Source organism: Catenulispora yoronensis (assembly GCF_039531695.1).
GTDB lineage: Bacteria > Actinomycetota > Actinomycetes > Streptomycetales > Catenulisporaceae > Catenulispora > Catenulispora yoronensis.
Map to the genome: position 1 here is coordinate 1 of NZ_BAAAQN010000026.1, position 115,343 is coordinate 115,343.

Genomic DNA, 115,343 nt, shown 5'->3' on the forward strand with positions numbered 1-115,343 from the left:
CCCTTGCCTCACAGAACGACATGGCTACGATCCGACTTCTCCCGACCACCGCCTACGCCCCAAAACCAACAATCGTCCTCGTCCACGGCCCCTTCACCGACTCCACCATCTGGCTCCCCGTAATCCGGCTCCTCCGCGAACTCGGCTATCCGGTGACATCCGCGCCGAACCACCTCCGCGGTCTCGCCTACGACGCCGCCGCAGTCCGCTCAATACTGGACGCCATCGCAGGCCCCATAGTCCTCGTCGGTCACTCCTACGGCGGCGCAGTGATCTCCAACGCCGCGACCGGAGCCCCCGACATCAAAGCGCTCGTCTACATCGCTGCCTTCCTCCCCGATGAAGGTGAAAGCTTCGGCGCGATCCTCAACGAAAATCCCGGATCATTGCTCGGCCCAGACACAACCTGGACCGTCCCCCTCCCCACCCAAGACACCGACATCTACATCGCCGAAGAACACTTCTCATCCGTATTCGCCGCGGACATCGACACCAACCAAGCCACCGACCTCGCCACAACCCAGCGCCCACTCTCCACCACCGCCCGCGACGCCGCCTCCGGCCCGCCGGCCTGGCGCAACGTACCGGCCTGGGCGCTGATAACGCTGGCCGACAACACCATCCCGCCATCAGCACAAATCACCATGGCCAAACGCGCGGGGGCATCAATCGAAACAGTGCCAGCCTCCCACGCGGTGGCGATCGCCGACCCACAAGCCGTCGTCAAAATAATCCTGGACGCCGCGCGCCACTAAACGTCACCCACCCCAACACCAACCGGGCGTCCGCCACCGACCACCTGGCCCGCAACGAACGCCCGACTCATGCCGACTCACCACTCACCACTCACCATCACTCACTATCACTCACCATGATGAGTCAACACGCATAACCCCATCCCATCCCCAACAACTCCCCTCAGCCCTTCAAAACAACCGCCGTCGCATCACTAACCGTCATAGTCCCATTCAGCGCCCGATACACCGTCCCCGCCAGCGCCTCCGTCTGCCCGCGCTCGCCGTACACGAACACCAACAGCTTGTAGTTGGTCCCCGCCACAACCTGCGTAGCAGCAGAAACAACACGGAAGTGCCGCCGCGGGCTCCGCTCCGGCAAATTGGCATTCGCCCAATCAACCAACGCCCGCCCCGCCGCCTGCACCTGCGGCCCATACGGCACCGGCGCGCAGCTGTAGCTCCCCGGCATGCCGGTCAGAATCTCCAACCCCGGCGAACCGCAGACCGCACGGTGCTGCGACGTGACAGCGTTGGCCGGCGCGACACCGGAAACGAGAACGGCGGCGGTCAACCCGGCCGCGACGACACCGGTCCGGCGGAGCTTCGCGCCGGCGCTGCGGATGATGCTCAATGAAGTGCCCTTTCCCAGGATGAAGCCGACTGGTCGGGACCGAAACTACCCTAATCACCACACATCACCCGGTATTTCACAAGATGTCGGCGTTCCTGTCATCCGACAACGGGCCCCCGCGCCGCCACCCCACCCCGCGTCACCACCCCCACCACCTCCACCCCGAATGAGCCCCCTGCGTTAAAGCCGGAACATCGTTAACATGCGCACCAAGGATCGTCATCACGACGCCCCGAGAACCATGCTCAGAAATACCGGGAGGCACCACACCATGGCGAATGACGCCGGGGCCGAGCAGGCAGCGCAGGCCGAGCAGGCAGCGCAGGACGACTACCCCTCCGTCGACCTGCGGATGGACGTACCCCACTCCGCACGGGTCTACGACTACCTGATCGGCGGCAAGACCAACTTCGAGGCGGACCGGATCGCCGCGCACGCCTCGGTGGAGGCCTGGCCCTCACTGCCGATCTCCATGCGCACCACTCGGACCTTCATGCACCGCCTGGTGCGCGAACTCACCGAGAAGCACGGAGCACGGCAGTTCCTTGACATCGGCACCGGCATCCCGACGTCGCCGAACGTGCACGAGATAGCCCAGGGCATCGCCCCCGAGGCCCGGGTCGGCTACGTGGACAACGACCCGATCGTGCTGACCCATGCCCGGGCCCTGATGTCCAGCACGCCCGAAGGCCGCACCTGCTACGTCAACGCCGACTTCCGCGACCCCGAGTCCATCATCGGCAACCCCAAGCTGCGCGAAGTCCTGGACTTCTCCCAGCCCGTGGCGCTGTCCCTGATCGCCATCGTGCACTTCGTCCTGGACGAGCACGATCCCCAGGGCATCGCGCGCCGCTTCATGGACGCCCTGGCGCCCGGCAGCTTCCTGGCCGTGACCGTGTTCACCGGCGACACCGACCCGGTCGGCGTGGGCGGCGTCAGCCGGGAGTACAACGCGCGCGGCATCCCGTTGCAGGTCCGCGACAAGGCCGAGGCCGAGGCCTTCTTCGAAGGCTTCGACCTGCTCGACCCCGGCGTCACGCTGGTGCACCACTGGCGGCCGGACGCCGACGCGGCGCCGGTCCGGGATCAGGACATCGCGATGTACGCCGGCGTCGCCGTCAAGCGCTGAACCAGCCCACCCGCCCCACCCGCCCCGGACCCGGCTACCGCCACGGCTCTGGCCTCGGCCAACACCAAGGCCACCACCGCCAAGGTCACTGGTCACTGGTCACTTCTTGTAAAAGAGAACCAAACGGTAGCCATCCGGGTCGGCCACCACGAACTCCTTCCCACCGCCCCTCCGCGCACCCGGCTCCCCCTCCGGCTTGTGCCCGGCCGCGAGAACCTCCCGATACGCCTCGTCGATATCGTCGACCTTCAGATGAACATCCCGGCCCTGCCCGACCGCGACCGGCCCGTCCGCCGCCGCCCCCGTCGCCAGGAACGTGATCCAGAACCAGTTGACGTAACACGTGGCCTGGGCCTCGTCCCGCTTACCGACACGGAATCCGATGCTCTCGTAGAACGCGACGGTACGGTCGAGGTCGGCGACTTCGCAGGTCAGTCCGGAAACACTGTTGAGCTTCATGCCACCTTGACGAACGGCGGCGCGGAAGTGTGACGAAGGGAGTGCCGTGAAGATTTTCATCTCCTCGGACATGGAGGGCACGGCCGGCGTCGTGGACTGGGATCAGTGCCGACCGGGCCGGCAGGACTACGAGCACTACCGGGACCTGCTGCAAAACGAGGTGAACGCCGCGATCGACGGCGCGAACCGGGCCGGCGGCCCGCACGAGTTCCTCGTCAACGACTCCCACGGCCGGATGGCGAACCTGCGCCCCGAACACCTGTCCGGCGAGGCCTCCTACCTCTCCGGCCGCCACAAACCGCTCTACATGATGCAGGGCCTCGACGACTCGTTCGACGCGATCTTCTTCGTCTCCTACCACGGCTCCGCCTCCGCCGGCCCCGCGACGCTGTCCCACACCTACAACCCGGCGGCGATCGCCGAGGTCCGGCTCAACGGCGTCCTGGCCGGCGAGTCGGGCATCAACTCACTGGTCGCGCTGGGCCACGGCGTCCCCGTGGTCCTGGTGACCGGCGACCAGACCACGGCCGCCGAGCTGCGGCCGTACTGGCCCGACGCGCACGCGGCGGTGGTCAAACAGTCGGTGTCGCGCTTCGCCGCCGAGAGCCTGCACCCAGCCCGCGCCGTCCGGCTGATCGCTCAAGCCGCCACCGACGCGATCACGGCCCTGCGCGACTCCCCAACACCTCCAGCCCCACAACTCAAGCTCCCAGCGACGCTCACCGTCCGCATGCGCAATCCCGACCTGGCCGAGATTGCGACGTGGCTGGAGCGCGTCGAGGCGGACCCGACCGACCCCACCGACCCGACCGTCGTCCGGCTCGTGGACGACGATCCGATCCGGCTCTACCGGACGTTCGTCACTCTCGTCATGCTGACCCGGGGGATCGCGGAGTAGACCCCGGGTCAGCCGCGTGGAGCCGGATCACGTCTCGATTCGGCCGGACGAGCATCTCGGCGCGGTCCGCAGCGGCTTTCACGTGACTGCGGAAGTCGTCGACAACCGAAGCGCAAATGGACAAAGTGTTCTCTTCGAGGAAGCCTCTCCCGACCTCCTGGACAATGGCTGCTTCAGGCGAGGATTTCCGCACCTCACGCTCAATCTTGGCCTGGAGCCGCTTCTCGCTGACCATGTGCCGCGCCTTGGGATGGATCCGCATGGTCTCGACCTTCTTCAGCGCTCGCCGCCTGACACTGCGCGCCACCAAGGAAAGGCCGGCTGCCCCCGCGATCATCAAGAGAGCGACCGCCAGCACCGGATCCCAGATATTGACGGCCGCGCCGGTCGCGGCAGCCGCAGCGAACGCGGCAACCACTGCTTCGACCACTACTGCCACCGCGACCACCGCGACACCCGCCGCGACAGTGTTGACCACGCCTATCATCCATCCGCTGATGTGCTTATAGATGTCGAGCGCCATCTTCTGCGCGATCTCGCTGTCGGCTTCGATCGGCTTGCCCACCGTGGGCTGGTAAGCAACCGCGAGCACCTCCGCGGGAACGCCGGTCCGTTCGCAGATCTTGCGAATCTCTTGGTTGATGTCCTTGGCGAGATCCTCGGTCCAACTGCTCACCGCTGCCCGGAGTTCGCTCGCGACCGTGTCAGAGGCCAGATGCTCCAGGAAGGTCCGCTGCACTTCGTCCTGGATGTCGGCGATGGTGTCGAGCTCCGCCTCCCGCCATTTCATCGCCGCCGGGATCATGTGGTCCGCCACCAGCCCGGCGCTCATAATCCGTCCGAACTCGGCGGCGAGCTTCGGCAGCTCCTCGTCGATCCGGGCCGGGATCTCGGGTCCGTCCAGATAGGCGGAGCACTCCTGCCGGAACTTGGCGACTTCGTCCTGTCGCCGGCGCAGGATCGCCAAGCCCTTAGCCACGGCCAGCTGCGGCTCGGTCCCGAGGACAACCTTCGATTCAGGAAAGACGCGGACCACCACTTGGCGGGCGTAGGTCATCCGTGACACACCGCCGGTCATCACGATCGCCTCTGGCGCCTCCTCCTTCAGGTGGGCCCGGATGGCGGACAGGTCTCGCTCGAACGCCTCGCGCCAAGTCATACCCAGCTCCGGCAAGGGCGTGGCAAAGACGTCCTCCATGGTCTCCGGCGTCAGCGTGATGGGGACCTCGATGGTCTCGCTGGCATAACCGACCTTCAGCCTGACCTTGCTTTCCACCAAGGGGTAGCTGTCGATCGGGGTCGCCGGTGGCCTGTTGCCGAAGAAGTCCTCCTTGGCCATACGACATCTGAGTTCCAACAGCCCACTACGACCGGCTTCCATCAGATATTCGTCCACCAGTTCGGGGGCGTTACCAAGCCGCTCCTTGTAGGCCGCGACCGACCGCCGCTGGATCTCCTTGTCGATCACCGACCCACCAACTGCTGTCCCGTCGTCGACGACGCAGGCGTCGGACTCCAGACCGGTCACGAGCGTGTAGTCCGCCGTCGAGGATCCAAGATCGATGATGAGGATCCGACCCGTGTCCCGACCGAGCCCAACTTCTCCGGACTGGCGGGCATGGTGCAAAGCCGCGCGCGATTCGGCAACGACCTGAACCTCCCCGCGGCAAGCATCGACCAACAGCCTCCGATATCTCTCCCGCGTCTCATCACTCCACCCCGACGGAACCCCGAAGACCCAGCGGACCGGGGTTCCCGGCGGCAGCACGGCGGCCCTGTCAAGGAGCCACAGTATTTGCCGTACAAAGAGCGTGGTTCCGCGAGTCATCGTCTTGTCGGTTAAATCAGGGCTCTTGAAAGCAATGAAGAAATCCTCGACGACCCCGCCATCCAGGATGTTCCCGATCTTGATCCGCTCCTCGATCGGAAGCGGAGCACTCGGATCGTCGGCATAGACGGCCATCACCGTCGGAAACCGCTCACCCGCCCCAGGCACCGGCAGACTCTCAGGCTCACGCGATCCCGGCCACAACACCGACAACGCGGTATCACCGTGCCCCAAGTCGAAACCGACGATCGTGACGTCGTTCCCAGACCTGACCGCTTTCATAACTTCACCTCGGGGCCAATATCGAAGGGACCTTGGTGGGCCAGACCTTTACGCCCGGGCAGGGGAACCAAGTCCCGCCCGGAAGTCTTGCGAGCGAGCGCAGGCTCATCAACCCGCACCGCCCCCGCCGGAAGCCGATCATCCAAATGAAACAGGAAACACGCCGCCGAATCGTCCGTCACTGTCTCGACAACCACGATGCCATGTGCCTTGAGCTGCCGCTTCAGAACACCAATCGGCTCGTCGAACGCACCAGGCGCAGCGAACGCCGCCTTCACCAACTCATGCAGCGTACGAAGCAGAACCTCGTCCTCGATCCAGGGCAACAACTGCCCCGGACCAGCAGCCTGACCGGGCACCGGCACAGTCTGCGAAAGCCCCCGTAGGCCGGTGCCGACCGCATCAGTCAGCATCTTCCCAACTTGCTTGGCCGAAGCCTTGGCCAACGCTTGTTCGAGGTCTGCGAGATCCTGATCAACCTTGCTCCATGCCGCGTGCTTCCCACGATTCCGCTGCGCCGGCTCAAAGGCGGCGAGTTCATCCCTGATCCCCGCGATCGCAGTCCGGCTGTTCCGCAACGCAGTCCGGTGCTCATCGACCAATCGGGCCAGGCTCTCGACCATCTGCTCAATGCCATCGGTGACCGCATCAGCACGAGCACGCTCGGCATCCGACGAGAAAACCGAGTGGCTGGCGGTCTTGAGCGCACGAACGACTCGCCCCGCCACATCGACAGTATCCGCGCCTCCACCCCCGGCACGAAAACCAGCCCCAGTCCCAGTCCCAGTCCCGGCCCCGGCCCCGGCCCCAACGCTCGCCGAGGTCCCCGCACCCTCCCCAGCCAACCCCTCCGCCTTCACCGCCGCGTCGTACTCAGCCCACAACAGCTGCAACGTCGCGGCAGCATCCTTCAGATCATCAGCAGACTCGGTCACCCCGCCCCCTCCCGCGTAAGCCGCCACAGCTCAACAGCCTCCTGCCCGACAACCAACAACCGCCGCCCATCCGGGCTGAACTCCAAATCCTGAACATTCCGCCCAGCTATCTCCACACCCCCCGAACCCTCCTCCCCCGCGACGCGAACCGCGCGGTCCGGCGTCTGCCAGGCCCCGATCCCCCCGCTGACCGCCCGCACCCACCCAGTAGGCGTCCCAGAACGAACATCGACCCGCGTCAGATCAGTCTTGAACCCGAAGAACTCCAGAACATCCTCAGAAGCCACCATCAGCTCACTGCCATCGCGCCCGAACCGCACCCGCCCGATCGGCCCGGGATAACTGAACGGCGCCGGCCTCGGCCTCCGGTCCAACGGCACCACGCACAGCCGACCCGCCATTCGCCCGTCCGCTCCAGCAGCGACAAAGAAGGCGCCCGACGGGTGCACGGCCAGCGACTCGATACTGCGCATGAGCGTTTCCGTCGTCATCGCGCGAGACCCGGTCTCGATCCGGTGCAACTCGCCCTTCCCGCTGCCCGCGAGCACCACAGCACCGTTCGCCGCGAAAGCGAGCGCGTTGACCGCTCCGGCAACCTTCGCAAAAGATTGCGTCTCGCCGCTCTCCATCAGAAGCCTGATCTCGGGCCCCGCCTCCGCCATCACGCCGAAGGCCACCGTCCGACCATCAGGAGCCCAGGCCACAGCCTGAACCCGCCCGGAGAACTCGGCCTCCTCCACCACCGCGCCACTATGAGCGTCGACGATCAGCAACCGTGCATGCGAAGGCCCGGCCGCCACGGCCAGCACCACTCGCGTGCCGTTCGGCGAGATCGCGGACGCCGTCACCGGCGCCTGGATCCGCCACATGGGCCCGGACCATTCACACAAGTCCTCGGCGCCGGCCGGGGCCAACGTAGTAAGGATCCAGTCGCCGTCGAACAGGTCCTGGCCCTCATCCAGGTGCCGGCGCAGGATCCGGCCCCGCGAGGAGGCCTTGTACTCGCGCAACGAGCCGCCAGCAAGCCGGATCATCGCCAACACATCGCCGGCCCGGAAGCACTCGTCCGGCTCCACCAGCCAGCGGGTCAGGCAGGACACCGCTTGGGGCTGGGGAGCCGTCCAGCGCAGGGGAACCACACCCGCGGACGGCCCTGGCGCGTCGACCCAGCGCGCCGCGTCCCGGCACCACTGCGCCGCACCGACGACCACGGCCTGCGCCGGGTCGCCCGCAACCTGGGGTTCGACACCGAACACGTGCCGGAGCGTCGGCGCCACGGCCGGCATCTTGCTGCCACCGCCCACCATGAAGACGGCGTCGACATCCGTCACATCCAGGTCATGCTTCGCCAGCAGGGCCCGGCAACACTCCATCGTCTCCGCCAGGAGCGGATCGGCGGCCTTCTTGAGGTCGTCGCGAGAGATCGAATACAGCGGTGCCGGATAGATCCTGGTCTCCGCCACCGGCGTGTCAGTGAGCTGATGTTTGAGCTTGCGAGCATGCTCCTTCACAGCAGCCGTGAGATAGGGATCCTCACGCGGAACGTGAGAATGTTCGACAAACCAGGCATCGAGGTGGGCCTTCAGTCCCGCGGCCACCGCCAGATCCACCCGGTCCGCACCAGAGCCCGAATCCAGACCCGAGTGGTCGACCACTTCGGGTCCTGAGTCGCCGACCCGCAGCAGCGCGACGTCGAAGGTGCCGCCGCCAAGGTCGTAAACAAGAATCCGCGCGCCCTTGGGCCAGGGCGCGGCGTATGGATCACGTGCTGTGCGCGCCGCGTACACGCCATAGGCCGCCGCCTCCGGCTCGCTGAGCAGTTCCACGTCACGGAAACCGGCCGACTGCCCGGCTCTGATCGTGGCGTCGTGCCAGGCCTTGTCGGCCGTGTGCGGCACGGTGATCAGCAACCGGCGCGGTGTGATCCCATACGTCCTGGCCGCCGTGTCCACGAGGCAGCGGAGCACTTCGGCCGCCAGTTCCTCGGGGCGATAGGGCTTTCCGTCGACCGTCAGGGGTTCGCCGGTACCCATCATCCCCTTGAAGCGGTCACTGTAGGCAGCCGGGCGGTCCAGCTTCCGGAGCTCGGCCGCGTGCCCGACCAGCCAGCCGTCGTCCGTACGGAACACGGCGGTGGGCCATTCGAAGCTGCTGGAAGCGTTCGTCAGAAGACGCTCGACTCCGGAGGGCAACAGCAAGAGCGCCGTCGTGTTCGAAAAACCGAGATCGACAACAAGAACCGGCTCGGTCAGGGTTCCCGGATTCATATCCCGTCCTCCAGCAGGGCGCGCGCGGTCCGGACCCGGTGGACGATCAGCTCGTAGCGGCGCTCGATGGCCCGCAGGACGGAGACCGCGTGGGGGTCCAGGACCAGGAGCGAATCGCGGCTGGCGGCCAGCCGGTCCAAGGCGGTGGCTTCGAGCACTGCCAATGGTGTGGACGGCGTCAGGTTCAGCCGGTCGGCCACCGACGCTCCATGCTCGCCGGCCGCTCGTCGGAACTCCTGGGCGAGGTCCTCGGGCACCACGAGTCGTCCGTCGTAAAGCCGGGTCAGCACCTCGTACTCGGCGAGGTCCTGGTCGTCCCGGACCAAGTCGGCGACGCGACGCAAGGCGCTGTCGACGGCGAAGCGCTCCCGCGCGTCGGCGGAGAGGTCGTCGGTGTTCAGGGCACTGACTCGGGTGACGACGCGGGTCACCTTGAGCAGATCGCGGCGGCGGCCGAAATGGTTGACCAGCAGGGATCGCAGTTCGGGCAGGCCGCTGCGGGCGTCGAGCTCCGTGCGCAGCTGCTCGACCGAGTCGACGCCGTCGCGGATGAGGCCGCAGGCCAGGTGGATACCATACGGCCGGAACCGGTGCCCAAGCGCGAGGCGCCGCTCGCTGGAGACCGGCAGTTCGGCGCCGCCGAATTTCTCCACGGTGATCAGGCTTTTGAGAAGCACTCTCACCGGAGCCTTCGACAACTCTTCCAGGTCACCGAAATCCGTCTCATCAAGGGTCGCAGCGGCCGCGCCGACCATGGAACAGACCGGAAAGACCCGCAACAGCAGTCGCGCGGCCTCGGGCTGCTTCATGATCTGCTGCGCGTCCCGCTCCCCCACGCGCAACGGATCGAGCTCGGGGGTCTCCGGCTGCCAGCGGCCTTCGAGCATGGTGAGCACGCCCAGGCAGCTGATCGGCGACAGCGGCCCGCGCGCGCCCTCGCCGGCCTGGAAACGCCGGAGCACCGCCGCCTCGTCGGCGGACAGGTTCGCCGTCTTGAGCACGGCGACGACGGCGTCGGCCCGGACCAGCTCGGCCAGGGTCCGGGAGTCGTCCGCGTCGTACGCCGAGCCGAAGCCGGGCGTGTCGATCAGGTCGAACCACCGCAGCGCCGGCCAGGGGCCTTCGATCTCGAACTTCCTGATCCCCGTTTGCGGTCCGGCGGTCTCCCGGTCCGAGAGGGCACGCAGCTCCTCGATCGTGATCACTTTGCGGTCGGCACGGATCGTCTGCAGGTCGCCGTAGAGCAGCAGAGCGGGCACGTAGGTCACCGGGCGGAACCCGGTGGCCAGCAGATCGGCGCCGAGCAATGCGTTGACCAGCGTCGACTTGCCCGTGCTGACCATGCCTGCGACGGCCACGGTCATCGCGCCGCGCAGCGCTTCAGCCTCCAAGTCCAGGGTCCGGCGCAGCACCGAAGGCCCGGCGGGCAACCGCTCCAGGACGGCGGCCAGGGCCTGCTCGGCGCGGACCCGGACGGCCGAGACCGCGAGCTCCGGCACAGAACCCATCGCCGAACCAGTCACGCCGGCCCGAGCCCGGCGGCGGCAACGATCCGGTCGATCTCGCGGCCCAGCACGAGCAGTTCCTCCAGCCGCGCCTCCACCTCGGCCCGCTCCGCCCCGCGGTCGGTGGCGCCGCGCGCGGCCTCGATCCGGGCGACCACCTGCCGCGCCGCCTCGCTCCGGCTCTCCAGGAACACCCGCAGCTGCGTGCCGATCGACGCCGCGTGGCTCTCCATCAGCTCGGCCAGCGACTCCGCGAAGAACGCGCGCAGGTCGGGCTCCCAATCCCTGAAGAACTTGTCCAGCGCGGCGATCTGCTCCGAGCGCGCCAGCCCCAGCGCGTTCTTCAGCGCGCCCACGAACGCCAATGTGGCGCCGACGATGGTGCCGACCATCCGGAGCTTCGCAGCACCCGGATCCTCGCGGTCCGCCGTTTTGCCCTGGAAGGTTTTGAGCAGCTCGGCGGCGAGCGTCACCGTCATCGTGCCTGGGGCCGGCGCCAGGTTCCGCACCAGTCCCGTCGCCAGAATCGCGCTCAGCCGGTCGGCGGCATCAGCCCCCTGCTGCGCACCCTGGGCGGCGGCCTCGGCGGCGCGGACCAGCATCTCGACCGGCGAGGGCCGGCTGTGGGCGCCGGCGCCGGGGACGAACGGCTCGGGCATCGGCGCGGCCGGCAGCAGGGCCTGGAGCCGGGCCCGGACCCGGTGCCCGAAGCGCTCGACGATCTCGTCGCGGACCCCGGCGACCGCCTTGTCCGCCGCCGTGCCCAGATCGGTGGACAACAGCGCCAGCCAGGAGGCGAGCAGGTCCATCAGCTGCTGCGGGTCGTCGCAGAGTTTTGCGTCGCTCCGGTACTCGTCGCGCAGGTCCTCCCACAACCGGGCCAGGCGGACGTCGGCCTCCCGAGTGAGCCGTTCGGTGTGCGCGGCGAGCAGATCGGCGACCTCGGCGGGCACCTGCTCGGCGGCTTCGGTGCTCGCGGCCAGGTCGGCGAGCGCGGCCTCGGCGGCCTCGTCGAAGGACTGCTGGTGCTGCGCGTCCCGCGCCGCGAGCACGCCGAGCGCGGCTTCGAACGGCTGGGCCAGCTCGTCGACGACCGCGCCCAGCTCGTTCAGGGCCGTGCCGAGCCGCAGCCGCTCCCGTACCCCGCGGACCGCGGGCCACAGCGCCGCTTCCAAAGCCGTCAGGTTGCTCGCCGCCAGGTCCTGCGGATCGCCGTCGGCGAGATGGATCAGGCGGAGCCGCGCCGACACCGGGACGACGACCGCGTCCTGCGCACCGGGCACCTCCTTGAGCCGGTCGCGCAGGTCGGCGACGGCGGCTGCGGGGTCGGTGGCCTGGTCGGTCTTGGTGACCGCGAACAGCAGGCGGCCGGGGTGTGCGGGAAGGTCGAGCCCTTCGGCGATCTGCTTGATGAACGCCAGCTCGGAGGCCAGCAACGGTTGGAGGGCGTCGGTCACGTACAGGACGGCGTCGGCGATCGGCAGCACCCCGAGGGTGGCGATCGCGTGCCCGCTGAACAGGCTGCCGGTGCCGGGGGTGTCCAGGATCGTCAGGTCCTCGCCGAGTTTCGCGTTCGGCAGCTCGACGACCAGCTCGGTGGCGCGGGCCCGGTCGGCGGCGGGCTCGGCGCTCTCGAGGACGTAGCCGGCCATCTCGGCCCGGGTGATCTCGCGCTCCTCGTCCGGTCGCCTCCCGTCCGGATCGGCAAGCCGCACCACGATCCGCTCGACCGGTCCGGGCCGGACGGTCACCGTCAGCCGCGTGGCCGCGCCGTCGGCGGCGGGCAACAGTCCAGGCTCCTCCAGCAGCGCGTTCAGCAGCATGGATTTGCCCTTGTCGAACTGGCCCAGCACCACCAGTACGGAGCCTGATTCCCGCAGCCGGCGCTCGGCGGCGTCGAGCCGCCGCACGGTCTGCTCACCCGCGTCCGCCGGCAGTTTCGCCGCCACCCGGTCGAACAGGGAGAGCGCATCGTTCTTGAGGACACCGAGGTCGTTCATCCGACCCTCCGAATCTACGGACCCCAGGCCCGCCAAGTGCCAGGTCAGTAACGGTTTCCGCACAGCCGCGCGGGCGAAGGCAGAACCCTGCGAAAAGCCTAGTTGAGCAGATGGCGGAATCGTTGCCGCGCGGTCAAAGGGCGGGGTAATCCCTCACCCCGGGCCCGTGGCCGTACCCGCGCCGAGCGTTCCATAGTCGCGTTCCCGCCAGTACTGTGACGGATACGCGCTTGGGGGGCGCAAGAAAACATCTGCATAACGAAATTTCACGCGCCTGCGACTTCGGAGGACTGGTCGATGACTGCCATGCCGGATCGGACCCCGGATCAGATCACGGTCGCGTTCCACGGAACGGGATCCGGGCAGGCCGCCCTGTCGTGGGGGCAGAAGGAGAACTGGTCGGCGATCGTCGCCCAGAACACCTGGATCCCGCTGGGCGGTGTCAAAGAGCTGACACCGGAGACGACGATCGAGGACATCGTCGAGGAACTCGCCTACCTGATGGGCCGCTACCAGCCGCTGCGCACCCGGCTGCGTTTCGACGAGGACGGCGTGCGGCAGGTCGTGCACGCCGAGGGCGAGATCGCGCTGGAGATCTTCGACACCGGCGGCGAGGAGGACCCCGACGCCGTCGCGGCGGCGATCCACGCGCGCTACCGCGACACCCCCATGGACTTCGCCACCGAATGGCCGGTGCGGATGGGGCTGGTCCGGCACCGGGAACGGCTCACGCACATGGTGGTGCTGATCAGCCACCTCGCGACCGACGCGACCGGCGCCGTGACGCTGATGACCGAGGTCGCGGTGCGCGAGAGCGCCCCGATCACCGGGATGCAGCCACTGGCTCAGGCCCAGTGGCAGGCCTCGGCGCCCGGACGGCGGCAGAACGAGGCGGCGATGCGCCACTGGGAGACGGCCCTGCGGACCATCGCCCCGATCCGGTTCCCCCCGTCGCAGGAGCCTGAGCTACCGCGCTACTGGGAGGCGGAGTTCGAGTCCGCGGCGATGCTGCCCGCCGTGCACGCCATCGCCGCTCGCCACGACATGGAGAGCACCACGGTCCTGCTCGCGTTGTTCGGCGCGGCGCTCGACGCCGTCGCCGGCATCTCGCCGGTGGTCGTGCGTCCCATTGTCGGCAACCGGTTCCGGCCCGGGCTGGCCTCCGTCGTGTGCACGCTGGCGCAAGGCGGGATCTGCGTGCTCGACGTCGCGGGGCTGCCGTTCACCGAGGTGCTGGAACGCGCCCGGCGCGCGGCGCTGGCCGCGTACAAGTACGCGTACTTCGATCACGACGACATGGTCGAGCTGCGCGCCCGCGTGGCCCGGGAACGGGGCACGGCCATCGACACCGGGTGCTACTTCAACGACCGCCGGTCCAGCCGGGACGCGGGCCTTCCGGTTCCGGACGCCGACCTGGCCGCCGTCATCGACACGGCCGCGGAGCCGAAGCTGCGGTGGGTGCTCGGCCAGGACGAGCCCAGCTTCGAACCCTTGTTCCTGCACGTCGAGGACTCGACGGACAGCGTCCGCCTCACCGTGAACATCGACACCCACGCCATCTCCCGCCAGGACGTCGCGACCCTGCTGCAGACGATGGCGGCCACGGCCGCGCAGACCGCCGTCGCCAGGTCGTGACCCCGGACGGGCGACCCGGCACCCGGAATCGGCACCGTGCCGTCACCGGATGTTCAATCACAGAACGTTGACACCGTCGCACGGTTTCCGTGATCTTGAAACGTGGCGGCTGCGGGGACACGCCGCTCACGGGTTGCACGACGAGGGATGGTGGTCATGGCCGACCAGTTGCAGGCGAACAGCGCGTCGTTGGACGAATTCGGGACCCGGCTGGAAGTCGCGGGGAACGAGTTCGCCGTGGCCACCAACGGCCACGCGGCCTTCCCGCCGGAGCATCCGACCGACTACCCGCCGATCAACGAGGGCCTCTGGGAGTTCCGGGACCTCTCGGACCGCTCGCTGGTCGTCGTCGACTCCTACTTCACCGCGCTGGCCAAGATGTGCCGCGTCTCGGCGGTGATCGCGCGCGAACTGGACGCGAACCTCGCCAAGCTGGTGCCGAACCCGGCGCCCTGAACCACCCGGGCACACGCCGGCGCCGGATCCGCTGGGGGGCAGCAGGATCCGACGAGCAGTCCGGCGAGTGCCCGGGCGCACCACCGCGGCCTGCGCCGCGTTCCGCTTCATCCTGCGCGGCTCACCGTTCGGGACCTCGTTCCCCTGCCCCCTTTGAGGAACCACCGGCATGTCCAACAACCGCAGCGACGGCGGGGACACCCGCTCCCTCGACTGGACGATCCTCGGCTTCGGCGCCGACCCGGTCCCGGGCGACCCGGCCTACCTCCGGGTCCTCGCCGGCGAGTTCCAGGACCGGGCCGACCGCGTCGAGCAGATCCGCCGCGAAGTCCAGTCGATGATGACCGACGAGTCCCTGATGGCCTGGCTCGGCGCCTCCGGCGACGCGTTCCGGTCGGCCATGGACCCCTTCCCCAAGCACCTGTCCGACATCCACGAGGGCTACAGCCGCGGCGGGGAGGCGCTGGTCAAGTTCGCCGGCGTCATGGAGGGCCACAAGGCCACCGCCAGCGAGGCCTACCGCGAGGGCGACGCGGCCTGGCGCGAGGCCAAGGTCGACCCCACCGACGGCATGCCGGACTTCATGCCCGACCCGCTGTCCTTCCAACGGGCCGCCGACGAACTCCTGCGCAAACACCTGAGCGTCCAGGACCAGCAGTGGGCCGGCAACGGCACCGGCCCGGTCCAGGGCGGCACCGGCAGCCCCGAGTACTTCCTCTCCAAGATCATGGCCGCCCGCGCCAAGGCCGCCCAGGCCGGCGACGACTGCGACCGGGCCAGCCAGCGCTGCGAGAGCGAGATCGGCGACGCGACCGGCTACGTGGTCCTGCCCGGCCGCCAGGGCAACCTCACCTTCGACGAGATCTTCAGCCAGCACGGCGGCAACCCCGCCGACCTGGTCCTGGTCCAGCACGGCAGCGCCGACTTCATCGCCGCCGTGGACCAGGTCCTGGCCGACGCCGGCCGCAAGGACGCCGCCGACCTGGCCAAGGCCGTGGCCGACCCCGACAACCCGGCCTCCCAGGCGATCATCGCCAAGATCGGCACCGACCTGGAGAACGCCCAGAACGACCCGGCGTTCCTCCAAGCCTTCTTCGCCGCCGGCGGCGCCGCCTCCGTCTCCAAGGTCCTGATGCAACTGGCCCCGCCCGACCTCGACACCCTGGCCATGCCCAAGGACCGCGACGCCTACAACGCCAAGGCCCTGATTAACCAGTACGCGATCGGCGTCGCCGCCGCCACCCGCCGATCCGACCTGGGCGAGATCCACCTCCCGCCGGACACCTGGGAACCGCTCTGGCACGGCGACGGCGTCCGCTCCACCATGATCCCGGCCGCCCTCCTGCTCTCCTTCGGCCCCACCGGCGACCAGTACGGCCACACCTTCATCGCCGACGCCGGCGCCCGCGTCCTGCGCTACGACGCAGGCTCCACCGACTCCTCCCGCGCCTTCCGCGACCTGTCCGAGAACACCTGGGGCCTGGCCCCCGACATCCTGCGCCGCGTCGGCGAGAACCCCGCCGCCTGCCGCGACCTGCTCGACCCCACCCGCACCCCCTCCACCCAGGTCGACGCCAACTACCAGTCCCTCCTGTACAAGGTCTCCGCCCTGCCCTTCTCCGACCACGACAAACTCGCCGCGACGATCATCCACAACGCCACCACCGACCTGACCGGCCACCCCGACAGCTCCCGCGAAGCCACCGCCGCCCTCTTCCACAACCTCAACGGCACCAACCTCACCCCCGGCCTGGCCATGTCCGTCTCCCAAGCAGCCTCCGCCCACCTCGACAGCATGATGGAGAACGCCACCAACAAGATGGTCGACGGCCCCACCACCAACGGCATCATCCCCCTGCGCCCCGAGCAGATGGACAACGTCCTCAAAAGCTTCGCCGCCGACCAACCCGCCGCCGCCAACTTCAACGGCGCCATCGGCGCCCAAGCCCTGAACCTGTCCCGCCAAGGCGACTTCGACATCCACAACGGCACCTCCGCCGACATGGAAGCCCTCAAACAACTGGGCAACCTCCAAGGCGACCTCAACCTCCACCAGCAACAAGCCGGCGTCGACATAGCCCACCAACAAGACAAGAACAACGCCATGACCCAAGCCTGGATCAAGACCGTGGTCGGCGAAGCCAACGCCGTCGGCCCCCTCCCCTTCAAAGTCATCCACGGCGCCGCCCCCGTCATGCAACCCTTCTACGAAGACCTCCTCCCCACCGACGCCGCCCAAAAAGCCGCCGCCACCGCCTCCTTCAGCCTCTCCGCAGGCGCCAGCGCCCTAGACGTCCCCCTCGTCCAAGGCATGATCGACCGAGGCCAAATAGCACCCCCACCAAACGCCCCCTGGTTCAAAAACGGCATGGTCGACCTCTCCACCCCCGACGCCCGCAACCAGTTCAACTACTGGCACGACCACCAGCAAGGCGCCGGCATGGACCTGGTCCGCACCCTGAGCGGCACGGTAACGCAGGGCTACACCCAGTCCGGCCAGGCTTGGAACATCAAGTAGGAGCGAAAAACACTTCGGGCCTGCGCCAGAACAAGGCGCAGGCCCGATGCCGACTACCGACAACCACACCAGCAACAACCCGCCACCGCCGCAGCAAACCAACCGGGTCACCACCTCCACAACTCGGCGCCGCAAGCCACAGCACCAGACCAGGAATGTCAGAGCCACGAGCCACAGCCCCCCAGACTCGGGACCAGCAGCCGCAAGCTCACAGCACAAACAGCACAAACCTCCGAGACTCAAACCGGCGGCCAGAAACCGGAAGCGCCACCCCGGCCCCCGAGATCGTCACTCCCCCGCCCGGGTTTTCGGTTCGTTCCCCTCGGTCACGTCGGCAGGGCTTTGCCTACAGTGCCGCCGACCGGGTGTCCAGTCCATGCAAGCGCAACCGCCACCCAACAGCGCATCAGCAACGGCATGGACTTGACACCCGGGCGGCGGCGCTGTACCCGTAGGGCTGCCGACGTGACCGAGGGGAACGAACCCCCACCTCACAAACCGCCAGCGCAGGGACTGACCAGACCCCCCTATGGAGCCGGCGCCAGTTCCCCGAGGGATCCGAGGCCCCCGCCGGAGGCGCCTGCTTTGCCCAGCTTTTGACTGTTTTCCACCTACAAAGTCCGCCGACTCACATCCCCACACCCCGCATCAACCCCAACCCCCATCCCAACCCCATACCCAAACCTCTGAATCACCTCAGTCTCCAAACAAACCCCCGACCCCGACCCCACAAACAAATCCCTCCCCGGCGACGCCCCCAAAGCCCCCGTCGGCACCACCAACCACCGCCCCGCCGCAGCACTCCCAGTATCAGTGTTCACCAACTGCACCCGCCCATCGATAACCCCTGGCACAGCCAACCCCCGATGATCAATAGCACCCCCACTCAACTGCGCCGCATACGCAGCCCCCGACATCGGAACAACACCATCCCCCGGCAACCCCCGCCCATCGTTCTCCCCCACCGGGTTCCCGTTGAGCGAATCATGCAGACACCAATACTTCCCCGCGACAACATCCACATCGCTGATCCCCACCAAGCTCTCCCACTCCGCCCGCACCGACCCAGCTCCCCCCGCCGCAGGCAAGAACGGCTCAATCCCCACAGCCCCCGGAGTCCCCACGTAGTTCGAATCACACGTATAGATCGCCCGCAGATCCGCCATGGTCAGCTCCCGCGGAACCGAACTACGCGAACTAACAGCAAACGTCACATCACCAGCCCCACCATCATGCCCAACCGGCGTGCTCCCGTCGTAGCTCCCCAGAACCGCCCTCCCCCGATGGTCAGCAACCGCCTGCCCGATCTGCGCCAAGTACGCAGACACCGCATACGGCACAACCGCCGACTGCGACAGCACCCTCCCATCATTCTCAGCAACCGCCTGAAGACCCCCACCCACCGTGTCAGAAACACACGGATACCTCCCACCCACCACATCCGCATCCGTAATACCCACCGCCGCCTCAAACGCCGTCCGCACACTCGACCCAGCCTGCGGCAGCAACGGATGCACCGTGTACGCCGGCCCAGCCCCCACGTACCCAGCATCGCACGTGTAAATAGCCTTAAGATCAGCAACGGTCAGCGTCCGTGGCAGATCGCTGTTATCAGTAACCGCATATGTAACCGCATCCCGACCCACCGGAATGTACGTCAACGCACCACTCACACCACCAGCAGCCGACAAATCCAGCGCACTACTCCAAGCAAACTGCACACACCCATCCCCCGCCGCCATCGACTGAAGCAGCACAGCACGCCCGGCAGTCGAGTTCGCATACTGCGCACACGTCTGCGGACGCAACCCAGGCACCGTCCCACTCTGCCCAAGATCGCACAACACCGCCTGCCCATTGACCCGCACCGCACCGACCAACCCATCCACCAACGGCCGCATCGACGCCGACCCCTGCCCCGCGAACAGACAGCTACTCCCACTCCCCCCAATCGGATCAAGCGCCGCCACGGGCGCCGCCGACACCAGCGTCGTCCCCGCCGCCACCAACGCAGCGCCCGCCAACGCCATCAGCTTCGCCGGCCTCACCGGCTTCACCGGCCTCACCATCTTCGCAACGCTCATCATCGCTTCGCCTCCCCGCGCGACTGTCCTCGCCAGCCGCCCTATCAACCCGACCCACCAAGCACACCCGATCCCGGCCCCCGCCACCGCCCCGACCAGCTTCACGCCAGATGAACACCAAGCGATGCAACCACCGCGCTCTCCCCGCGCGTACAGCGCTCGGCCCTATGAACCTGACACCCGGGAGACGCGGATGACCGCAACGCCCCCTGGCAATACAGCCCAACCCCAACTTGAAAACCAAAGCAAAACCCAAACCCAAACCAAAACCCAAACCCAAAGCCAAAACCAAAACCAGAACCAGAACCAGAACCAGAACCAATTCCCGACCCAAAACCAAAAGCAATACCAAAAACAAATCCAAACCCAAAACAAACAGCAAAAGCGATCCCAACAGCAAACCGACTTCGACCTCGTCTACGCCACCACCGCACCCCGCCTCGTAGGCCAGCTCTACCTCCTCGTCGGCAACCTCGCCGAGGCCCAAGACTGCGTCCAAGAAGCCTTCGCCAAAGCCTGGTCCCGCTGGGACTCCCTCTCCGACGGCCGCGGCGACCCGGTCGGCTGGGTCAAAGTCACCGCCTACCGACTCGCCATATCGCGCTGGCGCAGCTGGAAAGCCGGTATGCGCGCACTCGCTCGACACGGTGTCCCACCCGCGACCCCCGGCCCCTCGCCCGACGCCGTAGCCCTCCGCGACGCCCTCGCCAAGCTCCCAAAGGCCCAACGCACCGCGCTGATCATGCACCACCTCAACGACATGCGCGTCGACGACATCGCTCGCGAACTGGGAGTCGCACCCGGCACCGTCAAGGCCCGACTGGCACGCGGACGTGCCGCCCTCGCCGATCTCCTCACCGACTGGCACGTCGACCCGCTCGACAGCGCACCAACAAAGGCAACCTCAGCTACTACCCCAGCTCCAACCCCAGTTCCAACCCCAATCGGAGGAAAAGCCCATGCCTGACAACATCACCGACTTCACCTCCGAGCCCTCCGACTTCACCTCCGAGCCCTCCGACGACACCACCGCCACCACCACCACCGCTGCCACCCCCACCACCACCGCCCTCCAATCACTCCACACCGCAACCCGCCCCGAAGCCTGGGCCCACCTCTCCGGCACCGGCGCCGCAGCTCGCCTCCGCAGCCACCGCATCCGCCATCACCGCTATCTGGCAAGCGCCGGCACCGTGGCAGCCGTCACCGGAGTCTCCGTCCTCGCAGTAGCGATCTCCGGCGGCTCGGGCTCCTCCCCTGTCTCGCCCGGCGACGGAGCAGTCTTCCACCCAGCGCCGGTCATCAGCTCCGCCTCCCCCACAACCTCCGCAAGCACCTCAAGCTCTCTAACCTCCCCAAACTCCCCCACCACCCACCAAAAAATGAGCTTCTACTACGACCAATGGAAAACCTGCCCGACCAAGGACCTCACCGTCGGCAACTCCGACGCCCCAGGGGTCGTAGCCCCCTCCACCTCCACCACCGTCATGGTCGACGCCTGCAAGCGCATCGTCCGCACCCTCATCACACTGTCCCCCGGAGCCGACGTCTCCCCCTCCGCCGCGACCTGGCGATCAAACGACAACTCCCACATCCCCGGCGTCCCCGGCAGGACACCAGGCCGCGACGAACCCGTCCCCGATGACTCGACTCCCGGCATGGGCCCGGCGCTCTACCGCATCGAGGATGCCAACGGCACAGTCGAACTCTCCTTCCACTCCTCCGACACCCACGAAAGCGACCCGCCCTCCGGCTCCACCGAGGTCTCCATGGACAACGGGCTCCGCGCATGGCTGGCACTGCCCGCGCCCGGCCAGCTCGGCGAGTTCTACGTCGAGAACGCAAAGGGCCACGACGCCTACGCACTCCTGATGGGCAGCCCCAAGAACTACACCGCCGACGATTTCAAGACGCTGGTCACCAACCCGGCATTCAAGCAGCTGATGGCCGAGAACCTCGCAGAGCCAAACTTCTAAAAAGATGACGGCGCCGGTCCCCCTCGAACCGGCGCCGCCCTCTTCGCTTCACTCACTCGCGCTCACTCACTCAGCGCTTCACTCGCGCTTCACTCACTCGCGCTCACTCGCTCAGCACTTCACCCCGCTCAGCACCGCTCAGCAGCACTCAGCTGCGCTCAGCACCACTCACTCACCAGCACACATCACGGCCCTCACATCACGGCCCTTACATCACGGCCCTCATCGCCCCGACCCCGGCGCAAACGAAACCCCCCGCAAAACATCCCCAGCCTCAGCAGTCCGCAACGTCACAAACTGCTCACCCCCCGGCAGCACCGTAGCCGCCACATCATCCGAAACCTCAACCAACTTATTCGGATTCGCCCCATAATCCGAAACCCCACCCACCGAAGTAGTCACCCCATACAACGTCACCGACCCATCACCATTCACCTTCCCCGTAAAGTTCCGAATACCATCCACCGCCGGCGCCCAAGGCCGCCCCGTACCCGGGTTCGTCCCCGTCGGCAGCCCCGCCACCACGTACGGAACCCCAAGCCCCAGCCCCGCATTCAGCGTGTAGTCATACCTCCACGCACCACCCACCAGCGACCACTTCTGAATCCCAGCCAGGTTCTGCGCCGCAGCCGCGCTGTACACCCCAGCCCCAGCCCCAGCCCCAGCCCCATCGCTATAAGCGTCGTTCCCATTCCCCGAATCAGCCACATAAACAGTGGTCGCATTAGCGAACCACATCGCCCCAAAGCTAGCCGCATTACTCACCGCCCCCGTGTCCGGCGTCTTAATCGACTTCGCCGTAGCCGTCGGGAACCCCGCCAACACACACATGTTGTTCGCCGGCTTCCCCGTCACCGGGTCATAAGCATCAGCAGTACTCGGCAACGGCGCCCCCGGCACCGGAAGCCCCACCCCCTGCGGACACGCCGTCCCCGTCGTGTCCACAAAGTACACAGTGTCGATCCCGTTGCTCCCACTACCCTTGGTGTAGTAGATCACGTTGTTGTACTCCGCCACCTCGGCGAAGTTCGTGTCCTTACCCAGTTTGTCAGCCTTCGTATTCGCCGGCAGCTGCGTAATGCTGAACCCACCCACCGGCGTCGGGCTCCCCGTCACCTGATCCGCCTCCGTCTCGTACGCCGGCTGGATCAACTGCGCACCGGTCCCGAAGATCACCCCGGGCGTCGCAGTCCCGTCACCGTTGTTCGAGTTCCCCGCCGCGTAGTACAACCCGGTGGCGTCATCCAGAACCGCCGCCCGACCGTTGTCGCCGCTGTAGGCATTGGTCTGCGTGAACCAGAACTTGCCGTTCCGGTCCAGCTCCGCGACCGCCCGGTACACCGACTGCGCGTCCGGGTTCGTCGGGTCGACGACCCCGGGCGTGTTCCCGTTCGAGGCGTCCAGCGTGTTCGCGGGCGTCACGTACCCCATGAACGTCACCGCGGACCCGCCGCTGGACAGGTTCAGCGCCAGCTCCGACTTCGACGAGAAGCTGCCCATCAACAAGTCATGACCACGGCTGGAAGCCCCGGGCGTCCCGTTCGGCACCGCGATCGTGCTGACCGGCGCCCCGCTCGGGGTGATCTGGTCCAGGTAGATCGGCGCGGTGACGCCGAAGTTGGCGTCGACCAGCGCGTTGTCCCACACGTGGGCGAACGTGCCGTCGGCCACGGCCACCACGCCGGTCGGCAGGACGGTGACGCCCGGGGTGATCATCCCGGCGGTGCCCGTGTAGTGCACGCGGCTCACCAGCAGGTCGCCCGGGACGACCGCCGTCTTGCCCCCGGCAGCCTGCGCGACGCCGCTGCCCATCGTGGCCGCGGCGCAGGTCCCGGCCGCGAGCGAGGCGGCCACCCCGAGCACGATGCGCCGGGACCGGCTGACCGGACGGCTGACCGAACCGCTCACCGAGCCGCTGGAACGCTCGAACATCTGGTTCTCCCTCTCCAAGGAACTGATGCTGAGTGGAACGGAACCGGGTGGCCCCCACTGGGCAGGGCAGTTCCTCAGGAAGGGATCAGATCACCGGCGGCACCGTGTGACTGGAGCGGCTGGATGAACCATGAGTGAAAGTCTGGCCGACATCGAAAGAATCGATACCGGACAGGTCTTGCGTCACCGGCCGGTCTCCCACATCCTGGACCAGCCTCTGACAAAGAACCCCAACCCGTTCATACTTCGTGCCGAGCCCGAAGCAGCAACCCCGAGGAGGCGCTCGTGGTCGTCGCCCACGCCATTGCCGCGCTGATTGCCGCCTATATCCCCGTGCGGCTGGCCTGCACCGCCATCTTCTACTGCCGTGAGCAGGGAACACCGCGCGAGCACAGCCGCTGGGAGCGTGCCGCCGACTGGATCACGCGCCACCCGAACCTGTTCCCCCACGGCCGCCGCTTCCTGACCACCCCGGCGGCGCTGTGCTTGGTCACCGTGACGGCGAGCGGAGCCACGCGGCTATTCCTCTGACCACCCCCTGGCCTCGCCCCACCCCTCCCCTCATTCACCCGTTCAGCCCCATTCACCTGCCCCTCCCTCTTCCATCGCTCGTTCGAGTGACCCCCAGCATCGGCCCCGACCCCCGAGGGAAAGCACGGGGTGGAGGGGACATGTCACAAGCACGACAGCCAGCAGACGGCGAGCAGGCTCACAGCGCCCACCCAGGCCGGGACGTATTCACGCTGTTGGCGGGCATCGCCGACCTCGGCCTCGACACCGCCGAGACCCTGATCGGGAAGGCCCGCGGAGTGCTGAGCCGCTCCGATCTGCCCGAGATCGCCGCCGACGCGCACCACGATCTCAAAGCGCGCGGCGACGCCGTCCTGGGCCGGATCACGCCACCGCCCGAGTCCCACATGGAGACCTTGGCGCGGCTCGCCAGACCCACCACCCCCGACGGCGCATGAAATGCCAGCCACGCAAGCCCAGCAAGCCGCACGAACCCAGCAACCCGCGCAACCCATGCAACCCACACAAGGCATGCAAGCCCTGCGATCCCGGATCAACGCCGAACTCACCACCTTCACCAACAGCGAGATCGCGCTCCTGGAACAGATCGACCCCCAACTCGCAGCAGTAGGAACCCAACTCCGCACCGCCGTCGCCGACGGCAAACGCATCCGCGCCGCGTTCTGCTACTGGGGCTGGCGATCAGCCGGGCAGGCCGACAGCGACGCCGCCATCCGCGCCGCCGCCGCGATGGAACTCGTCCACGCCGCCGCCCTGGTGCACGACGACCTGATCGACAACAGCGCCCTGCGTCGCGGCGTCCCGACCCCGCAGCTGGCACTCCGCGCCGCCGTCCCGGCCGACGCCCCCGACCCGGCCGGCGCCGCGCGGTCGCTGGCGCTGCTCGTCGGCGATCTGCTGATGGCCTGGGCCGGCCAGCTGTTCGTCAGCTGCGGGCTGCCCTCCGCCTATCTGGCGCGCGCCCGGCCGATGTGGGCAACCCTGGCCCGGGAACTCGTCGCCGGCGAGTGCTTGGAGATATTGCGCACCGGCGAGGACCCGCTCCCCGACACTTCATTGCAGATCGTCCGCTACAAGACAGCGAAGTACACCGTCGAGCACCCGCTGCACATAGGCGGCCGACTCGGCGGCGCCTCCGACCGGATCCTCGGGACGTTCAGCGCCTACGGCATCCCCCTCGGCGAAGCCTTCCAGCTGCGCGACGACCTTCTCGCAGTCTTCGGCGACCCGGCCGCGACCGGCAAATCAAACCTCGACGATCTCACCGGCAACCGGCCCACCGCCCTGGTCGCCCACGCGTTGCAAGCAGCCGGCGCCGACGACCGCGCGACACTGCGCGCCGTGCTGGGCCGCCCCGACCTGGACGCCACCGACCTCCAAACGGTGCGCACGATCCTGGAGCGCACCGGCGCCCGAGCCCGCACTGAGGCGATGATCGCCGAGCGGGCCGCCACGGCGCGCGCCGCGATCACGTCCACCTCCACGGCCCTGCCCCGAGCCTCGGTCGACGCGCTGCACGAGCTGAGCCACGCGGTGACCGTCCGCGCGTACTGATTCACGTTCTCTAGGGAGACCTCTCGTGGCCGTCACACCCGAAGCCATATCCGCCCTGCGGTTGCGCGGCGACGCGCTCGCGGACAGCGTCGTGGAGACCCTGTTCGCCGAGGACCAGATGCATCACTTCAATACCCTGATGCGCTGGTTCGGACTGAGCGGCCAGAGCGGACAGAGCGGCCAGCCGTTGCCGGACGACCTGCCACCGGTCGTGCACCACTACCTCCGCGCGACCGCGAGCCCTCCGGACTGGGTGGATTGGGATCGGATGGAGCGCGCGCGGATGTTCTTCATCGACAACAACGTCCACGTCTCCACGGCGCTGTCGTTCGCCTCGATGCCGGCCTGCTACATGCTGCCGCACATCGCCCGGCTGTTGGCCGCCACCCACGCGCTGGACCATCCGTCGAACCGGATGGCCGCCACCGGTCAGTTCACGGTGTACCTGATGCGCCCCGACGCCTTCGAGGCCGGCGGGGCCTTCGTCCCGGCTGCGCAGAAGGTCCGTCTGCTGCATGCCTCGATCCGGCATCTGCTGCGCCGTGAGGGCGCGTGGGACGAGACCGCCTGGGGCGTGCCGATCTGCCAGGAGGACATGATCGGCGGGCAGATGATGTTCTCGATCCAGGTCCTGGACGCCATGCACCGCCTCGGCGTGCACATCACCGAGGAGGGCGCGGACGCCTACTACTACGCCTGGCAGGTCGTCGGCGTGATGCTCGGCATCGACCGGGCCGCGTCGCCGCCGGATCTGGCCTCGGCCCGGGACTTCTCAGACCTCTACATGACCAAGTACATGGGTCCCTCCCCCGAGGGCGTGGCCCTGACCCGGCAGCTCGTCGAGCTTTACGAACGAGTCGTGCCCGGCACGCTCCTGGACCCGGTCGTCCCGGCGCTGATCCGCTACCTGGTCGGCGACATCGCCGCCGACTGGCTGGCCGTCCCCCGCAGCACCGTCTTCGACCGGCTGGTGCCCGCTTCTCCGGTGCTGCTGGGGCTGTTGGAGGACGCCAAGGAGCGTTCGCCGCTGGCGGCCGCGCTGCTGGACCGCCTCGGCGCGCTCACCACGATGTTCGAGCTCAGTTCCCTGACTCGCGGCCGGATCATGCACTACGCGATCCCCGACCATCTCAAGGACGAGTACGGCGTCACCCGGCCGCGCGGGCAGCGGTGGACGCCGCCGCCGGCTTCGCCGTTGCTGGCACCATCGCGTTCGGCGGGGTGAGCCCGCCCGAACAAGCCCCAGCCTCAGACAGCGACCAGCGGCAGCGCCTCCACCAACGACGAGACGGTCTGTCCCAGACGCCGGCTGGCGGCCGGGGTCAGGTCGGCCGCGTCGCGGTCGATGTCCGCGTCGAGCAGGAAGCGGCCCGGCAGGACCCGGTCGGCGCCGAGCGCGGTGAGCACGGGACGCAGGGCGTAGTCGATGGCGAGCAGGTGGCCGACCGTGCCGCCGGTGGCCAGCGGTAGGACCGGACGTCCGGCCAGGGCGTTCTCGGGCAGGAGGTCGAGGAGCGCCTTGAGCAGCCCGGTGTAGGAGGCCTTGTAGATGGGCGTGGCCACGATGACGGCGTCGGCGCGGGTGATGGCCGAGAGGGCCTCGCCGATCCGGGGCGTGTCGCGGGCGCCGGCGAGCAGGTCGGCGGGCGGCAGGTCGCGGGCGGCGATGTGCGCGGTGTCGTGGCCGGCCTCGGCGAGGCGGGCCAGGGACCAGTCGACGGCCACGGCGGTGCGGGAACTGGCGGACGGACTGCCGGAGACGGCGACGATGAAGGGCATGAGGGCTCCTCGGCGGTACTGAGCGGTACTTGAACTAGGCGGTACTTGAACTAAGCGGTGCTTGAACTAAGCGCTGCTTGGGCGGTAAAGGGACCTACTCGAAAAACGCGAGCCTGCGATCAGGAACAGTCGCCGCCCAGGCCGCCGCGATGTCGCCCGCCGTCGAGTCCGACGGGCGACACAGCACATCATCTAATAAACAGCCTGATAAACTCTGCTCCGTGGCCGGCTCAGCCCTGCGAGCTCCGCACAATCTCGGTGACGTCCTCCGAAACCGCGTCCGCGACGGTGACCGACCGAGCGATCAGTCCGTTCGCGAAGAACAGGTCGGCGGCGTGCTGCTGCTCGGCGACGAAGTCGGCGTCGAGCGGAAGCAGACCCCACGGCCGAGTGCGCAGCGCGTGCTCCCACTCCGCCACCGGACGGCCGTCGTCGGCGGCGAAGAACTCGGCGGCCTCGTCCGGGTGGGCCGCGGTCCACGCGTCGGCCTCCTGGAGGGCCGCGACGATGGCCGCGAGCTCCTTCGGGTGCTCGGCGGCGAAGTCGCGGCGGGTGAACCACAGCGAGCGGTGGCTGAACAGGCCCTCGGTGGGAATCAGCTCCCGGAGCTCAGCCTTCTCCTCGACCTTCGTCAGGTAGGGGTAGGAGCCGACCCAGGCGTCCACCTCGCGGATCAGGAACCGCTCGGCGGCGTCGCCGTAGACGTCGACCGGGATGATGTCGGACCACTCCAGGCCCGCCTTCTCCAGAGCGAGCAGCAGCAGCGTGGTCTGCCAGGAGCCGTGGCCCAGCGCGACGCGCTTGCCCTTCAGGTCCGCCAGCTCCTGGATGTCGGAGTCGGCGTGGACGACCAGGCGGCCGTTCTCCACGCGCGGCCCGGAGACCGCCACGTAGACGATGTCGTGGTCCTTGGCCTGCGCGGTGACCGGCGGGGTGGAGCCGGTGCCGATGAAGTCGTAGCCGCCGTCGAACAGGTGGTCGCCGTGGGACGAGGGCAGGGCCGCGGTCGGGTCCACGCGCGGGCCGTTGTCCAGGGAGCGCAGGTCGACCCATTCGACGTCAGGGAGCTGCTGCTCCAGAATACCGAGGTGGCGCAGCACGAACAGCGAGTTGTTCTGCGGGAAGTAGCCGACGCGGACGGTCATTGCGAGATTCCTTTCAACAGGGGCAGGACGTGGCGGCCGACCCGGCGCGCCTCCTCCAGGTGCGGGACTCCGGCGAGGATGAACGCGTCCACGCCGAGCGCTATCAGTTCATTGAGGCGGTTGGCGACCTGCTGGTAGTCGCCGACCAGGCCGAAGGCGGGGCCGGGGCGCAGCCGGTGGAAGCCGCCCCAGACGTTCGGCGCGACCTCCAGGGCCCGGAACGAGCCGTCGGCGCCGGCGGTGAAGTCCTGGCTGCGGCGCCAGCCGACCGAGTCGCTGCCCGCCGGGTCGCTGCCCGCCGTGTCCTTCCCGGCCGCGTCGGCGCCGCCGGGCCCGTCCTCGGCGGGCAGGCCGGCCCAGCCGCGCCGGATGACGTCCCACGCCTCTTCCTCGGTCTCGCGCGCCAGGATGTCGATCCGGACGGCGAACTTCGGCGGCTTGGGACTGCGTTCCCGGACGGCGGCGAACTTCTCGGCCAGCGCCTCGAACGGCTCCAGCCACGACAGGTAGTAGTCGGCGTGCCGGCCGGCGGCCTCGATCGCCGCCGGGGAGGATCCGGAGAAGAAGATCTCGGGGAACGGCTGCCCGGACAGCGCCGTGGGCAGCCCGCCGTCGGCCACCTGGTAGAAGCGGCCCTCGTGCTGGAAGTCGCCGTCGCCGGTCCAGACGCCCTTCAGGACGTCGAGGAACTCCGAGGTGCGGGCGTAGCGGTCGTCGTGGCCGGTGGAGTCGCCCCACCACAGCTGCTGCGGCCCGCCGCCGCCGGAGATGATGTTGTAGACCAGGCGCCCGCCGGTCGCCTTCTGGAGCGTCGCGGACATCCGCGCGGCCTGCACCGGGTGCAGGAATCCGGGCTGGAAGGCGACCATGAAGCGGTAGCTGCGCGATTCGGCGGCGAGCGTCGCGGCGGCGGCCCACGGGTCGTCGGTGTGCGGGAACGACGGCAGCAGTCCGCCGACGAACCCTGATTCCTCCGACGAGCGGACGACCTCGGCCATGTAGTCGGCATGCGTGAAACCGTCGCCGCCGGCCCGGTTGGTGCCGGGGGCGATGCCGCCGGACTGCTCCGGGGCGAACCCGCCGCGCGTACTACCGGGCTCGTAGAGCGACTTCTGGTCGCCCTCCATAGCGATCCGCCAGTAGATGTCAACCGACATGGGCCGTCTCCCTTTCCTTCTGCTGGGACAGCTGCGGGAGCACGTACTCACCGATCCGGTAGATCTCGCCGGGGTCGTGGCCGACGCCGAAGTAGAACTCTGTGACGCCGAAACCCGCGTGCTCGTCGATCAGCTCCGCGACGGCGGCCGGGGCGAGGCCCTGAACCTCCAGGCGTGCGGAGTGCGCCGCCTTCGCGACCGCCACCTGCGGGAACGCGTGCTCGGACAGCACGTCGGGCAGCCCGTCGGCGTTGTCCCAGAACTCCCTGGCGGTCTCGACGAACGCCGTGCTGTCGGCGTCGTCGCCGACGTACCAGCCGAATCGGCCGCCGGAAAAGCGCTGAAGCGTGGCCGAGAACTTCGCAGTGTATTGCGGTGTCGCGATCCCCGGCCGGACCTCGGCGAAGACCGTCGCATGGCGGGTCACCCGCACCAGACCGGCAGCGGTGACCAGCGGCTCGGGCCCGTCGGGATCGTTCGGGACGACGACACCGGACAGCCCGGCCAGATCCGCCGCCTTCGCCAGCGCCACGTACGGATCGGCCGCCGGGGGCCTGATGTCCGTGAGGAATTCCGGCAAGGCCACAGGCGGTGGCGCCGCGGCCACCCTTGGCAGAACAATATAAAAGCGGCTCATATCAGGGACTTCCTTTTCGGGGTTCGCAAAGCAAGTTCGGCCAGCAACGCGGCTCCGTCGGCGAGCACTGATTCGTCGAACACCGCGCGCGGCGAGTGGTTGGGCGCGGCCCGGTGCGGATCCAGACCCGGCGGCCGGGCTCCGAGGGAGACCATGACCCCGGGCACCTCGGCCAGCACGCGCCCGATGTCGTCCGACACCAGCGCCGGCCGCTCGGACCACGCGAACCGGTCGGCGCCGAACAGTTCGACGCTCACGTCGCCGACGAACGCCGCGGCGTCCGGGTCGTTGACCGTCACCGGATAGCCGTCGCTGTAGGCGACTTCGGCTTCAAGGCCGTGCGCCGCCGCGATACCGTGCACGACCCGCTCGACCTCGGCGCCGAGCCGCTCGTGCGCGGCGTCGCTGAAGGCGCGCAGTGTGGCGGACAGCTCCGCGGTCTCCGGAATGATGTTCGGCGCGGTGCCCGCCGACACCCGGCCGACCGACACCAGCACCGGCTCCAGGGCGTCGAAGCGGCGCGTCACCATGGTCTGCAACGCGCCGATCGCGGCGCCCAGCGCCGGGATCGGATCACGGGCGGCGTGCGGCCACGCGCCGTGGCCGCCGCTGCCGTGGAACACGACCTCGACAGTGCCGGACGCGGCCAGCGCCGTCCCGGGCCGCGCGCCGAACTCGCCGCGCGCGCCCGAGGTGGTCACGTGCAGCGCGTAGGCCGCGGCGGCCCGAGGCCCGGCGGCGTCGAGCAGCCCTTCCTCCAGCATCAGCCGGGCGCCGTCGTGGCCCTCCTCGCCGGGCTGGAACATCAGGATCACGTCGCCGGCCAGCCGGTCGCGGCGCGCGGCCAGCAGCCGGGCCGCGCCGACGAGCATGGCGGCGTGCAGGTCGTGGCCGCAGGCGTGGGCCGCGCCCGGGATCCGGGAGGCGTAGTCCAGGCCGGTCGCCTCGGTGAGCGGCAGCGCGTCGAGGTCGGCGCGCAGCAGGACCGGCGGCTCGGTGGGCGCCGCGGCGCCGGACCGGACGACCGCCGTCACCGATGTCAGGGCCTTGCCAAGCGTGATGTCCAGGCCCAGGCCGTCCAGCGCGGTCAGGACCTTCTCCTGGGTGCGCGGAAGGTCCAGGCCGGTCTCGGGTTCGGCGTGGACGGCTCGGCGCAGGCGGGCGAGTTCGGGCTGGAGCGCGCGGGCGTCGTCGAGCAGACCGGCGAGACCGGTGCCGCTGGTACCGCCGTGCGTGCTCACGCCGCCACCGCCTGACCGGCGGGCGTCACGCCGAGCTCGCTCAGCAGTCTGCGACGCAGCGCGGCGAACGCCGGGTCGGACTCGTCGCGGGGCCGCGCGGTGGACACCGCCTCGTCCAGGACCAGCCGCCCGCCGCCGAGCACCGCGACGCGGTCGGCGAGCCGGATCGCCTCGTCCACGTCGTGCGTGACCAGCAGCACGGCGGGACGGTGCCGGGCGACCAGGTCGGCCACCAGGTCCTGCATCTTCAGCCGGGTCAGCGCGTCCAGCGCCGCGAACGGCTCGTCGAGCAGCAGCAGGCCGGGTTCCCGGACCAGGGCCCGGGCCAGCGCGACCCGCTGCGCCTCGCCGCCGGACAGCGTCGCCGGCCAGGCGCGGGCGTGGTCGGCGAGGCCGACCTCGGCCAGTGCCGCGCGGGCGGTTTCGCGGGTGGCGGCGCCCCGGGGCAGGCCGAGCGCGACGTTGCCCAGCACCCGCTGCGACGGGATCAGGCGCGGCTCCTGGAACACCACGGTCCGTTGGCGGGGCACCAGGACCTCGCCGGCGTCGGGGCTGTCCAGGCCCGCCAGGATGCGCAGCAGCGTCGTCTTGCCCGAGCCGCTGGCGCCGAGCAGCGCCACGAACTCTCCGCGCCGGATCTCCAGATCGACGCCGCCGAGCACGACGCGGCCGTCGAACTCGCGCCGTACTCCGGTCGCCTGCACCGCGATGCTCATCGGGTCCCTCCCACAGCTGCGCGCCACGGCATGAGGACGCGTTCCAGAGCCCTGATGAGGATGTCGGCGGCCAGGCCGAGCAGACCGTAGATCAGGATGCAGACGGTCAGGATGTCGGTGCGGGAGAAGTTCTGCGCCTGCGCCATCAAGTAGCCCAGTCCGGCCGTGGAGTTGATCTCCTCGGCGGCGATCAGGGCGATGACGCTCAGCGTGGTGGACAGCCGCAGGCCGGACAGCAGCGCGGGCAGCGCACCGGGCAGCACGATCCGCCGGACGGTGGCCAGCTTGCCCAGGCCGAACGTGCGCGCGGCCTCAAGCAGCTTGCGGTCGGCGTTGCGGACCGCGCCGGAGGTCGACACGTACATCGGGAAGGTGGTGGCGACCGCGATGAGGATGATGCGCGCCGCCTCCCCGATGCCGAACCAGACCATGAACAGCGGGACCAGCGAGAGGAACGGCAGAGCCCTGAGTGTCTGGACGGCCGAGTCGAGCAGGTCGTCGCCGATCCGGGAGAACCCGGCCGTGACGCCGAGCAGCAGCCCGACGACGACCCCGAAGAACAGGCCGGTGCCGGCCCGGCCCAGGGACACGGTCAGCGCCTCGGACAGCTGGCCGCTGCGCCACAGGTCCACGCCTTGCCGCACGACGTCGGGCGGGGAGGCGAGCAGATCCTTGGTGAGGACGCCGGTGGCCGACGCCGTCCACCAGCCGGCGAGGATGACGATCGGGCCGAGGGCACGCAGGGCGAAGGCCAGGCCGCGGGGGCGGCGGCGCTCGCGGCGGACCTGCGGCGTGACGAGTTCGAGGGGAGCCTCGGTCGGGTCGGATTCGAACGACTCGGATGACTCGAACGACTCGGAAGTCTCGGAAGTCTCGAACGACTCGGAAGGCTCGGAGGACTCGGAGGACTCGGATTCGGCAAAGCCCGTTTCCACCGCGGTCATCACGACCCCGCCAGCTTCGTCACGTCCAGGACGCTCGGCGCGACGTCGACGACGCCCGGGGTGACCTTCTGGTCGGCGAAGAACTGCGCGACCTCCTTGAAGTTCACCAGATCGGCGTCAGTGATCTGCGACGTCGGGCTGCCCGTCTTGTAGTTCTCGATGGTGAGGTCCTTCTCCTTGCCGGAGACCGCGTCCGGGCCGGAGGTGTGGAACACGTTGAGGTAGGGCTCGGGGTTCTGCGCCTGCTTGGCCTCGGCCTCGTGCAGGTAGTCGTAGAACGCCTTCACGACCGCCGGGTGCTGGGTCGCGAAGTCGTTGCGCACGGCCCACACCGCGTAGTTCTGCGAACCGATGTCGCCGCCGGTGGCCAGGAAGTGCTCGCCGGCGTTGGCCCGCTCGGAGATGGAGAAGGTGGCCCAGGTCGCCCAGGCTTCGACCTGCCCGGAGTGGAGCACCGCGGCGCTCTGGTTCGGCTGGAGGTACACGCGCTCCACCGACGCGACCGGGACGTTGTTCTTCGCCAGCGCCTTCAGCAGCAGGTACTCGCTGGAGCCGCCGTGCCAGACCACGACCTTCTTGCCGGCCAGGTCCGCGATCGAGTTGATGCCCGAGTTGTCCTTCACCAGGATGCCCTCGCCGGTCTTGTCCGGAGCGACGGCGGCGAACAGCTTGAAGCCGGGCTTCTGGGCCAGGGCGGCGATGGCGGAGGTGATGGAGCCCTCCGCGACGTCCAGCTGGTTGGCGTCCAATTCCTGCGCGGCCGGCGCGAACGCACCCGCGCTGCCGGTCCACTCGACCTTCGCACCGGCCTTGGCCAGCGCGGCGGCCAGCGAGCCGTCCTTCTTGCCCAGGGCCAGCGCGCCGGAGTTGCCCGGGTCGGGGATGCGGATCGTCACACTGGCCTCGCCGGCCAGCGCGGCGGCACCGGTGTTCGTGCCCTGGGACGCGGGCTTGGACCCCGAGGACTTCGACGAGGAGCACGCGGCCGCCGAGGCAGCGAGAGCGGCGGCGGTCGCGAGGACGGCGATACGGCGGACGGTGATGCTCATCAGGGTCTTTTCCTTGTCAGAAGGTCGGTGGAGGATAGGTACAGAGGTGGCGGGTTCGACAACGGCGTCCGACACCGTGTCAGGCTTGCTATCGGGCACGGCTCAGCGCTCCGCGGCCAGAGCGCGGGCCGCGGCCAGCGGCTCCGACGCGACCCAGGCCGCGATATCGACCCGGGCGGCCAGGAAGCCCTGCTCGTGCAGGAAGCGCTCCTGCCGGGCCAACAGCTCCAGACGGTGCGCGGACAGGTCCAGGTGCAGATCGGAGGACGCGGCGCCGCGATAGGCGCCGGCCACCCCCTCCGCACCGGCGCCGGTCTCGGCGGCCAGAATGCGGGCCAGGTCGGCGGGATTCGCCGCGGCCCAGTCGGCGGCCTCGATCAGCACCCGCAGGAAGCGGGCCACCACATCCGGATGCTGATCCAGCAGATCCTGGTGCACCGTGACCGGACGCGGCGTGCCGTTGTTGATGCGCACCGTCGGGTCGTCGAAGGCGTCCAGGTCCACGCCGATCACCGCGCCGTGCGCCGCGGCCGCCTCGACCGCGAGCGCACCCTTGACGTAGACGGCGTCCACGCTGCCGTCACGCAGCGCCTCCAGCTCCGCGATCCACTGCCCGGCCGACGGCGCCGCCGTGACCTCGACCGGCGTGACGTCCCCAAGACCGAGGCCCGCGGCGGACAGCGCGCCGTGGAAGCCGGCCAGGGCCATCGCCCGCCAGAAGTCGATGGCGATGTCGCGGCGCGGAATCGCGACCCGCAGCCCTGCCAGATCGGCCGGCTGCGCGATCCGGTCCCGGTCGTCGGCCCGCACCAGGATCGCCTGCCGCTCCTCGATCCACGTCAGGCCGATCAGCCGCGTCGGCTCGCCGGAGGCCCGTGCCCACAGCGCGGGAACGTTGCCGCCTTCGCGGAACAGGCCGGTCAGAGCGTGCGTGAAGTGACGATCGCGAGGAACATCCGGGCCCGCGTCCTGAAGCGAACGGACCGTGAGGCCGTCGGCCGCGAACTCGTCAGCGAGCCAGCCGCGATCGGCGGCGATTCCGGTGGCGGTCGGCACCGGGCAGCGGGTGAACCATAGTGTGTCAAGGGTCGAAGAAACGGACGCGGACATGACAGTGCCCTCACAGGAAGAAAGGACCGGTGCGCACGACACACGACACCGGAGACGAAGTACGGCGGTGATTCAGACCCCTGCGATTACGTGCGGGGCCGACACGACGCCGTCGCTACGGCGCCAGAGCTCAATGAGCGGGCAGAACCCGCCGAAGATGTCAGGCCAGACAGATGGCGCTGGAGACTCGCGCCAGATCCACATGGCGGCGCGCGGTCAGTGCGGGACGCACCGGGAGGCACATGAACCGCTGCTGCGAACTACCGACGTACGTCATCACGATTCTCCTTCCCTTGTCCCCGACGGCCCCCGGGGGGCCCTGCCGCTTCCACTATCCGGGACGACGCGAGCCGCTGGCAACGATCGCACGGAAATCGTCCACACTGCGGGATTGCTTCGGCATCAGAGATTGTTCAACCGGCGAAGCCTTCCGCAATGTGGAATACTCCACCGTATGAGTCGAGAATCCGCGGCCGGCCCACCGCGCGAAGGCGCCCAGTCCGTGCACCGCACCCTGGCCCTGCTCCAATGCTTCGCCGACAGCCCGCAGGATCTGGCCGCCTCCGACCTCGCCCGCCGTACCGGCCTGGCCCTGTCCACCGCGCACCGGCTGCTCAAGGTGCTGACCACGGAAGCGTTTCTGGAACAGGACCCCGGCACGGCCCGCTACCGTCTCGGCCCCTCCCTCGCCGAACTCGGCCGCCTCGCCCACCACCGTCGCGGCCTGCACCGCGCCGAACCCGAACTCGCCGACCTGGCGGCCCGCACCGGCGCCACCGCCGACCTCGCCACCCGCGTGGCCCACCACGCCCTCATCCTCATCGGCGGCTCCCTGGACCGCGACGGCGCCCGCAGCCTGCGCCGCCCCCTGCACTCCACCGCCCTCGGCAAGGTCCTGCTCGCCTGGGGCGCCGCCGGCCCCGATCTGGCCACCCTGCCGCTCGAACCCCTGACCGGCCGCACCATCACCGACCCTCAGGACCTCCGCGACGAACTCGAACGCGTCCGCACCGCGGGCTTCGCCCTCAACGAAGGCGAATCCGCCTCGGGTGTCCGGACCATCGCCGTCCCGGTCCTGGACCACACCAACCGCGCCCGGTTCGCCCTGGCGCTGCGCTCCTCGCCCGAGGCGATGGCCAGCGCGCGCCTCAGCTGGTTCGTCGAGCAGGCGGCGGCCTGCGCGACCGCGTTGGAGGTGCTGTTGCTGCCGCCGGGGCAGCGGCGGGTGGGGCCGCGGCCGACGATCGCACTGCCGTGACGACGGGGCTTCGGCGCCGCTCGCGCCGGGCGGTCGTACGATACGGCTAGCGATCGTCACGCCGGCACCACGCCGAACACCGCTGCACCACGCCGCACCACGCCGCACCACGCCGAACACCGTCACGGCCCAAGGAGCCCACCGTCGCCGCACCCGCGAACCTCCGAGAGGAAGGGCGCCTGCGCGTCCTTCAAGCCCTGCTCGCCAACGCCTCGACGAGCCGCCCCGAGCTGGTGCGCCTCACCGGGCTGTCGCGCGCGACGGTGTCCGTCCTCGTCAACGACCTGGTCGCGGCGGGCATCGTCCAGGAGGACGCCGGCGGTCCGGCCGCCGAGCCCGAGAACCGCTCGATGGGCCGGCCGCCGCTGACCCTGGCGCTCAACCGCGCCATCGCGTACGCGGTCGGCGTCGACATCGGCCACGCGCACGTCCGGGTGGCGCTGTGCGACCTGTACGGCACGCCGGTGTGGGAGGAGGTCGAGGCCAAGGAGGTCGACCGGGCCCCGCACGAGACGCTCGATCTCGCCGCGCGGCTCGTGCACCGCGCGCTGGCGGAGTGCGAGGTGCCGGCCGAGCGGGTCCTGGGCCTCGGCGGCGGTATCGCAGCCCCCGTCGACGGCGACGGCGCGCTCAGCGCCGAGGGCATCCTGCCCGGCTGGACCGGCATCCGGCCCGGACCGGAGCTGGCGGCGCGCACCGGGCTGCCCACCGAGATGATGAACGACGCCAACGCCGGCGCGCTGGCCGAGCACCGCCACGGCGCGGGCCGGGGCGTCGACGACATGATCTACATCCGACTGTCCGCCGGCATCGGCGCGGGCGTCATCGCCTCCGGACGCCTGCAACTCGGCGCCGGCGGCCTGGCCGGCGAGGTGGGCCACCTGCCCGCGGTGCCCGACGGCCGCGTATGCCGCTGCGGCAACCGCGGCTGCCTGGAGACCATAGCGAGCCCGGTCGCGGTCGCGCGCCTGCTCCAGGAGAGCTGGAACGAGCCGGTGACGCCCGCCGACCTGCCCGCACTGCTGGCCAACCACCGCCCCGGCACGACCCGGGTGATCGAGGACACCGGCGAGGCGGTGGGCCGGGCCCTGGCCACGATGGTGACCGTACTCAACCCGCGCCTCATCGTCGTGGGCGGCGACCTGGCCCCGATCGGCGCACCGCTGTTCGAGTCGATCCAGCACGCGATCGCACGGCACGCACTTCCTTCGGCGGCCCGCCAGGTTACCGTCACCCCCGGCCGCCTCGGCCCGAGCGCCGAGGCCCGAGGCGCCGCCGCCCGCATCCTGACCCGGGCCCCCCGGACGCTGGCGATTCTGAGCGGGGCCGATCCTGGCGAGCTGCCGATCGCGGCGGCCGCATCGTTCGAGGGCGACCCGGTTCTCGGCTGAGCGGAGCGAGGGAGCGAGGGGCCGGCGGACGCGTTCGACCCCGAGCCCGATTCGGGGTCGAACGCTGTCGGCGCTGGTGCCGGCGCAGTGCTGGGCTTAGAGCTACTCAGCTCAGAACAACACAGCGCAAACGCAGCTCAGCTCTACGCAGCTCAGCTCAGCTCGGCGCTGCTCGGCCCGACATAGCTCAGCTCTGCTTTTGCTCAGCCCAGCGCAGCTCTGCTCGGCATTGCTCGACCCAACGCAGCTCAGCCCAACGCAGCTCAGCACTGCTCTACGCAGCTCAGCTCGGCACTGCTCGGCCCGACACAGCTCTGCTCTACGCAACTCAGCCCTACGCTGCTCGGCTCTGTTCGGAGCAGCGCAGCGCAGCTCGGGCTCAGCTCGGCTCTGCTCTGCTCGGAGCAGCGCAACTCGGGCTCGGCTCAGCGCAGCGCAGCTCGGACTCAGCTCAACGCAGAGCAGCGCCGCTCACCTCACCACTGCGTCAGTCGATCACCATGTACCACTCCTGGTTGCTCTGCGGCCGACCGGGCGACTGGTACTTGCAGTCCCACTGCGAGACCGTCGCGGCGTTCCAGGTGGCGTAGTTCAGCACGTCCAGGCACTTGCGTCCGTTGTTGTTCTGGAGCTGTCCGAGCTCGTTCAAGTACCATTCCTGGTTCGCATCCGCGACCCCGTTGGCGTAGATGCAGTCCCACTGGTCCAGGATCGCGCCGTTGGCCGTCGACCAGCCCTGGATCTCCAGGCACTTGCCGGTGGCGGCGTTCCGGATCTGGTACTGGCCGTCGCGCTGGTCCACGAGGTACCAGCGCTCGTTCGCCTGGGTGATGCCGTCACTGTCCGGCACGCAGTCCCACTGGTCGACCCGCGCTCCGTTGTTCGGGTTCCAGGCGCTGAGCTCCAGGCACTTGTCGTTGCCCCAGTTCCGGATCTCGTAGGTGCCGGTGTTCGCGCTCGCTGTCGGCGCGTAGGCGATCGACACCGCCACAGCCCCCGTCGCAGCCGCGACCCCGAGTGCCCGGCGCCAAGCGCGAGCCATCCGCAGCATTGCCATGTTCGTTCCAACTTTCGTCCCGTTGTGGCCGTGGAAGGACGGCCGGCCGGGTGTCAGTATTCAATGATCGAGTACTTATGATCAAATCAGGGATCGATGGACCTCTCATCGGACTGCGCGCGTCGGTCATATGCTGCGTAGTGCGGATATCGGAGGGGTGGGACGGGTGCTGGGTGTCGTGTTCGTGCACGGGGTACGCGCCTCGGCAGGGATGTGGGACGCGTTCGCGACGCTGATGGCCGGGGACGCCGCCCTGGCCGGAGTGGTCGCGGAACCCGAGCCCCGCTTCGAGTACGCGACCGGGGTGTTCCGGTCGTCGTGGAAGGCACTGACGGTGATCCCGTCGATCTCGACCGCAGCGGACAGCCTGAAGGAATACCTCATCACCGAGGCCGGCGACTTCGAGCGCCTGGTCCTGGTGGGGCACTCGCAAGGCGGGCTGGTGATCCAGCGCTGCCTGGCGCGGATGCTGGCCGAAGGCCGCGGACTGGAGCTGGCCCGCATCCGACGCGTGGTGCTGCTCGCGACACCGAACACCGGCTCAGAGCTTTTCTTGAGCGCGCGACGAGCCCTGGTTCGCGGCAACCCGCAGGAGGAGGAGCTGCGGCCGTTCGACGAACTCGTCGCCGACACCGTGCGAAGCGTGCAACGGGACATCGTCCACGCGGCTGCCGAACCGACCGAGCGCTCATGCCGTATCCCGTTCTCGGTGTACGCCGGCGAGCAGGACAAGGTGGTCACACGGGCTTCGGCACAGGCCGCCTTCCCCGAGGCCGCCGTGCTGCCCGGCGATCACTCAAGGATCGCCAGTCCCGACTCGGCCCGCCATCGCACGTACACCACCGTCCGGCGCCTTCTCATCGCGGCCGCGAAAGAAGACGAACCACCTGCTCCGGCCAGATCCGAAGCATCTCAGCCGAGCGCCATCCCACACCCTCTCAAACCCCTCGATCCAGTAACCTCCCCATACCTGCGCCAAGTAGCACGCATCGCGCCACCCGTGCTGCTGGACCGGGACGCCGAACTGGCCGAACTGGCCGACTTCTGCACCAGCGAGCAGCCACACCCGTACGCATGGTGGCGGGCCGAGGCCTGGGCCGGTAAATCCGCTCTGCTTTCCAGCTTCGTCCTGGAGTCCTCGATCCAGCTCGCCGAAGCCGGGATACGAGTGGTGTCGTTCTTCATCACGGCCCGCCTCGCCGCGCAGGACACCCGCCAAGCGTTCACCACCTCGCTGTCCGAACAGCTGTGCTCCCTGCTGGGCGTCGACCTTCCCGGAACCGTCGACGAAGCGGCTACCGAAACCGTGCTCCTGGATCTGCTCGCTCAAGCCGCCAAGGCCTGCCAGGACAATGGCGGCCGCCTGATCCTGGTCGTGGACGGCCTGGACGAGGACCGCGGAACCACCACCGGCCCCGCCGCCCGCAGCATCGCCGCCCTGCTCCCGGGCCGACCGCCGGCCGGCCTGCGAGTCGTCGTGGCCGGGCGCCCCAACCCGCCGATCCCCGACGACGTCCCGGACTGGCACCCCCTCCGCGACCCGGCCATCGTCCGCGTTCTGGCCGACTCCCCGCACGCCCAGGACGTGCAACGGCTCAGCAAGTCCGAACTCAAGCGGCTGCTGACCGGAAACAGCCTGGAACAGCGCGTGCTGGGCCTGCTCACAGCAGCCCGAGGGGGCCTGTCAGGACCTGACCTGCGTGAGCTGACCGGCGGAGAATTGGCAGCCATCGAGGAGATTCTGCACACGGTGGCCGGACGCACGTTCACCAGCCGCCCCGCCGCGCGGCTCGACAGCGACGGACCGCAGGTCTACCTGCTGGGCCATGAAGAACTGCACAAAGCCGCTGAGCTCTACCTGGGCCACGCCGCGATGACTGGGTACTGCGATCTCATTCACGCCTGGGCGGACGGCTACCGCGAAGCCCGCGTAGGAACACCGCCATGGCCGGAGCAGACCCCTGACTACCTGATCACCGGCTACCCCCGGATGCTGGCGGCCATCGACGACGTCGAACGGATGACCACGCTGGCGCTGGACGCGAACCGGCACGATCGGATGCTCGACATGCTCGGCGGCGACGCAGCGGCGATGGCCGAGATCAAGGCGTGCCAGGACCGATTGTCGAAGCGTCAGGAACCCGACCTGGTCGCACTCGCGCACCTCGCATTCCACCGCGACCGACTCCGCCAGCGGAACTTCGGGCTCCCCTATGAGCTGGCCACGGTGTGGGCGCTGCTTGGCAGCTACGGTCGGGCCGAAGCACATGCCCGCACTATCTCTCATCCGAATGGACAGGCGCACTCCCTGCTCCGGGTGGCCGAGGTTCTCGCGAAGCACGGCCACGCCGAGCAAGTCCGCAGGATCGCGGCCGACGCGGAGACAATAGCCCGCACCATCGTCGATCCCGATCATCGGGCATGGGTACTGCTCGACGTGGCCGAGGTACTGACCAGTGCCGGCGAGGACGAGCAAGCCAATCGGCTCGCCGCCGAAGCCGAGCAAAGCGCCTACTCCATCGTCAATCCAGGCAGAAACGGCGAGACGCTGGCATATTTCGCCGATGTCGCTGCCTGTGCCGGCCGATACGAGCGGGCTGAAAGGATAGCTCGCAGCATCACCGACCCCTACGATCGCGCATATGCGCTCACCAGCGTGGCGGGAGTCCTGGCAACCGCTGGTCGGCCAGCGCACGCACGCAGGTTGGCGGAAGACGCCGAGGTCGTTGCTCGCACCATCACCGAACCGGGTCGACAGGCGTGGACCCTGGCGAAAATGGGCCGCACCCTCGCGACCCTCGCCGACTGGCAGGATGAGGCCAAGCGGCTGCTGACCGACGCAGATTTGTTGGCCGGCGCCACACTCGACCTGAACACCCGGGACTGGGCACTGAGCGAAGTCGCCAGAGCTTGGGCCGCCATGGGCGAATATGGGCGCGTCGAACGCATCGCCGGAGAGATCGTCGGGCCGTTCCCCCGAACCACCGCACTGCTCAACCTTGAAGGCCTTCTGGCAAGCACCGAGCAGCCTGAACGCTGCCGAGAGGCGGTCGCCGCGTTCGAACGAGAAGTTGATACGTACACGGCTTCGGATAAAGCGTGGGCGCTTCAACGACTCGCGGATAAACTGGCGGAGACGGGGCAAATAGAACTGGCTGAAGAGACTGCGATTCACATCACAGATTCGCGGCGTCAGGCTATGGCCTTCGCGTCGATTGCCCATACGCTCGCGAAGTCTGGTAACAGCGGAGGAGCTCTCGCTGTCGCCATCCTTTCCGAACAGGTCCATCGCGCCGCCGCCAACTTCGACGGCGCAGGGCAAGCCGTGGCCGTCATCGCAGGCGCCGTATCAATGGCCGGACACCGTGACGACGCAACAGATCTGTTTACCCGTGCTGAAGTAGTCGCACGCTTCGGCACCGATTCCGGACCTCAAGCCTTCTCCCTGGCCGTGGTGGCACGGGAAGCGGCGGCAGCCCAGAAGACTCTGTTCGCACGTCGGCTGGCCTCCGACGCCCGGAGCCATGCTTCCGCCAGGAACGTGGACGATCCCGTTTCCTCACTTGTGGCTGCTGCTCAGGCCCTGTTTGCTTGCGGACTGCGCGAAGACGCCTTCCGCACTGCAAGGTCCGCAGGCGCCGCGATCTCCGACGACCAAGCCCCTGTCGCGGTCGTAAGGGATCTGATTGCCGTCGCTCGAATGATGATAGAAGTCGGACTGCCACAAGAAGCACGCAAACTTCTCAGCAACGCTGAAACCAAAGCACACACCATCTCCGGCGAAGGCTACCGAGTGACGTCTCTGCTCGAAGTGGCCGAAACCCATGCCGAGGAACGAATCAGGATCATCCTGGACGCTGAAAAGATCGCTCTGACCATCACCGACACGCTCTCCAAGGCTGACGCCTTGGCCAACCTCGCCGTAGCGCTTGCCAGGGCCGGACGTCATGAACACGCGCTTCGCACCGTCGAAACGATAACGGTCCAGGATCTCAAAACACGAGCATTGTCTCGAATCGTCAGCGCGCTGGCCGAAACCGGTCATCACACGGCGGCCGAGGAGCTCGTCCCCACCATCACCGACCAGACCTACAATGCTGAGGCGTTGGCCGATCTCGCCGAGGCCAAAGCCAAGGCCGGACCGAGCGAGCACGCCCGTACTCTGGCAACCCGTGCCGAGAATCTCGTCCGCACCGCGCCCGATCCCGAACGCAAGGCGGCCGTCCTGATCAAGGTGGCGGCAGTACTCGGTCGCCCGCGCTCCCGCCAACTCCTCGCCGAAGCCTTCGTCCTGGGTTCCTGGTCCAACCCGTTGCGTCTGCTCGGAGAGCACTACCCGCTGGACGCGATCCAAGTCGCTCACGCTGTATACGAAGACGCATTAAGGTGAAGCCCCACATCACCCGACGGAACGCCGTCGTCCTGCTACTTTGACCCGCAGGCTGACTCCGCCAGACACCCGCCGGGTGTCCGTTCCCGAGAGTGGGCAGACCCATGCGCTTCAACGTCCCGCCGGGTTGGCCGGTCCCGCCCGACGGCTGGGTTCCGGATCCCGGCTGGCAGCCGGACCCGCAGTGGCCCCCGGCGCCTCCCGGTTGGCAGTTCTGGGTGGACGTGCCGATCGCGCCGCCGCTCGCGCCACCGCCGTTTCCGCTGTCACCGCCGCCGCCGGCGCCGCCGCCACCCACGTACAACCCGTACAACACGTACAACCCTCAAGGTTCGTACACCCCGCAGGGCAACGCCTACGCCCCGCCCCACGCCCCGAACGCCGGCTCCCGCCTGGACGAGCAACTGCTCAAGGTCGCCAAGTGGACCCGCCAGCGCGGCGGCAAGCACGAGGAGCTGCCGGCCGTCACGTTCTCCGGTCCCGATCCGGCTGCCAAGTGGTTCAGCCTCGCTTCCAAGGTCGCGAAGTTCGGGCCGGTGCACTCGGCGCTGAACTCCGCCCTGAACTCCGCGGTCCCCGGCGGCGACCAAGTGCTCGACCTGGTCAAGTCGCTCTACGCCATCGAGGACGAGCAGTCCCGTGTCCTGCACAGCATCGACACCAACGTCAAACTCCTGAAGGAGGGCCCTTATCGGGCCGGTCGCCTGCTGCTGAGCGAGGCGCACCGCCTCAGCAATCGCGACGACGAGAGCCAGCGGCTGCTGGAGTCGGCCAAGGACCGCTTCTACGACGCCCAGCCGCTCGCCTCCTCGGTCCAGGAACGCACCATGGTCGAGCTGCACCTGGCCCTGGTCTGGCTCGCGCTGGGCCGGACCGATGACGCCCGCTACTGGCTGGAGCAGGCCTACCAGTCCGCACGCGTCGTCATCGAGTCCCTGACCCAGCAGGCCGGCGACGTCAAGGTCCTGCGTTCCAAGTGGGCGACCACCGCGCTGAGCATCTACTACCCGGCCGGCCTGCTCGTGGTCCCGCTCAAGCTGAAGCGGCTGTTCAACGCCGACCGGGCCAGCAACGCCCTGACCGCGTTCCTGCCGGTCGTGAACTCGATCGCGAGCTGTCTCAACAGCCTGAATACGCAGCCTGTCGTGCCCGCCCTCCAGCTCACCACCAGCTTCGACGGCAGCCGCCTGCTCCAGGAGGTCGGACTCGGCGGCTAGTTCTCGCGCAGTCGGTGCGGACCCCTACGATGGCTCGACATCGGCGGCGGTGGACAACCTCATGGACAGCCTCGCGGCAACGCCGCCGACGGCACCGAACTCCATGGAGGGGCAGCACGTGAACCGTACGAAGGCCAAGGCCGCCGCGCCGATACCGGACCTGCACCTGGAGTGCGACCGAACGGCGTTGATGGCGGCACTGGTCGCGGCCACGTCCGCGCTGCCCACCCGGCCCACGGCCCCGGTCCTGGCCGGCGTGCGGCTGGACGCCGCCGACCGCGAGCTCATCGTCTCCAGCTTCGACTACGACGTCTCCACCCGGATCCGGATGGACGCGACCGTCGTCAGCGCCGGGACGGTGCTCATCGAGGGCAAGCGGCTGCTCGACCTGCTGAAGAAGTCACGAGGCGAGTCGGTCCGGATCTCCACCGGCGGCGCCAAGGCCGTCGTGGAGCCCGGCCCCTCCCGCTTCGAGCTCGGCACCCTCCCGCTGGCGAAGTACCCGACGCTGCCCGATCTGCCGAAGCCCGGCGGCACAGTGTTCGTACAACAGTTCCTGGGCGCGATCCGCAAGGTGCTGCTCGCCGTCGGCCAGGACAGCGCGATGCCGGCGCTGGCGGGCGTGCGGATCGAGCTCGGCCCGGACACCATGACGCTGGTCGCCACCGACCGCTACCGCCTCGCGGTCGCCGAGATCCCTTGGTTCCCCGACGATCCGGAGGCCGAGCACGCCCCGCTGCTGATCCCCGCGTCCATCCTCAAGACCATCGCGAACCGCTGGAAGGGCGCCACCGGCAGGGCGCGGATCGGCAACGGCAGCGCGGGCACCGGGGCCGACCGCGTCGTCGGATTCGCCCACGGCGCCGAGACGTGCACCGCCAAGCTCCTGCCGGGCGAATTCGTCGAGCATCGCGCACTGTTCGCCGCGGCCTATCCGCTCGGCATCGTCGTCGAGACCGCGCCGTTGAAGGCCGCCACCGAGCTGATCACCCTGATCGCCGACGCCGCCTCCCCGGTCGAGATGGCGTTCGCCCCGGGCGAGGTGGTCGTCTCGACCGGCGCCACCACGGCGGCCCACGGCTCGGAGTCCGTGCCTGCCCTCTACGACGGCCCGCCCTTCGCAGTGTCCTTCAATCCCGCGCACGTCCTCGACTGGCTGGGGACATGCGGACGCGGCTTCGTCCGCTTCGCCATAGCGCGGCCGTCGAAGCCGGTGGTGCTGACCGGCCACGACACCCCCACGGCCACCGACAACGACGGCGTCCGCTATCTCCTGATGCCGAAGCCCGCGCCCGGGCAGCCGGGCCAGTTCGACCCGCCGCTGCCGGACTATCTCAACCGCGCGCCGATGCTGCCGTGGCACGTCGCCGAATATGTCGCAGAGCTCGGTGATGGTTGTCGGCCTCGGGCTCGGCAGCAGGCCCGCACCACGAAGAAGGAAGTCGCCGCAGCGCTGGAACAGTTGGCCAATCCGCTCTATCCCGACGGCGTCGCCGACCGTGCCGGATCCGTGCTGCTGCGGAACCTCGTCGCCGAGGCCGACACGTTCGCCAGGTGGATGAAGGCTTCGGGCTCGGCCTGTGAACCCGGATGTGCCTACTGCGGCAGAAATCCTAAGTAATTCGCCCTACACGCGCTGAAGCGAGCCGAGCCTTAGTGAACACACCGCTGGGTAGGCACGTACCAGGGCGCGGGAGGGGGATTCGGGATGAGATTGATCAAAGGTCCATATTTGACCTTGCTTGGCGGGGCAATACTGGCAGCCGTCCTGCTGATATTGGACGTGCGCGCCACCCCGAGCCAGAATGTGGCGCAAAGCTTGGGCACCACTTACACGGCCAGCACAGCCTCGCCGTCCACGCCGTCGGCGGCGTCGACAGTGGTCGGCACGCCGACTGCAACACCCACGCCGACCAGTACGGAGACGCCGAGTACGCAGACCACGCAGACCACGGCACTCACACCGAGCGCGCCGAGCACGCCAGCCATGCCGACCGCCACATCACCGCCCAACGCGGCTGTCCATGACTACGCAGGCCGTGTCGACGGCGGCGGAGCATCGCTGGCGATCTCGATCTATGAAGGCAAGGCCATCGCCTACGTCTGCGGCGGCACCTTCGAGGTCTGGTTCACCGGCACGGCCAAGAACGGCCATCTCGCGCTGACCGGCCGATACGGCGCCACACTCACGGCAACATACGACGCCCAAGGCACCCACGGCCGCGTGGTCGGCTCGGGCCGGCACTGGACCTTCACCGCGCCTCCGGTCAAGGCGCCCTCGGGACTCTACCGCGCATACACGACATATCAGGGGGTGAAAGTGCAGGCCACGTGGATCGTCCTCCCGGACGGCAGCCAAACCGGCGCCGCGGACGCCGGCGGGGACACCGCCACCGCCGCTCCCGTCGGCCCGATCGACTTCCGCACCGGCACTGCGGTCCTGCCGAACGGACTTCCGGTCCAGCCGACCCGCATCGACGGCGCCCAGGGGCGATCATGAGCAGTGTGCCGGCTGAATCCGCGGCGGGGACGGCCGTGGCGGCGCCGGCTCCCAAGACGGCGCTCGCCCTGTTGATCCCGGCGCTGGCCGGATGCGCGGTGTCGTTGGGCATCGGCGTCTACGGCCACGTCCACAACCCGACCGGCATCGCGGTCAACGTCGCGGGCTTCTCCGGTCCGCTGGCCGCCAAGGCGTGGCTCACCACCATCGCCACGTTCCTGGCCGTCGTCCAGTTGCTCTCGGCGCTGGTCATGTACGGCAAGCTCACCGTTCCTGGCGGCACGCCGTCGTGGATCGGCGGGCTGCACCGCTGGAGCGGACGGCTCGCCTTCATCGCGGCGGTGCCCGTGGCGATGCAGTGTCTTTATGCACTCGGCTATCAGGACTACAGCACCAGAGTTCTGATCCACTCGCTGCTCGGCTGTCTGTTCTTCGGGGCGTTCACCATGAAGATGCTGGTGCTGCCACGCCGGAACGCGCCGTCGTGGGCCTTGCCGCTGCTGGGTGGACTGGTGTTCGCGGCGCTGATCGCGATCTGGTTCACGTCCTCGTACTGGTTCTTCACGAACTTCGGGATCAAGACATGACCTTGGACTCCGCCCTCCCCCGCCGCACTGTTCTTGGTGCGGTGGCCGCTGCCGGAACCGTGTGCGCGGGCTGCGCCACTTACGGCGCGAAAACCAGTCCGCCCGCGAGCCTGCACGATTCAGGCGGGTCTAACGGAGCAAGCGGCTCCAACGGATCGAACGGAGCCCCGGTCGCCGCGCCAGTGGCGGCGACGTCAGCTGTGCCGGTCGGCGGAGGCGCCATCCTCGCCGACCGGCAGATCGTCCTCTCCCAGCCCACAGCGGGCACTTTCAAGGCCTTCACCGCGGTCTGCACCCACCAAGGCTGCACGGTGTCGTCGATCGACAAGGGACTGATCAGCTGCCCCTGCCACGGCAGCCGGTTCCATCTGGCCGACGGCAGCGTCGCCAACGGCCCGGCCACGCAGCCGCTGGCCCCGGTGGCCATCAAGGTCGCGGACGGTCAGATCTCGTTGGCCTGAAGTCTGTTTTGGGGAGTCCTATCGAGCCCGTGGAGGACGCGCGAGCCCGGTCTGATACGCCAGCACCACCAGTTGCGCCCGGTCTCGCGCGTCGAGCTTCGTCATCGCGTGGTTGACGTGTGTCTTGACGGTGAGCGGGCTGAGCGTGAGCTGCCGGGCGATATCAGCGTTCGACATCCCATCGGCGACGAGTGCGGTCACCTCGCGCTCGCGATCGGTGAGGCCGGCGAGAAGGGGTGAGATGTGAACCGGCTCGCTGTCATGCAGTTTGAGGAATCTGGCGATGAGGCCTCGGGTGGCGGCGGGTGAGAGCAGCGCGTCACCACGGGCTACGGTCCGGATCGCCTCGATCAACGCGTCCGGCCGTGCGCCCTTGCCCAGGAAGCCGCTGGCGCCGGAGCGGAGCGCCTCGAAGACGTAGTCATCGACCTCGAATGTGGTGAGTATCAGGACCTTCACTCCGGCGAGACGGTCGTCGGCCGCGATCCTCCGGGTCGCGGCCAGACCGTCGAGTCCGGGCATCCGGATGTCCATCAGGACGACGTCGGCGCGTGCCTCGTGGGCCATGCGGACAGCGTCATGGCCGGTGGCCGCCTCGCCGACGACGGTCAGACCCGGTGCGCGGTCGATCATCAGCCGGAGGCCGGCGCGGACCAGGTCCTGGTCGTCGGCGAGGAGGACGCGGATCGGCTCGGTCATGAGCGCTCCATCATGAACGCTCGATGCTGCTTGTGCGCAACGGGAGTTCGGCGAAGACGCGGTAGCCGCCCTCGGGCCTAGGGCCCGCCGACAGCCTTCCGCCCAGGGCAGCAACCCGCTCGCGCATGCCCACGACGCCGTGTCCTCCAGGCATCTGCCGGGGGTGGTGGTCCGTCACCGGTCTTCCCTCGTCCTCTACTTCCAGGCTCAACGCTCCGGACGTGTAGTCCAGCCGGATCACGGCAGTATCGCAGGCTGCGTGTTTACGGGTGTTGGTCAGCGATTCCTGGATGACCCGATACGCGGTCAGCTCGACCGCCTCCGGCAGCGGTCTGGCCTCGCCGGTCACCTCGCGCGTGACGCGCAGGCCGGTGTCGGCGAAGGCGCCGATCAGCTCCTCAAGGCGGTCCAGGCCGGGCGTGGGCTCGGCCGGCTCGGTCGGCTCGGCGGAGCCGGGCTCGCGCAACAGGCCGACGGTCAGGCGCAACTCGTCGAGCGCTTCCTCGCCGGCCCGCTGGATGTGCGCGAGCGATTCGCGGGCCTGGACGAGGTCCTCGTCGTCGAGCAGGCAGGCCAGGGCGCCGGCCTGCACGTTGATCAGCGCGACGTGGTGGCCGACGGCGTCGTGCAGGTCTCGGGCGATGCGGAGCCGCTCCTCGGAGACCCTGCGGTTCGCCTCCTGCTCGCGGTCCTGTTCGGCGCGCCGGGCTCGTTTCTCGACTTCGGCGACGTAGCCGCGATGGCTGCGGGAGGCGCTGCCGGTCGTCACGGCCAGGGCCGCCCACAGGAGGATGACGAAGCCGGTGATGCCGGGCCGGGCGATGAGCGAGGCGCCGAGCAGCGTCGTTTTGACGGGGATGCCGACGGCGAGGGTCCGGGCCGGGCCGGAGGTCAGGGCGACTTGGTAGAGGACGTAGAAGACGGCCGGGAGGGTGAGCGGGTAGGCCATGCCGTCGACGATCAGCACCACCGTTCCGAGAACGGCGACGGCCACTTCCGCGAGCAGGAAGCGGCGGCGCGCCAGCAGCGCCGCGTACACGACGAAGGACACCAGCCAGCTCAGCGGCTGATGGGTGCTCAGGGCGTGCTGAATGTCGGTAGGGATCGTCACCACCGCGAACAGCACGACTGCTGTGACCGCCGAGAAAAGCAGCAACTCCTGGCGAGCCATCAGTTTGTTCCAGGTCGCCCACATGGCTGGACTGTAAGTACCAGCGCTCACCGGGCGCAAGCGATCTACGGCCAGCTACTGCCGACGCAGTAGGCGCGGGGCGTGGGCCACTGCGGACGGTGCGGTCGTCGTCCGCAGAACGCTGCGACAGGGCGACGACGCGGGGAGTCGGAGTGCGGACGATGTGGAGCCGAACCGAAAGGAACGGAGGACCATGTCGGCTCTGGCTCGTTGGTGCTATCAGCATCGCTTCGTCGTTATCGGCGGTTGGGTGTGCCTGCTTGTCGCGTTGGGAGTGATGTCGCAGGCAGTGAAGACCTCTTATGACAACTCGTTCACGTTAGGCGGTTCCGGTTCGGGGCACGCGCAGGAACTCTTGCAGCGGTCCGTTCCGGCTCAGGCCGGCGACAGCGATCAGATCGTGTGGCGGGTGAGTCCGGGCAGCGTCACGGATCCCGCCGTCAAAGCGAAGCTGTCGGCCGCTCTCGATCAGGTGGCGCGTCTGCCTGAGGTCGCCTCGGTCGCCAGCCCTTACCGGCCGGGTGGCGAAGTGCAGATCTCGCCGGACGGGCACACCGCGTACGCGGTCGTCGGGTTCACCAAGGCGGCGGACAACCTCGATCCGGCGAACGTCAAGCGGGTGATCGCGGTCGCGACCGCCGCTCGGGGGCCGGGATTGGACGTCGAGCTCGGCGGGCAGGCGGTCGCGCACGCGGAGGAGACGCCGCTATCCGCCGTGTCGGCGGTCGGCATCGTTGGTGCGGCGGTGATTCTGCTGCTCGCTTTCGGATCGCTGTTCGCGATGGCATTGCCGATCGCGACGGCGGTGGCTGGGGTCAGCAGTGGTCTGATGCTCATGGCGCCGCTCAGTCATCTGACATCGGTGACCGGCATCGCGCCCATGCTCGGGGCGCTGATCGGGCTGGGGGTCGGGGTCGACTACGCGCTGTTCATCGTGACCAGGCATCGGCGGGGGTTGCTTGCGGGGGTCGATCCGCGGGAGTCGGCGGTCGCCGCGCTGAACACGTCGGGCCGTGCGGTGCTGTTCGCGGGCGGGACGGTGGGTATCGCGCTGCTCGGCCTGCTGACGCTGGGGCAGGAGTTCCTTGACGGGCTGGCTTATGCGGCGGTGATCACGGTCGGGTGCACGGTGCTCGCGGCGATCACGTTGCTGCCCGCGTTGTTCGGGGTGATCGGGATGCGGGTGTTGAGCCGTCGGGAGCGGCGGCGGTTGGGTGAGAGTACTGACACTGCTTCCCCAACGCTCGGCTTGTGGGCGCGTTGGGCGCGCGTCGTGCCCCGATACCGGGCGGTGCTGGCTGCGGCGTCTGTCGCGGTGATGGTCGTTGTTTCGCTTCCGGTGCTGCATCTGCGCTTGGGTTTTGCCGACGCTTCGAGCGATCCCAAGTCTTCGACCAGTCATAAGGCGTACGTGATGCTCGCCGATGGGTTCGGGGCCGGGTTCAACGGGCCGTTGCTCGTGGTCGCGCAGACGCAATCCGCTGGTGACCGTGCCGCGTTGGACCGGCTCGATGGGGCGCTCGCCGCCGTCCCGGGGGTGGCGGCGGTGCAGGCCGGGTCGGATTCCGGTTCGGACGTTACTGTTACGCAGGTCCTTCCGGTCACGGCGCCGGAGACGCCGGCGACGTCCGAGCTCATCAAGCATCTGCGAAACGACGTCATACCGGCCTACACGCACGGCACGACGCTTCAGGTCTACGTCGGGGGCCTGACGGCGACGTTCGACGACTTCGCCGCGGCTACCAGCGCCAAGCTGCCGTGGCTGCTCGCCGCGATCGTGGGTGTCAGCTTCCTGCTGTTGCTTGTGGCGTTCCGCAGCCTGCTGATTCCAGCGATGACGGCCGTCGTCAACCTGCTCTCGGCCGCCGCGTCGTTCGGGGTGCTCACTGCCGTCTTCCAATGGGGCTGGGGCACTCACCTGATCGGGCTCGGCGCTCCCACCCCGGTCGAGGGCTATTTGCCGGGGCTGGTGCTGGCGATCCTGTTCGGTCTGTCGATGGACTATCAGGTGTTCCTGGTCAGCCGGATGGCCGAGGAGTGGTCGCACAGCCGCGACAACGCGCGGGCGGTGATCGTCGGCCAGACCGACACCGCGCGCGTCATCACGGCCGCCGCCGCGATCATGATCGCCGTCTTCCTCACGTTCGTGTTCTTCGGGCAGGTCAACATCGCCGAGTTCGGCATCGGCCTGGCGGCCGCCGTGGCGCTGGACGCCTTCATCCTGCGGACGGTGCTCGTGCCGGCGTTGATGCACCTGTGCGGCCGGGCCAACTGGTGGCTACCCGGATGGTTGGACCGCCGGCTGCCGCACCTGGCCGTCGAACCGTCGACGCCGGAGCAGGCCCTCCCCGCGCCCAGCTCCGCGCTCGTCTAGCACCACTACTTCACGAAGGGCGTTTCCCATGCCAGACAACGCAAGTCAGACTGCTGTTACCTCGCTCCGCCGACCCGACTACGGAATCGACGCACCGGGCGTCCCGGCCCTGTTCGGCGCCGCCGGCCTCGCCTGCTGCCTGATCGCCGCCAGACCCTGGCCCGGCCAGATCCCCCTCGCCGCCCTCGGCGCCCTGCTGCTGGCCAACGCCGGGATCTACCTGCACACCACGCTGCGCGGCAAGCTGCGCATCTGGGAGCGGGAGCTGGACCGGGTCGGACTGCGGGGCGACGAGCAGCTGCTGGACCTGGGCTGCGGGCGCGGCATGGTGCTGATCGAGGCGGCCCGGCGACTGCCGTCGGGCCAGGCCGTCGGCGCCGACCTGTGGACGAAGGACCAGAGCGGCAACAGCGCGGAGACCACGCTCGCCAACGCGGCCGCGGCGGGCGTCGCGGAGCGCGTGGCGGTCCACACGGCCAACATGACGGAGCTGCCCTTCGCCGACAACTCGTTCGACGTCGTGACGAGCGCGATGGCGATCCACAACATCCGCGTGCCGGAGGCGCGATATCGGGCGCTGGACGAAGCGATGCGCGTACTCCGGCCGGGCGGCCAGCTGCTCATCGCAGACCCCTGGCCCATGGCGCGGAAGTACGCGGCGTATTTGGGGCAGGGAACGCTGCGGCCGCTGGGGCCGGGGTACTGGTACGGGGGGCCGTGGCTGGGGGTGACGCTGCTGCGGGTTGTGAAGCAGGGGTGACGGGGATCGGGGTTTGAGTGGATGGTGGATGGTGGATGGTGGAGGTGCGGGAGGCGGCCGGCTTTGCCTGCCGCTCTCCGCGCTTTCATGCTCTCCGCGCTCTCAGCTCTCAGCTCTCAGCTCTCAGCTCTCAGCTCTCAGCTCTCAGCTCTCAGCTCTCAGCGAACTTCTTCACCAACACCTCGAACTCCAAAACCTCGGTCCGAGGCCGCCCGAACCGCTCGTCACCATAGGGAAACGGCTGCGTCACCCCAGTCCGCACATACCCGCGCCGCACATACCACGCGATCAAATCAGCCCGCTGCCGCAACACCATCATCTGCACAGCCGGCACCCCCAACTCCTCCCGCGCCACCCGCTCCGCCTCCGCTAGCACCACCTTCCCCACCCCACCGCCCTGCGCCCCAGGCCGCACAGCGAACATCCCGAAGTACGCATGCACCCCCCGATGCTGCAACTGACAACACGCAACAACCTCCCCACCCCGCTCCCCCACAATCATCCGACTCCCGACCCCGGAAACCGCCGCCTCAACATCCGCCACATCAGTCCGCTGCCCATCCAACAGATCCGCCTCCGTCGTCCACCCCGCCCGACTGGACTCCCCGCGATAAGCGGACTCCACCAACGCGACAAGCAACGGCACGTCCGCAAGCGTCGCCGTGCGGAACTTCAGTTCGGTGGCGCGGGCATCAAGATCGGTCACGGGGACAGTCTGCCGCATGGCGGCACACGACGCGGATGAAGCACTTCACCCAGGCGGAGCGGCCTCAAGGAACAGGCCGTAGACAAGACCTAGCAACGCCGCATACGCATGCTGGGCCCGCACGACCTCCAGATCTTTTCCCGAGGAGACCAAACCGATCTGGTCGATTCGCTCCATCAGCTCATCGATGAACGACAACACGTCAGACGGTGACGGCTTGAAGATGCCGCGCTCCACGAATCTGATGACCGTGGTGACGTACTCGTCGGCCTCGGCAAGGTCGGCATACGTCAGCTTCAAGTCCTGGGGCGTCCCCCCTGAGGGGAAGGGCGTACGGCGCCACAGCGTATAGGCATCCATAAATGTCAACGCCACTTCATCACCCGCTAGTTATCATCTTCAGCCGAGTACCAGAAGGAAACAACCGTCCCATCCGGTGCGAGGATGCCACCCTTGCCAGCGCGATCGACATATTTCACATTGTACGTACCATCGTCCTGGAGCAATCGCTTTGAATTCAACCCAACCTTTCCCTTGGGTTGCGCCAAAGCTTCCGCCCAAGCCTTTGAGTCCTGCAAGTACTGCTCAGGCGTCACACCGGCTCGCGCACCATGCCGCTCAGTATAATGCCATACGAAGCTGTCCTCAGGGTTGTCGAAGTTCCCGCGATTCCATACTGCGGCTACCCCGACAGGACACTTGTCGTTGTTGTGGACCAAAACCGGCGTGCCGCCCGCGACCACGTAGTACGTGTGCAAACCGTCGATGGTGAGGTCGTAAGTCACCATCGTCGAGGTGTAGTTGCGGACGCTGCGTACCGTGATGGTTTCGCTGGTGTCGGTTGTTTGGAGGCGGTCGCCGGGCTTGAGGTCGCTGGCGTTGACGAAGCGGCCGGCGGTCAGGTCGTAATAGGGGTGGTTCTGGGTGCCGGTGACGGTCTTGGGCCCTGTTGGGGTGTCGACTGTGAGGTCGGTGAAGTCGGTGTCAGTGGTCGTCTTGTGGATCTGATCGACACGGTGGTGTTCGTTCGCGCCGCCGGGTTCGGCGTTCTCGATCTCGTCGCCGACCGCGACGTTGTTGATGGGCTTGGTCGATCCGTCCGCCATCAGGACTTCGGTGCCGGGGGCGAATGAGTGGCCGCATGCTGTGATGACGTTGGCGCTGCTGCCTGCCGACTCGGCGCCGAGTTCCGGACAGGGGGCGCCGCCCGCGGTGCAGATGACGGCTCCCGCGATTGTCGCGGTCCCCTCCGGATCCGCCAGGAAGCGAGTCGTCACTGATGCCGCGAGGCCGTCGGTGGCCAACAGGGCTGTGACGCCTACGAGGTACTCCGCGCCGCCCACCCAGTTGGTGTTGTCCGTGGCGTTCGCAAGGGTCTGCGCGACGTCGCACTCATGTGACTCTGAAGCAAACAGGGACAGGTCCCTGCAGCCGTTCTTTTCCAGATACCAGACGGCGAACGCCGCATACCTGCTGTCCGGGCCGTGCGAATCGGGCCGGTAGCGGATGTCCGCTTCCTCAAGGGTCTCGTCGTCGGGGACGGGTCCGAGGGACGTGACGTCGATGACCCGGGTCTTGGGCTTCGACTTCGCCGCGGACGGCGGTGCGGTCGGCGAGTTCGGACCGGCGTCCGGCGGTCCCGGCGGCGGGTCGTTGGGGTGGACCGTGGCGCAGCTGATGTCGTCGCAGCCGCTGAACGTCATGCCGGGAGGTGCGCCCCAGGGGTCGAGACCGGTGGGGTCGCTGGCGCTGACGGGGTCGTTGCCGGCGTAGGTGTAGCCGCCGATGTTTTGCGGGTTCGTGGCCTGGAAGACCGGGTCGGCGGAGATGAAGCGGCCGGTGGTGGGGTCGTATTTACGGGCGCCGATGTCGACGAGTGCGGTCGAGGCGTCGGTGGTTTTGCCGAGGAAGGTGTGGTCGTCGACCCAGGCGGGTGTGGTGGTTTGGTTGACCGCTGTGCCGCGGGTGTCGCCGAACGGCTTGAGGTAGCGGCGGGCGATGATTTTGCCGGTGGCAGCGTTGACGGTGGTGCCGCCGGTGCCTTGGCTGTTGTTCACCTGGTAGGTGATGGCGCCGTTGCTGGCTTCGATGATGTCGGGGGCGCCGGGGTAGCTGTAGTAACGGTTGGCGGTGACGGTGTTCGCGCCGGCCAGGTGGATTTCGGTTCCGCCCAGGTACAGCGTGGTGCCCCCGGTGGTACCGCCAGTGTCGCGCCGGATGAGTTGGTTGCCGTTGGCGTCGTAGAGGTAGTCGGCGGTGGTGCCGTTGTTGTTGTCGACGTGCTTGAGGCGGTCTTCGGCGTCCCAGGTGAGTTGTTGGCCCAGGGCGGTGCCGTTGGGTCGCAGGGTGCTGTTGCCGGCGCCGTCGTAGGCGTAGTTGACAGTGCCAGTGGCGGCGCCGGACTTTGTGACCTGGGAGAGCAGGTGCGGGCCGCTGCCGGGGTTGGTGGCGCCGCCGGTGTTGACGGTGCCGGGTGCGGCGTAGCTGGAGGTGCGGGTGGTGTTGTTGGCGGTCACGCCCGCCGGGTCGTGGTCGGTGACGCTCGTCCGGTTGCCGCTTTGGGCGTCGGTGCCGTTGTAGGCGTAGGACTGCCAGTAGCGGGCCGGGCCGCCGATCTGTGTGCTGGAGCTGGCATCGGTCGGCGGGTTGTTGGTCCTCGACGACGCGCAGGAGCCCAGGGCGCCGGTGGCGGTGGTGGGGCTGTTCGGGTTGGTGGTCGCCGACGGCGACTGGTCACCGGAGTCCGTCCAGGCGTTGGTCAGACGGCTGGCGTAGTCGTAGGTGTAACACTGGATGTCCCGCTGCGCCGGACCGGGGTTGTAAGATCCTGACACCGACCAGTTCTGGAGGTCGGCGGTAGAGGTCAGACGGCCCGCGGCATCGTAGTCGTAGGAGACCTCATCGATGCTGTAGGTGTTCAGCTGCGTCGGGTTGACAGTGCTCTGACCGGCGGTGGTGTCGACAAACGTGTTGGTGACGCGGCCGGTGGCGGCGTCGAACAGGTTCTGCTGCACGATCTGGAACGGGTAGTCTCCCAACGTCCGGGACAGGATCTTGCCGTCCCGGTCGTAGATCGTGCTCACGAGGTAGTCAGCGTTGCCGCCGGTGAATAGCAGCAGCCCGAACCGGTTGTAGGAGTTGTAGATCGTCTCGGGGGCGATGCCCGCGTTTGGAACGGCCGGGGTGTCGTAGTACGAGAGCTGCCCGGTCATCGCGCTGTAGTAGTCATTGGTCTGATACGTCCCAGCCAGCGCCCCCTCACTGGCCGGAATGATGGTCTTGTTGCCCAGCGGCCGGTAGTCGGCGTCATAGCCGGTGACCTGCTGCTTGTAGACATTGCCACCGGAGTAGCGGGTCGAGGCGTCAGGCTGCCCCTTGTTCCCGGCCGGGTCGAACGCCCACCCGGCCAGCTGCGCCGCACCGTTGCCGGTCGCCTGCGCACCCGCGTTGCCCACCGCGGTCGGCGAGTGATCGGCCGTGGTGCCGCCGTCGTACTCACCGGTTCTGCGACCGAGCACGTCGTAGGTGTAGCCCAGGACATGGCCGCGGCCGTCCGCCGTGGCCAGGATCTGCCCCGTGTCGTCGGCGTAGCTGGTGCTCAGACCGGTGTCCGGGTCGCTCTTGGTCACCTGGTGCCCCAGCAGGTCCGACACCGTGGTGGTCCAGACGTTGTGCGTCGGGGTGGTGGCGTCGGTGACCGTGCTCGTCGTGCCCGAGGTGCCGTTCAGGTTGTAGGTCAGCCCGTAGGTGGTGACATCGGCGTCGTTGGCGTTGCCGGTCGGGCTCGGCGGGCTGTTCTTGTACGTCCACAGCGCCGTGGTACGGCCGCGCGCGTCGGTGAAGGTCGACGTCGCCGACACCGCACCGCCTCCGTTGCCGGCCGGGCCGACCGCGTCGGTGCGGTCCAGGCCCGGGTACGAGGTCGTCGCGACCATTCCGGCGATGGTGGAGCCGTTGTGCTTCTGGGTGACCGTGATCGGTCGGGACATGCCGTCGTAGGTGGTGACGGTCTGGGCCGGGAGGTTGTCGTTCCAGGAGGCCCACACTCCGGTCGGCGTCGTCGCGCCCTGGTCGAAGTAGGGCTGGTTGGTCTCCATGACCCGGCCGAGCGTGTCGTAGCGGGTGTTGACGATCATCCGGCCGTGCGACTCGTCCAACGCCGGCGACTGCGTCTGCACGACATCGGCGAATCCGTCGATGATGTCGAAGGTGGCGGCGTAGCTGCCGTCCTCCAGCAGCGTCTCCGTCTCGGCATAGCCGTTGGGCTGCGCCGGCTGCGACGTGGTCGCCAAATGCGGAGTGGTGCCGTTGAGCAAGTAGGTGAACCGGATGTTCGGCGAGGTCTTGTTCGACGCCCACGGCCGATCCGCCTTCCACACCCCCTTCAGACGCCCCATGCCGTCGAACATCTCAGTGGTCAGATGCCCGTTGGCATCGGTCGACGTCTCGGCGATGCCACGACCCTGATCCACCGTGGTCGTGTTGGGCCAACCCAGCGGGTTGGTCACCTTGTAGCTGGTCGGCAGCGCACCGCCGGTCGGGGTGTAGTCCGTGTGCGTGGTGTGCTGATCGGCGTCGGTCGTCGAGGTGATGCGACCGTAGGTGCCGTCGAACGTGGCCCCGGACACGGCCCAGGACTCGGTATAGGTGTTGGTGGCCGGATTGCTCAGCGTGATGCTCTTGGCGCTCTTGACCGTGGTCGGATCGCCCGCACTCGGCAACGTCCCGACGCTCGACGAGTTGTCATACAGCGTGACGGTGTCCGCGATCAGATTCGCGTTGGTCAGGGTCATGTTGTAGGTGCACGGCCCGAGCGTCTTCTCGTCTTCCCACTTGTACGCGGTGCGCTGAGTGTTCGAGGTCTGCAACGCATAGGCCGTGATGGAGCACAACTCCTGAACCGTGCCATCGCCCTTGTCATCGGCCATCAACAACCGGCCGTTGCCGCCCGGGGTGCTGGTCGCCGGGTTCGGCAGGGTGTTGTCGTAGTCGAAGTCGACCTCGCTGCGACGGGTCCCCGTGCTGACTTTCTGGTACGAGATCGTCTTGGCAGTGTGGGCGAAGTGCGCACGCTGCATCGGCAGACCCGAGCCACGATCGTGCGCGGCGGTCACCATGTTCCCCGGGTCGGGGCCGCCGGATGGCAGGTTCACCACATGGGCCGGACCCGAACTGGTGGGATCCACCGGAATGTTCACCGTGTCGGAGACCACCTGGTTGCTGGTGGCTGAGGCGTAGGTCTGGGTCTCCAGCACCTGGCCGGCCAGCGAGTTGTCGTCGCGCAGCCCGGGGACGCCGGGGGCGAAAACGTCACCGTGGCCGTCGACGACCCACACGTGCTTGTTGGCGTCCTGGAAGGGATAGGTGGCGTTGCCGTCCTGGTCCATGCCGCGGAAGTACGTCGTGACAGTCTTGGTGTTGCTGTTGTCCGGCTCGTTGCCCGCGACTGACTGCACCTGCGCATAGCCACGGAACTGGTCAAACGTCCGATACTGCGCGTCAGCCTGCTCGGAGTCGTTGGTGTGCCAGACCGGAGTGCCGAGATAGCTGTAGTTCACCTGCCGCATCGGCGCCAGCAGCGTGTCGTCGTACCGAGTCACCGAGGTCACGATGTACTTGTTGAACCAGTCCAACGTCGGAGTCGACGACGTGCTGCCAGGCAAACTCCAATACTCCGGATAACAGAGAGTTGAGTTCGCGGTGATCGTCGGCGCGGTGGAACCCGGGCACAGAGTGCTGGGATCGGCATACGAAACATCGGTCTCCGACCCGGAAGTGTCGGTGATCGCGTCCATCCGCAGCCGGTTGTAGTCCGAGGCGTTGTTGCTGGCGTTGAACGAATGCGTCGCGGCCCGGTTCGGCAAGAACTGGCCGTAGGTGTAGACCGTCGGATCATCGGCCTGAATGGTGGTGCCGTCCTGGTTCACCAGCCAGCCGCTGTGCTTGATGCCCGCCAGCCACAGCGTCGGTTGGTTGCCGGCGGTAGAGGGGTCGGGCACCGCGTTGAACTGGTGCATCAACGTGTACTTATCCACCGGACGGTAGGCCGAGCCGGTCCACACGTTGGTGGTCACCGAGTCCAGACGCTCGGTGTTGTAGAACGACGGCGAGAAGTCGGTGCACTTCGTGCCACCGGCCGTGCCGTCCTTGGTGCCGGCCGAGGTGCAGGACAAGTCCCAGGGCGTGTCCACGAACGACGGCGCGTTGGTGGCGTTGATGCCGGTCTGTGCGATGCCGCTCGACACGGGGACCGCGCCGGTCGGGCAGCGGCTGTCATGCCCGGCCTGGCTGACATCGCTGATACAGCGAGCCACCGGGTTGAACACCACCGTCGAAGCCGGGTGAATCGCGGTGTTGTAGTAGTCGTCGCTGCGCCAGCCGTAGTCGATCTGCCGCAGGAACCCTCCGGCCTGGTACTCGGTCGGGCTGTTGGCCGCGCCGCGCAGGTAGAAGTTCTCCTCGCGCGCGTAGGTGTAGCGAGTCAGGTTGTGATGCGGATCGACGACGAAGTCCAGGTTCCAACGCCACCCGGTACGGCAGTCGGTAGCCACCGCCGTCGTGGGATCCGCACACTTCGAACCCGCCGGACTGCCCGTGCCGAACACCGGGGCGCCCCACGCCGAGTAGGTCACCGGCTCGGTGGCACTGTTCGTACCGCCGTCAGCCTGCGGCAGCCGGTTCGCGCCGAAGTAGTACTCGGTGCCATCAGTCGTGGTCAGTTTCCAATACGCACCGCCATCACCGGCGTTGCCGTTGGTCGCGCCGGTCAGCTGCTCCACGCGTGTGCCGTCATCGCCCGCGATGCGCCACACGCCGGTGGCATCGTCACGGACCAGCTCACCGCTGTGGCCCGGCAGCGACAACGTCGCGTTCGGGATACCCCAGCATTCATCGGCCGAAGTGGTGAAACCGGCCTTGAAACAGGGCTTGTACGACTTCTCGATGTACCCCGGGTTGTAGTCCCAGCCGTCACCGACCCACGAACCCTGCGCGCTGGAGGCCGACGTCCGGCCGTCGACACTCGCCGAGTTGTACGACAGGGCGAGCGAGGGAGGCGTGCCGCCGAGCGAGGAGGGAGCCGTGAGCGGGTAGTTGTATGTGAACGAACCCTCGTTGCCGCCGCCGCTCCACGTGTCCGACGGCTTCAACGACGTGGCCGAGTAAGAACCGTTCATCCCGGACGGAGTCGAGCTGGCCGCCAGCACCAGCGGCGCCGCCGAGGCAGCGGCCGGGACGCTCACCGTCGCGACGAGCTTGTGATGCTGCCGGTCATTGGTGAACTGCACCGGAGTCTGCTTGCGGCACGCCGGATCGCTCGGCGTCGTCACCGAACACGCGGGCAACGCCACCAGCGTCAGACGGTCCGCGAAGTCGCCGCCGAACGCTGCGGCGAAGCCGGAGTAGTCCACCGCGATCGTCGCCGGCGCGGCGGTCGCGGTGGCGTCAGCGCGAACCGCGGTGACGATCATGCCCGCGACACCGGCCTGCTGCGCCGCGTCATGGCCTGCGACACCGACCGTGACCTTCGCCGCGGGCGTCGCTTGAGGCGAGGCGTTGGGCGCCTTCGCGGTACGCATTTCGTCCGTGGTATCGCTGGACGCTGCGATGCTTACCGGCATCCCGGTAATAGGTGCTAGTCCCGCGGCGGCATCCGACGCCGCACCGGCCGCCAAAGCCTTCACCGGAGCGGCTGTCGCAGGAGCCAGATTCACTGTCGCGGTCGCTGCTGACGGCCAGACCGGGGTCGGCGCGACATACCCGGGCAGGCTTTGCGGTATCGAGTGCTTCGTCGCCAACCCGCCCTGCAACGGCACCGCCGCTTCCTTCACGACCGGCCGGGGCTGCCAGATCTTGCCCTTGTACACACGGCCTGTCGCATCAGCCGCTGGTGCGGACATCAGTGGCAGAGCCATGGCGACCGCGGTCGCCGCGGCCGTCCAGACCGCGATCGCGCGCGTGCGCCGGACCCGGCGCGCCGAGTCCGTCGATGCCGTAGAACGCCATGCCCCCATGAGACCACCGAGCCCCGTCATCGCACAGAACAAGCGCCGACCCGCCAGACGGCGGCAGCGGATCGCACTGTATACGAGCACTGCGATCCTGTCGATCGCAGTGCTCTGATATCAGGGCCGAAGATAACGATTGCGCCGCGCGCGCAGCCACACCGCTATCACCAACGGTAGCCGCCACGGCTCCGGTTGCTGAAGATCTGGCGGGTATTGAGGCGTTTTGCTGGCTACACAGTCCGCTGTCAAGATCCTCGCGAGGTCTGCTTTTGATAACGATCCCGTGAACTGCGGAGCGTTGACGCGGCGGTTCCCAGCCCTTAGCGTCCGCTGGCGCGCAGTTGGTGCGCGCTCCTTACATCCATGCACGGAGGGCATCGCCATGGATCCTGCCTTGTCGCGACACAGACATCGCAGAACACTGACACACTCGACGCTCGTCGCCGCACTCGCCGGCGCCCTGCTGATCTCCGGTGGACCGGCGTGGGCCCAGGGTGCCCCGCCATCACCGGCACCGCATTCCACTCCGTCGCCGTCGGCCGGCGCCAAGACGGCGGACGGTGCGAGCACGACGCCGGCCAAACCCGGGAGCGACAGCTCGGACAAGAGCAGCAAAACCGATAAGGCGCCGGCAGTGCAGAAGGTCGGCACCGCCACGCCGGAGAAGCTGGCAGCGCAGAAGGACCTCAGCGACGCCACCGCCAAGGCCAAGGCGACCGGCAAGCCAGCCCCGGTCGACTCCCAGACGACCACCTACGCAACCACCGTGGCCAACCCGGATGGTTCGTTCACCTCGACTGAGAACATCGCGCCGCAGCGAGTGAAGCAGAACAACGCCTGGGTCCCGGTCGACACCACCCTGAAGCAGGCGGCCGACGGCACCTGGCAGACCAAGGCGTCGGTATCCGGCATCACCATCTCCGGCGGCGGCACCGCCCCACTGGCGATCGAAGACGACCGCGCCGGGCATGTGCTGACCATCACGTGGCCCACGGCGCTGCCCAAGCCTCAGGTCAGCGGCAACACCGCCACCTACCCGGCGATCCTGCCCGGCGTGGACCTGAAGCTGACCGCCGATGCCTACGGCGTCAGCGACGTCCTGGTCATCCACAACGCCAAAGCCGCCGCCAACCCGGCACTGAAGACGCTGCACCTGGGCATGTCCAGCCCGGGGTTGACGGTGAAGGCCACCGACTCCGGCGGGCTGAAGGCCACCGACAAGGACGGCAAGGACCGCTTCACCGGCACCACGCCGATGATGTGGGACTCCGCCACCGCACCGGCTGCGAAGACTGCGGCGGCAACACCGGACCAGAGCGCGAACACCGCCGTGGCGGACACCAACGACCTCACCAAGTCCCCGGCCATGACCTCGCACCTGGCCAAGATGCCGATCACTACTGGCGGCAACGGGATCGACTTCCGCCCGGACCAGAAGATGCTCGGGGACGCCGGCACTGTCTACCCGGTGTATCTGGACCCGGACATCACCCCGGTCTACTCCAACGAGCGTGCTGAGATCTGGGAGTGCTACGACCGGGAGTACATCAACGGTATCGGTGAGACCGGTGCCCAGGTCCTGCGCGTGGGATGGAACTCCTGCGGCGGTCGCGTCCGCGGCATGCTGCAATTCGACACCAGCCAACTGGTCGGGCTGGAGGATGTTCCCGAGCGTATCGACAATGCGTACATCAAACTGCGCAATGAGAACGGTTGCACTCCAGTGACCGTCTACCGCACGGGCTACATCCAAGATGGAGTGACCTGGACCAACCAGGGCAGCAAGAGCATTTGGACCGGCGGGCTGGCCGGGCCGATTCCCGGCCAGCAGCAAGGCTGCCCCACCCAGAACGCCGGGCAACAGTTCGTGATCGACGACCTCCAGCAGGCCAAGGACGCCGCCACGAACGACTGGGGCACCATCACCCTGGGCTTCCAGGCCACCAACGAGGCCAACCACTCCACCTCGAACTACATGACGTACTACGCGTCCGGCACCGGCTACTGGGGCGCCAGCGAGCCGACCCTGACCGCCCACTGGTGGAGCTGGCCGACCGTCGCCAACTTCGGCGTCAGCACCGCGCCGATCAACAACCACGGCGCCACACAGGGCATCTGCGGATCGCAGCAGAACAGCCCGGGCTACCTGCCCATCACCAGCACTCCAGTGACGCTGACCGCCGACGTCAGTGACGAGGACCAAGGACATCTCCTCGGCTTCGCCTACGAAGTCGACAGCTATGACAACACCGGCAAGTGGCTCGGCAGCACCCCGCTGTCGACACAGACGTTCTCTTATCCGCAAAAGAACGTTCCCCGGCACATCGCCGCACCCCTTTCGGCCGCCTGGGTCGACGGCCAGGAATACCTGGTCGAACCGTGGGCCTGGGACACCGTGGAGAACCCGGACGGCGGCTACATATCGCCCAGTGCCGCAGGGTCCTGCTGGTTCAAGGCTGCTATAACCCCGCCCAACCAGCCCACCTTCTCCAGCCCCGTCAAATGGCAGGCGACCGGCCAGCACCTGGCCTCCTACCCGACCGCCGGCGACGGCGGCGGCATCACCGTCAGCGCCACCGCGCCGACCACCCCCATCGTCCGCTTCGACTGGGCGTTGAACACCGCCTCCACCAATGAGGGCGACGGCCACTGCACCAAGGCCAGCAACAACTGCGGATCCGTCAACGCCGGCAACACCACCAACACCAACGCCACCATCACCATCCCCGCCGGTTCCGGTAATGGTGAGCACTGGGGCAACAACTACATCTACGTCAGCGCCATTGACGCTGCTGGCAACGTCTCGGCCTATGCCCGCTTCGACTTCTTCGAGGCACAGGCCTTCCAGCCGGTGTCCTTCGGCAACGTCACCGGTGACGGCACCCCGAACATCATGTCCACCGACAGCGCCGGGAACCTGATCGTCTACCCGACCAACCGCGACATGTCCAAGAGCACTGACCCGAACGCCACCGCGGCCGCCAACGCCATCCAAGTCGCACCGGCCAACACTGCGCCCAACGGCACCAGCTGGGCCACCGCGCTGTACACCCACCGCGGATCCGAAATCATCCAACCCACCGACGACCTGTTCGCCTTCGACCACACCGGCGACGGCACCGGACACCTGTATTACTACCAAAACATCCAAACCCTCTCAGCATCCACACAACCCGGCTACACACCACCGGACAACATCAACGCCTTCACCCAAAGGGTGCGCGGTGTCATCCAGCGGCCCGCGTGTGTCCCGGCGAACAGCGCCCAATGCTTCGGCTACAACCCCAGCAACTGGAACGACGTCAAAAAGATCCTCGCCGTCGGGCCGGTGGCCGGTGGCTGCGACATCGTCCACCCCACCGCCACCTGTAAAACCAACCTGATCACCGTCGAGACCGACGGCCACAGCCCGGCCCGGGTCTGGCTGTTCACCGCCGCAGCCGCCGGGGCACTCAAAAACCCGATCCTGCTGTCCACGTCGAGCCCGGACTGGGACTGGGCGTCGCCGAACCTCACGCTCATCGCCCCCGGCAACGCCTCGCACCACCCGGCTCCCGCCGGGGCGCCGGCCGCCGGTGGCATGCCGGACCTGTGGGCCGACTACGACGGCACCCTGTGGCAGTTCACCAACCACTCCGACATCGGCGGCTTCGGCGCCGGACTGGCCAACCTCGGTGCCAAGACCATGCTCGGCACCACCGGCCAGTTCAAGGGATACACCTGGGTCTCCTCCGCCGGCGACCTCGACGGCGACGGCAACCCCGACCTGTGGACCATGGCCAACGGGCGCCTGGACGTCGTCCGCGGACCGTTCAACGGCACCATCGACCTCTCCGAGCAGTCGCAGGACACTGCCACGCTGATGGAATGGGGCGCCAGCCTCGGCGTCACCAGCCTGCAAGGCGACCAAGTCGCCGCGGGCTCCATCGGCCAGATCGTCTCCGACGTCGCCGGCGGACCCGGCGGCCAGATGTGCGTCGACGACCTGCAAGGCCTGCAGACCGACGGCAGCATCGTCGACATGTACCAGTGCAACGGCAGCCGGGCCCAGAAGTGGCTATTCGGAGCCGACAACACCATCCGATCCGTCACCGCGACCGGTGCCACCACCGCGTGTCTCGACACCGCCGGCGGGGCGGTACAGGGCTCGCTGGTCGCCCTGAGGGCTTGCGCGACGCCCAAGCCCGCCGACACCCAGCTGTGGCGCACCATCCCCTCGCCCTCGCACGCCGGCCACTTCTGGATCTACAACCCGGCCTCCGGAATGTGCCTGGACGACCCGGGCAGCGCCGCCGGCAACCACACCCAGTTCGACGTCACGCAGTGCACTGACACCGGCAGCGCACCGGCGGCGAACCAGACCTTCGCCTTGCCCGGAACCCCGGGGCAGACCCAGGCCATCGAGGCTGAGGACTTCTTCGGCGCGCAGGACGCCGGCAGCACCGGCGGCACGTTCCAAGTGCAGTACCCCTGCTGCGGCTCGTACTGGTCCAACGGCAACCAGCTGTTGCTCGCCAACACGGCCGCCGGGAACAGCATGACCGTCAAGTACGACCTGGCCGTGGGCGGGACCTACCAGGTCGCTCCGTTCATGACCAAGGCCGCCGGGTACGGCACCGTGTCGCTGAGCATCGACAACAACCCCACCGCGCTGCCCACGGTGTTCGACGGGTATCAAGGCTCTGGCTTGTCGATCAAGCAGATCCCCTTCGGGGCCGTGACGTTGGGGGCGGGCGCTCACACCTTCACGTTCAAGGCGGTGAACACCAACCCGGCGAGTACGGGTGACCGTTACGACATCGGCGTCGACAAGCTGGTACTGCTCCCGGCCAGCGGGACGGGGCTGATGCCCGCGCTGAGCGCCCCGACCTCCGGGATCGTCAACGTCCCGGTCACCGCGGACGCCAGCGGCTCCTACGTCGGCACCGCCCCGATCACCGGATACACGTTCGACTTCGGCGACGGCACCGCACCCGTCCAACAGACAACAGCACAGGCCACACACCCCTACACCGCCGCAGGCTCCTACCTGATCAAGGCGACCGTCACCGACGGAACCAACACCGTCACCACAACCTCCACCATCACCGTCACCACCGGCGCCGTGAACCAGTGGAAGCTCAACGACGGATCAGGCACCACCGCCGCCGACACCGGAAACACCGGCGGCGCCCCGGCGACGTTCGCCACCGGTGCCTCGCCGGCGCCGGGCGGATACGGGGTCTTCAACGGGACCTCGGGTTCCGCCGCGACGGCGGCCCCGACGATCGACACCACCAAGTCGTTCACCGTCGCGGCCTGGGCCTTCGTCGACAAGCCCTCCGGGTACCAGACCATCGTCACCCAGCAGGGCAGCCAGGTCGGTGCCTTCCATCTCGAATACGAGAACAACGGCACCAACGGCAACGTGTGGACGTTCGCCCGCGCCACCTCGGACACGGCGAACACCGGCTTCCTGCGCGCGACCTCGCCGCCCGGGGCGCAGACCGACACCTGGGTGCACCTGGTCGGCTCCTGGGACGCGACCACCGGTGCCATGCAGCTCTACGTCAACGGACAGCTCGTCGCGACGGGCTACGACGCCGGCCCGATCGCCTCGACCGGCCCTCTCGTCATCGGACGCGGCTTCGCCAGCGGAGCCGCGAACAACTACACCGCCGGCGGCATCGCCGACGTCCGCGTGTACCAGCAGGCCTTCGGCAGCGATCTGGCGTCCTGGCTCTACCAGAACTCCGGGTTCACGCCGCCGACCAGTCTGACGTGGGCCCTGGCCAAGCCGACCGCGCTGACCAGTTCCGACGGCACCGCCGCGGCGTGCAGCACGAATCCGGCCAGTCCGGCGGTCAGCACCAAGCTCAACCCGACGCTCGGGGCGACGGTGGCCGATGGCAGCTGGCACGCCGACTTCGAGGTGCGGGACGTCACCGATCCGACGGTCGCGGCGCCGCTGTACTACGGCGGGACCGGGGCGAGCACTGCGGCCGGGACGAGTGTCTCGCTCGCCGCGCCGTCGCTGATCAACGGGCACGAGTACGCGTACGCCGCTCGGGCCGTCAATGGCAGTGGAGCCAAGTCGGGCAACACCGCCAGCTGCTACGTGCGGATCTCGGTCAGCGGTCAGGGGGCCACGGCGGGGACCGGGGCGGTCGGGGTGTTCCTCGACAACACCGTGTACCCGGCGTCGGCCGGCCCGATCACGTGGTCGGGTCCGCAGAGCAACCTGGTGTGGCAGGCCGATGGCAACCTCATGGTCTACACCAAGACCGGGCAGGCGATCTGGTCGTCCAACACCGGTGGGCACCCCGGGGCCTCGCTGGCGCTGCAGAGCGACGGCAATGTGGTCATCCGGCCTTCGCTGCCGCTGATGGACGCGGCGGGCACGCTGTATGGCAGCACCCTGTGGAGCTCGGGCACAGCGGGTAAGAGTGTTGTCAGCCTGGTGGTGCAGGCCGGTGGCGCGGTGGTCGTCGAGACCAGCGGCGGCAACACCTTCTCGGTGAGCTCCTCCACCTCGGCCGGTGGTTCCACCGTGACCGCGGCCACCGGGGTCAACGCCTCGTACCGGGTCGGGTCCGACGGGAACGTGTGGGGCACCACGCAGTGGGTGCCGGGCGGCAGCTTCGGTCCGTGGGACCAGATGACCACCTCCGGCGGGTTCACCGGTGTGCCGCAGGTGATCCAGAGTTCGAGCGGTCAGCTGTCGCTGTTCGTGCGCCGTACCGACGGCACGCTGTGGGGCGCCGGCCAGCAGGTGGTCAGCGGACCGTTCGGCGCCTGGACGAACATCAACGGCGGGGGCGGTTCCATCGTCACCGATCCCACCATCGTCCGCACCAGCAGCGGGATCCTGGCCGCGTACGTCACCTCCAGTGACGGCAACATCTGGGGCACCAACCAGTACGTCCCGGGCGGCAACTGGGCACCCTGGAGCCCAGTCACCTCCGGCGGCGGCGTGGTCGGCCGGCCGTCCGTCGTCATCGTCAACGGCCTGCTGTCGGTGTTCGCGCGGATGAGCGACGGCACGGTGTGGGGTGCCAGCCAGCACCAGATCGCCGGGCCGTTCACCGGGTGGGGCAACATCAACGGCACTGGCGGCGCCATCACCAGCGAGCCCACGATCGTGCTCACCAGCACCGGGGTGCTGGCCGCCTACGTCACCGCCAGCGACGGCAACGTCTGGGGCGCCAACCAGTACGTTCCGGGCGGCAACTGGACACCTTGGAACCAGGTCACCACGGGAGGCGGATACGTCGGAAACGTCCAGGTGATCCAGACCGGCGGTGGTCTGCTGAACCTGTACAGCCGCACTGCCAACGGCGACATCTACGGCGCCGGTCAGCAAGCCGTGAGCGGCCCGTTCGGCGCTTGGGCCAACCTCGTCAGCGGCAGCAGCGCGCACTTCGTCGGCGATCCGGTGGTCATGCTGATGAGCACCGGGCTCGTCGCCGTCTACGCGCCGAGCGCCGATGGCAACCTCTATGGCACGAACCAGACTGTCGTCAGCGGTCCCTTCGGCGTCTGGACGAAGATCGGTTCCTGATTCCCTCCATCGAAAGTGAACAATCCGCGTCCTGCGGCTCGGTCCTCCGAGCCGCAGGACGCGGTGTTTTCGTCGCCGCGCCAGGCTTGGCACCTGATCATCGGATGCTGTCAAGCACAGTAGTCAGTTATATCTGATCAAAGCATTGATCCTGAGATTCGACCCTCCAATACAAGGTCATTCCGGCCTCCTGGGCCACCGGTACCGGTACCGCAATCGGTTCCGGTACCGGTTCCGGAACCGGTTCCTTATTGACAGTGGGGTAACGCGGGCGCAACATTCATGCCGCGAGGGCGCTCTCCCGCACGACGTCGTACGGACACTGACACCCGTCCCGGGCCCACCCCGGGACGGTCTTCTCCCCACACCCTGCTAGGAGAGCTGCAATGAGGCTTCTCACACGGCTACGGCCGTCGACAGGCGCACGCGGCAGATCGCGGTCATCGGGTCGGCGGCCGATCGTCCGGGCCCTGATAGCGGCGGCCGCGCTGTCGGCCACGTCGCTGGCCGGCACCCTCAGCCCGGCGCGCGCCGCCGTCGGCGTCCCGTACGGAGGCGCCGCCGCGGCGGTGCCGGGCGTCGTGCAGGCGGCGAACTACGACACCGGCGGGCAGGGTGTCGCGTACAACGTCGCTTCCACGAACGGTTCGGCGAACAGCTACCGCGCCGACGGGATCGACCTGGAGACCACGGCGGACACGCAGAACAGCAGTCCCGCCGGCGGTGCGTACGACTTGGGCTGGACAAATGCGGGGCAGTGGTTCAACTACACCGTAAACGTTTCCACCGCGGGCACCTACAGCGTGGCCTTCCGGCTCTCCTCGCCCTACGGCCTGACCGACGCCCTGCACATCGCCGACGCCTCGGGGGCCAACCTCACCGGTTCGGTCGCGATCCCCAACACCGGCGGTTACGAGACCTGGACCACGGTCACGGCCAGTCTCGTCCTGCCGGCCGGGACGCAAACGCTGACGGTGAAGCAGGACTCGAACGGGTGGAACTTCCACAACATGGCCTTCACCCTGACCTCCAGCGGAGGCGGCGGGGGCGGCGGTGACAAGCCATTCGGCGGGACGCCGGCGCCGGTGCCCGGCACGGTCCTGGCGGCGAACTACGACACCGGCGGCCCGAACGTCGCCTACACCGTCGCGGCGGCCAACGGCACCGCGAACAGCTACCGGTCCGACGGCGTCGACCTGGAGAACACGGCCGACACCCAGAACACGAGTGCGGCGGGCGGTCCGTACGACCTGGGCTGGACCAATGCCGGGCAGTGGTTCAACTACACGGTCCAGGTGAGCACGGCGGGCGTCTACACCGCCAGCTTCCGGGTGGCCGCGCCCGCGGCCAGCGCCGACGCCTTCCACCTGGCGAACGCCGCCGGGGCGAACCTGACCGGTTCGGTCGCCGTCCCGGCCACCGGGGGTTATCAGACCTGGACGACGGTCACGGCCAGCGTCTCGCTGGTGGCCGGCGCCCAGACGCTGACCCTGAAGCAGGACTCGAACGGCTGGAACCTGCACTTCATCTCCTTCGCCCAGGGCACCGGCGGCACCGGCGGCCCGGGGCCGAACCAGTACTGCGGCATCCAGGACCTGGCGATGGACCAGCCGACCACGGCCTCCTCGACGCAGGACGCGGTCGCCTATCCGGCCACCGGCGCCACCGACGGCGACCCGGGCACCCGCTGGTCCAGCGCCGCCGCCGACCCGCAGTGGCTGGAGGTGGATCTGGGCACCCAGCAGCAGATCTGCAGCATCAGCCTGCTGTGGGAGGCCGCCTACGCCACCGCGTTCCAGGTCCAGGTGTCCAACGACAACGCGAACTGGACCACGGTCTACTCCACCACCACCGGGGCCGGCGGGAGCCAGACCTTCCCGGTCACCGCGACCGACCGCTACGTCCGGATGTACGGCACGGCGCGCGGCACCCAGTTCGGCTACTCGATCTTCGAGTTCGACGTCTACGGCCTGACCAGCACTCCGCCGGTCACCGGCGGCAACGGCAACGGCGGCAACGGCGTGTGCCCGTGGGTCGGCTCGACCGCGCCGCTCACCCAGCGGGTGCAGCAGGTCCTGAACACCATGAACCAGTCCGAGGAGCTCACGCTGGTCGCCGGGGACGGCACCAGCAACTACATCGGCCACGTCGCGGGCGTCCCCAACCTCTGCATCCCGCAGATGAACCTGGAGGACGGGCCGTCCGGAGTCGGTGACGGCGCCGGCGGCGTGACGGCGTTCCCCGACGGCGAGTCGGGGGCCGCCACCTGGGACCCGACCCTGATCCAGGCCGAGGGCGTGGCCAAGGGCGCGGAGTTCGCCGGCAAGGGCGTCACCATCTCGCTGGGCCCGACGTCGAACCTGGTGCGGGACCCGCGCTGGGGCCGGACCTACGAGACGTACGGCGAGGACCCGTTCCTGGCCGGGCAGATCACCTCCTCCGAGGTGCAGGGGTTGCAGAGCCAGGGCGTGATGGCCATGGTCAAGCACGTCGCGGCCTACGACCAGGAGACGTACCCCAACGGCGGCAACAACGAGATCGTCGGTTCGCAGGCGATGCAGGAGCTGTACCTGGCTCCGTTCCAGTCGGCCATCGCCCAGTCGGCGCCGGCGTCGATGATGTGCTCCTACGCGGTGGTCAACGGCGCCTCGTCCTGCGCGAGCGCCCCGATGCTGCGCAACGGCCTGGACACGCAGGCCAACTACGGCGGCTTCGTGGTCTCGGACTGGGGCGCGGCGGGTCCGGCGGTGGCCGACGCCAACGGCGGCCTGGACATCGCGATGCCGTTCAACTCCTACGCCACCAACCTGGGCAACGCGCTGGCGGCGGGCACCTTCAGCCAGGCCACGCTGAACGCGATCGTGGCCCGGATCCTGACCCAGATGTTCGCCTTCGGGGTCTTCGACAACCCGGCGAGCGGGTCGCTGACCACCACGGTGAGCACCGCGGCGCACCAGCAGACCGCCCTGCAGCTCGGTGAGGAGGGCACGGTCCTGCTCAAGAACAACGGCCTGCTGCCGCTGAACCCGACCAGCGCGAAGACCATCGCGGTGATCGGCACCGACGGCGGCGCCGGGGTGGAGATCGCCGGCGGCGGCAGCGGCACCGTGACCAGCGCGAACACGATCTGGCCGGTGACCGGCATCCAGAACGCGGTCGGGCCGAACGTCAAGGTGACCTACACCGCGGGCAACGACAACGGGACGGCCAACATCCCGCAGGCCGTCGCGGCGGCGCGGGCCGCGGCCGACGCGATCGTGTACGTCAGCGCGCCGGAGGGCGAGGAGAGCGACCTGGGCACGCTGAACCTGTCCAGCACCGACGAGTCGCTGATCACCCAGGTGGCGGCGGCCAACCCGAACACCATCGTGGTGATCAACAGCGGCTCGCCGGTCGTGATGCCGTGGCTCAACTCCGTCGCCGGCGTCTTCGAGAACTGGTACGGCGGCGGGGAGACCGGTGCGGCGGTGGCCGCTCTGATCTTCGGCACGGTGAACCCCTCCGGCAAGCTGCCGGTGACGTTCCCCGCCTCGCTGAGCCAGGTCCCGGCCCAGACCACGGCCCAGTGGCCGGGCACTCCGACCGGGCCGACGTACAGCGAGGGGGTGAAGATCGGCTACCGCTGGTACCAGTCCCAGAACATCACTCCGGCCTTCCCGTTCGGGTTCGGTCTGTCGTACACGAAGTTCTCCTTCTCCAACCTCGCCGTGGGCGCGTTCAACGCCAACGGCACGGCGACGGTGACCGCGACGGTGACCAACACCGGCTCGGTGGCCGGGGCCGAGGTCGCGCAGATGTACGTCGGCGACCCGGCCGCCAGCCAGGACCCGCCGCAGCAGCTGGCGGGGTTCCAGCGCGTGACCCTCAACCCGGGGCAGAGCACGACGGTCACGTTCCCGCTGACGGTCCACAACCTGGCGTCGTGGTCCTCGGCGGACAACCAGTGGGAGGCGCAGGCGGGCACGTACGCGATCAAGGTCGGCGACGCGTCGAACAACCTGCCGCTGACCGGCTCGACGAGCCTGGCGCACACGCTGACCGGCCAGGTCGCCGCGGGCGCCTCGGCGGCGGGCGTGTCGCTGGCGAACACGGCGGTCAGCGCCAACGTCACGGCGAACTCCGGGGTGGCCGGGGCCGAGACGGTGGGCGTGGTGAACCCGTTCGGGTACAGCAGCCCGCGGGGCGCGGCGGTGTCGTTCGCGATGCAGGCCGTGGACTCGAACCCGGCGCAGTCGCTGACGTTCAGCGCGACAGGGCTGCCGCCGGGGATCAGCATCTCCGGGAACGGCACGATCTCCGGGACCGGGACGACGCACGGGACGTACACGGTGACGGTGACGGCGAGGGACGGTGTCGGCGTGTCGGGGACGGCGACGTTTGTTTGGTCGGTGGTGCAGTAGTAGGTAGTTCTTCAGTAGTAGGTAGTTCTTCAGTAGTAGGTAGTTCTGGATAGTTGCCGCTGTGCGGTGCGGGCCGGTTGCCTGTGCCGCACAGCGGCGCTTTCGTTGGTGGCTTTCTATTTCTTTCGGCCGAGGACCAATCCGCGGGGCGGCTCGGCAACGAAGCACCGCTATGCGAGTCCACCGGACCATCACCGTGCCACGACCGCTCCCGGTTGTCGTCGCCTATCTGGCGGACTTCGGCAACGCTGTGCACTGGGACCCGGGCACGATCAGCTGTGTCCGGACGGATTCGGGGCCGATCCGGGTCGGGGCGGCGTGGCGGAACGTGTCGGAGTTCAACGATCGGGTCACCCAGTTGGACTACCGCTTGGAGCGGATGGAGCCGGAGCGGCTGACGTTCGTCGGGCGGAACAATCAGGCCACGGCCACCGATGATCTGACTTTCGCTCAGTACGGCGGGGCGACGACGGTCACGTACCGCGCCGAGATCGTTTTTCATGGGTGGCTGCGGCTGGTGGGTCCGTTCGTGCAACGGAGATTCGAGAAGATGGCCAACGAGGTGCAGACCTCGTTGGCCCGTGAGTTGACCGCGTTGTAGGGCTTCGCGTCAGTGCGCAGCGTACGGGGACTTCGTCACGGCCTTCGGCGTGGCCTTGGGGGCGGCGGTCAGGGCCATCGCCTCTTCCCTCCGCGCGGCCTCCTCCGGATGCCGGGCCTGGTAGTAGGGGTTGTCGTAGGGCAGGTAGAGGTTCACGCGGCCGTACATCCCGAACGTCATCATGATCAGCCCGACAATGAAGCTGAAGAAGACATTCGACAGGCCGAACGCCAGGAAGTTGGCCTTCGTGTCCATCACCGCGAGGCCCAGCAGCCCGGCCAGGATGAACACGCCGCCCATGACCATGTTGACCGTCGAGGCGAAGTCGCCGCCGATCTTGGCGGCGATCAGCAGGAAGACGCCGACGACGATGGACGTCACCGACAGCAGGCCGTTGCTCGACATGCCCATCACGCGCTCGCCCTGCGTGCTGAAGAAGGGGATGGAGTCGAGCAGGCCGAGGATGCCGAACACCAGGAGCGTCACGGCCGACAGGATCGAGCCCCAGCGATAGACCCTGCGGAGGCGGTGGTCGACGGGGAGGTGGTCTTGCAGCCGCACCATGGGGAAGCGCCGCCTTTCGGGAGCCGGCCGGAGGGCCGGTGCCCGGCCGCCCGCGTTTTGAGCGGGCGTTTTAACCGAGTGCTTAAACCCTTCCACGGCACGCGCGGGATCGCACCTCGGGACGCCGGACGACGCCCGAATGGCCTAAGGCGTGCCATCCGGGGAGGCGGCTGCCCTCGTCTTGGGGAACGAGGGCGACGACTGGGACGACTGGTGAGTACCAATGGAGGTTCATGATGCGAGTGATGCCGATGGGGCCGACTGGGCCGATGGGCTCAACGGGGCCGACTGGGCCATCGAGGCCAGCGACGACGCCGACAGTCGACGTGATCGTTGTCGGTGCCGGTGTGGCGGGACTGGCATGCGCGGCCGACCTGGTGGCGGCGGGCCTGCGCGTCACGGTGCTTGAGGCGAGCGACGCACCGGGCGGCCGGATGCGGTCGGATCACCGGGACGGATTCGTGCTCGACCGGGGCTTCCAGGTGTTCAACCCGTACTATCCGCAGGTCCGAAAACGGATCAGGGCCGAAGGCCTCGACCTCCACGACTTCGCCCCGGGGTTCCTGCTCCACGGCCCGAAGCACCGCACCCGGATCGCCAACCCCCTGGCAGATCGCCAAATGCTCAAAGAGCTGCGAAACGGCCTCCCCGGCTCACTCCGCGACCTCGCAGCCCTGTCCGCCCTCAGCGCCCGCGACGTCTGCCTCCCCACCCGCCGACTCAAGGACGCCCCCGACGAATCCGCCTACACAAGCCTGCGCGCCGCCGGACTGTCCGCCGGCTTCATCGACCGGGCACTGCGCCCCTTCTTCGCGGGCGTATTCCTCGAACCGGACCTGACAACCTCCAGCCGAATGCTGCACCTGGTATGGCGCAGCATGCTCCGCGGCCGCGCCACCCTGCCCGCACAGGGCATCGGAGCGGTGCCCGAACAGCTCGCACGACGGCTGCCGCCCGGGACGCTGCGACTGGAGACGCCGGTGGCAGCGGTGACCGACGAGGGGGTGGTGCTGGTCGGCGGGGAGGCCATCGCGGCGGGCGCGGTTGTGGTGGCGACGGGCCCGGGGGCAGCTACGGCACTGATTGGGCCGGCACTCGCCGCGCCAGAGTTCAACCAGCCGGATTCCGACGCACCGCATAGCAATTCGCCAACCAGCAACCACCCGACGCTCACGCCGCCAACTGCTACGCCGCCAGGCACCGACCAGGCGACGCTCGCCGCACAGCTGGACGATGAGCAATCGCCGCCGGCACCGCCGAGCGCCACTTCATTGAGCACCGACCAGGCAACGCTCGCTTCGCCGAACGCCTCACCGCTAGGCAATGAGCAGTCGCCACTCGCACCGCCGAGCGCCGCCTCTTTGAGCACCGGCCAGCCGGGCTACGCGCCGCCGAGTGCCAGTCGGCCGGCGCTCGTATCACCAATCGCTGCCTCGCCAAGCACTGATCTACCCGGCATTGCGCCGGCGAGCGCCGGTTCGGCAAGCTCCAGTCAGCATGGCTCCGCAGTTCCCATGCGGTCAGTCACCACCTACTATCACGCGGCGCCCCATTCCCCGTTGCGTGAACCGATCATCATCGTCGACCAGGCCATGCGGATCCTCAATACCGCCGTGCTCACTGACGTCTGCCCTGCCTACAGCGCGGATGGGCGGGCGTTGATCTCGACGTCGGTGCTGGGGTCTTCTGGTGACCATGCTGGGCTTTCTCTGGTGGAGGTGCTTGGCGAGGTCTACGGGGTTGCGGCTGAGGGTTGGGAGTTCCTGGGCAGCTATGACATTGGTGAGGCGCTTCCCGTGATGGTGCCGCCGTGGCCGTTGAGCAGGTCGGCGCGGGTTGGGGTTGGGCGGTATGTCTGTGGTGACTATCGTGCGACCGGGTCTGTGCAGGGTGCCATGGCGTCGGGGGCGCGGGCTGCGCGGGAGGTGGTTGCGGATCTGGGTTCCTGAGCCGGTTCCGGTCCTGTTGGTTCAGTCACAAGTCAGTGCGCTGATAGGAACTGGCATCGTGTGCGGGCTGGTGCGGAAATGCACCGGGTCGGCGGCACGGCGGGGGCCGGGTGGGCGGTGGGGCGCCAGCAAAATATTGAGAGATCCGATGAACGACCGTCGTTGGCGGTCCTCGACCCCTGCGGAGCTTTCATGACGCTGGTGCTCGACACGCCTGTTCCCAGTCCGCGCTATTGCAGCAGTATCGAGCATGAGCGGCAAGCGGATGTTGTGCTGACTCAGGCGATCGCCCGTGTTGTCGCCGAGCAGTCGCTCAGCCTCTCGGTCATGGATGTGGACCGGTTGCGGGGTGCTTGGTATGTGCCGGCCCTGGCTTATGTTCTGTACGACCCTGAGAGTCCTGAGCTTCCCCGCATCGTCGCCGAGCTCATCAGCAGGGCGCTGGCCGGGTGGCCGGGTGGCCTCGCCGATCGAATCGCTGCGTACGGGCCCCTGCTGTAGAGCGCCCGTAGAGCGTCGCAGAGCATTGCTGAGGGTGTGTGGGCTCCCCGTCCATCCCGCGGGGAGCCCACAGCGAGCGGTTCAGGTCACGCCACACCCGCGTCGGCCACCGTGGCGTCCGCGCGCCGCGCCACCAGCGAGCTCGCGATGGCGGCGCCGATCACCAGGACTCCGGCGCCGGCGGCCAGGATGTCCGGGACGTCGGTCCAGACCTGGGCGAGGGAGACCGCCGCCAGCAGGCCGATGGCGTAGTAGGCGCCGTGTTCCACGAAGGGCAGCTTGCCCAGGACCTTGCTCTCGGCGACCAGGACTGTCAGGCCTCGGATGTAGGCCGCGCCGATGCTCAGGCCGAGGGTGATCAGCACGACGTCGAGGGTCACCGAGAAGGCGCCCATGACCGAGTCGACCGAGTAGCTGGCGTCCAGCACCTCCAGGTAGGCGATCACGGCGAAGGTCCGTGCGGCGTTGGACAGGCCGGCCTCGTCTTCGTCGCGTCCCGGGCCGACCGCGTCGCCGAGGGCCTGGACTCCCCAGAAGGCCAGCAGGCCGATCAGGACCGCGACGCCGACGCCGATCCGTGCGCCGGCCGGCGCCTGGGAGCACAGCGCCAGCCCCAGCGTGATGCCGACGCCCGCCTCCAGGTACGGCACGGCCTTCAGCCGTCGGGCGGGCCGTTCGATCCAGCCGATCCACGGCCGTCCGGTCCCGGCGAGCAGGAAGCGCAGGAAGACCAGCGCCAGGAAGATCCCGCCGAAGGCGGAGACCGCCGGGCGGACGCCGAGCAGCACGTCCGCGTAGCGGGTCGGCTCGTCCAGGGCGAGCTGGACGGTCCGGATCGGGCCGATGCGCGCCGCCATGCTGACGATCACCAGCGGCAGCAGCAGCCGGACGCCGATGCAGGCCACGGCCATCCCGACGGTCAGGAACAGCCAGCGGGCCCGGGGCGGCAGCAGGTGCAGCACCCCGGCGTTGACCACCGCGTTGTCGAACGAGACGCAGACTTCGAGCAGCCCCAGGCCCAGGACCAGCGCGATCGCGCCCAGACCGCCGTAGAGCCCGGCGGCGGCCAGGCTGAGGACGGTCAGCACGAAGGCGACGCGGAAGGGGTCGGTCCAGCGCGCACCGTGCGGCGCGGCATCCGGCTGGTGGGCGGTCATGGCTGTCCCTTTCGACGAACTCGCGGCTGAGGCCGATCGCCGCGCACGGGGCGGGTCGCGGTTCACGGTCCCGGCCGGCGGCCGAGGAGGACTCGGCTCCGGGATGAGCGGGGCCCGGCGGCAAGACCAGCATTCGCCGTGCGGGGAGCCGGGCTGCGCAGAAACGCCTGAGGGCAGCGGCAATTCAGCCCAACGGCGCATCAAGAGGCATACATCGGGTGTTCTCATCACCAGCGCGAGGGCGGCGGCGTGAGTCGGCGGCCCGAGCCGGCAGCGCGAGGTCGACGGCGCAAGTCGGCAGCCTAAGCCAGCGCAAGCGTGGACGCCCCTGGCTACTCCGCCCGAGCGAACCCACCGGCGCGCCGCAATTCCTAGCAGTAGCCACTCCCATAGGAATTGCAGGCATAGCCAGCATAGTCGCGCGTTCGACGATCGCGCCCGATCTTTGGGGTTCCCATATGCAGACTCAAGACCTCCCGTTCGCCGGCTCGGCGACGGAGACCGATCCATCACCTCCCCACGGGCAGGGTGAGGAGCGAAGTGGACGGCGCTGGCCGCTGGCACGGCGCGCGCCGGAGGACAAGTGCGATCCGGCGGAGCTGTTGGTGGACATCACCTTCGTGCTCGCGCTCGCCCAGGCCGGGACGTTGCTGCGCGAGCATTCCGGCGCCACCGGGGTGTTCCAGACGTTCGCGGCGATGGCTGTGATCGGGTGCTTGTGGCAGTACGGGGTGGTCGCGCTGTCGATGCGGGTGGTGGCCCCTGTCGTCAAGCTGTTGTCGGTGGCGCAGACCGGGCTGTTCCTCGGGGTGGCGATCGTGGTGCCGGAGGCGTTCAGCGATCACGGGCACGGGATCATGCGGGGGTCGGTGCTGTTCGCGGTCATGATGACCTTCGCGGTGCTGTGCGGGTGCGGGACCTGGCTCACCGCCGCGTTCGGGGACCGCGAGCAGGTCGGCAACATGAGCATCTGCATCGTGGCGAACCTTCTGCTGGCGGTGGGGATCTGGTGCGCGCTGCTGGTCCCGATGGGCTGGCGTCCGTTCGTGTTCCTGCTGTCGTGGGCGATGTTCGTCTTCGTGGGCTTCTTCTCCACCTTCCCGACCTACGACCGGTTCCGGATCGGTCTGCATCCGGGGTGGATGCCGTTCGGGATCCGCGCGTTCGGGGAGCGGTACGCCTCGGCGTACACCGTCGTGTGCTGCCTGAGCCTGGAGCTGCTGGAGCAGATCGGCCAGGCGGTGCGGATCTCGACGCCGATGCTGGCGCTGGTGGGCACGGTGCTGCTGGTCTCGTGCGTCATGCACCGGCTGTACGACTCGCTGATCGAACCGGCGTGGCGCGCGCTCGACGGCCGGAACTCCACCGTGTCCATCGCCCGCAAGCAGCTGCTGAACCTGAGTTACCAGGTCGGCCACGTGGTGATGTTCGGCGGGCTCGTGGTGGCGGCCGGGGCGCAGCGTGCGATGTTCACGACGCTGTCCGCGCTGCCCCACACCGGCCTGCTCGGCCCCGCGGTGTCCACGTCCGCGCTGCTGCAGATGTATCTGGGTGTGGCGGTGTGTCTGCTCGCGATGGCCTGGTTCAGCTGGTCGGCGTCGTGGAAGCTGGAGTGGACGCGGGTCGTCGCCCCGTTCGCCACCGCCGGGATGATCCCGCTCCTGATCGGCCGGCCGATCCAGGTCGCGGTGATCGGGCTGGTCACGCTGTGCACGCTCATTCTCTGGGCGGAGACCCGGATGCTGCGCAACGGTAAGTCTACGAAAACCACGAAGACCACGAAGATTGCGAAGACCGCGAAGCCAGCGAAGGCGCTGATCCCCCGCCAGCGCGGCCCCCGCACGCTGATCCGCCTCACCACCGCGCACCACGAGGTCTCAGGCTTCGAGCTCCTCTTCGACGTGATGGTCGCCTTCGCCTTCTCCCAGACCGACGTCCTGGTCATGTCCGAGGACAGCTGGGCCGGCGCCGCGCGCGGCGTCCTGGTGCTGGCGATGATCTGGGGCTGCTGGATGAGCTACGTGTGGGCCGCGAACATCGCCGACGCCGACACCGGCGCACTGCGCGGCCTGCACATCGTGGCCCTGATCGGCATGATCCTGATGGGCATGACGCTCCCCCGGGCCTTCGGGACGGCCAGCTTCACCAGCCGCGTAGCCGTCTTCCTGGCCGCCTACCTGGTCATCCGCGCCTGCTCGGCGGTCGCCCTGTGGCTCATCCTCGGCGCGAAGGCCGGCAACCGGCCGTGGGCCGTGTTCGCCTCGGCCACCGGCACCGCCGTCCTGCTCGCCCTGTCCACCATCGAGGCGCCCTCCATGCGCCCGATGCTGTGGATCGCGGGCCTGGCCTGCGAAAGCCTCGCAGCCATCATCATCGCCCGCAGCCGCGGCGTCAGCGCGCCGGGGCACCTGGCAGCCCGATACGGCTTCATCGTCATCATCGGCCTGGACATGTCGCTGGGCGGTATGGGCCGTCAGATGAGCGGGGAGACCATCGGCACCGCGCAGCTGCTGCTGGTCGGACTGGCAATGGTGGCGTGCACGATCATGTGGTGGCTGTACTTCGACGCCCTCGACCGCTACGGCGAACACCACCTGCGCCAGCGCACGGCCCGCAACACCGCCGCACCGCCCCGACGACGCTTCGACGCCGTCGTCCACCTGCACTACAACGTGCTGCACCTGGTCGCCCTGGCCGGGATGATCTCCTTCGCCTACGGCCTGCGCACCATCGCCGGATCCCTCGGCCGCCCCGGCATCGGCACCTGGGGCCCGAAAATGACCGTGCTGTGGGCCGTCGCGCTGTGCGCGGGGCTGGCGCTGTACGCGATCGCCGTGGCCGGAATGTGGGCCCTGCTCCACCGCAAGTCCTTCATCCCGGCGATGCTCGCCGCGATCGGACTGATGGTCGCGGCACCGTTCGTCGCCGGGCTCCCGTCGCTGCCCGCCCTCGCCGCGCTCACCGCAGCCGCCTCGATCCTGCTGCTGCTGGAAGTGCTGCCCGCGGCGTCGGGCCGGCGGCGCCGTGACGTGCACGGGTTCCTGGGGTCGGTCCAGACCGCCGAGTAGTGCGCGCCGGGTCGCTCGGCGGCAGTGTGCGCCGTGGAGCGGCCCGGCTTCAGCCTCACAAGTACATCAGCCTCACAAGTAGTGGTCTCCATGGTCATCGTGGACGTCGTGGTCGTAGGTGTCGTGATCGTGGACGTCGTGGTCGTAGGTGTCGTGATCGTGGAGGTCGTGGTCGTAGGTGTCGTGATCGTGAAGGTCGTGGTCATAGGTGTCGTGATCCTGGTGGTCGATCTCCTCGTACACCTCGTGCACGATGTAGTGCTCGTGCCCGGTGTTGTCCTCGTAGCCGTACACCTCGAACCCTTCGAGCTCGAAGTCGGCCATCACCTCGCCGACCGCGACGATGTTCTGCTGTGATCCTCGGGCCGTGTAAGGGCCGTAGTAGGTACCCGCCGAGGCTTCCGTGCCGCCGTGGTGGTGGTGTCCGTCGTCGTGGGACGGCCCGTGGTCGCCGTGGATGTGCAGGTAGGCGTCGAGCGGGTCGAACTCGTCGGAGAACGGATCGCTGTGCGCCGGATCCCCTTCGTGGGGGAAGCTGACCAACGCGGCCGTCGCGGCGCCGACCAGGCCCGGGGCCACCGATGTCCACAGCGAGGTCCCGGTGCTGGCGGTCAGCACGGGACCGGCCGGCGGCGTGGTGATCCACACCCGGCCGGTGTACTCCTTCACCGTGATCGTCGTCTCGGTGAATTCGTCGGACGGCAGTCCCTGGTACTCCTGCTTCACCACGTCCGTGTAAAGGGTGTCGCTGACGCACAGCGCCAGGTCCGCCTCCTGATGATCCGCGAGCGCGTCCTTCAGCGCCTGCGAGTCGACCATCCGGCACACCACTATCGGCGTCTGCCCCTCGTACCCGGTCGCGCCCTTGGCCACCACGCCGTGGGCCATGGCCACCCGCATCCGCAGCGGGCCGAACGAGCCCGGCTGCCGGTTGTTCTCGTACAGGGCGTGCCGGAATCCCAGGACCAACGCCGGAAGCGCACGCGTCAGGTCCAGCTGCGGCGCCATCACCAGGAGCTGGCCGTCGCCGCGGTCCTGGCGCCGCTGGCGGCTGAAGCGGCCGATGCCGGCGTTGGCGAGCGCGAAGTCGGTGATCCGCCGCAGCCGCTCCTGGGCGACGCTCTGCTCGGGCGTCGTGTGCCGGCTGTAGCCCTCGATGTCCGTGACCACGCACAGCCTGTTGCGATAGGACCCGCGCCACTGCATGGGCACTCCCTCCGGCCGGCGGGGTGCGGCACCCGCCCCGCCCGACGGTAGGCCGCCGCGCGGGGCCGTTCCTCCTCAAATGATCCGGCCGGTCAGGATGCCTCCTCGTCCCGCGAGATCTTCTCCAGCAGCCCCAGGTCGGCGACGATCTGGGTGCGGCGCCGGGTGATCAGCACGCCCCGGTCCCGCAGCTGGGCCAGGGCCCGGTGCAGGCTGGGCTGGGCCGCCCCGATCAGCGCGGCGATCTCCGGCTGGCTCAGCGCGACCTCGATGCGCCAGCCCTCCGGGCACGGCGTGGAGTGCGACTCGACCAGCCGGTAGAGCACCCGGGCCAGGCGCACCAGGACCGGGGCGCCGGTGACGTCGACCCGGTGCTGGGTGATGGTGCGCATCTTGGCCGACAGCGTCCGGGTCACGGCCCGGTCGGTCACCGGGTGGCCGTCGAGGAAGGCCAGGAACCGGCTCTGGCTGATCACCCGGGCGGTGACCCGGGTGGCGGCCAGCACCGAGGCCGAGCGCGGACGGTCGTCGAAGGCGGCCAGTTCGCCCACGATGTCGCCCGCGGCCCGGATCGAGAGCAGCACGGTGCGGCCGTCGATGGCGTGGCCGAAGACCTTCGTGCAGCCGTCCAGGATCAGATAGACGTCGGTCTCCAGGTCCCCGGCCATCATCAGGGCCTCTTCGCGCTTGAAGACCCGGACGCTGCCCTCGTGCAGGAGCGCCTCGCGATCGACCTCGGGGACGATGCCGAGCAGCGAGCCGGAGGGCCAGGTGCGGCCGGCGCGCGCCGCCCCGGGGGCCGGGCCGGGTCCGGCGATCATCGCAATCCTCTGATCCGTGGGAGGTCCGGACCGCGGCGCGGCGGCAGCGCCGCCGAGTGCCGCGGCGTTTCCGGACGATAAAGATCTTCACCAGCGGATCGAATGAGGGGAAGTCGCCGCCGGGGGGCACTTAATCTGCTACCCCGGAACTGTCGACGGTTTCCGGAACGCGTCAAGGCGAGAACCTCGATTCAGGGCATTGGAACACATGGACGAAAGGCGGCGCGAATGGCGGCGACGCGCGGCGGGGAGGGGGCCGGACCCGGCCGGGAAGCGGTGCGCGCCGAACTCGCGGAATGTGCCGCGACGGCCGCGGCCGACCCGGATCTCAGGTCGTTGGCCGAGGTGCTCCGCCAGGCCGGGGACCGGCTGGAACAGCCGATGCGGGTGGCGGTGGCCGGCCAGATCAAACGCGGGAAGTCCACCCTGATCAATGCCTTGATTGGCAGACGAATCGCGGTGACCGGGGCGCTGGAACTGACCCTGATCGTCAACGAGTTCTGCTATGGGAAGAATCCCGTAGTCACGATTCATCGCCGCAATACTAGTGCGACCGAACAAGTCTGTGTAGAGCGTTTCGCAGAGTTCACCACGCGCGACCCGGACGATCCGGGCCGGCACGCGGATATCCGCAAGGTCGTTTATGAACTGCCTCACGAACTGTTGCTGGACTTCCGGCTCGTCGACACCCCGGGACTGGGCAGCGTACACGGAGTGGACTCCGCGGACACCGCAGCTTACCTAGGGATATCCGCGATGACCGACACCGCCGAGCGTTCGGAGGTGACGCGGCTGCTGGCCGCCAGCGGGCGCACCGCGCGGGACCTGCACCAGGAGAGCGCCGACGAGGTCGACCGCGCCGACGCGGTGGTGTACGCGTTCAGCCGGGGCCTGCACGAACGGGACCGGCTGGCCGTGGAGGAGTTCGCCGGGCCGGTCGCGGGCACGATGTCGCCGCTGAAGGCCGTCGGCGTGCTCACCAAATGCGACCAGCAGTACTGGCCGCCCGGCCCGGGCCTGACCGGCGCGGCCGACCCGATGGACTACGACCCCATGGCGACCGCGACCACGATCGCCGACCGCTACCAGGCGCAGACGCAGGTCAACAGGCTGTTCTACGCGATCGTGCCGGTCGCCGGGCTGGTCGCCTCCGGCGCGCGCAGCCTGAGTCCGGAGAAGTTCGACTGGCTCGCCGACCTGGCGAGGACCGCGGATCCGCGCCGGCTCGTGCACCACCTGGAGGACGCCGGCGAATTCGCGAACGCCGAGCGGTTGCGAGGGGTGTCGCTGTCGGCCGCGCAGCGGCGGGTGCTCATCGAGGAGCTCGGCGCCTGGGGGATCCACCTGGGCTGCCGGTATCTGCGCGCCGAGCTGGGTGAGGCGGCGGTGCGGGACCAGCTCGTCGCGGGCAGCGGTGTCGAGCGGCTCAGAGGGCTGATCCAAGGGCACTTCGGCCACCGGGCCGCGCTGATCAAGCTGGACAAGGGCGTCCAGCAGGCGTGGGCGGAGATCGCCCGGGTGCGGCTGGCGCGGCAGCAGGGCGGCGGGCCGGCGGAGGCCGGACCGGCGCTCGACATCGTCGCCGACCGGCTCCAGCGGCTGCGCCAGCGGGGGCACGGGTTCGCCGAGCTCGCCACCCTGACCGCGCACTACCGGGGCCGGCTGGACTTCACGGACGAGCAGATCGACCAGCTGCTCCAGGTCACCGGCGAGCACGGCACCACCTGTGCCGCCCGCGTCGGCCTGCCCGAGGACGCGCCGGCCGGCGCGATCCGGGCCCGGGCCGACGACCTGGTCAAGGTCTGGGCCGCGCTCGCCGCCGACCGGACGCTGGCCGCCCGCGAACAGCAGGCCGTGCGCACGGTGCTCGGCTGCTACCAGCGGATCCAGGCCCGCGCCCGGCGGGCCGAGCTGCTGCTGAACACCACCGACGAGCTGGCGCTGGACGACGAGTGAATTCCAGCCCTGCGTTCCAGCCCTGCGTTCCAGCCCTGAGCTCCGCCCCTGAGATCCACCCCTGAGTTCCGCCCCCGAGATCCACCGAAGACCCGAGGTGAGCACCGTGACGGTGATGGACGATCTGACCGGGCTGCGCGAGGACGCGCTGGCCCTGCACCGCCGGGTGGTCGCGCAGTTCGGCGGCCACATCCCGCAGGCCCTGCTCGAAGCGCTCGGCGCGCGCCAGGAGCGGCTCGCCGCCGCGCGGTTCCACCTGGTGGTCTGCGGCGAGTTCGGGCGGGGCAAATCCAGTCTGCTCAACGCCTTGGTGCGGCGGCCCGGGCTGTTCCCGGTCGACGTCGACGTGACCACGTCGATCGCCACCACGCTGGCCTGGGGCGAGCGGGAGACGGCGGTGGTCCACTTCGCGCCGGACCCGGTGGGGCGCCGGCCGGCCCCGGAGCCGCTGACGATCCCGCTGGAACAGGTCGCGGAGTACGTGACCGAGCAGGGCAACCCCCGCAACGCCAAGCGGGTGGTCGCGGTCGAGATGACGGCGCCGCTGGAGTTCCTGGCCTCCGGGCTGGTGCTGGTGGACACCCCCGGCACCGGCGGGCTGAACCCCGAGCACACGGCCGTCACCTGGGCGTTCCTCAGCCGCGCGGACGCGGTGCTGTTCGTCGCCTCGGCGGGCGAGCCGCTGGGGACGCCGGAGCTGGAGATCCTGGAACGGGCCCTGGCCGAGTGCGACACGGTGATCACCGTGGTGACGATGATCGACAGGGTGGTCGACCCGGAGCCGTTCGTCACCGCCACCCGGGAGCGGGTCGCGGCGGCCATCGGCCGCGAGCCGGCGGACCTGGTCGTCATCGGCGTGTCGGCGCTGCGGGAGCATCGGGCCGCCGTCGCGCAGGCGGAGGACGAGGACGAGGACGAGGCGGAGGACGAGGGGGAGGCGGGCGCGGAGGGCGGGGCCGGCGGGGCTGGCAGGGCCGGCGGGAGTGGCGGGAGCGGCGCCCGGTCCGCGTCGTCCGGCTTCGTCGCTCTGGAGCGGGAGCTGTGGGGCGGGCTGGCCGCCACCTGCGGCGTGCAGCAGGTGCACCGCCTGCTCGACGGCGACGAGGAGGCGGTCGGCGCGGCCGCGGCGCCGTGGGAGAACGAGGCGCAGGCGCTCACCGGCGACCACGCGCTGGAGGACATCGACACCCGGATCGCCGCCACCCGCACCGCCGTGCGGGACCTGCGCTCGAACAAGGCCAAGTGGCGCACGGAGCTGGCCGGGGAGATCGAGGCCGCGAGCCGGCCGATCCGGCGCGCCCTGGACGACCGGCTGGACCGGATCCGCGACGACTTCCGCAAGCGGCTGTCCACCGAGGAGACGTTCTCCGACCCCGAGTCCATCGTCCGGCACGTGGCCCAGCGGCTGGTGGAGGCGGCGCAGGAGGCGAACACGGCACTGGCCTCCGCGGTGGAGGCGGTCGCCGCCGACTACTCCGCGCAGACCACCTTCGACCTGGCCGGCAGCGGCCCGGGGGGCTCCACGGTGCGGGGCGAGGCGCCGGGCATGCCGACCATCAAGGTGCGCGGCGAGCCGAGCTGGTTCGCCAAGGCCCGGGCCTCCTGGTTCGGCAGCCGCACCGGGTTCGCGGTCGGCGCGGCCGCCGGCGGCATCCTGGGCAGCTTCATCCCGGTGATCGGGAACATCGTCGGCGCCATCGTCGGCGGGGCCGGCGGGCTGATATTCGGCTGGGTGGCCGGGGTGCGCGACACCAACCGCACCGCCGCCGAGCACCGGCGGCGGGAGGTCGCCAACGCGCTGCGGGAGCATGTGCTGCCGCTGATCGAGTCGGCCCGGCGGCAGGCCGGGACCGACCTGGCCGACCAGGTGCGGGCCGAGACCAGGGCCCTGACCGCGGCCCTGGACACCGGGCTGGCGGCGCAGGACCAGTCGCTGACCGCCTCGCTGACCGGGCTCGCCGAGACCCGGATCCTCACCGAGGCGCAGCGCGCCGAGCGGCAGAAGCACGTGCGGGCCGCGCTCGGCCGCTGCGCCGCCGTGCAGGAGGCGATCGACACGCTGCGCGGGCGGGCCGACGCGCTGGCGGATCGGGCGGGCAGGGAGAGCGGGGGCGCGAACGGGAACGGCGGCGCAGGCGGGAACGGCGGCACAGGCGGGAACGGGAGCGCAGGCGGGAACGGGAGCGGGGCCGCCGGCGCGAGCGGGGGCAGTGGCACGAGCAAGGACGGTGGCGCGAGCGGGGACCCTAGTGCCTCCCGAACTGCCGGAACCAGTGGAGCACCCGGGCCCGCCGGAGCCGCTGGGACCGCCGAAGCCGACCGTGCCGCCGAAGCCCCAGGAACCACCGAGACAGAAGGCTGATCCGCCCATGGCCATCGTCTACGGCGTCGACGTCGGCACCACCACCTCGGTGCTGGCCGTCGGGCGCACCGACGGCTCCGACAGCTGCGTCGTCGACCGCGGCTCGCCGGGGCTGCCGGCCGCCGTGCCGACGGCGGTGTTCATATCCGAGGACGGCGCGGCGCCGCTGGTCGGCGGGGCCGCGCTGAAGGCCGGGGCGCGGGATCCGGTGCGGCTGTTCACCGAGTTCAAGCGGGAGTTCGGCGACCGGGCGCCGCGCGATCTGGACGGCCGCCCGGTGCAGCCGCACCGGCTGACCGCCGAGGTCCTGGAGTTCCTGCGGTGCGAGGCCGAGAGCCAGTCGCCCGGGACGCCGGACCTGGTGGTCGTCACCCATCCGGCGTCCTGGGAGCAGGGCAACCGGGAGCTGCTGGCCGAGGCCGTGCGGGCGGCCGGGTTCGATCCGGACCGGGTGCGGCTGCTGCCCGAACCGGTCGCGGCGGCGCAGTACGCGGCCGGCGCCCGGAGCGGCGAGACGATCCTGGTGTTCGACCTCGGCGGCGGGACCTTCGACTGCGCGCTGGCCGGTCCGACCGCCTCCGGCGACGTGGAGGTGCTGGGGCTGCCCGGCGGCCTGCCGGACGTCGGCGGCGGCGACTTCGACCGGCGGATCCTGCGGCGGCTGCACCAGGACTTCCCCGAGCTGGCGGCCAAGGTCCTCGACGGGCCGAGCCCCGGCGACCCGGAGGCGCTGCGGCGGCGCAACCGCCTGAAGGACGCCTGCGAGCGGTTGAAGATCCAGCTGTCGGTGGCCGAGGTCGACGAGATCGAGCTGACCGACACCGATCCGCCGTCGTGGTTCAAGCTGACCCGCGCCGAACTGGCCGACCTCGTCGCCGATCCGCTGGCCGACGCGCTGGCCGAATGCGACCGGCTACTGACCGGCCTGGGCTGGCAATGGCAGCAGGTGGACTGTGTCGTGCCGGTCGGCGGATCGTGCCGGCTGCCGCTGGTCCGCGAGCTGCTGGCGAGCCGGACCGGCCGTCCGCTGCTCCCGGTCCCGGAACCGGAGCTCGCGGTGGCCTACGGGGCCGTGCGCTACGGCCGCGGGCTCCTCCAGGACCGGCACCGGCGCGGCCACGAGCCCGAGAAAAGCCCGTTCGAGGACTGAGGACTGAGGACCGGACCGAGGACCGAGGACCGAGTGCCTCCGACGGGTCGAGCAGGAACAGCGAGAAGGACGAGAGCGGCATGCGGATAGCGATGATCGGCGACACCAAGGCCGGCAAGACGACCTACATGGCCATGATGTACCAGGCCATGGTCGGGGGCTTCAAGGACTTCCGGCTGGCCACCAAGGACACGGGTCAGGGATCCGAGCTGTTGGCGGAGGCCTGGGGGATCCGGCACAGCAAGTACCCGGCGATGACCTCGCAGCGGGCGCTGTACGAGTTCGAACTCTCCCATCAGCGCCGGGTGTTCTTCGACTTCCTCTGGAGCGACTACCGGGGCGGCGCGCTGCACGACCGGTCGACCGAGGCCGACACCGCGGCGCTGCACGCCGACCTGCGGGCCGCCGACGGCATCGTGGTGTTCGCCGACGCCGAGCGGTTCGCCCGCGACCCGTCAGCCGTCGCGCGCCACGCGCGCCGGCTGACGGCGAGCTGCGAATGGGCTATCGCCCAGCACTCGGGGGGCATGCCGCTGCCGGTCGTCATCGCCTACACCAAGGCCGACCTGATCCGGGGCCGGCAGTCCTGGGCTGCGGCCGAGCAGCCGCTGGCGGGGCTGCGCTCGCTGATCGCGTCCGCGCCGGGGGTGCACGACCTGTCGGTCCGGATCCGATGCAACCGCCGCCCGAAGAACGTGCACATCCCAGTGCTCTGGTGCCTGTCGCACCACATCCGCGACCGGATCGACCAGCTGGAGCGGGAACGCAGCCAGTGGCTGGAACGGGCCGGCCGGGCCCGGTCGGAGGTCGGGCTCGTGGAGTGGGCGCGGGCGCGCTGGAACGGCACGGAGAGCAAAGGAGACGAGGCGCGGGCGCACGCCAAACGCGCCGCGGAGGTCGCCGCGCAGATGGCGCCTCTGCAACGGCCGGCCATGGAACTCGGCCGGATGATCGCCCGAGACCTCGCTTGATACGGGAAAGGACACGCTCATGACTGTGCCGCAGGCCAAGGTGACGATGCTCGGCACCAAGGGATCGGGCAAGACCACCTATCTGCTGGGGATGTACGCGGTGCTGTCGGCCGGGGTCCAGGGCCACACGCTGGTCACCACGGACCTGGACGACGACGAGGACATGGCGGACGCCTGGTACGAGCTCTGCGACAACGGCCGCGTCCCCCCGGCGACCTCCACGGAGCCGAAGCTCTACTCGTTCATCTTCCGCCAGGACGGCGAGACCATCCTCACCTTCGACTGGGAGGACTACCGGGGCGGGGCGATGGACGGGAACCAGCCGGAGGCCACCGATGCCGGGCGCCTGCAGGCCCGGCTGATCGAGTCCGACAGCATCTACCTGGTCCTCAACGGCACCCACCTGGCCGGCTCGCCGGTCGTCGACGAGCGCCGCGACGGGGTCAAGCGCATGACGCTGGCCCGCCGGATGAACGCCTATCTCGCCAACACGCTCTCCGAGCGGGCCCAGCGCGGGGTGCAGCTGCCGTCGATCACGGTCCTGCTGACCAAGGCGGACATGATCCGCCAGGCCAGCCCCCGCACGCCGCCCGAGGAGCTGATGGACCAGCTGTGCGATCTGGTCCAGCGGCTGCTGCCGGCGGCCTTCGAGCAGCGGGCCGGGTCCCGCACGCTGGTGTGCCCGGTCCAGCTCGGCGCGTTCGGCCAGGACATGGCCGGGGAGGACCTCACGCTCGACACGTCGAAGGTCAACCCCCGCAATCTGGCCTACCCGCTGATCCACTCCTTCTTGAACCTGCTGGACACGAACGTGCGCAGTGACCGTTTCGCGGCCGGCCGGCTCCAGAACCGGATCACCGAGAGCGCCGACGACCTGGAGAAGTACCGGAAGACGTTCCGCTCGATCTTCCAGCCGAAGTACGTGGCGTCCCAGACCAGGGCGATCCAGGACGAGCGCGAGCAGTTGGAGAAGATGCAGGAGACGGTGGCCCGGATGGACACGCAGGTGGCCAGGCTCGTCGGCCGACTGGAAGAAGCGCGGATCATGAACCGGGTCGCGGTCTTCGAGGACGGCAAGCGCGTTGTCTGACGACGGCGAGCCTCCGATCTTCGAGAGTGAGACTATGGTCACGCAGCTGATTCGGGACGGCAGTCTCAGCGGGGCCTCGGAGGCGGACGGCTCGGAATCAGCTGTTTCGGAACCGAAGATCTCACCATCAGAGGTCTCGGAATCAGGGGCCTTGGAGCCAGGGGCCCCGGATCCGGGGGCCCCGGAATCGGATGCCGTGTCAGAAGCCTCAGATCCGAACGTCCCGGATCCGACAGTCTCGGATTCGAAAGCCTTGGACTCTAAAGCCTTGGATCCTAAAGCCTTGGACCCGAGAGCCGTCGATCCGAAAGCCTTGGACCCGAAAGCTCGGGATCCTAAAGCTCTGGATCCGAAAGCTCTGGATCCGCAGAACCCGAAGTCGCCGGGGAGCGCGGCCGCCCCTCCCCCGCTGCCCGGCGGGTGGCACGCGGTCGTCTACGGCCGGACGCCGGTCGTCGACAGCTGGTGGCGCGTGCGGCCGGCCGTGCCGCAGGCCGGGAGCTGGCTGGAGGACGTGGTGCACGCGGTCGTCGCCCACGGCAAGGGCCTGGAGGATCCGCGCTGCCTGCTCGCGCAGACCGAGTCGGTCCGGCTGGTCGGCGTCGCCTGCCGTGCCGCAGAGCTCAGCGACACCATGAACACGGACACCGGCGGGCAGTCGGGCCGGGCGCTCTACGTCTTCGTGGGATGGCTGGCGCAGAACGACGGCCACGGCTTCCCGCCGACGCCGGACCTGCCGACGCTGCTGGCGAACGCGAGGGCCTGGGCGAGTCCGGTGTACGAGACGTGGGCCGGCCTGACCTGGAACGCGACCCGGAAGGAAGCCCTGGTGCCGCAGCGCAGCAGTGCGACGGCGGCGCCGTGGCGGGGGAAGGGGAACAGCCGGTCCGGGCCGGACGACGCAGCGCTGTCGCCGCTGTCACCGCTGCCGCTGTCGTCGCCGCCCACGCCGCGCATCCCGGCCGACAGGGTCCTGATGGTGCCCGAGTCCGAGGTCGCGGACGTCTGGTCCGCGGCCTTGCCCACCGCGCGCCCGACGCTGATCACCACCGGGTGGAAGGCCTCGAACCGAATCCCGCGACGGCTGCCGATGTGCGCGGGTGTCGAGGGCCTCGCGAAAGCGGTGCGGGTGGAACTGGAACGCGCCCCGGAGCCTCCGGCACCGCCGCCGCCGATCCAGATCGCGCCACCGCCGACGGCCGGGGCGCAGCCCCCTCCACCGGAAAAAGAGCAGCAACACTCGCGGTGGAATCCGGTCAGCGCGCTCAAACGGCTAGTGACCTCCCACGACGACGATTCGCCGTACTACGGCGAGGGCGCCGACGAGTTCGGCCTGGAACCGCCCGCACCCCAGCAGCCCGGTCCGCCATCTCCTCCGCCTCCGCCAGGCTTCGGCGAAGGACCGCTGTCGCGGACCCGCCCAGGCCCGCCACGATCTCAGCGCCAGTCTCCTCCTGAGCCGCAGGCGGAAAAGCCCGAAGAAGCAACGGACGCTCCGACCGCCGAGAAGGAACCACCGGACCCTTGGCTGTGAGCAAAACGCCTCCGCAGGCCCGCGACGCCCTAAGCATCGCGGACCCGCGAGGGCGGCGGATCGGGGCAGCCGCCGGCGAGTCAGCCAGCTGACTCGCCGTGGGCGGCGAACGGGCCATGTTGGTCGGTGCCAGCACCGCCGCGCTCAGGAACGGCTACGCTGCCTGATCTGCGAGCACTGTCAGACCCGCGAGCGCCGCCAGAACCGTAACCACCGCCAGATCCGCCAGAACCGTTCGCATCGCCAGACCCGCGATCACCGCCAGATCCGTTCCCGCCCCCGTCCTCCACCCCCCGGCACTCCTCGATCACCGACACCCCCGTCGACCCGTCCGCCCGCCGCCAGTCCTCGACCAGGCGGATCCGGCCGTCGGGCAGGCGTTCGGGGGTGCTGACCACGGTGCCGGCGACCATGGTGCCGTCCAGGGCGAGTTGGCAGTAGGCGGCGTCGATGGTGCCGTCGGGGCGGGTGGTGCCGACCAGGCGGCCGGTGCGCAGGCGGCCGCCGCCGAACTCGGCCCAGACCAGGTCGCCGTTCTGGTGGTAGTGGCCGATGGTCGGGGTCCCGGCCGCGGCGTGGGGGGCCGTGGTCGGGTGGTCCTCGGCGCGGAAGCGGATTCCGTCGTAGTCGAACTTCGTCGTGGTGGGCACGGCTACCCCCAGGCCACGGTGCAGAGGCTGTCCTCGAGGCGGTAGACCTCGCGGTCGAACATCGAGTTGAGGATGAGCGCGGCGCGGACCGGAAGCAGGGTGAGGTTGGCGTCCGGGATGCCGTGGCTGAAGCGGGCGCGGTTCATCGCGTAGATGCGGTGCCCTTCGCGGCTTTTCCAGCGGACCGAGCAGTCCGACTCGACGATCATCTCGCCGTGGTCGTCGACGTCGACGCGCCGGCGCAGCTCGTCGTCGAACGGGATCGGGGTCTTCTCCCGGCCCATGGCCACCACCGCGTGGCGGACCGGGATGTCGGCCTGTTGCTCGGAGGTCTCGCAGTGCAGCACGACGGTGTCGCCGTCCATGGTGGCGCCGGTGACGTCGTGGCCGATGTGGATGCGCGCCGGGAATCCCGCGCCCTTCTCCAGCATGGCCCCGTAGTTCGCCTGGTAGAGGCTTTTCATCGCGCCCGGGGTGAGGGCGTCGCCGGTGTGGCGCTGCTCCTCGATCAGGCGGCGGCGCGTGGACAGGGTCAGGCCCTGGAGGAACTTCTGGTGCTCGGGACGGTAGAAGTCGTTGGCCAGCGGCGAGTCGTCGATGGTCTTGAACCACTGGCCGCGGCCGATCCATTTGATGTCGGTGAAGCCCAGGCCGATCAGGCGCACCACCGCCTCGCAGCCGGTCTGGCCGCCGCCGAGCACGGCCACCGGCTCGTGGCGGTGGCCGTCCATGGCCGCCAGGCGGGCGCCCAGCTCGTCGGCGATGAAGACGGCGTCGGGCGGCAGGCCCCGCAGGGCCGCCGGGAGCACCGGGCGGCTGCCCACGCCGAGCACGAGGTGGGCGGCCACGGCCTGCGGGACGCCGCCGGCCCAGACCTGGAAGCCGTCCGGCGTCAGCGAGATCCGGTCGATGTCGACCCCGTAGTGCAGCCCGTCCATCCGCTGCGCGGCCCAGGCCAGGTAGGCCTGGTACTCGCGGCGCGGCAGGGAGTCGAACTGGGAGTTCAGCAGGGCGAAGAACCGGCCGGTGGTGACCAGGTAGTTCAGGAAGCTCAGGGGGTGGGTGGGGTCGACGACCGACACCAGGTCCTTCAGCCACGAGGTCTGCATGCCGACGCCGGGATGCAGCAGCGCCTCGTGCCAGGCGGGGCCGGCCTGGCGGTCGAACAGGGCCAGCCCGCCGCCGCCCCCGGCGGCGGCGCCCTCGGAGCGCACCCCCTGGTAGAGGGCTGCGAGACTCAGGTTGGCCGGGCCGGCACCGATGCCGACTGCGTGGTACGCGGGGACATTCATGTTGCGTGATCTCCCATCCGGTCACGATCGTGGTGCTGTGTGGGCACGAACCCGGCCGGGGCCGTCGCCCGCGGCCGGTGGGTCCGCTCAGCGACGGAGGTCGTCCGCCGCCTGAGCGCTGGCGGCCAGGGCAGTCTTGGCCGAGCCGCCGGATCCGCCGGAGAAGGTGTGGACCCGGCCTCCGGTGCCGGGGACCGGAGCCAGGCGCAGCCCGGTCGAGGTGGCATAGCAGTCGGCCGACACGGTGGTCGCGCCCGGCCCCGCCACGCGCAGCGCGGGGAACCGGTACGCGGCCAGCCGGAGCGCTTCGCGCCCCAGCTCCGGTTCGGCCTTGGGGACGTCGGGATCGACGCCCCACGACTCGGTGGGCAGGCCGACCAGCAGGCCGCCGGGCACCGGGCGCCCGAACAGGCCGGTGGTCTCGTCGACGAACGCCGTCGGCCGGGGGCCCCGGGTGGGGACCACGGTGTATTGGATCGCCTTGGTGGTCAGCCCCTCCGCGGGCAGGCCGCAGCTGTGCAGGAGGGCCGGCGTCCACGGCCCAGCCGCGATCACCACGGCGTCGAAGTCCCGGGAGCCACGGGAGCCCCACGAGCCGGACCGGCCCTCGACCCGGACCCCGTCGGGCCGCACCCGCAGGCCCTGGAGCGGCTCGGCGACGACGGCGACGCCGCGCCGGCCGGCCAGGTCCGCGATCGCCGAGCGGCGCAGCCAATCCGGATCCAGGCAGCCGGCCTCCTCCTCCACGACGGCGACGGCCTGCTCGGGCAGCCCGTGCCAGCCCGCCGCGGCCAGGTCGGCCGCGGTGACCAGGTGCACCGCGCCCGGCGCGCCGGAGAGCAGGGCCGCGAACTGCGCCGGATCCGGCGGGCCGTCGGCGAGCACGTAGGTGGAGCCCAGCCGCCGATAGCCAGCCCACTCCCGCAGCACGGGATCGGCGAGCAGCTCGGCCAGGCTCGCGCGGGCGGCCGCGGCGTGCGCCGGGTCGGTCTCGAACGCGCGGACCAGGCCGCGCGAGGCGGCGGTGGCGTCGGCGGTGCCGGGGCGGCCGGTCAGGAGTTCGACGGTGACGGCGCCCGCGGCGGTACCGCCCCCGGTACCGCCACCACCGCCACCACCGCCCGAGGCCAGCCGCCAGGCCAGCAAAGCGCCGGCCAGTCCCCCGCCGACGACGCAGATCCGGGTACTCACTGCCCCGGGCTGGTATCCGCGGCACCGGACGCCGGCGGCATCCAGTACGCGCTGAAGATCAGCAGCGGGGTGTCGGCGGACGGGTTGTGGATCACGTGCGCCTCGGCGCTGTCGAGCAGGAACGCCGAGCCCTGCGCGACGCGCGTGCGGCGGCCCCCGACCTCGACGTCCGCCTCGCCCCGGAGCACGACGGACAGCTCCATGTCAGGGTGCTGATCACGAGGGCTGGCGCCGAGCGGGGCCACCGAGTACCACATTCCCCCGAACGGCAAGTCCTTGACGATCGGGAATTGCTCCCACCTTGTCACCGTCATCACGGCATCACCGGTGCCCACCGCGACGGAATGATCGATCACGTGCATGCGTGGCCCCTCTGTCGCCCGGGAACATGATCAGGGTCCTGGGATGTGCTGATGGACGCTAGCAGACCGGGACAGTCGGTGGTAAGCCCTGAAAACCGCCTTCACCTGGGGATCTTCAGGGTTACTTCCTATTCACAAGACCCTGATCATCAACGCGTGGCGGACCCATCAGGACGCTGGTATGTTTCGCCGTCAACGCCCGTGACCCGGGCCGGCTGCCACCGCGAGAAGGGCCCGCACAAAATGGTGGATGTGGAACATCCCGCGCCCGACGACCGACCGTTCCTGATCCAGGTGTCCAGCCTCAGCGCGGTCGCGCGGGAGGCGTTCGCCGTCTCGGTGGCCCAGCGGTACCGGGTCTGGCTGTTCGTCGGCGGCGCCGGCCGGACGCAGACGGTGACCTGGGAGGGGCCGTACATCGTCGGCCACACCGGGATCGACACCCAGGACGCGCCGGCGATGATCGAGGCGGCCCGGGCGCTGGACGCCCGGCTGCGCGCCGAGCACGGCCGCGGCGTGGCCGGCGTCGTGTGCTACGACGAGGCCCGGATCGTCGACGCCGCCGCCCTGGCCGCGGCCCTGGGCCTGCCGACCAGCCCGCCGGAGGCCGTCGCGCGCTGCCGCGACAAGCACGCGACCCGCACCGCCCTGGCCGCCGCGGACGTGCCGCAGCCCCGGTCCCGGGCGGTGGCGGACGTCCCGCAGGCGGTGGCCGCGGCCGAGGCCATCGGCTACCCGGTCGTGATCAAGCCCCGCAACCTGGCCGCGAGCTTCGGGGTGCTGCGCGTGGACGCCCCCGACGGGATCGCCGCCGCGCACGCCCACGCCCTGTCGATCGACCTGCCGGAGGAGAAGAACCGCTACGAGGCCGGGGTCCTGGTCGAGGAGTACCTGGACGGCCCGGAGATCAGCGTGGACGCGGCCTGCTTCGACGGCCGCGTGGTGCCGCTGGGCGTGGCGCACAAGGAGCTCGGGTTCGCCCCGGCGTTCGAGGAGGTCGGGCACCTGGTCGACGGCGCCGACCCGCTGCTGCGCGACCCGGACCTGCTCGCGGTGCTGACCGGCGCGCACGCCGCGCTGGGCTTCCACACCGGCGTCACGCACACCGAGCTGCGGCACTCCCGCGGAGTCTGGAAGGTGGTGGAGGTCAACGGCCGCCTCGGCGGCGGCCTGATCCCGCACCTGGACCGGCTCGCCACCGGCGTCGACGTGAACCTGGCCGCCGCCGACATCGCCGCCGGACGCACGCCGGAGCTCACCCCGGGTCCGAGCCGGGTGGCCGCGATCCAGTTCCTCTACCCCGATCACGACATGACCATCGCCGAGATCCGCGTCGACACCGCGGCGCTGCCGCCGGAGGTCGAGCGCGCGGGACTGTTGGCGCCGACGCCGCGCGAGGTGAAGCTGCCGCCGAACGGCCAGGCCTGGGAGAGCCGGATCGCGCAGATCGTCGCGGTGGCCGACACCGAGCAGGACTGCCGGGCGGCGCTGGAAGTGGCCGCCAAGGCGTTCACGGTGATCCCGGCGACCGAGGAATCCGCACCGTGAGCAGCGGTGGAGCCGGGCGGCAGGACGCGAATCAGGACACGGATCAGAACGCGGATCAGGACACGCGGTCGCCGGCGCAGCCCGGGCAACCAGGGCCGCCCCCGAGCCGGAAAGACGCCGCACAGCAGACAGATCAGGCTTCGAAGACGCCCGCGCCCGACGCCGACCCCGGACCCGCCCAGGGCGCGGTCGGGGTCCTGGCCACCCTCGCCGGCCTGCCGAACATCGTGCGGTTCCTGCTCGCGGGCATCTTCATCAACCAGCTCGGCGCGTTCCTGCGCGCGTTCATGGTGCTCTACCTGGTGCACCGCGGCTTCAGCTCCGCGCAGGCCGGGACCGCGCTGGCGCTGTACGGCGCGGGATCCGTCGTCGGGCTGCTGTTCGGCGGCGGCCTGGCCGACCGGCTCGGCGCGCGCCTGACCATCGTGTGGGCGATGCTCACCTCGGCGGTGCTGGTCGTGTCGGTCAGTGCCCTGTCGGCGTACCCGGTGATCCTGGCGGCGGTGTTCGCGGCCGGGGCCACGGCCCAGTCCTACCGGCCGGCCGCGAGCACCATGCTGGCCAAGGCGACGGCCAAGGACCGGCAGACGATGGTGTTCGCGCTGAACCGGATGGCCGTCAACCTCGGCGCGCTGGGCGGGCCGCTGCTGGCGGCGTGGCTGATCGCCGTCTCCTGGGACCTGATGTTCTGGCTGGACGGCGCCACGTCGGTGGCCTACGCCGTCATCGCCTTCCTGCGGCTGCCGCGCGAGGACGCCGCGACGCGGGCGATGGGCGCGGCGCGCCGGGACCGGATCGGGTATCTCACGGTTCTGCGGGACCGCCGGTACTCGCTGTATCTGTTCATGGTGTTCGCCAACGCGGTGATCTACATCCAGATGATGACGGTCCTGCCGCTGGCGATCACGGCCGCGGGGCACGCGACCGTCGTCTACAGCGCGCTCAACAGCCTGTCCGCGGGGATGATCATCGGCTTGGAGCTGCTAATCACCCGTTTCGTCCAGCACTGGGCGCCGCGGGTGGCGGTCTCGGCCGGCTTCGGCCTGCTCGGCGCCGGCCTGGTCGGCTTCGGGCTGCCCGGCGGGGTGCCGACGCTGGTGGCCGCGATGGTGGTGGGCACCACCGGGGAGATGGTCGGCGGACCGAGCGTGTTCGCCTGGCCGGCCCGGGTCGCCCCGGCCGAGGCCACCGGCCGCTACCTGGGCGCGATGCAGTCGGCCTTCGGCCTGGGCCAGGCCGTGGGCCCGGTGCTGGGGGTGGCGGTGTGGAACGCCGGGCACCGCCAGCTGTGGCTGTGGTGCGGAGCCGTCGCCGTGCTCTGCGTCGTCTCCGGCCAGTTCGGAATGCGTGAGAGAGCCGTCGTGGAGGAACCCGCGACCCAGGCAGGGAACCAGCCAGTCCCGGCGTGAGACGCCGGTCCGCCGCCCCTTCTTCGAGAAAGTGCCTCACATGTCGGAGCAGTCCACCGATCGCGAAATCAAGCTCTTGATATCGCCCCCGCCCACCCCCAACGGGCCGCTGCACCTGGGCCACCTGTCCGGGCCCTACCTCGGCGCGGACATCGCGGCGCGGGCCGCCCGCGCCGCCGGGCAGGACGTGCTGCACCTGGGCAGCCTGGACCCGCACCAGAACTGGACGATGGCGCGGGCCGAACAGCTCGGCGAGCCGGTCGAGGCGATGCTCGACCGGTTCGGGCGGCGAATCAGCCAAGCCATGGAGCTGGCGCGGTTCGAGTACGACATCTTCTTCGACCCGTACACGGACGAGGACTACCGGGCCGCGCTGCCGGCGTTGCTGTCGGAGCTGGTGGCCGGCGGCGCGGTGGTGGAGACGGAGTCCGAGGTCGCGCTGTGCACCGAGTGCGGGCGGACGCTGCACCACTGGCGGGTCGGGGGGACGTGCCCGACGTGCGGGCAGGGCGCGTGCGGCGGGTCGTGCGAGGGCTGCGGGACCTTCCTGCTGGCGCGGGACCTGGTCGACGCCCGGTCCCGGTGCCACGACGCGGAGCCGGAGATCGCCAGCGTCCTGATTCCGGTGCTGCGGCTGGAGGACTTCCGCGAAGCCCTGACCGAGGCCTGGGTGCGGGCCGCCGTGTCGCCGCAGGCCCGGGTGATGCTGAGCCGGTACCTGGAGGGCGAGCTGCCCGAGGTGCCGCTGGCCTATCCCGGGGACTGGGGCCTGGTGTGGCAGGGCGGCGGGGAGGAGCTGCGCATCGATGTGTGGGGCGAGATGGCGCTCGCCTACTACTACACGGTGGCGCGGCATCTGAATGCGGGCTCTGCGACGCTCGCCGAGTGCACGGCGGCCTGGAACCGGATCAGCGAGTACTGGTTCTTCACCGGCCTGGACAATCCGTTCTACCTCACGGCGACGATCCCGGCCGTGCTGGCCGCCGCCGGAGTGGCGCTGGACCGGTATGCCGGCGTGGTCGTGAACGAGTTCTACCGTTTGGACGGCCTGAAGTTCTCCACCAGCCGCGACCACGCGATCTGGGCCGACGAGTTCCTGGCCGAGCAGGATCCCGCGGTGGTGCGGGCGTATCTGGCATGGGACGCGCCGAACCACTTCGGGACCGACTTCACGTTGGCGGCCTTCGAGGCGTTCAAGCAGCGGTTCACCGCGGTGCTGGACGGCACCGGGGGCGGCCTGCCCGCCGATTCGCCCCTGGTCGCCGCCGAGACCGCGCGCGGGGAGCGGGCTCTGCGTCCCGAGACCTTCGACCCCGCGCTGGCCGTCCGCTGCGCGCTGGCCGCCTATCCGTGCGGCGACGAGGCCGCGAAGAAGCTGCTCGCCAGCATCACCGGCGACGCCCTCTAGACCCCGCCACGGCTTCTGGAACACGCCCTGGACCCCCGTCGAATCCGGAGGTATCACATGGACCGCCACATCGTCATCGTCGATCCCCTTTCCACCGGCCGGGAACTGGCTCCGGCCTTCGCCGCGCGCGGCGTCAAGGCGATCGCCGTGCTCAGCAACGTCGTGATCGCACCGACCTACATCCCAAGCTGGGAGCCGGAGAACTTCGACCTGATCCTCGGGTGGAATGGCACCGACGCCGGGCTGGAGCAGCTCGTCGCGACCCTGACCCCGTTCGCCCCGATCGCCGTGATCGCCGGCGCCGAGATCGGCGTCATTCTCGGCGACCGGCTCGGCGCGCGCCTGGCCCCGGCCACCGGCAACGACCCCGCGACGTCCCTCAACCGCCGCGACAAGGGCGACATGGGCAGCGCGGTGGCCGCCGCCGGCATCCCGGCCCTGCGCCAACTGTGCACCGCCGACCCCGAGGCCGCGGCCGCCTGGATCGGCGAGAACGGCCTGGACCGGGCCCGCCTGGTCCTCAAGCCGAGCAACAGCAGCCTGACCGACGAGGTCCACTTCGTGGAGCCCGGCGCGCCCTGGCGCCCCGCCTTCGACCGGATCCTGGCGAGCACCAACGCCCTGGGCCTGCGCAACACGCAGGTCCTGGTGCAGGAGTTCGCCGAGGGCGTGGAGTACATCGTCGACCTGTACTCGGTGGACGGCGCCCACGGCCTCGTGGACGTCTGCCGCTACACGAAGGCCTCCCGCAAGGACTCGGAGGGCGGCCACCGCATCGGCATCTACGAACGGGTCGACTTCCTGCCGCCGGACTCCCCCGAGATCCCCGATCTGTTCGACTACGCCAAGCGCGTCGCCGACGCCGTGGGCATCCGCAACGGCAGTGCCCATGCCGAGATCATGCTCACCCCGGCCGGGCCGCGCCTGCTGGAGATCGCCGCGCGCCCGGCCGGCGGCGGCCACCAGGGCGTGTGCCGCCGCGCCACCGGCGACTGCCAGATCGACCGGGTGGTACGGCACCTGCTGGACGGCGAGTTCCGGCCCGGGTTCGGCTGGATCCAGCACGTGCGTGCGGCGTTTCTGGCCGGTCCTGTCACTGGAGTGTGGCGCAACGGCGAGATTTTCGACCAGGTCGACGGGCTGCCGACGGTGTACCGGAAGGTCATCAAGTTCGCGACGGGTGACCGGGTGCCGCAGACGACGGGGCTGGCGGACGCCCTGGGGTGGGTGGAGATGGCGGACGCGGACGAGGCGGCGATCGACGCCGACTACCTGAAGATCAAGGAGTTGGAGGCTTCGATGATCGTGGATTGACGGGCGTCGGGCCCGGACACTGTGCTCTGATTCAGTACGCCGGATCCAGGCCGTGGTGCGGGAACACCGCCGACCGCGTGGCCAGGACCGCCTGGTCCACGCGGTCGCCGGGATCGTAGCCGGCCGACCACGGCTTCGGATTCGGGTTCGGCGTGAGCCCGTCGGTCATCGTGATCGGCGCGTGCTGGCCGGTGAGTTCGCGCACCCGATCGCGCCACTGCTCGGGAGTCGGGGTGTCCGGCGCGATGGGGTGATGGGCGGCCTCGGCCAGCAGATGCGTCCAGATCCGCGGCACGACGTCGACCAGCGCGTAGCCACCGCCGCCGGTGGCGACCCACTTCCCCGCGGCGTGTTCGTGCGCCAGCCGGTGCAGGCGTTCGACGACGGCCCGCTGGCCGTCGACGGTCAGGTGCAGGTCCGCCAGCGGATCGGCGGTGTGGGTGTCGCAGCCGTGCTGGCTGAGCAGGACGTCCGGCCCGAACGCGGCCAGCAGCGGCGGCACCACCGCGTCGAACGCCCGCAGCCACGGCTCGTCCGTCGTCGCCGGCGGCAGCGCGACGTTGACGGCGTACCCTTCGGCGTCCGGTCCGCCGGCCTCGCCCGGGTGGCCGGTGCCGGGAAACAGAGTCCTGGGATCCTGGTGCAGGCTGATCGTCAGGACCCGTGGATCGTTCCAGAACGCGGCCTGGACGCCGTCGCCGTGATGGACGTCGACGTCGACATAGGCCACGCGGCGCGCGCCCTGGGCCAGCAGCCAGGCGATGGCGATCGCCGGGTCGTTGTATATGCAGAAGCCGGCCGCCTGCGAACGCATCGCGTGGTGCAGGCCGCCGGCGATGTTGACCGCGTGGGCGGCGGCGCCGGTCCAGACCTCGCGCGCGGCGGCGATGGAGGCGCCGGCTATGAGGGCGCTGGGCTCGTGCATCCGGGGGAAGTGCGGGTTGTCGGCGGTCCCGATGCCGATCGTCTGGCGTTGCGCGGTGGAGGCGTCGTCCGCGGCGCGGACGGCGTCGATGTACTCCGGCGCGTGGACGAGCCGCAGCTCGGCGTCGGTCGCGGCGGTCACCGGCACGATCCGCACGTCGGAGTGGTCCAGGACCCCGAGCGCCCGGGCCAGCGCCATGGTCAGCTCCACCCGCACGGGTGCGAGCGGGTGGCTGGGCCCGAAGTCGTAGTTCAGGACGGCGTCGTCCCACGGCACGCTCAGCGATGTTCCCACGGCCGCATTCAACCGCAGATCGGCCTCCGCCGCGCAGAGGCGGAAGCCCTGCGTCCGTTCCGGGACCTTCGGCCCGTCCGCCGCGGTGCCGGCCGGCCTTAGGGTGGACGGGGGCGCCGGGTGGCGGCGGCCCATGGGCGGCGGAGGCTGAACGGATGGACGGCAAGATCGGTGTGTTCCTCCTCGACGACCACCAGGTGGTGCGGCGGGGCCTGAAGGACATGCTGGAGGACGAGCCGGACTTCGAGGTGGTCGGCGAGGGCGCCACCGCCGCCGAGGCGCTGGCCCGGGTACCCGCGCTGCGTCCGCAGGTCGCGGTGCTGGACGTGCGGCTGCCCGACGGCGACGGCGTGACGGTGTGCCGCGAGCTGCGCTCGAAGATGCCGGAGCTGGCCTGCCTGATGCTGACCTCGTTCGCCGACGAGGAGGCCCTGTTCGACGCGATCATGGCCGGCGCCTCCGGCTACCTGCTGAAGCAGACGCTCGGCGCGGACCTGGTCGCGGCGGTGCGCTCGGTGGCCGGCGGCGAGTCGCTGCTGGACCCGCGCCTGGCGGCGAAGGTGATGGCCAAGCTGCGCGCGGCCGAGGAGCACAAGGACCCGCTGGCCCAGCTCACCGCGCAGGAACGGCGAGTGCTGGACCTGATCGGCGAGGGGCTGACCAACCGGCAGATCGCCGAGCGGCTGTTCCTGGCCGAGAAGACGGTGAAGAACTACGTCTCGGCGCTGCTGGCCAAGCTCGGGCTGACGCGGCGGGTGCAGGCGGCGGTCATGGTGACCGGGGTGAAGTCGGAGCCGGGGCGGCCGCGGCTCTGAGGGGGAGCTGCCGCTCGATTTCTCGCCTTCGCTCCTTCAGCCTGTTCTGGCCTTCGCTGCTTCAGCCTGTTCTCGCTTTCGCTGCTTCAGCCTGTTCTGGCCTTCGCTGCTTCAGCCTGTTCTCGCTTTCGTTCCTTCAGCCTGTTCTTGCCTTCGCTGCTTCAGCCTGGTTTGGCTGTGGGTGGCGGGCCGGGGCGGCCAGGCGCCGCTGATCAGCCGTTTCGCGTCGGCACCCCAGGAATCGATCGTCTAGTCCTCGTCGTCCAGCGGCACGCGCCACAGCAGCACCGTCCCCTGGCCCTCCGCGCCCGCCGAGATGGTGAACTCGCCGTTGAGCTCGGTGGCCCGGTCGGCGATGTTCGCCAGGCCGCTGCGGCGGCTGCCGGTGCCCATGCCGGCGCCGTCGTCGGCGATGCGCAGTGTGAGGTAGCCGTCGGCGGTTGCCAGGTCGACCTCCACCTTTCTGGCCCCGGCGTGCCGGGCGGCGTTCGACAGCCCTTCGCGCACGACCGCCAGCGCGTGCTCGACCGCCTGCTCCGACACCTCGAAGTCCACCGGTCCGGTGAACCGCACCGCCGGCGCGAAGCCCAGCGCCTCGGAGGCGTCCTGGCACACCTGGAGCACCTGGGCCCGGAGGCCCGGGACCTGGGTCGGGCTGTCGTGCTCGGACAGCGCAAAGATCGTGGAGCGGATGACCTTGATCGTGTCGTCGAGGTCGTTGACGGCGTTGGTGACCCGCTCGCGGACCGCCGCCTTCTCGGTGATCTTCAGCACCGACTGGAGCGTCATCCCGGTGGCGAACAGCCGTTGGATCGCCAGGTCGTGCAGGTCCCGCCCGATGCGGTCGCGGTCGGCGAACAGCGCCAGCTTCTCGGCGTCCGCGCGGCGGTCGGCCAGCTCCAGCGCGATCGCCGCCTGGGCGCCCACGTCGCGCAGCACGGTCAGCACCTGGCTGTCGAACGGCAGCGTCCCGAACCGCTTGGCGGCCACCAGCAGACCCCGGGACCGCCCGGACTCCCCGAGCGGCGCCAGGTGCGCGCAGCCCAGCCCGATCTCGGCCCACACCGGGTACGGCGACCAGTCCGGGCTCTCCAGCGACCGCGTGGTGCCGGAAGTGAAGGTGTCGCCGAGCGGGGAGCCCTGGATCGGCACCGTCAGGCCCTCGATCCGCTCGGCGCCCAGGCCCTGCGCGACCTTGACGGTCAGCGTCGTGCGCGCCGCGTCGGGCAGCGCCACCGCCACCAGGTCCGCCCCGGCCAGCGTCCGCACCCGCTCGATGAGCACGGTCAGGACGTCGATCGGGTCCGCCCCGGACAGCAGGCCGCGGGTCAGCTCCGCCATCGCCTCCATCCAGCGCTGCCGCCGCCGGGCCTCGTCGTACAGCCGCGCGTTGTCGATCGCGACGCCGGCCGCCGCGGCCAGCGCCGTCAGCAGCGCCTCGTCGTCGGCGTCGAAGGCCAGGCCGCCCCGCTTCTCGGTCAGGTACAGGTTGCCGTAGACCTCGTCGCGGACCCGGATCGGGACGCCGAGGAAGGTGCGCATCGGCGGGTGGTTCTCGGGGAACCCGAACGACTCCGGATGGTCGGCGATGTCCTCCAACCGCAGCGGCACCGGGTGGTGGATCAGCTGCCCCAGCAGCCCCATGCCGGTCGGGTAGGGGCCGATGGCCTCGATCTCCTCCTGGGTCAGCCCCACGGTGACGAACCGCTCCAGCCGGTCCCCGGCCTCGCCTCCGATCACGCCGAGCGCCCCGTACTGGGCCTCGACCAGCTCGGTGGCGGTCTCGATGATGGTGCGCAGCACCCGGTCCAGGTCCAGGCCGCCGGAGACGGCCAGCACGCCCTGCAACAGCTGCTGGACCCGGCCGCGCGCGGCCTTGACCTGGTCCAGACGGCTGACCAGCTCGTCGATCAGCTCGTCGAAGCGCAGCTGCGGCAGCAGCGGGTGCCGGGGCTTGCCGGCGTCGTCGGCCATGCCCCCAGCCTAGTGAAACCCGGCCACCCCTCACACACAGGAGTTCGAGGTCCCGGATCCAGGACCTTCGGCCCTGTTGCGCCCGGCGCGCAGCGGCAGACCATGAGGACATGGGAAAAGACGAAGCGATCGAATACCTGACCGAGGACGAGGCCCTCAAGCTCGTCGCCACGGTCCCGGTGGGCCGCGTCGTCTACAGCCGTTTCGCGATGCCGGCCGTCCACCTGGTGAACTTCCGGCTGGACGGCCAGGACGTCGTGTTCAAGACCCGCAAGGGCGCCAAGTTCGCCGCCGCGGTGGCCGACACCGTCGTCGCCTTCGAGGTGGACGAGTTCGACCAGGACACCCGCAGCGGCTGGACCGTGACCCTCACCGGCCGCTCGAAGCTGGTGACGTCGAAGGCGGAGCAGGAACGGCTGGCCCGCCTGGGCGTCGACCCCTGGATCCCGGACCGGGAGTACTTCATCAAGGTGCGCACCCAGGTGATCGCGGGGCGCCGGATCCGGCCGCACGAGCTGGTCGGCCATGACGTGGACGCGGACGGCTTCGCAGGAGCCTGATCCGCAGGGAAGGGGACAGACCGTGACCGGACCCGTGGTCGTCGGCATCGACGACTTCGAGCACAGCGACCACCTGATCGCGGCGGCGGCCCAGGAGGCCGGGACGCGGCTCAGCAGGACCCTGTGGCTGGCCCACGCCTACCACGGCTTCGCGCCGCCGGCGCAGGAGACCGGGCTCACGCCGGAGGAGACCGTCCGCGCCGCGGCCCTGGCCCACCTGGCCGCGCTGGCCGAACAGGTCCAGCTGCGCCACCCGGAGCTGCGCGTGGAGACCGCCGCCGTCACCGGACCGCCGGCCCCGGCGCTGGCCAAGCTGGCCGGATCGGCGGCGCTGCTGGTGGTCGGCGGCCGCGGCCGGGGCGGCCTGGCCGGCCAGCTCCTGGGCTCGGTGTCGCTGCGCGTCCTGGCCCGCGCCGACTGCCCGGTGCTGGTGGTCCGCGGCGACCAGGACGAGCCCGCCGGCCGCGTGATGGTCGGCGTCGACATCGACGACCTGAACGGCTCGGCCACCGGCCCGGAGGTGCTGGAGTTCGCCTTCGACGAGGCCCAGCGCCGCGACGCCGACCTGTACGCGTTCTACGCCTGGGAGGACCCGTCGGTGCTGTACGCGTACGGCAGCCAGGTCTTCATGAACGAGCAGCGCGAGGCCGCCCTTGAACGAGGGCGCGAACGCCTCGCCGCCGCGCTGTATCCGTGGCAGCAGCTGTGCCCGGAGGTGAAGGTCGCCAGCGAGGTGCTGGCCGGGCTCCCGGCGAAGCTGCTGGTCGAGGCGACGCGGATGGCGGACGTCGTCGTCATCGGCGGACGGGTGCGGCGCGACGACCAGGAGGGGATGCGGGTGGGGGCGATCGCCCACACGGTGCTGCACCACGCTGCTTGCCCGGTGGCGATCGTCCCGGAGCACTGATACCGGGTGGCGCGGAAGGTCCCGCAGCAGCCGTCAGGCCGCTGCGGGACCTCGCGCATCCCTGTCCCTACTCCTTGACCTCCATCTGCGTCCGCAACGCCCGCGCCGTCGCCGCCGACGGGCTCAAGTCCACGGTGCCCGCGGACGATCGCCCCACGTCGAGCATCGTCACCGAGGCGCTGTTGTCGGCCCATACGCAGATCGGCGTGTAGACGCCCTTGCCCTCGTCCATGAGCGCGCACTGCATCGCGCCGCCCAGCGGTCCGGGATCCTCGTCAGTCTTCTGCGACAGGGTGACGGAGTCGCCCAGTCCCTGCCAGATCGTCTTGAGCCAATCCTTCGAGCCGAAGGCTCCGCCGAATCCGCCCGAGACGATCAGCTTCGGGGCCGGCTCGCCAAAGGCGACGTAGTAGGTCGCGTGGACCGAGGTGCCGCCGTTGGGGACGGCCGTTGTGCCCGATGGCGTCGACGGATCATCACGGCCGTTGTGCGGAATCAGGCCATTGAACTGGCTGGGCAGCACGAGCTTGTAGGTACTCGCGTGCTTCGTGGTGCCGAACGCGAAATATCCGACGGCACCGACCGCGAGCGCCACACCTCCGCCGGCGGCGGCCAGGACGATCGCCAACTCCTTGCGCTTTCGGGCACGCACAGGAGGTGGCGAGGCGTGATCAGTGGTCCAGGTAGACATAGTCAGAGAATCAGAGCACTGATGATGCCCTGTTGTCCATCCGCGGCGCTACAGCAGCGGCGTCCCCGTGCTGGGCTTGGCCGTCAGGGCGGCGACGTTGTCCGGGACGTGGATCTTCCGGCGGGCGACGTCGGTCAGGCCGGTGACGGCGACCGTCGCGAGCCCCAGGCCGCCGAAGGCGACACCGAGGCCGATCACCAGGTAGGTGACCTCCCAGGCCTGGTAGGCGCCCATCAGCGAGCCGCGGAGGGACTCCCCCATGAAGGCGGTGTTCTTCAAGCCCGCCAGCTTGGTGTCGGTCGGAGCGGCCATGGCGGCGGCGGACACCTGGGAGTAGGTCCTGCCGCCGGTGGCCTCCTTGATGTGGGTCTCGATCATGTCGGCGTAGGACTTGGCCTGGCCGCCGGTAACGACCTGCTGGCCGGCGTAGTTCGCCTGGGCGGCGGGCAGGCCCGCGTTCCCCTTCGGCGGGAAGCTGATCTGCTGCGCCGAGAGCTGCTCCTTGACCTGGTGCTGGCCGTGGACGCCTTCGTAGATCATCACCGGGCCGGCGACGATGAGCGCCGCGCCGGCGGTGTAGGCGATGCCGGAGGCCAGGGCGCGGGGCGTGATGTTCATGGGGTTCTCCTTGAACGCGACGTGGGCGGTGCGGGCGGCTGGTGCGGGGTGGGAGCGGTGCGGGGTGTGCGGGGTGTGTGGGCGGTGCGGGTTGTGTGGGCGGCGCCGGTCCGTTTCGGCTTTCGGCTTTCGGCTTTCGGCGGCTTCGTGTCCTGACACCAATGTGGCCGCCGTGCCCCCTGGTCCGGAGGTGCCGGAAGACGCCACTCGACCGGGCCGAAGGTCCCGAATCGCACCGGGTCCCAGGCCTCTGCCGGGCCCGCGCCCGGTGCTCGACGATGGCGGAAACGCCGCTCCCACCCGCCCGAAAGGACGGTCCGATGCCGACCGCCAACGCCGCTCCCGCCGCCAACGCCGCCGCCGGAACCGCGCCCGTCAGCGGAGCCGCGCCGGCGCCCGCCCCGGCCCCGACCCCGCTGCGCACCGTCGACGCCTACTGGCGCGCGGCCAATTACCTCTCCGTCGGCCAGATCTACCTGCGCGACGCCCTCCGGCCGGCGCACCCCCTGACCCCCGACCACATCAAGCCCCGCCTGCTCGGCCACTGGGGCACCAGCCCCGGCCTCACCTTCGTCCACGCGCATCTCAACCGCCTGATCCGCGAGCACGCGCTGGACCTGATCACCGTCCTCGGCCCCGGGCACGGCGGCCCCGCCGCTCTCGCCTGCTCCTGGCTCGACGGCACCTACACCGACCACTACCCCGACGTCCCCCGCGACGCCGAGGGCATGGCACGCCTGTTCGCCGCCTTCTCCGCCCCCGGCGGCGTCCCGAGCCACGTCGCGGCCAACGTCCCCGGCTCCATCCACGAGGGCGGCGAGCTCGGCTACAGCCTGGCCCACGCCTTCGGCGCCGCGTTCGACAACCCCGATCTGGTCGTCGCCTGCGTCGTCGGCGACGGCGAGGCCGAGACCGGCCCGCTGGAGGGCTCGTGGAAGTCCGTCAGGTTCCTGAACCCGGCCACCGACGGCGCAGTGCTGCCGATCCTGCACCTCAACGGCTACAAGATCGCCAACCCCACCGTCCTGGACCGGATCCCCCGCGAGCACCTCGACGCCCTGCTGACCGCGCACGGCTACGACCCGCGCTGGGTGGTCGGCGACGACCCGCACCAGCTGCACCGGCAGATGGCCGAGACCCTGGACGGCGCCCTGGCCACGATCCGCTCCATCCAGGACGCGGCCCGCACCCCGGTCCCGGCCGGCGGCAGCACCCACCCGCGGCCCGCGTGGCCGGTCATCGTCCTGCGCACGCCCAAGGGCTGGACCGGCCCGCACGCCGTGGACGGCGTCCAGGTCGAGGACACCTGGCGCTCGCACCAGGTGCCGCTGAACGGCGTCCGGGAGAACGGCGACCACCTGCGCCAACTCGCCGAGTGGCTGGACTCCTACCGTCCCGGAGAGCTGTTCGACGCCGCCGGCCGTCCCACGGCGGAGGTCCTGGCGTGCGTCCCGGACGGCGAGCACCGCATCGGCGCGAACCGCCACGCCAACGGCGGCCTGCTGACCCGCTCGCTGGAGCTGCCGCCGACCGGCGCCTACGCCGTCCCGGTCGACCGGCCCGGCGAGACGCTCCACGAGCCGACGCGGGTGCTGGGCACCTGGCTGCGCGACGTCATCAAGCTCGACCTCGGGGGCGGAGCTGGGACCGGCGCCGGCCGCCACGCCTTCCGCCTGTTCGGCCCCGACGAGACCGCGTCGAACCACCTCGACGCAGTCTTCGAGGTCACCGACCGCACCTGGACCCTGCGCACTCTGCCCGGCGACGACCACTTGGCCCCCGAGGGCCGGGTGATGGAGGTGCTGAGCGAGCACCTGTGCCAAGGCTGGCTGGAGGGCTACCTCCTGACCGGTCGCCACGGCCTGTTCTCCTGCTACGAGGCCTTCATCCACATCATCGACTCGATGCTCAACCAGCACGTCAAGTGGCTGAAGACGGCGCGCGCCCTGCCGTGGCGGGCCCCGGTGCCGTCGCTGAACTATCTGCTGACGTCGCACGTCTGGCGCCAGGACCACAACGGCTTCTCGCACCAGGACCCGGGCTTCCTGGACCACGTCGCGAACAAGACGGCCGACGTCGTCCGCCTCTACCTGCCGCCGGACGCCAACACCCTGCTGGCGGTGGCCGACCATTGCCTGCGCTCGCGCGACCAGGTGAACGTGATCGTGGCCGGCAAGAATCCGAGCCCGGACTGGCTGTCCCCGGCCGAGGCGGCGCGGCACTGCGAGCGCGGCCTGGGCATCTGGGAGTGGGCCGGCACCGAGGACGATCTGGCCACCGATCCGGACGTGGTGCTGGCGGCCGCCGGCGACGTGCCGACGCTGGAGGTGCTGGCGGCGGCGAAGCTGCTGCGCGAGCACGTGCCGGGGCTGCGCATCCGCGTGGTGAACGTCGTGGACCTGATGCGGCTCCAGCCGGAGTCCGAGCACCCGCACGGGCTGTCCGACGCCGAGTTCGACGCCGTGTTCACCACCGACAAGCCGGTCGTGTTCGCCTTCCACGGCTACGCCTCGCTGATCCACCGGCTGGCCTACCGGCGGCACGGCCACGCGAACCTGCACGTGCGCGGCTACAAGGAGCAGGGCTCGACCACGACCCCGTTCGACATGCTGGTCCGCAACGACACCGACCGGTTCAAGCTGGTGTGCGACGTCATCGACCGGGTCCCGGGCCTGGCCACCCGCGCCGCCGCCGTGCGGCAGCTGATGACCGACGCGCGCGCCCGCCACCGGGCCTGGATCGTCGAGCACGGCGAGGACCTGCCGGAGATCCGCGACTGGACGTGGTCCTGATGACGGTCACCCCCCTCCGCCCGACGAACCGGGGCACCTCGGTCCACGCCCTGCTGGCCGACGGCACGACGGTCCTGATCCGGCCGGCCGGCCCACGGGACCTGGACGCGCTGCGGACGCTGTTCGCCGGACTGAGCCCGGAAAGCGCGCGCATGCGGTTCTTCGCCTCCGGCAGCGGGCCCGGCCAGGCCGCGGCGCAGCGGCTGAGCCGGCCCGACCCGGACCGGATCGCGCTGCTGGCGATCGCTTGCCGCGGTATGGACGACGAGGCCGGCGGAAGCGAAGCGGCGGGCGAGAGCGAAGCGGCCGGCGAGGAGATCATCGGCGAGGCAGAGGCCTGGCGCCTGAACAACTCGGACACCGCAGAGGTCGGATTCACCGTCGCCGAGGGCCGGCGCGGCCGGGGCGTGGGAACACTGCTGCTGGAGCACCTCGCCGACGCCGCGCGCGCCCAAGGAATCCGGCGCTTCGTCGCCGAGACACTGTCGGACAACGTGGCGATGAAGCGCGTCATCGCCTCGGCCGGCCTGAAGCACGCCACCGGCTACGAGCACAGCGGCACCGTCTTCCACGACATCGACCTCGACGAGGACGACGCCTACCTGGACGTACTCGCCGACCGCGAATTCCGCGCCTCCGCCGCCTCGCTCGAACCCCTGTTCCGCCCCCGATCGATCGCGGTCATCGGCGCGGGACGACAGATCGGCGGAGTCGGCCGCGCGATTCTGGACCATCTCATCGAATCAGGATTCGACTCCAACACTGAATCCAGCCCCAGCGCCAGCCCGACCGCCAACACCGGCTCCGACTCCCCCAGCCCCAGCTCCAGCCCGAACACCAGCACCAAGGCCAATCAGGATTCTCACTCCAAGGCTGAACCAACCCCCGCCCCCACCCACCACCTCTACGCCGTCAACCCCGCAGCCGACGCCATCGCCGGCGTCCCCTGCGCCCGCTCCATCGCCGCGCTGCCGCGGCCGGTCGACCTCGCGGTGCTCGCGCTCCCCGCCGACGCGCTCGTCGGTGCCGCGATCGCGTGCGGGCGGCATGGTGTCAGGGCCCTGGTGGTCGTCACGTCCGCGGTGCCCGCCGCGACCAGCGCTGCGCTGAAGGCTGTCTCGCGGCGCTATGGCATGCGGCTGGTCGGGCCCAACTGCCTTGGTGTCGCGGCTTTCGGCGATGGCGGCGCGTTCGATGCCGCGTTCGATGCCACGTTCGCCGCGCACGCGCCGCGGGCCGGGGCGGTCGGGATCGCTGTGCAGTCCGGCGGTGTGGGCATCGCTGTGCTTGAGCGGCTGGCGGCGTTGGGCATGGGTGCCAGTTCGTTCGTCTCGCTCGGGGACAAGGCCGATGTCTCCGGCAATGATCTGCTCGCGTGGTGGGCGGCGGACGCGGGGACGCGGATGGTGCTGCTGCATCTGGAGTCGTTCGGCAATCCGCGCAAGTTCGCGCGCTATGCCCGGCGCGTGGCGCGGACCAAGCCGGTGCTGATCGTGGAGGCCGGGCGGTCCGAGGCCGGGTCGCGGGCTGCGGCGTCGCACACCGCGGCCGCGGTGACGCCGGCGGTGACCCGGCGGGCGTTGTTCCGGCAGGCGGGTGTCATCGCGACGCGGTCCACCGGTGAGCTGGTCGAGACCGCCGCGCTGTTGGATGCGCAGCCGCTGCCGGCCGGGCGTCGGGTGGCGGTGGTCTCCAATGCCGGCGGTGTCGGGGTGCTGGCCGCGGACGCCTGCGTCGAGGCCGGGCTGACTGTCGCAGAGTTCGGTGACGGCCTCCGTCAGCGGCTCCAGGCGCTGCTCGGGCCCGGGGCTGCGGTGGCCAATCCGGTTGATGCCGGGGCCGGCGCGGGGGCCGACGCCCTGCGGGAGGCCGTGGCGGCGGTGTGCGCCTCGGGCGAGGTCGACGCGGTGCTGGTGCTGCCGGTCCCCACGGCGCTGGCCGACCTGCGCTCGACCCTCGCCGACGGGCCGCTCCCCGGCCCGGTGCCGCTCGCACTAGTCCGCGTGGATCAGGGTATTGGCCTGGACTTCCTGACCACCGGCGCGGGCGAGCGGATCCCGGTCTACGCCGGCGCCCCCGGCGCGGCGCGCGCCCTGGGCCACGCCGCCGACTACGCCGAGTGGCTGCGCGGGCCGCGGGGCCGGACGCCGCGGCTGCCCGGAATCCGGTCCGACGACGCCGCGCGGATCGTCTCCCGGTATCTGGACGCGCATCCGGACGGCGGCTGGCTGCCGCCGGACCGCGCCGCGGACCTGCTGGCCTGCTACGGCATCGCCTGCGCCCGGCTGGTGCTGGCCCGCAACGAGCACACCGCGGTCGCGGCGGCCGGGGTGTGGGACGGCCCGGTGGTGCTGAAGGCGTACTGGCCGGAGCTGGTGCACAAGAGCGACGTCGACGGCGTCCTGCTCGGCCTGTCCGGGGAGGCGGACGTGCGGGCCGGCTGGCGGCTGCTGACCCGGCGGTTCGGCGACCGGCTCGCGGGCGTGGTGGTGCAGGAGACGGCAAACAAGGGCGTGGAGCTGCTGGTCGGCGTGGACAGCGATCCGGTGTTCGGGCCGCTGGTGGGGTTCGGGGTCGGCGGTACCGACACCGAGCTGATCGGCGGCCACCGGTTCGCGCTGACCCCGCTGACCGACCTGGACGCGGACCGGCTGCTGGCCGAGCCGCGCGCGGCGCGGCTGCTGGCCGGGTACCGGGGGCGGCCCGGGGCCGACGCGGGCGCGGTGCGGGAGGTGCTGGCCCGGCTGGCCCGGCTGGCGGCCGAGCAGCCGTGCGTGGCCGAGGCCGAGATCAATCCCCTGATCGCGACGCCGGAGGGGGCGGTGGCCGCCGACTTCCGGATCCGGGTCGAGCCCCGCGCCGCCCACGACCCCTACCTGCGGCGACTGCGCTGAACCGGGACCTTCGGCCCGGGTCCGACCCCGTCTTCGGACCCGGGTCGGCGCGGGTCCTGGGCCTCTGGGGCCGCCGGCGCGGCGGCGCGATGGTGGAGGCGAAAGAACCGCAGGGCCGGAACCGCAGGAGAAACCGCGGCCGTGAGCGCTCTTGGAGGAGCCATGAAGTCCACCGTCGTCGTCGGCTACGACCAGACCCCGCACAGCGATCGCGCGCTGACAGTGGCCGCCCGCGAGGCCGCCTGGCGCGGCGCCTCGCTGACCGTCGTACACGCCTACAACTGGCTGCCGGCGGTGTCGTCTGCGGCCACCGGGTTCCCGGCGGCCTTCCCGCCGGCCACGGTCGAGGAGGCGGTCCGGGGCGCCGCGGAGGAAATCGCCGAGCACGGCGCCGAGCTCGCGCGCTCGCTGTTCCCGGGCATGCAGGTGCAGGCGCGGGCAGCGTCCGGCGGCGCCGCCGACTCGCTGGCCTCGATCGCCCGCGGCGCGGAGCTGCTGGTCGTCGGCAACCGCGGCCGCGGCGGCTTCTCCGGGCTGATGCTCGGTTCGGTGTCGATGCGCGCGCTGGCCGAGTCCTGCGTCCCGACGATGGTCGTGCGCGGCGCGGTGCGCGACGCGCAGGACGTGGTCCTGGTCGCCGTCGACATCGAGGACCCGGCCGACGACCTGCTGGACTTCGCCTTCACCGAGGCGGCGCGGCGGCGGGCCCGGCTGGAGGCGGTGTCGGTCTGGAACCTGTCGTGGGCCGCGGACTACGCCGGCGACACCGAGGAGGTGCGGCAGGCCGCCGAGCGGGCCACCGAGGACCTGGAGGCGGCGCTGGAAGCCGTGGTGCGCGCCTGGCACGCCAAGCACCCCGACGTGCGCACCAGCCACCGGGTCCTGGACGGCACCCCGTCGGCGGTGCTGACCGCCGCCAGCAGCCACGCCGACCTGATCGTCGCCGGCGCCCGGCACCACGGCGAGGGCCGGCACGGGATGCGCGTGGGCCCGGTGACGCACGCGCTGCTGCACCACGCGGACTGCCCGGTGGCCGTGGTACCTCGGGGCTGACAGGGGTCTGACAGCGGGCCGACAACGGCGCGACGGTACGGCG

General features: G+C 69.7%; 82 protein-coding genes. 43 read left to right on the forward strand and 39 right to left on the reverse strand.

Annotated elements, in window-relative coordinates; genetic code table 11:
- Positions 1–918: 918 nt before the first annotated feature.
- On the reverse strand, positions 919–1,368 hold the full coding sequence (locus ABD481_RS21660) for a cystatin family protein (RefSeq protein ID WP_344667538.1): 450 nt from the start codon (positions 1,366–1,368) through the stop codon (positions 919–921).
- A 271-nt stretch (positions 1,369–1,639) separates the two neighbouring features.
- Here ABD481_RS21660 and ABD481_RS21665 point away from each other — a divergent pair, with 271 nt between their 5' ends.
- Positions 1,640–2,497 carry an SAM-dependent methyltransferase gene (locus ABD481_RS21665; RefSeq protein WP_344667539.1) on the forward strand — a complete coding sequence of 286 codons (858 nt, stop codon included), beginning with the start codon at positions 1,640–1,642 and terminating at the stop codon, positions 2,495–2,497.
- 99 nt (positions 2,498–2,596) lie between these two features.
- On the opposite strand, the gene ABD481_RS21670 is transcribed toward ABD481_RS21665, so the two are convergent.
- Complete coding sequence (locus ABD481_RS21670; RefSeq protein ID WP_344667540.1) at positions 2,597–3,028, reverse strand: VOC family protein; 432 nt, start codon at positions 3,026–3,028, stop codon at positions 2,597–2,599.
- Between ABD481_RS21670 and ABD481_RS21675 the strand changes: the two genes are divergently transcribed.
- Positions 3,003–3,854, forward strand: a complete 852-nt coding sequence (locus ABD481_RS21675; protein WP_344667541.1) for a M55 family metallopeptidase — start codon at positions 3,003–3,005, stop codon at positions 3,852–3,854. The two genes, ABD481_RS21670 and ABD481_RS21675, sit on opposite strands and share 26 nt — an antisense overlap.
- On the opposite strand, the gene ABD481_RS21680 is transcribed toward ABD481_RS21675, so the two are convergent.
- From ABD481_RS21680 to ABD481_RS21700, 5 genes are all read right to left on the reverse strand, one after another.
- The gene (locus tag ABD481_RS21680; protein ID WP_344667542.1) at positions 3,826–5,964 is read right to left on the reverse strand and encodes an Hsp70 family protein; all 2,139 of its coding nucleotides are present in this window, start codon (positions 5,962–5,964) and stop codon (positions 3,826–3,828) included. The two genes, ABD481_RS21675 and ABD481_RS21680, sit on opposite strands and share 29 nt — an antisense overlap.
- Positions 5,961–6,692, reverse strand: a complete 732-nt coding sequence (locus ABD481_RS21685) for a hypothetical protein (protein ID WP_344667543.1) — start codon at positions 6,690–6,692, stop codon at positions 5,961–5,963. The genes ABD481_RS21680 and ABD481_RS21685 overlap by 4 nt, the downstream gene beginning before the upstream one ends.
- Before the next feature lie 203 nt (positions 6,693–6,895).
- On the reverse strand, positions 6,896–9,166 hold the full coding sequence (locus ABD481_RS21690) for an Hsp70 family protein (RefSeq protein WP_344667544.1): 2,271 nt from the start codon (positions 9,164–9,166) through the stop codon (positions 6,896–6,898).
- Positions 9,163–10,674, reverse strand: coding sequence for a dynamin family protein (locus ABD481_RS21695; protein ID WP_344667545.1), 1,512 nt, complete (start codon positions 10,672–10,674; stop codon positions 9,163–9,165). Before ABD481_RS21695 ends, ABD481_RS21690 begins: the two co-directional genes overlap by 4 nt.
- An 11-nt stretch (positions 10,675–10,685) precedes the next feature.
- A complete protein-coding gene (locus tag ABD481_RS21700; protein WP_344667546.1) occupies positions 10,686–12,671 on the reverse strand; it encodes a dynamin family protein in 1,986 nt (661 codons plus the stop codon).
- A 297-nt stretch (positions 12,672–12,968) separates the two neighbouring features.
- Here ABD481_RS21700 and ABD481_RS21705 point away from each other — a divergent pair, with 297 nt between their 5' ends.
- The 3 genes from ABD481_RS21705 to ABD481_RS21715 all read left to right on the forward strand — a co-directional run bounded on the left by ABD481_RS21705 (position 12,969) and on the right by ABD481_RS21715 (position 17,280).
- Positions 12,969–14,306 carry a condensation domain-containing protein gene (locus ABD481_RS21705; protein ID WP_344667547.1) on the forward strand — a complete coding sequence of 446 codons (1,338 nt, stop codon included), beginning with the start codon at positions 12,969–12,971 and terminating at the stop codon, positions 14,304–14,306.
- Between the two features lie 156 nt (positions 14,307–14,462).
- Positions 14,463–14,762, forward strand: a complete 300-nt coding sequence (locus ABD481_RS21710) for a hypothetical protein (RefSeq protein WP_344667548.1) — start codon at positions 14,463–14,465, stop codon at positions 14,760–14,762.
- A 169-nt stretch (positions 14,763–14,931) separates the two neighbouring features.
- On the forward strand, positions 14,932–17,280 hold the full coding sequence (locus tag ABD481_RS21715) for a WXG100 family type VII secretion target (protein ID WP_344667549.1): 2,349 nt from the start codon (positions 14,932–14,934) through the stop codon (positions 17,278–17,280).
- Positions 17,281–17,891: 611 nt separating this feature from the next.
- Here ABD481_RS21715 and ABD481_RS21720 read toward each other — a convergent pair.
- Positions 17,892–19,469, reverse strand: a complete 1,578-nt coding sequence (locus ABD481_RS21720) for a hypothetical protein (protein ID WP_344667550.1) — start codon at positions 19,467–19,469, stop codon at positions 17,892–17,894.
- A gap of 253 nt (positions 19,470–19,722) precedes the next feature.
- Here ABD481_RS21720 and ABD481_RS21725 point away from each other — a divergent pair, with 253 nt between their 5' ends.
- Both ABD481_RS21725 and ABD481_RS21730 read left to right on the forward strand, forming a co-directional pair.
- The gene (locus ABD481_RS21725; RefSeq protein ID WP_344667621.1) at positions 19,723–20,331 is read left to right on the forward strand and encodes a SigE family RNA polymerase sigma factor; all 609 of its coding nucleotides are present in this window, start codon (positions 19,723–19,725) and stop codon (positions 20,329–20,331) included.
- Complete coding sequence (locus ABD481_RS21730; protein WP_344667551.1) at positions 20,324–21,340, forward strand: hypothetical protein; 1,017 nt, start codon at positions 20,324–20,326, stop codon at positions 21,338–21,340. Before ABD481_RS21725 ends, ABD481_RS21730 begins: the two co-directional genes overlap by 8 nt.
- Before the next feature lie 222 nt (positions 21,341–21,562).
- Here ABD481_RS21730 and ABD481_RS21735 read toward each other — a convergent pair whose 3' ends face one another.
- A complete protein-coding gene (locus ABD481_RS21735; RefSeq protein WP_344667552.1) occupies positions 21,563–23,272 on the reverse strand; it encodes a hypothetical protein in 1,710 nt (569 codons plus the stop codon).
- Positions 23,273–23,557: 285 nt separating this feature from the next.
- Between ABD481_RS21735 and ABD481_RS21740 the strand changes: the two genes are divergently transcribed.
- From ABD481_RS21740 to ABD481_RS21755, 4 genes are all read left to right on the forward strand, one after another.
- Complete coding sequence (locus ABD481_RS21740; protein ID WP_344667553.1) at positions 23,558–23,803, forward strand: hypothetical protein; 246 nt, start codon at positions 23,558–23,560, stop codon at positions 23,801–23,803.
- 140 nt (positions 23,804–23,943) lie between these two features.
- Positions 23,944–24,240: a polyprenyl synthetase gene (locus tag ABD481_RS21745; protein WP_344667554.1), complete on the forward strand. Its 297-nt coding sequence runs from the start codon at positions 23,944–23,946 to the stop codon at positions 24,238–24,240.
- A gap of 73 nt (positions 24,241–24,313) precedes the next feature.
- Positions 24,314–25,357 (forward strand): polyprenyl synthetase family protein, encoded by a 1,044-nt coding sequence (locus ABD481_RS21750; protein WP_344667555.1) that lies wholly within the window; start codon positions 24,314–24,316, stop codon positions 25,355–25,357.
- A gap of 25 nt (positions 25,358–25,382) precedes the next feature.
- Positions 25,383–26,582: an oxygenase MpaB family protein gene (locus ABD481_RS21755; protein WP_344667556.1), complete on the forward strand. Its 1,200-nt coding sequence runs from the start codon at positions 25,383–25,385 to the stop codon at positions 26,580–26,582.
- A gap of 23 nt (positions 26,583–26,605) precedes the next feature.
- Here the strand turns inward: ABD481_RS21755 and ssuE are convergent, their stop codons facing one another.
- From ssuE to ABD481_RS21805, 10 genes are all read right to left on the reverse strand, one after another.
- On the reverse strand, positions 26,606–27,136 hold the full coding sequence (gene ssuE, locus ABD481_RS21760; RefSeq protein WP_344667557.1) for an NADPH-dependent FMN reductase: 531 nt from the start codon (positions 27,134–27,136) through the stop codon (positions 26,606–26,608).
- A 230-nt stretch (positions 27,137–27,366) separates the two neighbouring features.
- On the reverse strand, positions 27,367–28,281 hold the full coding sequence (locus tag ABD481_RS21765; protein ID WP_344667558.1) for an aliphatic sulfonate ABC transporter substrate-binding protein: 915 nt from the start codon (positions 28,279–28,281) through the stop codon (positions 27,367–27,369).
- Positions 28,278–29,438, reverse strand: a complete 1,161-nt coding sequence (locus ABD481_RS21770; RefSeq protein ID WP_344667559.1) for an LLM class flavin-dependent oxidoreductase — start codon at positions 29,436–29,438, stop codon at positions 28,278–28,280. The genes ABD481_RS21765 and ABD481_RS21770 overlap by 4 nt, the downstream gene beginning before the upstream one ends.
- Positions 29,428–30,018: an LLM class flavin-dependent oxidoreductase gene (locus ABD481_RS21775; protein ID WP_344667560.1), complete on the reverse strand. Its 591-nt coding sequence runs from the start codon at positions 30,016–30,018 to the stop codon at positions 29,428–29,430. The genes ABD481_RS21770 and ABD481_RS21775 overlap by 11 nt, the downstream gene beginning before the upstream one ends.
- Positions 30,019–30,071: 53 nt before the next feature.
- Entirely contained in the window at positions 30,072–31,316 is a 1,245-nt protein-coding gene (locus ABD481_RS21780) for a M20 metallopeptidase family protein (RefSeq protein WP_344667561.1), read from the reverse strand.
- Positions 31,313–32,032, reverse strand: a complete 720-nt coding sequence (locus ABD481_RS21785) for an ABC transporter ATP-binding protein (RefSeq protein ID WP_344667562.1) — start codon at positions 32,030–32,032, stop codon at positions 31,313–31,315. Before ABD481_RS21785 ends, ABD481_RS21780 begins: the two co-directional genes overlap by 4 nt.
- The gene (locus tag ABD481_RS21790) at positions 32,029–32,976 is read right to left on the reverse strand and encodes an ABC transporter permease (RefSeq protein WP_344667563.1); all 948 of its coding nucleotides are present in this window, start codon (positions 32,974–32,976) and stop codon (positions 32,029–32,031) included. The genes ABD481_RS21785 and ABD481_RS21790 overlap by 4 nt, the downstream gene beginning before the upstream one ends.
- Entirely contained in the window at positions 32,976–34,025 is a 1,050-nt protein-coding gene (locus ABD481_RS21795; RefSeq protein WP_344667564.1) for an NrtA/SsuA/CpmA family ABC transporter substrate-binding protein, read from the reverse strand. Before ABD481_RS21795 ends, ABD481_RS21790 begins: the two co-directional genes overlap by 1 nt.
- 102 nt (positions 34,026–34,127) lie before the next feature.
- Complete coding sequence (locus ABD481_RS21800) at positions 34,128–35,135, reverse strand: ABC transporter substrate-binding protein (protein WP_344667565.1); 1,008 nt, start codon at positions 35,133–35,135, stop codon at positions 34,128–34,130.
- Between the two features lie 160 nt (positions 35,136–35,295).
- On the reverse strand, positions 35,296–35,412 hold the full coding sequence (locus ABD481_RS21805) for a putative leader peptide (RefSeq protein WP_344667566.1): 117 nt from the start codon (positions 35,410–35,412) through the stop codon (positions 35,296–35,298).
- A gap of 177 nt (positions 35,413–35,589) precedes the next feature.
- On the opposite strand from ABD481_RS21805, the gene ABD481_RS21810 reads away from it, so the two are divergent.
- Positions 35,590–36,393 (forward strand): IclR family transcriptional regulator, encoded by an 804-nt coding sequence (locus tag ABD481_RS21810; protein ID WP_344667567.1) that lies wholly within the window; start codon positions 35,590–35,592, stop codon positions 36,391–36,393.
- A 179-nt stretch (positions 36,394–36,572) separates the two neighbouring features.
- On the forward strand, positions 36,573–37,784 hold the full coding sequence (locus ABD481_RS21815) for an ROK family transcriptional regulator (protein WP_344667622.1): 1,212 nt from the start codon (positions 36,573–36,575) through the stop codon (positions 37,782–37,784).
- A 487-nt stretch (positions 37,785–38,271) separates the two neighbouring features.
- Here ABD481_RS21815 and ABD481_RS21820 read toward each other — a convergent pair whose 3' ends face one another.
- Positions 38,272–38,841 carry an RICIN domain-containing protein gene (locus tag ABD481_RS21820; protein ID WP_344667568.1) on the reverse strand — a complete coding sequence of 190 codons (570 nt, stop codon included), beginning with the start codon at positions 38,839–38,841 and terminating at the stop codon, positions 38,272–38,274.
- 166 nt (positions 38,842–39,007) lie between these two features.
- Here ABD481_RS21820 and ABD481_RS21825 point away from each other — a divergent pair, with 166 nt between their 5' ends.
- From ABD481_RS21825 to dnaN, 3 genes are all read left to right on the forward strand, one after another.
- Entirely contained in the window at positions 39,008–43,231 is a 4,224-nt protein-coding gene (locus tag ABD481_RS21825) for an alpha/beta fold hydrolase (RefSeq protein ID WP_344667569.1), read from the forward strand.
- A gap of 104 nt (positions 43,232–43,335) precedes the next feature.
- The gene (locus ABD481_RS21830) at positions 43,336–44,448 is read left to right on the forward strand and encodes a hypothetical protein (protein WP_344667570.1); all 1,113 of its coding nucleotides are present in this window, start codon (positions 43,336–43,338) and stop codon (positions 44,446–44,448) included.
- 118 nt (positions 44,449–44,566) lie between these two features.
- Complete coding sequence (gene dnaN / locus ABD481_RS21835) at positions 44,567–46,069, forward strand: DNA polymerase III subunit beta (protein ID WP_344667571.1); 1,503 nt, start codon at positions 44,567–44,569, stop codon at positions 46,067–46,069.
- 209 nt (positions 46,070–46,278) lie between these two features.
- Here dnaN and ABD481_RS21840 read toward each other — a convergent pair whose 3' ends face one another.
- The gene (locus ABD481_RS21840) at positions 46,279–46,437 is read right to left on the reverse strand and encodes a hypothetical protein (RefSeq protein ID WP_344667572.1); all 159 of its coding nucleotides are present in this window, start codon (positions 46,435–46,437) and stop codon (positions 46,279–46,281) included.
- Between ABD481_RS21840 and ABD481_RS21845 the strand changes: the two genes are divergently transcribed.
- From ABD481_RS21845 to ABD481_RS21855, 3 genes are all read left to right on the forward strand, one after another.
- Positions 46,436–46,948, forward strand: coding sequence for a hypothetical protein (locus ABD481_RS21845; protein WP_344667573.1), 513 nt, complete (start codon positions 46,436–46,438; stop codon positions 46,946–46,948). The genes ABD481_RS21840 and ABD481_RS21845 overlap by 2 nt on opposite strands.
- On the forward strand, positions 46,945–47,535 hold the full coding sequence (locus tag ABD481_RS21850) for a DUF6529 family protein (protein ID WP_344667574.1): 591 nt from the start codon (positions 46,945–46,947) through the stop codon (positions 47,533–47,535). Before ABD481_RS21845 ends, ABD481_RS21850 begins: the two co-directional genes overlap by 4 nt.
- 200 nt (positions 47,536–47,735) lie before the next feature.
- Positions 47,736–47,996, forward strand: coding sequence for a Rieske (2Fe-2S) protein (locus ABD481_RS21855; RefSeq protein WP_344667575.1), 261 nt, complete (start codon positions 47,736–47,738; stop codon positions 47,994–47,996).
- Positions 47,997–48,014: 18 nt separating this feature from the next.
- Here ABD481_RS21855 and ABD481_RS21860 read toward each other — a convergent pair whose 3' ends face one another.
- Positions 48,015–48,695 (reverse strand): response regulator, encoded by a 681-nt coding sequence (locus ABD481_RS21860; RefSeq protein ID WP_344667576.1) that lies wholly within the window; start codon positions 48,693–48,695, stop codon positions 48,015–48,017.
- Positions 48,696–48,705: 10 nt separating this feature from the next.
- The gene (locus ABD481_RS21865) at positions 48,706–49,890 is read right to left on the reverse strand and encodes a sensor histidine kinase (RefSeq protein WP_344667577.1); all 1,185 of its coding nucleotides are present in this window, start codon (positions 49,888–49,890) and stop codon (positions 48,706–48,708) included.
- 274 nt (positions 49,891–50,164) lie between these two features.
- Between ABD481_RS21865 and ABD481_RS21870 the strand changes: the two genes are divergently transcribed.
- Both ABD481_RS21870 and ABD481_RS21875 read left to right on the forward strand, forming a co-directional pair.
- Positions 50,165–52,261, forward strand: coding sequence for an MMPL family transporter (locus ABD481_RS21870; RefSeq protein ID WP_344667578.1), 2,097 nt, complete (start codon positions 50,165–50,167; stop codon positions 52,259–52,261).
- Between the two features lie 28 nt (positions 52,262–52,289).
- Entirely contained in the window at positions 52,290–53,021 is a 732-nt protein-coding gene (locus tag ABD481_RS21875) for a class I SAM-dependent methyltransferase (protein WP_344667579.1), read from the forward strand.
- A 151-nt stretch (positions 53,022–53,172) separates the two neighbouring features.
- Here ABD481_RS21875 and ABD481_RS21880 read toward each other — a convergent pair whose 3' ends face one another.
- The 4 genes from ABD481_RS21880 to ABD481_RS21895 form a co-directional block, all read right to left on the reverse strand.
- The gene (locus tag ABD481_RS21880; protein WP_344667580.1) at positions 53,173–53,745 is read right to left on the reverse strand and encodes a GNAT family N-acetyltransferase; all 573 of its coding nucleotides are present in this window, start codon (positions 53,743–53,745) and stop codon (positions 53,173–53,175) included.
- Between the two features lie 27 nt (positions 53,746–53,772).
- Entirely contained in the window at positions 53,773–54,102 is a 330-nt protein-coding gene (locus ABD481_RS21885) for a hypothetical protein (protein ID WP_344667581.1), read from the reverse strand.
- 11 nt (positions 54,103–54,113) lie between these two features.
- Complete coding sequence (locus ABD481_RS21890) at positions 54,114–61,304, reverse strand: RHS repeat-associated core domain-containing protein (protein ID WP_344667582.1); 7,191 nt, start codon at positions 61,302–61,304, stop codon at positions 54,114–54,116.
- A gap of 301 nt (positions 61,305–61,605) precedes the next feature.
- Positions 61,606–61,731, reverse strand: a complete 126-nt coding sequence (locus ABD481_RS21895) for a hypothetical protein (RefSeq protein ID WP_344667583.1) — start codon at positions 61,729–61,731, stop codon at positions 61,606–61,608.
- A 636-nt stretch (positions 61,732–62,367) separates the two neighbouring features.
- Between ABD481_RS21895 and ABD481_RS21900 the strand changes: the two genes are divergently transcribed.
- The 3 genes from ABD481_RS21900 to ABD481_RS21910 all read left to right on the forward strand — a co-directional run bounded on the left by ABD481_RS21900 (position 62,368) and on the right by ABD481_RS21910 (position 74,274).
- On the forward strand, positions 62,368–69,273 hold the full coding sequence (locus ABD481_RS21900) for a DUF8189 domain-containing protein (RefSeq protein WP_344667584.1): 6,906 nt from the start codon (positions 62,368–62,370) through the stop codon (positions 69,271–69,273).
- A gap of 386 nt (positions 69,274–69,659) precedes the next feature.
- A complete protein-coding gene (locus tag ABD481_RS21905) occupies positions 69,660–73,673 on the forward strand; it encodes a glycoside hydrolase family 3 C-terminal domain-containing protein (protein ID WP_344667585.1) in 4,014 nt (1,337 codons plus the stop codon).
- Between the two features lie 172 nt (positions 73,674–73,845).
- A complete protein-coding gene (locus ABD481_RS21910) occupies positions 73,846–74,274 on the forward strand; it encodes an SRPBCC family protein (RefSeq protein ID WP_344667586.1) in 429 nt (142 codons plus the stop codon).
- 9 nt (positions 74,275–74,283) lie between these two features.
- On the opposite strand, the gene ABD481_RS21915 is transcribed toward ABD481_RS21910, so the two are convergent.
- Entirely contained in the window at positions 74,284–74,838 is a 555-nt protein-coding gene (locus tag ABD481_RS21915; RefSeq protein ID WP_344667587.1) for a DUF4383 domain-containing protein, read from the reverse strand.
- A gap of 326 nt (positions 74,839–75,164) precedes the next feature.
- Between ABD481_RS21915 and ABD481_RS21920 the strand changes: the two genes are divergently transcribed.
- Positions 75,165–76,787 (forward strand): FAD-dependent oxidoreductase, encoded by a 1,623-nt coding sequence (locus tag ABD481_RS21920; RefSeq protein WP_344667588.1) that lies wholly within the window; start codon positions 75,165–75,167, stop codon positions 76,785–76,787.
- Positions 76,788–76,979: 192 nt separating this feature from the next.
- On the forward strand, positions 76,980–77,288 hold the full coding sequence (locus tag ABD481_RS21925; protein WP_344667589.1) for a hypothetical protein: 309 nt from the start codon (positions 76,980–76,982) through the stop codon (positions 77,286–77,288).
- An 86-nt stretch (positions 77,289–77,374) separates the two neighbouring features.
- On the opposite strand, the gene ABD481_RS21930 is transcribed toward ABD481_RS21925, so the two are convergent.
- Positions 77,375–78,445, reverse strand: coding sequence for a DUF475 domain-containing protein (locus ABD481_RS21930; RefSeq protein ID WP_344667590.1), 1,071 nt, complete (start codon positions 78,443–78,445; stop codon positions 77,375–77,377).
- Between the two features lie 458 nt (positions 78,446–78,903).
- On the opposite strand from ABD481_RS21930, the gene ABD481_RS21935 reads away from it, so the two are divergent.
- Complete coding sequence (locus ABD481_RS21935) at positions 78,904–81,513, forward strand: low temperature requirement protein A (RefSeq protein ID WP_344667591.1); 2,610 nt, start codon at positions 78,904–78,906, stop codon at positions 81,511–81,513.
- A gap of 72 nt (positions 81,514–81,585) precedes the next feature.
- On the opposite strand, the gene ABD481_RS21940 is transcribed toward ABD481_RS21935, so the two are convergent.
- Positions 81,586–82,719, reverse strand: a complete 1,134-nt coding sequence (locus tag ABD481_RS21940; protein WP_344667592.1) for a hypothetical protein — start codon at positions 82,717–82,719, stop codon at positions 81,586–81,588.
- Between the two features lie 92 nt (positions 82,720–82,811).
- A complete protein-coding gene (locus ABD481_RS21945) occupies positions 82,812–83,540 on the reverse strand; it encodes a Crp/Fnr family transcriptional regulator (RefSeq protein ID WP_344667593.1) in 729 nt (242 codons plus the stop codon).
- Positions 83,541–83,768: 228 nt separating this feature from the next.
- On the opposite strand from ABD481_RS21945, the gene ABD481_RS21950 reads away from it, so the two are divergent.
- From ABD481_RS21950 to ABD481_RS21975, 6 genes are all read left to right on the forward strand, one after another.
- On the forward strand, positions 83,769–85,496 hold the full coding sequence (locus ABD481_RS21950; protein ID WP_344667594.1) for a dynamin family protein: 1,728 nt from the start codon (positions 83,769–83,771) through the stop codon (positions 85,494–85,496).
- A gap of 115 nt (positions 85,497–85,611) precedes the next feature.
- A complete protein-coding gene (locus ABD481_RS21955; protein ID WP_344667595.1) occupies positions 85,612–87,858 on the forward strand; it encodes a dynamin family protein in 2,247 nt (748 codons plus the stop codon).
- Between the two features lie 7 nt (positions 87,859–87,865).
- Positions 87,866–89,008, forward strand: a complete 1,143-nt coding sequence (locus tag ABD481_RS21960; RefSeq protein ID WP_344667596.1) for an Hsp70 family protein — start codon at positions 87,866–87,868, stop codon at positions 89,006–89,008.
- 80 nt (positions 89,009–89,088) lie between these two features.
- Positions 89,089–89,979, forward strand: a complete 891-nt coding sequence (locus tag ABD481_RS21965) for a TRAFAC clade GTPase domain-containing protein (RefSeq protein ID WP_344667597.1) — start codon at positions 89,089–89,091, stop codon at positions 89,977–89,979.
- A gap of 19 nt (positions 89,980–89,998) precedes the next feature.
- Complete coding sequence (locus tag ABD481_RS21970; RefSeq protein WP_344667598.1) at positions 89,999–91,069, forward strand: hypothetical protein; 1,071 nt, start codon at positions 89,999–90,001, stop codon at positions 91,067–91,069.
- Between the two features lie 283 nt (positions 91,070–91,352).
- On the forward strand, positions 91,353–92,603 hold the full coding sequence (locus tag ABD481_RS21975) for a hypothetical protein (protein WP_344667599.1): 1,251 nt from the start codon (positions 91,353–91,355) through the stop codon (positions 92,601–92,603).
- Between the two features lie 80 nt (positions 92,604–92,683).
- Here ABD481_RS21975 and ABD481_RS21980 read toward each other — a convergent pair whose 3' ends face one another.
- From ABD481_RS21980 to ABD481_RS21995, 4 genes are all read right to left on the reverse strand, one after another.
- Positions 92,684–93,253: an avidin-fold protein gene (locus ABD481_RS21980; protein WP_344667600.1), complete on the reverse strand. Its 570-nt coding sequence runs from the start codon at positions 93,251–93,253 to the stop codon at positions 92,684–92,686.
- A gap of 2 nt (positions 93,254–93,255) precedes the next feature.
- Complete coding sequence (locus ABD481_RS21985) at positions 93,256–94,545, reverse strand: SidA/IucD/PvdA family monooxygenase (protein WP_344667601.1); 1,290 nt, start codon at positions 94,543–94,545, stop codon at positions 93,256–93,258.
- An 87-nt stretch (positions 94,546–94,632) separates the two neighbouring features.
- A complete protein-coding gene (locus ABD481_RS21990) occupies positions 94,633–95,736 on the reverse strand; it encodes an FAD-dependent oxidoreductase (RefSeq protein ID WP_344667602.1) in 1,104 nt (367 codons plus the stop codon).
- Entirely contained in the window at positions 95,733–96,098 is a 366-nt protein-coding gene (locus ABD481_RS21995) for a cupin domain-containing protein (RefSeq protein ID WP_344667603.1), read from the reverse strand. The genes ABD481_RS21990 and ABD481_RS21995 overlap by 4 nt, the downstream gene beginning before the upstream one ends.
- A gap of 252 nt (positions 96,099–96,350) precedes the next feature.
- On the opposite strand from ABD481_RS21995, the gene ABD481_RS22000 reads away from it, so the two are divergent.
- From ABD481_RS22000 to ABD481_RS22015, 4 genes are read left to right on the forward strand one after another with little or no spacing between them, the layout of a single operon-like run.
- Positions 96,351–97,646, forward strand: a complete 1,296-nt coding sequence (locus tag ABD481_RS22000; RefSeq protein ID WP_344667604.1) for an ATP-grasp domain-containing protein — start codon at positions 96,351–96,353, stop codon at positions 97,644–97,646.
- Complete coding sequence (locus tag ABD481_RS22005) at positions 97,643–99,055, forward strand: MFS transporter (protein ID WP_344667605.1); 1,413 nt, start codon at positions 97,643–97,645, stop codon at positions 99,053–99,055. The genes ABD481_RS22000 and ABD481_RS22005 overlap by 4 nt, the downstream gene beginning before the upstream one ends.
- Positions 99,056–99,095: 40 nt before the next feature.
- Positions 99,096–100,463, forward strand: coding sequence for a class I tRNA ligase family protein (locus tag ABD481_RS22010; protein ID WP_344667606.1), 1,368 nt, complete (start codon positions 99,096–99,098; stop codon positions 100,461–100,463).
- A 57-nt stretch (positions 100,464–100,520) separates the two neighbouring features.
- Positions 100,521–101,777: an ATP-grasp domain-containing protein gene (locus ABD481_RS22015; protein ID WP_344667607.1), complete on the forward strand. Its 1,257-nt coding sequence runs from the start codon at positions 100,521–100,523 to the stop codon at positions 101,775–101,777.
- A gap of 31 nt (positions 101,778–101,808) precedes the next feature.
- Here ABD481_RS22015 and ABD481_RS22020 read toward each other — a convergent pair whose 3' ends face one another.
- On the reverse strand, positions 101,809–102,978 hold the full coding sequence (locus tag ABD481_RS22020) for an acetoin utilization protein AcuC (protein ID WP_344667623.1): 1,170 nt from the start codon (positions 102,976–102,978) through the stop codon (positions 101,809–101,811).
- Positions 102,979–103,151: 173 nt separating this feature from the next.
- Here ABD481_RS22020 and ABD481_RS22025 point away from each other — a divergent pair, with 173 nt between their 5' ends.
- Positions 103,152–103,811, forward strand: coding sequence for a response regulator (locus ABD481_RS22025; RefSeq protein ID WP_344667608.1), 660 nt, complete (start codon positions 103,152–103,154; stop codon positions 103,809–103,811).
- 249 nt (positions 103,812–104,060) lie between these two features.
- Here the strand turns inward: ABD481_RS22025 and ABD481_RS22030 are convergent, their stop codons facing one another.
- Positions 104,061–105,785, reverse strand: a complete 1,725-nt coding sequence (locus tag ABD481_RS22030) for a GAF domain-containing sensor histidine kinase (RefSeq protein WP_344667609.1) — start codon at positions 105,783–105,785, stop codon at positions 104,061–104,063.
- A 110-nt stretch (positions 105,786–105,895) separates the two neighbouring features.
- Here ABD481_RS22030 and ABD481_RS22035 point away from each other — a divergent pair, with 110 nt between their 5' ends.
- Entirely contained in the window at positions 105,896–106,345 is a 450-nt protein-coding gene (locus tag ABD481_RS22035) for a pyridoxamine 5'-phosphate oxidase family protein (protein WP_344667610.1), read from the forward strand.
- A gap of 22 nt (positions 106,346–106,367) precedes the next feature.
- Positions 106,368–107,252: a universal stress protein gene (locus ABD481_RS22040; protein WP_344667611.1), complete on the forward strand. Its 885-nt coding sequence runs from the start codon at positions 106,368–106,370 to the stop codon at positions 107,250–107,252.
- A 67-nt stretch (positions 107,253–107,319) separates the two neighbouring features.
- On the opposite strand, the gene ABD481_RS22045 is transcribed toward ABD481_RS22040, so the two are convergent.
- Both ABD481_RS22045 and ABD481_RS22050 read right to left on the reverse strand, forming a co-directional pair.
- Complete coding sequence (locus tag ABD481_RS22045; RefSeq protein WP_344667612.1) at positions 107,320–107,904, reverse strand: hypothetical protein; 585 nt, start codon at positions 107,902–107,904, stop codon at positions 107,320–107,322.
- A gap of 87 nt (positions 107,905–107,991) precedes the next feature.
- Positions 107,992–108,561 carry a hypothetical protein gene (locus tag ABD481_RS22050; protein WP_344667613.1) on the reverse strand — a complete coding sequence of 190 codons (570 nt, stop codon included), beginning with the start codon at positions 108,559–108,561 and terminating at the stop codon, positions 107,992–107,994.
- A 320-nt stretch (positions 108,562–108,881) separates the two neighbouring features.
- Between ABD481_RS22050 and ABD481_RS22055 the strand changes: the two genes are divergently transcribed.
- The 3 genes from ABD481_RS22055 to ABD481_RS22065 all read left to right on the forward strand — a co-directional run bounded on the left by ABD481_RS22055 (position 108,882) and on the right by ABD481_RS22065 (position 115,300).
- Complete coding sequence (locus tag ABD481_RS22055; RefSeq protein WP_344667614.1) at positions 108,882–111,353, forward strand: phosphoketolase family protein; 2,472 nt, start codon at positions 108,882–108,884, stop codon at positions 111,351–111,353.
- A complete protein-coding gene (locus tag ABD481_RS22060) occupies positions 111,353–114,247 on the forward strand; it encodes a bifunctional acetate--CoA ligase family protein/GNAT family N-acetyltransferase (RefSeq protein WP_344667615.1) in 2,895 nt (964 codons plus the stop codon). The genes ABD481_RS22055 and ABD481_RS22060 overlap by 1 nt, the downstream gene beginning before the upstream one ends.
- Positions 114,248–114,409: 162 nt before the next feature.
- The gene (locus tag ABD481_RS22065; RefSeq protein WP_344667616.1) at positions 114,410–115,300 is read left to right on the forward strand and encodes a universal stress protein; all 891 of its coding nucleotides are present in this window, start codon (positions 114,410–114,412) and stop codon (positions 115,298–115,300) included.
- Positions 115,301–115,343 lie beyond the last annotated feature (43 nt).

What these genes read in the sequence shown, in the direction of transcription:
- ABD481_RS21665 (WP_344667539.1), top strand. Translation starts at nt 1,640, where the DNA reads ATGGCGAATGACGCCGGGGCCGAGCAGGCAGCGCAGGCCGAGCAGGCA.
- ABD481_RS21670 (WP_344667540.1), bottom strand. Translation starts at nt 3,028, where the DNA reads ATGTCCGAGGAGATGAAAATCTTCACGGCACTCCCTTCGTCACACTTC.
- ABD481_RS21680 (WP_344667542.1), bottom strand. Translation starts at nt 5,964, where the DNA reads ATGAAAGCGGTCAGGTCTGGGAACGACGTCACGATCGTCGGTTTCGAC.
- ABD481_RS21690 (WP_344667544.1), bottom strand. Translation starts at nt 9,166, where the DNA reads ATGAATCCGGGAACCCTGACCGAGCCGGTTCTTGTTGTCGATCTCGGT.
- ABD481_RS21695 (WP_344667545.1), bottom strand. Translation starts at nt 10,674, where the DNA reads ATGGGTTCTGTGCCGGAGCTCGCGGTCTCGGCCGTCCGGGTCCGCGCC.
- ABD481_RS21700 (WP_344667546.1), bottom strand. Translation starts at nt 12,671, where the DNA reads ATGAACGACCTCGGTGTCCTCAAGAACGATGCGCTCTCCCTGTTCGAC.
- ABD481_RS21705 (WP_344667547.1), top strand. Translation starts at nt 12,969, where the DNA reads ATGACTGCCATGCCGGATCGGACCCCGGATCAGATCACGGTCGCGTTC.
- ABD481_RS21710 (WP_344667548.1), top strand. Translation starts at nt 14,463, where the DNA reads ATGGCCGACCAGTTGCAGGCGAACAGCGCGTCGTTGGACGAATTCGGG.
- ABD481_RS21715 (WP_344667549.1), top strand. Translation starts at nt 14,932, where the DNA reads ATGTCCAACAACCGCAGCGACGGCGGGGACACCCGCTCCCTCGACTGG.
- ABD481_RS21730 (WP_344667551.1), top strand. Translation starts at nt 20,324, where the DNA reads ATGCCTGACAACATCACCGACTTCACCTCCGAGCCCTCCGACTTCACC.
- ABD481_RS21735 (WP_344667552.1), bottom strand. Translation starts at nt 23,272, where the DNA reads ATGTTCGAGCGTTCCAGCGGCTCGGTGAGCGGTTCGGTCAGCCGTCCG.
- ABD481_RS21745 (WP_344667554.1), top strand. Translation starts at nt 23,944, where the DNA reads ATGTCACAAGCACGACAGCCAGCAGACGGCGAGCAGGCTCACAGCGCC.
- ABD481_RS21750 (WP_344667555.1), top strand. Translation starts at nt 24,314, where the DNA reads ATGCAAGCCCTGCGATCCCGGATCAACGCCGAACTCACCACCTTCACC.
- ssuE (WP_344667557.1), bottom strand. Translation starts at nt 27,136, where the DNA reads ATGCCCTTCATCGTCGCCGTCTCCGGCAGTCCGTCCGCCAGTTCCCGC.
- ABD481_RS21765 (WP_344667558.1), bottom strand. Translation starts at nt 28,281, where the DNA reads ATGACCGTCCGCGTCGGCTACTTCCCGCAGAACAACTCGCTGTTCGTG.
- ABD481_RS21770 (WP_344667559.1), bottom strand. Translation starts at nt 29,438, where the DNA reads ATGTCGGTTGACATCTACTGGCGGATCGCTATGGAGGGCGACCAGAAG.
- ABD481_RS21785 (WP_344667562.1), bottom strand. Translation starts at nt 32,032, where the DNA reads ATGAGCATCGCGGTGCAGGCGACCGGAGTACGGCGCGAGTTCGACGGC.
- ABD481_RS21790 (WP_344667563.1), bottom strand. Translation starts at nt 32,976, where the DNA reads ATGACCGCGGTGGAAACGGGCTTTGCCGAATCCGAGTCCTCCGAGTCC.
- ABD481_RS21795 (WP_344667564.1), bottom strand. Translation starts at nt 34,025, where the DNA reads ATGAGCATCACCGTCCGCCGTATCGCCGTCCTCGCGACCGCCGCCGCT.
- ABD481_RS21800 (WP_344667565.1), bottom strand. Translation starts at nt 35,135, where the DNA reads ATGTCCGCGTCCGTTTCTTCGACCCTTGACACACTATGGTTCACCCGC.
- ABD481_RS21805 (WP_344667566.1), bottom strand. Translation starts at nt 35,412, where the DNA reads ATGACGTACGTCGGTAGTTCGCAGCAGCGGTTCATGTGCCTCCCGGTG.
- ABD481_RS21810 (WP_344667567.1), top strand. Translation starts at nt 35,590, where the DNA reads ATGAGTCGAGAATCCGCGGCCGGCCCACCGCGCGAAGGCGCCCAGTCC.
- ABD481_RS21820 (WP_344667568.1), bottom strand. Translation starts at nt 38,841, where the DNA reads ATGGCAATGCTGCGGATGGCTCGCGCTTGGCGCCGGGCACTCGGGGTC.
- ABD481_RS21830 (WP_344667570.1), top strand. Translation starts at nt 43,336, where the DNA reads ATGCGCTTCAACGTCCCGCCGGGTTGGCCGGTCCCGCCCGACGGCTGG.
- ABD481_RS21845 (WP_344667573.1), top strand. Translation starts at nt 46,436, where the DNA reads ATGCCGACCGCCACATCACCGCCCAACGCGGCTGTCCATGACTACGCA.
- ABD481_RS21840 (WP_344667572.1), bottom strand. Translation starts at nt 46,437, where the DNA reads ATGGCTGGCGTGCTCGGCGCGCTCGGTGTGAGTGCCGTGGTCTGCGTG.
- ABD481_RS21850 (WP_344667574.1), top strand. Translation starts at nt 46,945, where the DNA reads ATGAGCAGTGTGCCGGCTGAATCCGCGGCGGGGACGGCCGTGGCGGCG.
- ABD481_RS21860 (WP_344667576.1), bottom strand. Translation starts at nt 48,695, where the DNA reads ATGACCGAGCCGATCCGCGTCCTCCTCGCCGACGACCAGGACCTGGTC.
- ABD481_RS21865 (WP_344667577.1), bottom strand. Translation starts at nt 49,890, where the DNA reads ATGTGGGCGACCTGGAACAAACTGATGGCTCGCCAGGAGTTGCTGCTT.
- ABD481_RS21870 (WP_344667578.1), top strand. Translation starts at nt 50,165, where the DNA reads ATGTCGCAGGCAGTGAAGACCTCTTATGACAACTCGTTCACGTTAGGC.
- ABD481_RS21875 (WP_344667579.1), top strand. Translation starts at nt 52,290, where the DNA reads ATGCCAGACAACGCAAGTCAGACTGCTGTTACCTCGCTCCGCCGACCC.
- ABD481_RS21880 (WP_344667580.1), bottom strand. Translation starts at nt 53,745, where the DNA reads ATGCGGCAGACTGTCCCCGTGACCGATCTTGATGCCCGCGCCACCGAA.
- ABD481_RS21890 (WP_344667582.1), bottom strand. Translation starts at nt 61,304, where the DNA reads ATGCGTACCGCGAAGGCGCCCAACGCCTCGCCTCAAGCGACGCCCGCG.
- ABD481_RS21895 (WP_344667583.1), bottom strand. Translation starts at nt 61,731, where the DNA reads ATGGCGTTCTACGGCATCGACGGACTCGGCGCGCCGGGTCCGGCGCAC.
- ABD481_RS21905 (WP_344667585.1), top strand. Translation starts at nt 69,660, where the DNA reads ATGAGGCTTCTCACACGGCTACGGCCGTCGACAGGCGCACGCGGCAGA.
- ABD481_RS21910 (WP_344667586.1), top strand. Translation starts at nt 73,846, where the DNA reads ATGCGAGTCCACCGGACCATCACCGTGCCACGACCGCTCCCGGTTGTC.
- ABD481_RS21915 (WP_344667587.1), bottom strand. Translation starts at nt 74,838, where the DNA reads ATGGTGCGGCTGCAAGACCACCTCCCCGTCGACCACCGCCTCCGCAGG.
- ABD481_RS21925 (WP_344667589.1), top strand. Translation starts at nt 76,980, where the DNA reads ATGACGCTGGTGCTCGACACGCCTGTTCCCAGTCCGCGCTATTGCAGC.
- ABD481_RS21930 (WP_344667590.1), bottom strand. Translation starts at nt 78,445, where the DNA reads ATGACCGCCCACCAGCCGGATGCCGCGCCGCACGGTGCGCGCTGGACC.
- ABD481_RS21935 (WP_344667591.1), top strand. Translation starts at nt 78,904, where the DNA reads ATGCAGACTCAAGACCTCCCGTTCGCCGGCTCGGCGACGGAGACCGAT.
- ABD481_RS21940 (WP_344667592.1), bottom strand. Translation starts at nt 82,719, where the DNA reads ATGCAGTGGCGCGGGTCCTATCGCAACAGGCTGTGCGTGGTCACGGAC.
- ABD481_RS21945 (WP_344667593.1), bottom strand. Translation starts at nt 83,540, where the DNA reads ATGATCGCCGGACCCGGCCCGGCCCCCGGGGCGGCGCGCGCCGGCCGC.
- ABD481_RS21950 (WP_344667594.1), top strand. Translation starts at nt 83,769, where the DNA reads ATGGCGGCGACGCGCGGCGGGGAGGGGGCCGGACCCGGCCGGGAAGCG.
- ABD481_RS21955 (WP_344667595.1), top strand. Translation starts at nt 85,612, where the DNA reads ATGGACGATCTGACCGGGCTGCGCGAGGACGCGCTGGCCCTGCACCGC.
- ABD481_RS21960 (WP_344667596.1), top strand. Translation starts at nt 87,866, where the DNA reads ATGGCCATCGTCTACGGCGTCGACGTCGGCACCACCACCTCGGTGCTG.
- ABD481_RS21965 (WP_344667597.1), top strand. Translation starts at nt 89,089, where the DNA reads ATGCGGATAGCGATGATCGGCGACACCAAGGCCGGCAAGACGACCTAC.
- ABD481_RS21970 (WP_344667598.1), top strand. Translation starts at nt 89,999, where the DNA reads ATGACTGTGCCGCAGGCCAAGGTGACGATGCTCGGCACCAAGGGATCG.
- ABD481_RS21985 (WP_344667601.1), bottom strand. Translation starts at nt 94,545, where the DNA reads ATGAATGTCCCCGCGTACCACGCAGTCGGCATCGGTGCCGGCCCGGCC.
- ABD481_RS21995 (WP_344667603.1), bottom strand. Translation starts at nt 96,098, where the DNA reads ATGCACGTGATCGATCATTCCGTCGCGGTGGGCACCGGTGATGCCGTG.
- ABD481_RS22010 (WP_344667606.1), top strand. Translation starts at nt 99,096, where the DNA reads ATGTCGGAGCAGTCCACCGATCGCGAAATCAAGCTCTTGATATCGCCC.
- ABD481_RS22015 (WP_344667607.1), top strand. Translation starts at nt 100,521, where the DNA reads ATGGACCGCCACATCGTCATCGTCGATCCCCTTTCCACCGGCCGGGAA.
- ABD481_RS22025 (WP_344667608.1), top strand. Translation starts at nt 103,152, where the DNA reads ATGGACGGCAAGATCGGTGTGTTCCTCCTCGACGACCACCAGGTGGTG.
- ABD481_RS22030 (WP_344667609.1), bottom strand. Translation starts at nt 105,785, where the DNA reads ATGGCCGACGACGCCGGCAAGCCCCGGCACCCGCTGCTGCCGCAGCTG.
- ABD481_RS22035 (WP_344667610.1), top strand. Translation starts at nt 105,896, where the DNA reads ATGGGAAAAGACGAAGCGATCGAATACCTGACCGAGGACGAGGCCCTC.
- ABD481_RS22050 (WP_344667613.1), bottom strand. Translation starts at nt 108,561, where the DNA reads ATGAACATCACGCCCCGCGCCCTGGCCTCCGGCATCGCCTACACCGCC.
- ABD481_RS22055 (WP_344667614.1), top strand. Translation starts at nt 108,882, where the DNA reads ATGCCGACCGCCAACGCCGCTCCCGCCGCCAACGCCGCCGCCGGAACC.
- ABD481_RS22060 (WP_344667615.1), top strand. Translation starts at nt 111,353, where the DNA reads ATGACGGTCACCCCCCTCCGCCCGACGAACCGGGGCACCTCGGTCCAC.
- ABD481_RS22065 (WP_344667616.1), top strand. Translation starts at nt 114,410, where the DNA reads ATGAAGTCCACCGTCGTCGTCGGCTACGACCAGACCCCGCACAGCGAT.